This is a genomic window from Parapusillimonas granuli (assembly GCF_013416525.1).
Taxonomy (GTDB): domain Bacteria; phylum Pseudomonadota; class Gammaproteobacteria; order Burkholderiales; family Burkholderiaceae_B; genus Parapusillimonas; species Parapusillimonas granuli.
Genome location: NZ_JACCEM010000007.1, coordinates 167,161 through 279,262, shown reverse-complemented (window position 1 = coordinate 279,262; position 112,102 = coordinate 167,161). Strand labels below are relative to the sequence as shown.

Here is a 112,102-nt window from a genome sequence, read left to right as displayed (position 1 = left end):
CCTTTCGAAGGCGACGTGGAGCTGTCGGCGATCCAGCGCATCGCCGGGCATTTCCATGCCGCCGGATTCCGCACCCTGACCCTGGGCGACACGACCGGCATGGCGACGCCGGCGCTCGTTGCGCGCACCGTTGCGGCCATTCGCGGCGCTCACCCCGACATGAAGCTCACGCTGCATTTCCATAATACGCGGGGCATAGGCCTGGTCAACGTCGTGGCGGGCCTGAACGCCGGCGTGGACAGCTACGAATCGTCCCTGGGCGGGTTGGGCGGCTGTCCGTTCGCGCCCGGCGCCAGCGGCAACATCTGCACGGAAGACCTGGTTTATCTGCTGAACGAAATGGGCATCGAAACCGGGATCGACCTCGACAAGCTCATCCAGGTGGCGGCCCGCATGGAGGCCGTGCTGGGGCGACGCCTGCCCGGCCAGGTCATGAAAGCCGGCCCCCGGCTGCGCCTGCACGAATACGAAGACGCGGCCTGCGCCACGGGCTGAAGGCCCCCGGGCGCCGCGCCCCACGCGGCCGGCGGCCCCCCGGCCGCCGGTCTTTGCTGAATCCAGATCCAAAATGCCATGCCTCTTTCCGGAATACGCGTCCTAGACCTCACCCGCATCATTTCAGGCCCTTATTGCACGGCCCTGCTGGCCGACCTCGGCGCGGAAGTGCTGAAAGTCGAATCGCCGACCTCGGGCGACCCCGTGCGCGAGCAAGGCGTCATCCGCGACGGGATCAGCTGGTATTTCGCCAATTACAACCGCAATAAAAAATCGGTCGCCATAGACTTGTACGGCGCGGAAGGCAAGGCGCTGCTGGCGCGGCTCATCCCGTCCTGCGACGTCATCGTCGAAAACTTCCGGCCCGGCGTCATGGAAAAAATGGGCTTCGGGCCGGAACGCCTCAAGGCGCTGCGGCCCGACATCATCCATTGCAGCATCAACGGCTTCGGCGACACCGGCCCCTATCGGGACCGTCCCGCCTTCGATTTCGTGGCCCAGGCCATGAGTGGCTTCATGAGCCTGAACGGCGCCGAAGACGACCCTCCCCTGCGCGCCGGCCCGCCCATCAGCGACCTGGTCGCCGGGCTGCACGGGGCGCTCGGCATCGCGGCGGCCCTGCTGCGGCGCGGGCGCACCGGCCAGGGCGATTCCATCAGCGTCAGCCTGCTCAACAGCATGATCAGCATGCTGAGCTTCCATGCGTCCAACTTCCTGGCCAGCGGCGTCGTGCCGGCGCGCAGCGGCAACGATCACGGCATCGTGGCGCCCTACGGCCTGTTCCGGACCAGCAACGGCCAGGTCGCCATTGCCCCCAGCAATGACAGCGTCTATCATAAGCTGCTGGACGCCACGGGCCTCACCCATGTCCGCGAGCTGCCCGAATTCAGCACCAACGCCCAACGCATGGAACGCCGGCGCGAAATCAAGGAAATCATCGAAGCGCGCACCCAAACCGAATCCAGCGAATACTGGATACGCCGCTTGAACGAATTCGGCGTTCCCTGCGGACCGGTGCTGGGGCTGGCCGAAGTCTTCGAAGATCCGCAAGTGAAGGATCAGGACATGGTCATCACCGTCAACCAGCCCGGCCACGGCGAGGTCCGCATGCTGGGCTTTCCCATCAAGTTTTCCGAAGCGCCCTCCTCATGCCGGCTGCCGGCGCCCGAACTGGGCGCCGACACCCAAAGCGTACTCGCGTCCATCGGGGTCGGCGCCCAGGAGCTCGAACGCCTGCAACAGGCCGGCGTCATTTCAACCCCTTGCATCAACGCCTGAGAGCACATGAAGCTCGAGAGCCCATAAAAACAGGAGACACGACATGATCCGTAAGCTATTCCTCGCCTTGCTCCCCCTGGCGTTCGCAACGCCCACCGCGACCATGGCGGCGGACGCGGCGGATGCCTATCCGTCCAGCCCGATCAACATCATCGCCCCCTTCCCGCCGGGCGGCGGCACCGACAGCATGACGCGCCTGGTCAGCACCCATCTGGCGCAATCGACCGGCTGGAACGTGATCGCCGAGAACCGGGCGGGCGCCGGCGGCACCATAGGCATCGCCAGCGCCGCGCGGGCCACGCCCAACGGCTACCAACTGGTGATGGGCCAGGTGGACAACCTGGCGGTGGCGCCCTGGCTGTATCCCAACCTGTCCTATGATTCGGTGAAGGACTTCACGCCCATCGTGAACGTGGCGGGCACCTCGGTGATCATCGTCACCCGCGCGGACTCCCCCTACAAGACGCTGGAAGACATGATCAAGGCGGCCAAGGAAAAACCGGGCAGCATAGACTACGGCTCGCCGGGCGCCGGCACCATCACCCACCTGGCCGCCGTGCTGCTGCAGGAACAGGCCGGGATTACCCTGCAGCACGTGCCCTACAAAGGCTCGGCGCCGGCCATGGCCGACTTGCTGAGCGGCCAGGTTCCCATCCTGTTCACTTCCCTGCCATCGGCCTTCGGCCAGCTCAAGGCGGGCTCCATCCGCGCGCTGGCGGTCACGTCCAGCAAGCGCAGCGCGATTGCGCCCGATGTACCCACGGTGGCGGAACGCGGCTACAAGGATTTCGACGTCACGGTCTGGTATGGCTTGCTCGCGCCCGCCGGCACGCCGGACGCGATCGTGCAGAAGGTCAACGCGGAAATGAACAAGATCCTGGCGACCGATGAAATGAAGAAGGCCATGGGCGCGCAAGGCGCCGAGCCCCTGGGCGGCACCTCGGCCGAATTCGCCAAGACCATCGAGCGCGACCGCAAGAAGTGGGGCCCGATCGTCGAGGCGTCCGGCGCCAAGACCAAGTGATCTAGCCATGAGCCAAGCAGCGGCCCCCGCCATGCGCGTCTACGTTGCCTGCCCCTTCCCCGCGCCGGTGCTGGACCTGTTCGTCCAGCGCTTCGGCGCGGCCCACAACGGCACGGGCCGGGTGCTGGACAATGATGCGCTCATTGCGGCCGCGCAAGGCATGGACGCGCTGGTGATCACGGTCACCAACCGCATCGACGGGGGCCTGGCGGCCGCCCTGCCCGCCTCCGTCAAGGCGCTCTGCACCTACTCCGTAGGCACCGACCACCTGGACCTGGACGCCTTGCGGGCGAAAGGCATCGCCGTGTTCAGCACGCCCGACGTGCTGAATGAGTCCTGCGCGGACACGGCCATGCTGCTGATGCTGGGCGCCGCCAGGCGCGTGATCGAAGGCATCGGGCTCATCCGCCAGGGCACATGGACCGGCTGGAGCCCGCTGCAGCTGATCGGCCACGACGTATGGGGCAAGCGGCTGGGCATACTGGGCATGGGGCGCATCGGCCGCGCCATCGCAAGGCGCGCCCGGGGCTTCGGCATGCAGGTCCATTACCACAACCGCAGCCGCCTGGCGCCCGATGCGGAGGTCGGCGCGCACTATCACGAAAGCCTGGAATCGCTTGCCGGGCACAGCGACTTCCTGTGCATCGCCTGCCCGGCGAACGCAAGCACCCGCGGCATCGTCAATGCCGGCATCCTTGCCCGCCTGCCGGCCCATGCCATCGTCTGCAACGTGGCGCGCGGCGACGTCATCCGCGACGAAGACCTGGTGCAGGCATTGCGCAGCGGCGCCATCGCCGCCGCGGGCCTGGATGTGTATGCCGGCGAGCCGGACATCCATCCCGCCTACCGCGAACTGCCCAACGTATTCGGGCTGCCGCATATCGGCAGCAGCACCATAGACACGCGCATCGCGATGGGCGAGATCCTCTGCTCGGGCCTCGAAGCCTGGTCCAGGGGAAGCAGGCCCGCCAACCAGCTGTGCTGAAGCGCCGCGGCATCACCCAACATCAAGGAGCAATATGAAAAAGATCGGAATGGCGGGCATAGGCATGATGGGGCATGGCATCGCCACCAATGTGCGCAAGGCTGGCTACCACCTGGGCGTACTGGAACACCCCGGCAACCAGCCGCTGGACGGCCTGCTCGCGCAGGGCGCGGTGGCCTATGGCAGCGCGCGCGAACTGGCCGCCGACTCCGACGTCGTCATTCTCTGCGTCACCGGTTCCCCGCAGGTGGAGGCCGTCCTGTGCCAGCCGGGCGGCGTGCTCGAAGGGCTGCGGCCGGGCGCCGCCATCGTCGATTGCTCGACGGCGATTCCCTCTTCCACCCTGCGCATCGCCGCGCAGGTGGCCGAGCGGGGCGGCAGGTTCCTGGACGCCCCCATGACGCGCACGCCCAAGGAAGCGGCCGAGGGCCGCTTGAATCTGCTGGTGGGCGGGGATCGCGCCCTGTTCGATGAAATGCTGCCGCTCTTGCGCAGCTTCGCCGAGAACATCACGCACACCGGCCCGGTGGGGTCGGGCCATCGCATGAAGCTGCTGCACAACTTCGTTTCCCTGGGCCAGGTGGCGCTGCTCGGGGAAGCCGCGGCTTGCGCCGCCAGGGCCGACATCGACCCGGCCGTGCTGGTGGACGTGCTTGCGAAAGGCGGCGGCGGCGGCGCCGCCCTGGAGCGCGTCAAGCCCTATCTGCTGAACCGCGACCCCACCGCCCTGCGGTTCACGCTGGCCAATGCGAACAAGGACCTGGGCTACTATTCCCAGATGGCGCGCGACAGCGACGCCGCCCACGACATCGCGGATTCGGTGGCCGCCACCTTCCGGCGCCTGGCCGCGATCGCGCCCGAACGCTATGCATCCGAACTGGCCTCGCTGCTGAACGAACTGTAGCGCGCGGCGCCGGCCGCAATCCGGGCAGCCGGATCAAAGCGCGTCCGCCAGCCTCACCGCCTGCTCGATCGCCCGTTGCGCGTCCAGTTCGCCGGCCTCGTGCGCGCCGCCGATCAGGTGCCCGGCAAGGCCGCGCGCGCGCAGCTGATCGTAAAGCGCGCGCTCGGCCTCCTGCCCGGTGCACAGAATGATGGTGTCCGCGGCGAAGCATTTTTTTTCCCCGTCGACGGTATAGTGCAGGCCACGGTCGTCGATCGCGTCGTAGGCGACGCCGCCCGTCATCGCCACCCGGGCCCTGCGCAGCCTGGACTTCAGTATCCAGCCGGTCGACTTGCCCAGGCTGCGCCCGAAAGGAGCCGGCTTGCGCTGGAACATATGCACTTCGCGCGCGGGCCTCGCCGGCGCCTGGAGATCCAGCAAGCCGCCGGGCGCGGCGATGGCCGGGTCCACGCCCCAGGCCTGCTGGAAGGCGGAGACGTCGAGCGATTCCCGCGGGTCGGACAGCAGGAAATCGGCGACGTCGAAGCCTATGCCTCCCGCGCCGAGAATGGCGACTTTTTCGCCCACCGGCGCCCGGCCGGTCAGGACGTCGTGGTAGCCGACGACCTTGGGGTGATCGATGCCCGGGATGTCCGGCCTTCTTGGCGCCGTGCCGGTGGCGATGACGACCGCATCGTAGCCTCCCGCGCACAAGTGTTCGGCATCCACTCTGGTGGCAAGGCGCACCGCCACTCCGGCGCGTTCCAGGCTGGTTTCGAAATACCGCAGCAGTTCGTTGAATTCGGCCTTGCCGGGAATTTTCCTGGCCAGATTGAGCTGGCCGCCCAGCGCGTCCGCCGCCTCGAACAGGGTGAGATCGTGCCCGCGCCCGGCCGCATGGATGGCGAAGGACATGCCGGCCGGGCCGCCTCCCACGACGGCGAGGCGCTGCGGACGGCTTGCGCGGCCGCCGTTCAATTCGAGCTCTCGGCCGGCGCGCGGGTTCACCAGACAGGTCGCGCTGCTCTCGGTGAAGATGCGGTCCAGGCAGGCCTGGTTGCAGGCGATACAGGTGTTGATTTCGTCCACTCGGCCGAGGCGTGTCTTTTTGGCGAAATCGGGGTCCGCCAGCAGGGGCCGCGCCATGGAGACCAGGTCCGCCGTGCCGGACGCCAGAAGATCTTCGGCGACGCCGGGCATGTTGATCCGATTCGACGCCATGACGGGGATGGATACCGCGTCCTTGACGTTGCGCACGGCGCCCGCCCACGCCGCCCTGGGAACGGACGCGGCAATGGTGGGAATGGCGGATTCGTGCCAGCCTATGCCCGTGTTGATCAGATCGGCGCCCGCCTGCTGGATGCGGCGCGCCAGTTCGGCCACCTCGCTTGCCGTCATGCCCTGCGGCACCAGATCGATGGCCGATATCCGGTAGACGATCAGGAAATCCGGCCCGACGCGCGCGCGGACCGCCTTGACGATCTCCAGGGGCAGCCGCACGCGGCCGTCGAAATCGCCGCCGAACTCGTCTTCGCGCCGATTGGTGAAGGCCGCGGTGAATTCGTTGATGAGATAGCCTTCGGAGCCCATGATCTCCACGCCGTCGTATCCGGCCTCGCGCGCCAGCGCCGCGGTGTGGGCGAAGCTCGCCACCGTGCTCCAGACCTCGTCCGTGGCCAGCGGCCTGGGCGCATGGGCGTTGATGCGCGCCCTGCCCGCCGACGGCGACACACAGCCGGCCACTTTCGCATAGCGGCCCGCGTGCAGTATCTGCAGGACGATGCGCCCGCCGGCCCGATGCACCGCCGAAGTGACCGGGACGTGCTCATGCAGCTGCGCCGCGCTGTTCAGCAAGGGTCCTTGCGCTTCCATGACGCCTTCCGGCGTCGGCGAAAAGCCTCCCGTCAGCATCAGGCCGATTTCGCCGGCCGCCCGCGCGACATAGAAAGCCGCCAGGCGTTGCCGAGGGCGGTCCAGGGTTTCCAGCCGGGTATGCATCGCGCCCATCACCATGCGATTCGGCAGTGTCAGCGAGCCCACCCGCAGGGGGCTGAGCAGATGGGGGAAGTCTTTGTGCACAGGTGTGGGCTCCTTGCGGCGATCGGATGCGCCGCGCCATCGCGGCCACGCTTTGCGGCCGACCCGCTATTTATATCAATAAATTCGCCCGCCCTGGCCGGGAACACGAATTGCTGCCCCGCTCGACCCCGGAACATGCCGGGCCAAACGACTTATTGGGGAGCGATCATGGCTGAAACACCGAACGATACTTTCGAAACCGGAGACACTGGGCGCAGGGGCGGCGGTGACGCCCAACGCGAACGCGGCCGGCGCGGAAGGGGTGACGCGGCGGTCTGGCTGAACGAGCTGGACGAGATTCTGGACGATGAAAGCCAGACGGACATCGCCGCGCTGAAGCAGCGGCTGCGGGAACAGCTCAACGTGGCCCGGGGCGCGCTTGGCGACGCGGTCGACACCGCGACGGGCGCGGCCAGCGGATATATGCGCCGCGCGATCGATTGCGCGGACGTCTACGTGGAAACGCGCCCATGGCATGCCATCACCTGCGCCGCGGGCGTGGGCTTCTTGCTGGGGATGCTCTGCCACCGCAGATAGATACGGCATGAATATTGCTGTGACGGGCGGCGGCCGAATCCGGCCGGGCAAACCGCAAGAATTGGAGTCCCCCTCATGGCTACCCGTCCCCCGAAGAACCCGCGGCAGGGCCCTCTGCCCACCGCCTTCATCAATACCGACAGCGGGCCCGCATCCGGGCCCGCCGGCGATTCGACGCCCGAACGATACGCCAAGGGCAGAAACGCCACCGCCGCCGCGCGCCCCTACAACCGCGACAAGGAGACCGAGTACGGCCTGGAGCATGCTCGCCGGCCCGTGGCCGGTGAAAACGCGCCGCCTCCGTCTTTCCTGGCGACGGCCGGCACGCCGTCCGAAGACAATGCCTCGGCAAAAACCAACGGGCCGGCGGCGGAGGGCGTGAACGCCGCAAGCGGCGAGCTGGCCCGCGTGCGGGCCGACAGCAGCGGGCGGATGCTGACGACCAACCAGGGCGTGCAGCTATCCAACAACCAGGACTCGCTGAAAGCGGGCTTGCGCGGCCCCGCGCTGCTGAAGGACTTCATTCTTCGTGAAAAGCTGACGCACTTCGACCATGAGCGCATCCCCGAACGAGTCGTGCATGCCCGGGGCTCGGGCGCCCACGGCTATTTCGAGTGCTACCAGGCGCTGACCGAGCTGACCGCGGCCGCGCCCTTCCAGGAAGCCGGCAAGATCACGCCCGTCTTCGTACGGTTCTCCACCGTGGCCGGCGAACGGGGTTCCAAGGACACGGCCCGCGACGTGCGCGGCTTTGCGGTCAAGTTCTATACCGATGAAGGCATTTGGGACCTGGTCGGCAACAACATGCCCGTCTTCTTCATCCAGGACGCGATGAAGTTCCCCGACCTCGTGCACGCGGTCAAGCCCGAGCCCCACCATGCCATGCCTCAAGCCGCGTCCGCGCACGACACCTTCTGGGATTTCGTGTCGCTGATGCCGGAATCCACGCACATGCTGATGTGGCAGATGTCCGACCGCGCGATCCCGCGCAGCTTCCGCATGATGCAGGGCTTTGGCGTGCATACCTTCCGCTTTGTCAATCATGCCGGCGCGTCGGTGCTGGTCAAGTTCCACTGGACGCCGCTGCTGGGCACGCATTCGCTGGTCTGGGACGAGGCGGTGAAGATATCGGGCGCGGATCCGGATTTCAACCGGCGCGATCTTTGGGAGGCGATCAATTCGGGCAATTATCCGGAATGGGAGCTGGGCGTGCAGATCTTCACGGAGGAGCAGGCCGACGCCTTCAGCTTCGACGTGCTCGATTCCACCAAGCTCGTGCCTGAGGAACTGGTGCCCATCACGCCCATCGGCCGCATGGTCCTGGACCGCAATCCGGACAACTTCTTCGCCGAGACGGAACAGGTGGCCTTCTGTGCGGCCCACGTGGTGCCGGGCATAGACTTCACCAACGATCCCCTGCTGGCCGGGCGCATCCATTCCTACATCGACACCCAGATCACGCGGCTGGGCGGGCCGAACTTCCACGAACTGCCCATCAACGCCCCGCTCGCTCCCGTGCACAACAACCAGCGCGACGGCATGCACCGCCAGGCCATCCACCGGGGCGGGGTCTCGTATGAGCCCAACTCGCTGGCCGGCGGCTGTCCGTTCCAGGCGGGCACGCAGGGCTTCGTCTCCTTCCCGGAGCCGCAGCGGGGCGACGAGCTGCGGGGCAAGCCTGAAAAATTCGGCGAGCACTACAACCAGGCGGCGCTTTTCTTCGACAGCCAGACGGGCCCGGAGCGGCGCCACATCATTGCGGCATTCACCTTCGAGCTGAGCAAGGTGACCGTGCCCGCCGTGCGGGAACGCGTCGTTTCCATGCTGCGCAATGCGTCCGAAGAACTGGCGCGCAGCGTGGCGGACGGCCTGGGCATGGCGCTGCCCGACCCCATGCCTTTGGCGCTGGATCGGCCTCCGGCGCCTGAAGTGCGCAAGTCCCCCGCCCTGTCGTTGACGGCCCGGCCCGGAGACGGCCGCATCGTGACGCGCAAGATCGCCGTGCTGGTGGCGGACGACGTCGCCGGCGCCACGACCATGGCCGTGGCCGAGGCGCTGGTCGCCGCAGGCGCCGTGGTGCGCCTGGTGGGCGGCCGCATCGGTCCGTGCACGGCCGAGGACGGCCTGGTGCTCGACGCCGACGCGACGCTGGAGAACAGCCCCGCGCCGCTGTTCGACGCCATGGTCATCCCCGACGGCGCCGTGGGCATGGAAGCCCTGGCGGCGGACGGCCGCGCGCTGGAGTTCGTGCGCGACCAGTTCCGGCATTGCAAGCCCATGCTCGCGCTGGGAGCGGGCTCGCTGCTGCTGGACGCCGCCGGCATCCCGCACAATGCGCGCAACGTGGAGGGCCTGATCGTGTCCGATGTGGCCGATGTCTCCGCGTCCGACGGCTTCATCCAGGCGCTGGGCAAGCATCGTCATTTCGGCAGGGAAACCGATCCGCCCGCCGTCTGAGCGGCGTCCTCGGATGCGCCGAAGCCAGGCGCGTTACACTCTCGCTTATTTTCAGCGGCATCCGAGGCGAGAGATGAACAAGGAAGAGCGCCAGTCTTTGGTGGAAAAGATCAGGCAGGGAAGCGCGTACCGGACCGCTCCTGAAGATCTGGAGTGGCTCAACAGCGATGAAACGCGCGCCCTGCGCCTTCAGCTGGAGTATCTCAAGGTGGAACATGCTTTGCTCAAGCACAAGATCACGCGCACGGTGGTGGTCTATGGCAGCGCGCGCATCATGTCGCCTGAAACCGCCCAGGCGTATCTGGCGCAGGCGCGCGAGCTGGCGGAGGCCAACCCGCGCGACCGCGAAATGGTCGCCATGCTGGCGGACGCCGAACGCCAGGTCCGCTATTCGCACTACTACAATGAAGCCAGGCGCTTCACCCACCTGATGTCCGAGCTGTTCCAGAACAATGCCTGCTTCGAATGCGCCGTGGTCACGGGCGGCGGGCCCGGCATCATGGAAGCGGCCAATCGCGGCGCCTACGAGGTCGGGGCCCGGACCATAGGCCTGAACATCACGCTGCCGCACGAACAAGAGCCCAATCCCTACATCACGCCGGAGCTGGCGTTCCATTTCCGCTATTTCGCGCTGCGCAAGATGCATTTCCTGTTGCGCGCCCGCGCACTGGTCGCTTTCCCCGGCGGCTACGGCACGCTGGATGAACTGTTCGAGGTGCTGACGCTGGTCCAGACCCGCAAGATGGATCCCATACCCATCCTGCTGTTCGGCAAAGAGTTCTGGGACCGCGCCATCGATCTGGATTTCCTGGCGGAACAAGGCATGATCAGCCACGATGACGCCGCTTTGGTGACGCACGTGGAGCAGGCCGAAGACGCGGTGGAAATCCTGGCAAACCATTTCAACGTGCAGGCCTCGCCGCTGGGCGGATGCCTGCCTGTATGACGGACGTAGGCATGCCGGTAAGCGCCCGAGACGAATTGCAAGACTGGGTTTCAGTCCGTGCCGCCGGCGCAAAACCTTGCTGCAGAAATGGGTTAAAAACTGGTATGGTTGATGCGTATCAAGACCGCGATTGCGGTAATGCGTTTTAATTGCAAAATCCGGCAACACGATCATACGCCTGGTTTTGCCTTCGCTTTTTCCTTTTCCCCTATGGAGATTTCTATGCTAGCCAAAGTCACTTTCGCCGCCCTGCTTTCCGCCATGAGCCTGCCCGCATTGGCCGCGCAATGTGATGTCACTGTCGAAAGCAATGACGCCATGCAGTTCAACACGAAAGAAATCGTCGTCGACAAGTCGTGCAAGGAATTCACCATCAACCTGAAGCACGTCGGCAAGCTGCCCAAGGCGGCAATGGGCCACAACGTCGTGATCACCAAGGAAGCGGACAAACAGGGCGTGGCCACCGACGGCATGGCGGCCGGCCTGGACAAAGACTACGTCAAGGCGGGCGATAGCCGCGTCATCGCCCATACCAAGGTCATCGGCGGCGGTGAATCCACCTCGGTCAAGTTCGACGCCAGCAAGCTTTCCGCCGGCGAAAAATACGTCTTCTTCTGCTCCTTCCCCGGCCACTGGTCCATCATGACCGGCACCCTGAAGGTAGGCGCTTAATCCGCCTCCCGGCAGGCGCCGGCCTCGCCTGGCGGCGGGTCACCGCCGCCTTCCTCCCCGGGCCCGTCCGCGCCATGACGCGGGCGGGCCCGGGGAGGTTTCGCCGGCGCCTTGCCCGGTCGCCGCGCCGCCCTTCCCTGTTCCTTCCACATCCATCCTATAATCGCGCCTGACTCGCCTGCCGCTTCAGGCAAGGCTGCGCGCATCCCGCCGCAGCGGTTTCCCTTCCGCATCGCCATCCCCTTCAGACATGATCATCGCAGCGCTGATTTTCGCCTTGACCCTGGTGCTCGTCATCTGGCGGCCATACGGGCTGGGCATAGGCTGGAGCGCCTGCCTGGGCGCGGCGCTGTGCCTCGTGTCCGGCGTGGTGGCGCCAAGCGACATTCCGGTGGTCTGGCAGATCGTCTGGAACGCCACCGCGGCGTTCATCGCCATCATCGTCATCAGCCTGCTGCTGGACGAGGCCGGCTTCTTCGAATGGGCGGCGCTGCACGTGGCGCGCTGGGGCCGCGGCCGCGGGCGCCCGCTCTTCGCGCTGATCGTGCTGCTGGGCGCCGCGGTTTCGGCGCTGTTCGCCAATGACGGCGCGGCGCTCATCCTGACGCCCATCGTCATGGCGATGCTGTCGGCGCTGGGCTTCAGCCCGGCCGCCACGCTGGCCTTCGTCATGGCCGCCGGCTTCGTTTCGGACACGGCCAGCCTGCCGCTGGTGGTCTCCAACCTGGTCAACATCGTTTCGGCGGATTTTTTCGGCATCAGCTTCGCCCGTTATGCGTCGGTGATGGCGCCGGTCAACCTGGTGTCCATCGGCGCCACGCTTGCGGTGCTGCTGCTTTATTTCCGCCGCGACATTCCCGCCGCCTACGACGACCGCCTGCCCGAACCCGGCACCGCGATCCGGGACCTCGCCACGTTCCGCGCCGGCTGGCTGGTCCTGGCGGGGCTGCTGGCGGGCTTCTTCGGGCTCAGCCACACCGGCGTACCGGTCAGCGCGATCGCGGCCGCCGGCGCGGCGGCGCTGCTGCTGGTGGCCGGGCGCGGGCATCGCATCAGCACGCGCAAGGTCATGCGCGAGGCGCCCTGGCACATCGTCGTTTTTTCGCTGGGCATGTACCTGGTGGTCTACGGGCTGCGCAACGCCGGCCTCACGGCGTGGGTCACGGCGCTGCTGGACTATTTCGCGCAGCATGGCTTGTGGGCGGCCGCCGTGGGCACGGGCGTGCTCACGGCGCTGCTCTCTTCGGTCATGAACAACCTGCCCACGGTGCTGATCGGGGCGCTGTCCATCGACGCGGGGCAGGCGGGCGGCGCGGTGAAGGAGGCGATGGTTTACGCGAACGTGATAGGCAGCGACCTCGGCCCCAAGATCACGCCCATCGGCAGCCTGGCGACTTTGCTCTGGCTGCATGTGCTGGCGCGCAAGGGGGTGGTCATTTCGTGGGGATATTACTTCCGGGTGGGCATCGTGCTGACGCTGCCGGTGCTGCTGCTGACGCTGGCGGCCCTGGCCTTGCGCTTGAGCTGATCAGCCGCCCTGCTGCTCCGGCACGTTCTGGCTCCGTGCCCCCAAATCCGCCAAGATCGGGCATTCCGGCCGGCTATCCCCATGGCAGCAGTCCACCAGATGCGCCAGTTGATCGCGTATGGATTGCAGTTTCGCGATGTCGCGGTCCAGCTCGTCAATATGCTGCTGCGCCAGGCGCTTCACGTCCGCGCTCTGCCGCGTCGTGTCTTCCCACAAGCCGATCAGCGTGCGGATCCGGTCCAGCGAAAACCCCAGCTCCCGCGACCGCTTGATGAAGCGCAGCGCCTCCACGTCATTCGCCCCATACTTCCGATAGCCCGCGTCGCTGCGCCGCGCCGGCTGAATCAGGCCTATGCTTTCATAGTAGCGGATCATCTTGCGGGAAACGGCCGACGCCTCCGATGCTTCTCCTATGTTCATGAAATCACTCCCGGCGAATCCAAAAGCAACCGCGCTTCCGGTTTGACATTACCACAGTTGGAAGGTTTAAGATTTACCAATCTGACAAAAGGAGTATCCCATGATTGAATTCGAAGTGCAGGACATGACCTGCAAGCATTGCGAAGCCACCATCACCAAGGCCATCAAAGACGTCGCGGCCGACGCGGTGGTCGACATCGACCTGGCCACCCATACCGTCAGGGTGGGCGGCGTCGCCAACGCCGACCGCATCGAAGCCGCCATCCGCGACGCCGGCTACAGCCCGGTGGAACGCCCCTGAGCAAACAGCGACTCCATTTCCCGCCTGATCTTGTAGGCGGGCGTCGCGGTGTCCATGGCGACGTCGTCCCAGCACAGGCTCTGGCCCGCCTTCACGGGCCGCAACATCTTGACGTTGTGCGCCAGCCCCAGGGGGACGCCGCCCATCGCGGCCGACTTGCCCGCCGGCAGCAGCTTGCCCCACACCGTATAGCCGCCCTCGCCGTCCAGCATCTCGCCGGGCTTCAGGTCGCGCTTGGCGGTGGCCACGACGTCGGCGTGCCAGGCCGTGGCGACGCCGGTCGGTTCGCCGCGCAGCGCCACCGACGCCACCGACATGCCCACCTCCAGCCCGATCAGGTGCCAGCGCTTGTACAGCGTGAAATACCGGCCGCTGGGGTCGGTGTGGGCGTTGTATTCCTCGAAGCAGTTCTTGATGTAGTCGGTTTCCGCCTCGACCGTCACCCACACGCCCATGCGGATGTCATAGGGGATGCGCCGGCCGTCCGGTTCGAGCGAGGACACGACTTCGACCATGCCCTTGCGCTCCAGCACGCCGCCTTCGCTCACGGGGCGGGTCACATAGGGAATGTCTTCGATGCTCGCGGGCGGGTATGAAAGCCCGTTGGAAGGCACGCCCAGGCCGGTGGCGTTGGCCACGGCCGAGCTTTCTATGGAAGGCTTGGAGCCGTCCAGGAAGCTGTTGAACATCTTGGGATTCAGGCCGCCGCGGGCCGCCTGTTCGGGCGTCAGGCCGTAATAGCCCCAAACCGTTTCCGGCGTGGACTGCGCATAGTGCGGCAGCCATTTGTGGCCGCGTCCGGCCGCCACCACCGGGAAGCCGCAAGTGCGCGCCCAGTCGACCAGGTCGCAAATGAGCGCCGGCTGGTCGCCGAAGGCCAGCGAATAGACCACGCCCGCCTCTTGGGCCTTGCGGCCCAGCAGCGGGCCGCAGAACGCATCGGCCTCGACGGTCACGTTCACGACGTGCTTGCCGTGGTCGAATGCGGCCAGGCAATGCTCGACCGCGGCGATGGGGTTGCCGGTGCATTCGACGATGATGTCGATGTCGTCCATGGCGACCAGCGCGCGCCAGTCGTCCCCGATCCAGGTCGTGCCCCGGCGCAGGGCGTCCGGCAGGGACGCGGCGTCCAGGCGGGCCTCGTCCCATCCGACCCGGGCGAGGTTCGCCCGGGCGGCGCTCGGCGACAAGTCGGCGATGCCGACCAGATGCACGCCGGGCGTGCGCGGAATCTGCGCCAGGTACATGGCGCCGAACTTGCCCGCGCCGATCAGGCCGACGCGTATCGGATCGTTGTCCGCCGCGCGTTTCTGTAGTTTTGCATAAAGGCTCATGGAAGCGTCCCCATCATGTCGCGTAAGCGAAAAAACACACACCCGCCCGGATTTCCGCGGCGGCTCAAGCCAGCAAGACCACCCCGATGACGATGATGACGCAGCCCGCCACGCGCGGAAGGGAGACCTTCTCTTTCAGGATGAAGAATCCCGCGACCGTGGCGATCATCAGCGAGGTTTCGCGCAGCGGCGCCACGAGGCTCACGTGGGCGCCCATCTGCAGCGCGTAAAGCACCAGTATGTATGCCATGGGCGACAAAGCGCCCACGGCGACGGCATAGCGCCATTTGCCGCGCATCTGGCGCAGCAGTTCGCTGCGCCGGACCCAGGCCCGGGGCGCCAGCAGCGCCGCCCCGCCGGTGGCGGAGAACCAGTCCAGGACCACGGGCGCCACCAGCAGCACTTTGACCGTGTAGGCGTCGGTGACCGTGTAGGCGGCGATGAACAGGCCGATGAAAAGCCCCCACTTCACGCCGGCCCAGGCATGGGGCGTCGTGAAGCGGCGCAGCGACCCGCCCGAGGCGATCAGCAATATGCCGACGACGATGCAGCCGATGCCGGCCAGGCCCATGGCGGTCGCCGGCTCGCCCAGCAGCACGAAGGCGGCCAGGCTGGACAGCAAGGGGCCCGTGCCCCGGGCGATGGGGTACACCACCGACAGGTCGGCCGCCTGGTAGCCCCATTGCAGGCACAGGCTGTAGCCCAGGTGCAGCACGCTGGACAGGAAAATGAACAGCACGGCCGGCCAGGTCCAGGTCATGCCGTCCACCAGCAATATGTAGATGACCCAGGGCGCGTACAGCAGCGCCGACAAGCTGCGATAGCAGAACACGAAATGCCCGGCGGCGCCGGTCGCCTTCTTGGAGATGATGTTCCAGGTGGCGTGCAGCGCGGCGGCGCAAATCACCAACAAAAACGTTTCTAGGGTCATCGGTCTTTGCGCGGAGGCTCGGGCGGTGGACGGTGGGTTTGGAGCCGGGCGGCGCTAGATTATTTCTTCGATCACCGTTGCGGGGCGGCAAAGGCGGGTGCCTTTCGCCGTGACCACGAAAGGACGATTCAGCAGCACGGGATGCTCGGCCATGGCGTCGAGCAGGCGCTCGTCGCCGACGGAGGGATCGTCCAGGCCCAGTTCGCGGTAGATGTCTTCTTTTTCGCGGATCGCCTGCCCGGGCGTGAGGCCGGCGTCCGCGATGAGCCGGGCCAGCTCGGCGCGCGACAAGGGGGTTTTCAGGTATTCGATGATTTCGACTTGGAGGCCGCGGTCCTGCAGGGTTTGCAAGACGCTGCGCGAGGTGCCGCAGCGGGGATTGTGATAGATCCTGTTCATTGCCGTATCGTTGTCATGTTCTTGTCACGAAAGCGACATATTAACGCATGGCATCGCGCCTGGGGCCGCGCTGGCGCGGCGCCCGGCCTCGTATGTGCGACCGGGCGCGTGGTAAAGTACATCGACGCCCTTCCCTCCGTTGAACCCTTGAAAGGCTCCGCATGATAGACCTGTATTACTGGACTACCCCGAACGGGCACAAGATCACGATGTTCCTCGAGGAAACCGGCCTCGCCTACAAGATATTCCCCATCAATATCGGCAAAGGCGACCAGTTCCAGCCCGATTTCCTGAAAATCTCACCCAACAACCGCATCCCGGCCATCGTCGACCACGAACCGGCCGACGGCGGGCCCGCGCTGTCCGTGTTCGAGTCCGGCGCCATCCTGCTCTACCTGGCGGAAAAGACCGGGCGCTTCCTGCCTCAAGACCTGCGCGGGCGCCACGACGTCCTGCAGTGGCTGTTCTGGCAGATGGCGGGCCTGGGCCCGATGGCGGGGCAGAACCACCATTTCAACGTGTATGCCCCCGAAAAAATCCCCTATGCCATCGACCGCTATGTGCGCGAAACCGGCAGGCTCTACGGGGTGCTGAACAAGCAGCTGTCCGACCGGGAATTCATCGCCAAGGAATATTCCATCGCCGACATGGCATGCTATCCGTGGGTGGTCTCGCACGAACGCCAAAGCCAGGACCTGAACGATTTTCCGCATCTCAAGCGCTGGTTCGAAGCCATTGCCGCCCGCCCGGCCACGCGGCGGGCCTATGACCTGGTCAAGGAAATCAATCCCGCTCCCGCCCCGCACGACGAGGCGGCGCGGAAGCTGTTGTTCGGACAGGACGCCGGCACGGTCAAATGAAAACCATACTCTTTCCGGCACGCGCCGCCCGCGGCGCCGCGGCCATCGCTTTTTCCGCCCTGCTGGCCGCTTGCGCCAGCGGGCCCAAGGACAATATCTCGCTGATTCCGGCCCAGACGGCCGAGCAAACGAGCAAGGACGGCCTCTTTACCCAGCCCGTCAAATGGGAACGCAGCAAGCCGGGCTGCAAGGGCGAATGCCCCAAGCTCGAGCTCGATTCCCTGGTTTTTCCCGGCGTCCCCCGGCTGACCGAACTCATCGACCACGCGCTGGCCACCATGACCGAGGTCGCGGGCAATACGGCGCCGCCGTACTCGACCATCGCCGGGTACGAGGAATACTTCTGGAAAACCGCCGCGCCCCGGGACTCCACGCTGCTTTCGGCCCGCACGCGCTATCGTAATCGGCACATCACGCTCGTCGAGCTGAACAGCTGGCTGTACAAGACGGGCGCCGCGCACGGGATGTCGGCCACGCAATTCCTGAATTGGGACAACGACAGGCAAAGGGTGCTGGGCCTGAACGATGTGCTGGCGGGCGGGGGCAGGCCGGCTTTCGAGTCGGCGCTGCGGCGCGTGCATGAGCAATGGCTGCGGGCGCATCCGGATGCGCAGCTCGATCCGGAGGGGTTCCGGCGGGTGTGGCCTTTTCAGCCGAGCGAGAATTTCGGGCTGACGGATGGCGGGGTGGCGGTCAAGTACGATTCGTATCAGATTGCGCCCTATTCTTCGGGACAGCCGGAATTGCTGATTCCGTATGAGCAGTTGCGAGGGGTGCTGCGGCCGGAGTATTTGCCGGGGTAGGCGTTGCGGGTGTGGGTTCTTGCGGTGAGTCTGCTGGGTGTGTTGTTCATCAGGATATAGCCGCGCCCTTGCATCCCTGGAGCCAAGCCAAAACCGGCGCCTGCGCATAATCGCCCGCTGCCCCGATACGCCAATCAGCCCTGCGCCCATTGTGATTGAACCGATGATGGCAGCGGCATGCCGGGTAGACTGGTTCTAGCTGGGTAGACTGGTTCTGGTGGGCTTGCCCGCCATGGGGGCCGGCCCTCCCTGATCAATCGTCCTCTTTTTCGAATCTGTCCAGGTCGAAATACTTCGACGTGGACGAGTCGGTCCGGGCTGCGGGCTGGCGGCTCTGGGGGGATGGCGCGTCCAGGTCGACGGCGGGTGTAGGGGCCTGGCTTGCTGCGCCGGTGCCGGCGCGCAGGTCCCGGCGGTCCGCGAGTATGCGCTTGGTGAGGGCGTCGATCTTGTCGGCCAGCGCGTCGTGGCCTCGGAGGCGCGCCCAGAAGGCGGCGTCCTGTTTTTTCAGGTTGACCATGGTGGGATCCGCGCCGGCGTCGAGCAGCGCCTGGACGACCGGCTGTTTGCCGGACAGTGCCGCCATCATCAGCGCCGTGGTGCCGTCGGGACCCGGCGCGTTCACGATGGCCTGGTTGGCCAGCAGCATTTGCACGGTCTCCAGATGGCCTTTGGAGGCGGCGTACTGCAAGGGCGTCCAGCCCAGGCGGTTGACTTGCGCGCCGCGTTTGATCAGGGTCTGGGCGCGGGCGGTTTCGCCCACCACGGCGAGATACATCAGGGGTGTTTCATCGTTGGCGTTGGTGATGTTCAGGTTGGTCTTGGGGTTGCGGGCGAGGATTTCATAAACGTCCCAGGCGCCGCTGCGTATGGCCTGCATGATCGCCGGCTGGCCCTGCGGGCTCACTGCATTGGGGTCGGCTCCGCGAGCCAGCATGGTCTGCACCGAGCTTGCGCGGTCGTTGGCGATGTCGTTCCACCAGCCTGCGGGCGTCGCCGCGTGGCTCGCGGCACAAAGGACGAGGCCGGCCAGGCCCAGTGCGATGCGTTTCATGTGCTCATTCCTTCGCTTTGCTGAAAAGCGTGAAAAAGTTTCGTGTGCTGTGTTCCGCGACCTGGCTGAGGGGCAGGCCCTTGAGTTCGGCGATTCTTTCCGCCACGTGCAGGACCAGGGACGGGTCGTTGGTCTTGCCGCGATGGGGCGTGGGCGCGAGGTAGGGGGAATCCGTTTCGATCAGGAGCCGGTCCAGGGGCAGTTTGCGCGCGACTTCGTGGAGCTCTTCCGCCTTCTTGAAGGTGACGATGCCTGAAAGCGAGATCAGGAAGTTCATTTCCATGGCGGCCTGCGCGACCTGCCAGGATTCCGTGAAGCAGTGCATGACGCCGCCGCACTGGTCCGCCCCTTCTTCCTTCATGATGCGCAGGGTGTCGGCGCTGGCGGCCCGGGTATGGATGATCAGCGGCAGCCCGGCGGCACGAGCCGCCCGGATGTGGGTGCGGAAGCGTTCGCGCTGCCATTCCAGCGGTTCGGACATGCGGAAATAGTCCAGCCCGGTTTCCCCGATGGCCACCACTTTGGGAGAACGTGTGTTGGCCACCAGTTCTTCCACGCTGGGGTTGTAGGCGTCTTCGTAATCCGGATGCACGCCCACCGACGCGAACAGGTTCGGATGCGGCGCGACGAGTTCCATCAGGCGGGGCCAGTCGGGCATGTTGACGCTGACCACCAGCGCATGCGTGACCTGGTTCCGCGCCATGCGGTCGAGTATTTCGGGAAGGCGGTTCGCCAGGTCCGGGAAGTCCAGATGGCAATGCGAATCAACAAACATGATGTCAGGCGTTCTATCGTTCTGTGCGGGCCGGCGCGAAGGCCGCGCCCGCGGGTCCAAAGCGTGAGTGTAGCGATTTTAGGGCGGCCGCGTTCAGCCCGTGGGCAGGCAAGCCAGCGCGCTGCGCTGCAATGTGCTGTGCGTGAAGAGCTTGGCGCTGAGCGGATGATGGGCCACCGCCCGCTGTTGCGCCAGCCATTTGCCCGTTTCCGAAAGCCGGATCGCGGAAGCCCGGGCGGCGACGCGCTGCGTATGCCGGGCCAGGGCGGGGAAGTAGCGCACCGGGCTGCCGGCCGAGGCGAGCGAGAGGTCGATGAACATGCGCTGCAAGGCGTCGATCCAGACTTCCGGGGCGATTTTCTCGAGCTCGTCGGCCAGCGCCCCGATGTCCCGGCCAGGGCCGTCGGCCAGGCCGGCAATGAAGCTTGCCAGCCACTCCGGGCAGGGACCGGCGCCGGACTGCGCGAGCCGGCGCGCCAGCAACGGGGCCCCGCCCGCCGCGGCGAGCCATTGATCGGGGTCCGCTATGCCTTCCGATTCCAGCCATGCACGGCTTTGCCGCGCGTCGGGCACGGGCAGCGGCAAGCGGCGGCAGCGGGACACCAGCGTGGGCAGGAGCAGGTCCGGCGCGTCCGCGACCAGCAGGAACACCGTGTGCTCCGGCGGTTCCTCGAGCACTTTCAGCAAGGCGTTGGCGGTGATCACGTTCATGGCCCTGGCCGGGTACACCACCGCCACGCGCCATCCGCCGCGATGCGTAGCGGTGTTGAACCAATTGCCCAGCGCGCGCAGCTGTTCGACCCGGATGTCGCGGGAAGGCGCTTTCTTGGATTCCTCGGTTTCCTGCTCGCCGGCGGCGGCGCCCTCTTCGGCCGCAACGGCGTCGGGCCGTATGCGGCGCAGGTCGGGATGGCTGCCGCTGGACAGCCACAGGCAGGCGGCGCACTGCATGCACGCCAGCCCCTGCCGGGGCGCTTCGCACAGCAGGCTGGCGGCGGCGGCAAGCGCGAATTGCCGCTTGCCGATGCCGGCAAGGCCGTGGATCAGCCAGGCGTGCGCGAAGCGGTCGCGCCGCCCGAGCCAAGCCTGGGCGATGTCATGGTGCCAGGGCAGAAAAGGCAGCAGGTCGCTCATGGGCGAACAAGCCGTCTTGCGGCGGGTCGGTGGGAAATAAGCATCTTCCGATTATATTCGCGCTCTGTAAAATGGCGGGCATCGCATGGACACGCCTGGTATGACGAGCGCCTATTCCCCCTCTTCCAAGAAACGCATCATCGGTCTGGCCGCGCTGGCCAGATCGGGCAAGGACACCGTCGCGGGCATGCTGCTCGAACATGGCGGGGTTGCCGCCTATGCGCTCGCGGACCCGCTGAAGGCGGGCTGCCAAGTGCTGTTCGGGCTGTCGGACGAACAGGCTTGGGGCGATGAATGCAAGGAAATCGCCATAGAGCGCTGGCGGCGGTCCCCGCGCCGGCTGTTCCAGCGCGTCGGCACCGAATGGATGCGCGGCCACGACCCGGACCATTGGCTGATGCGCGCGGAGCGCGAGCTGCTCTGCCCGGCGCATGGCCACGATGCCGGCGGCGCGCGCCTGGGCGACCCCGATGCGGTGTTCAGGCTGGGCGCCCAGGCCATATTCGGCTTGTCGGCCGCACAGACCTGGGAGCGGGAAGCCGGCGATGTCGAAGACCTCTTTTGGCGCATGACGCCCAATGCCATGTTCGGCCTGCTGCGGCGTTACGCGCTGAGCGATTATCCGGACTTCATGGAGCGCCGGCGCGCGCTTCCGGTGACGCCGCCCACCCGCCGCGCCCGCATCGAGCCGCATACCGATGTCCTCGTCCTGAAGGACATCCGTTTCGAGAACGAGGCCGGCTATATCCGCCGGCGCGGCGGCCAGGTCTGGCACATCCGACGCAGTACGCGGCGCATCGACGATCATTCTTCGGAGCATGGCATCGCCATCGCGCCCGGCGACGTCGTGATCGACAACAACGGCACGCTGGATCAGCTCGCCCGCCAAGTGGAACAGGCCTGGCGCAAGGCCCGGGCCGGCTGAGCTTCTTTTGTGGCGGGGCGGCGGGCGGTGCATGGCACCTCCCGGACGGCTTGCCCGCCGTCGCTGAGGCGCCTTGACCCTTACGGCCGCTTCAATATGTATTTGGCGACGGCCCGGTTGTGCGCGGCGAGGTTGGTCGAGAACTCGCTGGTGCCGTCGCCGCGGGCGACGAAGTAAAAGAATTTGTGCTCTTCCGGATGCAGGCTGGCAAGCAGCGCCGCCCGCCCCGGGCTTGCAATGGGCGTGGGCGGTAGGCCCGGACGGGTGTAGGTGTTCCAGGGCGTGTCGGTGGTCAGGTCCGTTTTGCGGATGCGGCCCTGGTAGGCGTCGCCCATGCCGTAGATGACGGTGGGGTCGGTTTGCAAAGGCATGCCGACGCGCAGCCGATTGATGAAGACGCCCGCCACGCGCCGGCGGTCTTCGCTGTGCCCCGTTTCTTTCTCCACGATGGACGCCAGGATGAGCGCTTCGTAGGGGGACTTGAGCGGCAGCTGCGGGTCGCGCTCCTCCCACATTCTGCCCAGCATGCCGGCTTGCGCCTCATAGGCGCGGCGCAGGATGTCGAAATCGCTGGAGCCCGGCACGAACACATAGGTGTCCGGGTGGAACAGGCCTTCCGGGCTGCCGTGGCCGGAGCCCAGGCGCTTGAGCAAGTCCTCGTCGGAGATATCCCCCAAGGTCTGCTTCACCTGCGGGTGCTCGCGCAGCGTCTGGCGTATGCGCTGGTAGGTCCAGCCCTCCACCAGCGTCAAGCGGGTCTGCGTCATGTCGCCGCTGGCCATCCGTTCGAGCAGCTTGCGCGGCGTATCGCCCCGGACGGCCTCGTAGGCGCCCGCCTGCAGGAGCTTGTCGCTGCCCGTCAGGCGGGACAGCAGGACGAAGCCGTCCTCGTGTATGTCTATGCCGGCCTCGCGCATGCCGCGGGCGATCGCGCGCGGCCGGCTGCCCGATTCGACGATGTAGTCGATGCGATCGTGCTCCATCTCGACGGGGTGCTCGGCCCAGTACCAGGCATAGCCGGTGATGGCGGCGGCGCCCAGCACGGCGGCAAGGAGCAGGAAGAGAATGGCGGATTTGAGTTTTTTCATGAGGCCATTATCATAAACGCTACGAGAGCATCCAGTTTTTGCAAGAGCAGCAGTTCATGACTTCATTTCCCGGTTTCGTTTTTCCCCTGCCCGACCTCGCGGTCATCGAGGCGCGCGGCGATGACGCCGCATCCTTTCTTCAAGGGCAGCTGACCAACGACGTCGCCGTCCTGGACGGCGGCCGCGCCTGCCTGGCCGGCTATTGCACGGCCAAGGGCCGGCTGCTGGCCAGCATGGTGGTGTGGCGCCCGGCCTCTCCGGAGGGCGCCGCGCTCAATATGCTGGTCAAGGCGGACCTGGCCGAGAACCTGCTGAAGCGCTTGTCCATGTTCGTGCTGCGCGCCAAGGTCAAGCTGAGCCTGACGCCGCTGAAGGCGCATGGCGTCATGCCGGCGTCGGCCTTCCCGCCGGCGCAGTCCGGCCGCCTGGAAGCCCATGCGGATACGGCTCTCGCTCTCCCGCCGCCCGCCGCGCCCTGGTCCGTCCTGCACGACGCCCAAGGCAGCTGGGTCTCCGCACCCGCGGTGAACGGCGCGGCGCGCTGGTGGCTGGTCTCCGAATGCCGGCGCGGGCCGGACCTTGCCGGGGAACGCGACGGCCGCCCCGGCGCATGGCAGGCCGCCGACATCGCCGCCGGGCTGCCCTGGGTACAGGCCGCGACCCAGGATTTGTTCATCCCCCAAACCCTCAACCTGGACCTCATCCAGGGCGTCAGTTTCAGCAAGGGCTGCTATCCAGGGCAGGAGGTGGTGGCGCGCAGCCATTACCGGGGAACGGTCAAGCGCCGCATGGCATATGCGGTGGCCGAGGCGTCGTCCGGCATCGATCCGGGCGCTCTCGCCGGTGTCGACCTCTTCGACGGCAACCGGCCCGGCGCGCCTTGCGGGCGTGTCGTCAATGCGGCGCCGGGGGCCGATGGCGCGGTGCACGTGCTGATGGAAGTCCAGCTGGCCGACCTGGGGTCGGCGGACTTCCGGCTGGCTTCGGCGGAAGGGCCGGGCCTGCAGCTGCGGGATCTGCCTTATGCGTTTGGGCCGGGGTGACGGGCGGCCTACCCCTCGCCTTTGCGATACAGCTTCAGTATGCTGGAGAAATCGAGCCCGCCGTGCCCTCCCGCGCTATGCAGAGAATATAGATTCCTGGCCAATTCCCCCAGCGGAGTGCTCGCCTTGGTGGTCAAGGCGGCCTCCGCCGCCAGCCCCAGGTCCTTCAGCATCAAATCCACGCCAAAGCCGCCCGCATAGCCTTTCGACGCGGGGACGTCGTCCATGACTCCCGGCCAGGGGTTGTAGAGCTCCGTCGCCCAGTTCCGGCCCGAGCTCTTGGCGATGATGTCGGACAGCACTTTGGGGTCCAGGCCATTGGCCGCGCCGAGGGCCAAGGCCTCGGACGTGCCTGCCATCAGGATGCCCAGCAGCATGTTGTTGCAGATCTTGGCCACCTGCCCCGCGCCCGCCGCGCCCGCATGGAAGATGTTCTTGCCCATTTTTTCCAGATAAGGCCGGGCCGCCTCCAGATGCTCGGCCTCGCCGCCGACGATGAATGTCAGCGTGCCCGCCACCGCGCCGGCCGTGCCGCCCGAAACCGGCGCGTCCACCATGCGTATGCCGCGCTCCGACGCCGCATGGGCGACCTTGCGTGCGGAATCCGGCGCAATGGTGCTGCACTCCAGCACCAGGGTGTTCTCGGCGATGTGGTCCAGCAGCGCGGGTTCGCCCAGGTACAGGCTTTCGACGTGCCGGCTGGCCGGCAGCATGGTGACCACGACGTCGGCGCCGCGCACGCTTTCGGTGGCGGATGCGCCGGCGCGCGCGCCGGCTTCGGCCAGAGCCTGGACGGCGGCGGGCACCAGGTCGAACACCACCAGTTCATGCCCGGCCTTGAGCAGGTTGCGCGCCATGGGCGCGCCCATGTTGCCCAGCCCGATGAATGCGATACGGCTCATACCCATCTCCTTGATTGATTGATGAATGCCGGCCGGCGTTCAGCCGGCCGATCGCCCCAGGTCGGCCAGGGGATGCGCGTGCCCCGCCGGCCACGGCGGCTGGAAATAACGCTGGACCCAGGCGTCCGTGGCGTGTTCCACGCTGGACGGATTCCATTTGGGCTGCTTGTCCTTGTCGACCAGCAAGGCGCGTATGCCTTCCTGGAAATCGCCCTGGACGCCGCACTGCAGCGCCGCGATGTATTCCTGGCGGAATACGTCGGCCAGCGACATCAGGCGCGCCCGGCGCAGCAGCGTGAAGCTCAGGCGGGCCGACCCCGGCGAACCCGCCAGGAAGGTGGCCGCCGCGCGCTTCAGCCACGGGTCCTCGCTGCCCGCCCAGGCCGAGACGTTCCGGCAGACGGCCAGGAAATCGGCGCCGTCGCAGGCATGGCGCACGGCCTGCAGATTCCGCCGCAAGGGGCCGGGCTGCCATTCGTGGCCGTTTTCGGATTCGAGCAGGATGCCGCGCAGCTGCTGGGCGGCCGCCGCCGGGGACTCGGGCCAGGTCGCGGCCTGGATGCGCGCCAGCAACGCGCCCCAGCCGTCGCTGCGCATGGCGTAGTCGGCCAACCCGAATGCCAGGCAGTCGTCGGCGCCCAGCTGCGCGCCGGTGAGCGCCAGGAAGTTCCCGACCCCGCCGGGCAGGCGCGAGAGCATCCAGGTTCCGCCGACGTCGGGGAACAGCCCGATCGAGATCTCGGGCATGGCGAAACGCGTGGTTTCGGTTGCCACCCGATGGCTCGCGCCCATCATCAGGCCCACCCCGCCGCCCATGACGATGCCGCTGCCCCAGCACAATATGGGTTTGGCGTAAGTGTGTATGCGGTAGTCCAGCCGATATTCCACCTCGAAGAATTCCCGGGCGAGCGCATTGGCCCAGGGATCGCCCTGCGCGTTGTCCTGCATGGCCTTGTACAGGCCGTGCAGATCGCCGCCGGCGCTGAAGGCCTTGTCGCCGGCGCCGCGCAGCATGACGAAGGCGATCGCGGGATCGGATTCCCACTGATCCAGCCGGCTCGCCAGGCTCTTGCACATGGCGAGCGACAGCCCGTTGAGCGTCTGGGGGCTGTTGAGCGTGGCCAGGCCCGCTTTGCGGCCTCCGGCGGTGGCGATTTCTTCGAACAGCACGGGGGAAGTCATCGGATGTCCACTCCTTTTTCCAGTATCTGGCGCGCGATGATGACGCGCATGATTTCATTGGTGCCTTCCAGAATCTGATGCACGCGCGTGTCGCGCACCAGTCTTTCCAGCGGGTAGTCCTTCAGGTAGCCGTAGCCGCCGTGCATCTGCTGCGCATCCAGGCATGCCTGGAAGCACAAGTCGGTGGCCAGGCGCTTGGCCATGGCGCAATAGCTGGGCGCCTGCGGGTCGCCCTCGTCCAGCTTCGCGGCCGCCAGCCGGACCATCTGCCGCGCCGCGACGATGTGCGTGACCATGTCGGCCAGCTTGAACTGCAAGGCCTGGAATTCCGCCAGGGCGCGCCCGAACTGGCGCCTTTCGCCCATGTACCACCGTGCGGCATCATAGGCCCCCTGGGCGGCGCCCACCGAGCAGGTGGCGATGTTGATGCGCCCGCCGTCCAGCCCCTTCATGGCAAAGCGGAAGCCTTCGCCCTCTTCGCCCAGGCGGTATTCCTCGGGCACCCGGACATTCTCGAAGACGATGGGACGGGTGGGCTGGCTGTTCCAGCCCATTTTGTTTTCCTTGCGGCCGTAGCTGATGCCGGGCGTGTCCGCCGGGACGGCGAACGCCGAGATGCCCCCCGGCCCGGCCGCCCCGCTGCGGGCCATGACCACCAGGATGTCGGTGTCGCCCGCGCCCGAAATGAAGGCCTTGGAGCCGTTCAGCACGTAGGCGCCGCCGGATTTCTCGGCGCGCGTCGCCAGCGACGCGGCGTCCGACCCCGATCCGGGCTCGGTCAGGCAGTACGAGGCGAGTTTTTCGCCGCTGGCCAGCAAGAGGCCCCAGTCGTCGCGCAGGCGCGGACCGCCCCAGCTGCCGATCATCCATGTCGCCATGTTGTGGATGGTCAGGAAGGCCGTCGTGGAAGGGTCCACCGCCGCCATTTCCTCGAAGACCAGGGTGGCGTCGAGCCTGGGAAGGCCCAGGCCGCCGATGCATTCGGGCGCATAGATGGAACAAAACCCCAGCTTGCCCGCCTTGGCGAAGGTTTCACGCGGGAATATCCCTTCCGCGTCCCAGCGGGCCGCGTGGGGTTCGAGTTCACCGAGCGCGAAATCGCGCGCCGCCTGGGCGAAAGCCTGTTGTTCGTCGCTGAGACGGAAATCCATGTCGCGGTCTCCTTGTCGTTGGCATGACTGTTTCACCTGCACATTAGCGCAATATCATAGGCTTATTTGTCAATGACGCGACAATTTCGCCTGCCGCGGGGCGGTGGGCGCCAAGGACGCTCATTCCGGATCGGGCGGCAGCAGTCCCGCGGCGATCCGCGCCTTGCGCCGCCGCGGGCGATTCTTGGACTTGGTCATGAACGCCTTGCGGTGCAGCGCGCGGCGGCGGCGCGATTCCATCGGATCGAACACCAGGGGCCGGTAGATCTCGACGCGATCCAGGTCCGCCAGCTCGCGCCCGCTGTCGCAAAGCTGGCCATACACGCCGACCTTGAGCTCATGCATGGGGTATTCGGGAAACGAATCCGCGAACCCCGATGCCGCAACGGCCTCCCCCACCGTGCTGCCCGGTGGCAGCAGCAGCGGCCGGCGCCAGACGGACGCGGGCTGGGCGTACACGAGCTCCACCCGGATCATGCCCATCGCCGTCGCGCCGCTCATTCCGTGCCGCCCGGCGTCATTCGCCGTAGACCGCTTGCGCGCGCTGCGTGAAGGAGTCTATGAAGCTGGTGGCGATGCGATTGAAGATGGGGCCCACGACCGCTTCGAGCGCGCGGCTGGAAAACGCGTATTCCATGGTGTAGACGACTTTGCACGCATCGGCGGCCAGCTCCTGGAATTCCCAGGTGCCCGTCAGCATGGAGAATGGGCCGTCGACGAGATGGAAGGTGATCAGCCGCGGGTATTGGTGGTCGTTGCGGGTGGTGAAGGTCTGCTTGATGCCGGCGATGCTGATGGTGATGGAGGCTTCCATGCCTTGTTCGTCTTGCCGGTGGACGACGGCGCCGCCGCACCAGGGCATGAACTGCGGATAGCTGGCGACGTCGGCGACCAGGTCGAACATTTGCGCATTGCTGTGAGGAACAAGAACGGAACGCTGTACTTTATGCATCGAAGGGAGTTAATGGATAGAATGTATTGATTTTACAGTTTAAAACTTTATTGTTGATTCATGAGCATCGTCGATAACCGCAAAGCAACGCACGACTACTTCATCGAGGAACGGTTCGAGGCCGGTCTCGTGCTGGAGGGCTGGGAGGTAAAAGCCATCAGGGCCGGGCACGTCCAGTTGAAGGAAAGCTATGTCATCGTGCGTGATGGCGAGCTCTGGATCCTGGGCATGCACATCAGTCCGCTGCCCACCGCTTCCACGCACATTCATCCCAATGCCACGCGCACGCGCAAGCTGTTGCTGAAGGCGGACGAGATCAAGAAGCTGATCGGCAAGGTGGAGCAGCGCGGCTATACGCTGGTTCCTTTGAATCTGCACTACAAGAATGGGCGGGTCAAGCTGGATTTTGGGCTGGGCAGGGGCAAGAAGCTGCACGACAAGCGCGATTCGGCCCGCGAAAAGGATTGGGCGCGCGAGAAAGAGCGCATCATGAAGCACGATACGCGGAACAAGCGGCGGGATGATTAAGGATTCGGGGCCCGCACCCCGCCGGACGCCGGGGCCGGTGATGCCTGCTTTTTAGCGTCAACAGGCCCGAGCACCCCTTCCAGCCGCAACAGCGCGTACTTGCGATCCAGCCCGCCCGTGTATCCATTGAGCGTCCCCGCGCTCGACAGCACACGATGGCAAGGCACGATGATGGACACCGGGTTCCGGCCCACCGCCGAGCCCACCGCCCGCACATGCCGGGCGCTCATGCCCGCCGCCACCGCCACATCGCTGTAGGACACGTGGCTTCCATACGGAATGGCCAGCAGCGCCCGCCAGACCGCCTGCTGAAAAGCGCTGCCCTCCAGCTTCAGCGGAATACCGAAGACACGTCTTTGGCCCGAGAAATACTCGCCCAGCTCCGCCATCGCGGCGCGGAACAGCGCGATCGCCTCGGCGGGCGTATCGTCCTGCATCAGCAGCAATTCCGCACCCGGCGGAATCGCGGGCCTGGGAACCGCCGCATCGCCCTCGGGCGGCACGGAGCCTTCCGGCGCCTCGTCGTCCAGGCGCAATCCCCCCTGCCGCGTTCCCACCCGGATGCTCTTGATCGGCCGCCCCGCCATGAGGCCGGCGGTGGGGTCGCGGCTTTCCGGCCGCGCCGGCGGCAGGCCCGGCAGGCTGGGGCAATCTTTCTGGCCGGTGAAAAACAGGCCGGTGAGATGCTTGCCGTCGGACCGGAGCAGCATGGTTCCCAGGGATGTCTCGAACTGCGCGTGATATGCCATGGATGCCTCTTCTTGCGGGCCCGCGGCAGGCCGCCTTGCCCGCCGCGGGCTGGCGGCGAAAGGGCGCGGCCCGCGCGCGCCCCTCCCTGCCCGCTTACTTGGCCAGGCGCTGCCAGGTGTCGACCACCGTATCCGGGTTGAGCGACATCGACAGAATGCCTTCGTCGCGCAGCCATTGCGCCAGGTCGGCATGGTCGCTGGGGCCCTGGCCGCAGATGCCCACATACTTGCCGGCGGCCAGGCAGGCCCGGATGGCGCGGCTCAGCATGAACTTCACGGCTTCGTCCCGCTCGTCGAAATCGGCGGCCAGCAGCTCCATGCCCGAATCGCGGTCCAGGCCCAGCGTCAGCTGCGTCATGTCGTTGGAGCCGATGGAGAAGCCGTCGAAATACTGCAGGAACTGTTCGGCCAGGATCGCGTTGGACGGCACTTCGCACATCATGATCAGGCGCAGGCCGTTGCGGCCGCGCTCCAGGCCATGGCTGGCCAGCAGGTCCACCACCTTGGCGGCCTGCGGCAGGGTGCGCACGAAGGGAACCATGATCTCGACATTGGTGAGCCCCATTTCATCGCGCACTTTCTTGAGCGCCTCGCATTCCATGCGGAAGCACTCGGCGAAGTCCTCGGACACATAGCGCGATGCGCCGCGGAAGCCCAGCATGGGGTTCTCTTCCTCGGGCTCGTAGCGCGAGCCGCCGACCAGCTTGCGATACTCGTTGGACTTGAAGTCGGACAGGCGCACGATGACCGGCTTGGGATAGAAGGCGGCGGCGATCGTGCTCACGCCTTCGGCCAGTTTTTCGACGAAGAAGGCGCGCGGGCTGGCATAGCCCCGGGCGGCCGACTCCACCGCCTGCTTCAGTTCGCTGTCGACGTTGGGGTAGTCGAGCACCGCCTTGGGGTGGACGTTGATGTTGTTGTTGATGATGAATTCCAGCCTGGCCAGGCCGACGCCGTCGTTGGGTATCTGCGAGAAGTCGAAAGCCAGCTGCGGGTTGCCCACGTTCATCATGATCTTCAGGCCGATGTCGGGCATCTCGCCCCACTGCACTTCTTCGATCTCGGTCTCGATCAGGCCGTCGTAGATGCGGCCTTCGTCGCCCTCGGCGCAGGACACCGTGACTTCGCTGCCGTTGGTCAGGACGTCGGTCGCGGTAGCGCAGCCCACCACGGCCGGGATGCCCAGTTCACGCGCGATGATCGCCGCGTGGCAGGTGCGGCCGCCGCGGTTGGTGACGATGGCCGACGCCAGCTTCATGACCGGTTCCCAGTTGGGGTCGGTCATGTCGGTGACCAGGATGTCGCCCGCCTTGACCTGGTCCATTTCGGAGATGTCGCCCACGATGCGGACCTTGCCGGAACCGATCTTCTGGCCGATCGCCCGGCCGGTGACGAGGACTTCGCCGGTGGCCTTCAGGCGATAGCGTTCCTGCACGTCGGCATGATGCTGCTGGGATTTGACGGTTTCGGGGCGGGCCTGAAGGATGTAGATCTTGCCGTCCATGCCGTCCCGGCCCCATTCGATGTCCATGGGGCGCTTGTAGTGGTTCTCGATGATGACGGCGTAGCGGGCGAGTTCGATGACTTCTTCATCGGTGAGCGAATAGCGGTTGCGCTCGGACACGGGCACGTCGACGGTGCGCACGGCGTGGCCGGACTTGCGCTCGGGGTCGAATTCCATCTTGATCAGCTTGGAGCCGATGCGACGGCTGATGATGGGATAGTGGCCCGAGGCCAGCGTGGGCTTGAAGACGTAGAATTCGTCGGGGTTGACGGCGCCCTGCACCACGGTTTCGCCCAGCCCGTAGGACGAGGTGATGAAGACGACATCGTTGAAGCCGGATTCGGTGTCGAGCGTGAACATCACGCCGGCGCTGCCGCGGTCGGACCTGACCATGCGCTGGATGCCGGCCGACAGGGCGACGTCGCCGTGGGCATAGCCCTTGTGCACGCGGTAGGAAATGGCGCGGTCGTTGTACAGCGAAGCGAAGACGTGGCGGATCTTTTCCAGGACTTCTTCGATGCCGACCACGTTCAGGAAGGTTTCCTGCTGGCCCGCGAACGACGCGTCGGGCAAGTCCTCCGCCGTGGCGGACGAGCGCACGGCGAACGAGCCCTTACCGTCGGCGTCGAGCTCGGCGAAAGCGCTGCGTATGGCTTGCTCGAGTTCAGGCGGGAAGGGAGTGTCGATGATCCATTGGCGGATCTCGGCGCCGGCGCTGGCCAGCTCGCGCACGTCTTCGGAATTGAGCGTGCTGAGGCGGTCGGCGATGCGCTGGTCCAGCGAGGTGGATTTCAGGAACTCGCGAAATGCGTCAGCCGTGGTCGCGAAACCGCCGGGAACCCGGACGCCGGCCCCGGCCAACTGACTGATCATTTCACCTAGCGATGCGTTTTTACCTCCTACCGAGTCGACATCCGTCATGCGGAGCTGCTCGAAAGATACTACATAAGACATAAAGTCACCTTTGACTAATATAAAGAAAGCTTGTTTGCTTAATGCGCGCCCCTGATGCGGTACAGGGGCTTGACCCCTTGCGGCGGCGTACTAAGCAAACCAGCCTTGCCTTGCTGGTACGGTGACTGTTAACCTTCGATGATTGTACCTTTTCTGGCCCACCCTGCACTCCAAGTTTATTCCATGTCAGCACCTTTGATTGAACGCACTGTTTTCGTCGTTTCAGATAGCACGGGCATTACGGCTGAAACTTTCAGCAATTCGGTATTGTCCCAATTCGAGCAGGTCAAATTCGAGGCCATCCGCATTCCCTTCCTGGACACCCTGGAAAAAGCCGCCGCCGCCGCCGTGCGCATCAACCGCTGCGCGGACGAGCAAGGCGCGCCGCCCCTGGTGTTCAGCACGCTGGTGAACCAGGACATCGCGCACGAGATCCGCAGCGCCAACTGCACGTTTCTGGATCTCTTCGGCACTTTCGTCCAGCACATCGAAACCGCGCTGGGCATGAAGTCCAGCCATTCCGTGGGCCGCTCGCACATGGGCGGGCTCACCAAGCAATACCACGACCGCATCGAAGCCATCAACTTCAGCCTGGCCCACGACGACGGCCAGTTCATCCATGGCCTGGAGGAAGCCGACGTCATCCTGGTCGGCGTGTCGCGCTGCGGCAAGACGCCGACCAGCCTTTACCTGGCGATGCAGTACGCGGTGAAGGCGGCCAATTTCCCGCTGATCCCCGAAGACTTCGATCGCGGCTCGCTGCCGGCCACGCTTCTGCCCTTCCGCAAAAAGCTGTTCGGCCTTTCCATCCTGCCGTCGCGCCTGGCCGAAGTGCGCAATGAACGCCGGCCCAACAGCCAGTACGCGTCCATCAAGCAATGCCGGCATGAGGTGGCCGAAGCCGAGCGCCTGATGCGCATGGAAAACATTCCCTGGCTGTCTACCACCACCAAGTCGATCGAGGAAATCTCGTCCAAGGTGCTGGCCGAGATCGGCCTGAATCGGCGGATGTATTAGAGCGCTTTCAACTCTCACCGCCTGCATGCGCGCAGGCGGTGAGAGCTGGAGCCATGCTGCGGGCATGGTGCGGTAGGCGGCATCGCGCTCGCTCACTCGCTGCCAACCAAGCGCTCCTCAGCACAACGCCGCTCAAACACCAGCAGAGCGGCCTGCGGATGCGTTCCGTGGCGAATGAACCCACTGCCGGCGCTGCTCGAACAGGCACACGCCCGCGGCCACCGCCACGTTCAGCGACTCCACGTTTTCCGCCTGGGGAACGAACACCCTGAGATCCGCACGCGCGAGCAGTTCGGCGGCGACGCCCTGCCCCTCGTTGCCCAGCACCCAGGCGCAGTCGCGCGGCAGCTGCGCGGCATAGAGCGAAGCGGCGTCGCTCAGTGCGGTCGCCACCAGCGGAACGCGCAGCCTGTCGCAGGCGGCTTGCAGATCGACGTGCTCGTGTATGGACAGCGCGAAATGCGCGCCCTGGGCGCTGCGCAGCACCTTGGCCGACCAGGCGGCGGCGCATCCCGGCGACAGATAGGCGTGGCGCAGGCCGGCCGCCGCGGCCGTGCGCAGCAGCGTGCCGACGTTGCCGGGATCCTGGATGCGGTCCAGCCAGATGCAATTGTGGTCGATGCGCGCCGGCTGTTCGGGCGCCGGGGCGCGGACCAGGAAATACACGCCCTGCCCATGGCCCACCTGGGACAGACCCGCGGCCAGCCTGGGGTCCAGGCCGATGCAGGCTTCGGACCGCAGCTTGCGCGCCAGCGCCCGCAGTTCTTCATGGGATTCCAGCCTCAGTGCATCGAACAGGGCCAACTCGGGCTCGCCGGCGTGCTCCAGCCAGGACTGGCACAAGTGTATGCCTTCCAGCAAGACCCGGTAGCCCGCCTCGGAACGGTCGGCGGCCGGGTCGCGCTTGCCGCCGGCCACCTTCAGCAGGCGCTTGTACAGCGGATTGTCGCGCGAGCTGACCAGCTTCACCGGCCCGCCTCGGCCAGGGGTTCCAGCAGCCGGCGCACGGGAGCGAAACTGCGCCGGTGCGCCGGACAAGGGCCGTGCGCCCGCAGCCGTTCCAGATGGAGCGCGGTGCCATAGCCCTTGTTCTGGTCGAAGCCGTATGCGGGATGGGCTTCGTGCAACAGCAGGCAGTCCGCATCGCGCGCCGTCTTGGCCAGGATGGACGCGGCCGAGATCGAGGCCTGGGAGGCGTCGCCGCCGATGATGGCCTGCGCCGGGCAGGACAGGCCGCGCGGCAGCTGGTTGCCGTCGATCAGCGCCTGCAGCGGCGCCACGGCCAGGCCCGCGCAGGCGCGCCGCATCGCGAGCATGGTGGCCTGCAGGATGTTCAGCCGGTCGATTTCCTCGACGCTGGCGCTGGCCACGCACCAGGCGAGGGCAAATTCGCGGATCTCCAGGCTCAATTCGCTGCGCCTGGCCGCCGTCAGTTTCTTGGAGTCGTCCAGGCCCTTGATGGGCCGGCCCGGGTCCAGGATGACGGCCGCGGCGAACACGGGGCCCGCGAGCGGCCCCCGCCCCGCTTCGTCGATGCCGGCGATCCGGTCGGCGGGTACATGTAGGGACGCGAAAAGATCAACCTGTTCCATGCTGCAATTGTTCGACGATGGCGCGCGCCGCCAGGGCCGGCGTATCGCGGTTCAGGGATTCGTGGATTTGCGTGAACCGCTCGGCGACCCGGCCGCCGTAGACCGTATCCGTCAGCGCCTTCCAGGCGGCGTCGGCCAGCGCCTGCGGCGTGGCCGCCTCCTGAAGGAGCTCGGGCACCACGAAATCCCGCGCCAGGACGTTGGGCAGCCCGACCCAGGGCACGTAAGGCCGGGCCTGGCCGGATTTCCATTCCATCATACGCCGCATCGTGGGCGACAGCACGTAGGAAATCACCATGGGCCGCTTGAACAGGGCGGCTTCCAGGGTTGCGGTGCCGCTGGCGACCAGCACCGCGTCGGCCGCTTCCATGACGTTCCAGGCGGCGGGACGGGCGGCGCGGGCCGCAGATTCGCCCTCGGCCATGGCGCCCTGGGGCCGATAGCCGCCGTCGATGATGCGGCAGTTGGGCACGGGATGGCGGCGCAGCCAGGCCTCGAATTCCAGCCTGCGCTCGCCGTTCACCATGGGCACGAGGATTTGCAGGGCCGGATCGCGGCGCGCCAGCAATTGCGCGGCCTGCAGGAAACGCGGCGCCAGCAGGCGGATCTCGGACGAGCGGCTGCCGGGCATGACGGCCAGGACCCTGGCCTCGCCGTCCACGCCCAGGTATCGCCGCGCGCCGGCCTGGTCCGGCCGCATGGGGATGACCTGGGCCAGCGGATGGCCGACATAGGTCACCGGCACCCCTTCCTTCTGGTAGATTTCCTCTTCGAAGGGAAACAGCACCAGCATGTGGGACACGGCGGCGCGTATCTTGTGGATGCGTTCGTAGCGCCAGGCCCAGATGGACGGGCCCACGAAATGCACCGTGGGAACGCCGGCCTGCTTCAGCTGCAGTTCCAGCCTGAGGTTGAAATCGGGCGCGTCGATGCCGACGAACACGTCGGGCTTGCACGACAGCCAGCGCTTCTTCACGTCGAAATACGTGTGCAGCAGGCTGGGCAGGCGCTTGAAGGCATCGACATAGCCGAACACTGTGAGCGCCCGCATGTCGTGCCAGGCGTCCAGGCCCTCGGCCCGCATGGCGGGCCCGCCGATTCCTTCGTAGTGGCTTGGGCTCACCCGCTGCCGGACCCCTTGCATGATGCGGGCGGCCAGCAGGTCGCCCGAAGGCTCGCCCGCGACCATGCCCAGGCGCAAGGTCATGAGCGCACGATGCCTCGCGTCGAGGCGGCGAGGAAGTCGATCAGGGGCTGCAGGGCGGCGGCCGCTTCGGGTTTTTCGTGCTGCAATTCGCGTATTTTCTCGCAGGCTTCCTCGACCTTGAGATTGCGCCGGTACAGAAGCTTGTAGGCCTCCTTCAGCGCCGCGATCGATTCGGGCGAGAAGCCGCGGCGGCTGAGGCCTTCGGAATTGATGCCCACGGGGCGGAAAGGGTCGCCCGCGCCGATCAGATACGGCGGGATGTCCTGGCGGATGGAGCTGGTGCCGCCGACCATGGTGTGGGCCCCGATGCGCACGAACTGGTGGGCGGCCGACAGGCCGCCCATGATGGCCCAGTCGCCGATGTGGATGTGCCCGGCCAGCTGGACTCCGTTGGCGATGACGGTGTGGCTGCCGATCTGGCAATCGTGCGCGATGTGCACATAGGCCATGATCCAGTTGTCGTCGCCCAGGCGGGTCACGCCCACGTCCTGGGCGGTCCCGGTGTTGATGGTGACGTACTCGCGTATGGTGTTGCCGTCGCCGATTTCCAGCCGCGTCGGTTCGCCGCGGTATTTTTTGTCTTGGGGAACGCCGCCGATGGAGCAGAAACGATAGAAGTTGTTGTTCGCGCCTATGGTGGTGTGGCCGTCGATGACGCAGTGCGGGCCCACGGTCGTGCCGGGGCCGATCACGACGTTCTCGCCGATGATGCTATAGGGCCCGATGCTGGCGTCGCCAGCGATCCTGGCCCCCGGCGCGACGATGGCCGTGGGATGGATATGGTTCGCCATCCCTATTCTTCCAGCACCCGTATGGCGCACATGATCTTGGCTTCGGCGACCAGTTGCCCGTCGACGGTGGCCTTGGCCGTGTATTTACAGATGGACCGGCTGATCCGGTCGGCCGTGGCTTCCAGGCGCAGCTGGTCGCCCGGCACCACCGGGCGCCTGAAGCGGGCGCCGTCCACGCCCACCAGGTAGTAGGCGATCTTGTGATCGGCGGGCGAGACGTCGTCTTCGCCCTCGAAGGAGAACAGCGCGGCGGCCTGGGCCAGGGCTTCGATGATGAGCACGCCCGGCATGACCGGATGATGCGGAAAATGCCCTGTAAAGAATGGCTCGTTCAGGGTCACGTTCTTGATGGCGACGATGCTCTTGCCCGGAACCATTTCGATGACACGGTCCACGAGCAGCATCGGATAGCGATGCGGCAGCCGTTCCATGATCTGTTTGATGTCGAGTTCCATTTCTTTTGTATCCTGCGATTTTTTCTTTGATTTAAGACTTCGTCGTTTCCAGCGCCTTCAGGCGCCGCCGCAGCTGTGCGAGCTGCGCCAGCACCGCGGCGTTGCGCTGCCACAGGGTGTGCTCCGCAAAGGGATAGACCCCCGTATAGCGCCCCGGCTTGGCGATGCTGGACGTGATCGCCGTTCCCCCCGAAACGTGGACGTCGTCGCCCAGGACCAGGTGGCCCGACAGCATGGCCGCGCCGGCGATGGTGCAGCGCGCGCCGATGACGGTGGACCCGGCGACGCCCACGCAGGCCGCCATGGCGGTGTGGTCCCCCACCCTGACGTTGTGGCCGATCATGATCTGGTTGTCGAGCTTGACGCCGTTGCCGAGCACGGTGTCTTCCAGCGCCCCGCGATCGACCGTGGTGTTGGCGCCGATTTCGACGTCGTTGCCGATCGAGACGCCGCCGATCTGGGCGATCTTGGCCCATGCGCCGGTGTCGGCGCGCGGATCGGGGGCGAAGCCGAAACCGTCGGCGCCCAGCACGCAGCCGGAATGCAGAATGGCCCGGTCGCCGATCTTGACGCCATGGTACAGGGTGACCCGCGCGTGCAGCAGGCAGTCGCTGCCGATGCGTGAATTGGCGCCGACGATGCAGCCCGGCCCGAGGCGGCTGCCCTTGCCTATGCTCACGCCTTCTTCGACCACGCACAAGGGCCCGATGCTGACGCCTTCGCCGATGACGGCCGACGGCGCAATGACCGCCGACGGATGTATGCCGCGTTCCAGGCCGCGGAGCCTGTGCTGGTCGAACCATTGCGCCAGCAAGGCATACATGAGGTAGGGCTGGCTGCACAGCACGATGCGGTAGGGGTAGTCGCCTTCCGGCAGCGCCTGGAAGGCGGCTTCGGTCATGATGACCGCCGCCGCGCGGCATTCGAGCAACTGCCCGTGCAGCTTGGGATTGGACAGGAAGCTGATTTCCGACGGCCCCGCGGACGAAAGCGAGCCCAAACCCCGTATGCGGGGTTCGGGCTTGTCGTCGGAATCGGCCGGTTTACAGTCCAGGCCCGCAACATTCGCCTGTTCGAGGAGTTCGTGCAGAGCAGGCGCCTGGTCGGGCGCTAACAGTACCGGCATGTTGGATTAGCCGCCCAGCGCCTTGAGCACCTGGTCGGTGATGTCGACCCGCGGGCTGACGGTGACGGCGTCCTGGATGATCAGGTCGTAGTTTTGCTGTTCGGCGATTTTCTTGATGGCCGCGTCGGCTTTTTCGACGATGCTGGAGAATTCTTCATTGCGGCGGCGGTTGAAGTCTTCCTGGAACTCGCGGCGCTTGCGTTGCAGGTCGGAATCGAGGTCGGCCAGCTGGCGCTGGCGCTTGATGCGTTCCGATTCGGACAGCACGGGAGCGTCCTTGTCGAACTTCTGGGCGTCGTTGCGCAGGCGATTGGCAAGGTTCTGCAGCTCGTCGTCGCGCTTCTTGAATTCGGCCTCGATTTTTGCCTGCGCGGCCTTGGCCGGCTTGGAATCACGCAAGATGCGCTCGGTGCTCACGAAGCCGATTTTGGTCGCCTGTGCGTACACGGGCGCAGCCGCCATGGCGCCAAGGCCAAGCACCGCGGCAAGGACCAGGGCGCGATTGCCCCGGCCCATGGCGCGGTTTACAGCAGAAAGTTTTAGTGCGAATTGAGACTTCATGAAAAATCTACCTTGCGAAATAGCAGAGATAAAAAAGTTATTGTGCCATTAATTGAGCGACTTCAGAAACCAGTGCCGATCTGGAACTGGAAGGCCTGTTTGTCGTCGCCTTCCTTGGCGTTCAGGGCGCGCGCGAACGACAGCTGCAGCGGGCCCAGCGGCGATTGCCAGGAGAGGCCTATGCCCGCGGAATACTTCCAGCCGCAGGGATCGGCGGACTGATTGTTGATGCCGCGGTAGCACACGCTGTTGCCGGTGGTCTGGATCTGGCCGGCGTCGGCGAACACGAACCAGCGCAAGGTGCGATCGCGCGTTGCCCCCGGGAAGGGCAAGTATAGCTGCACGTTGCCGACGATGCGGCGCGAGCCGCCCAGGTAATCGTTAGTGAGTGTATCGCGCGGGCCGAGCGACGCGCCCTCGAAGCCGCGCACCGAGCCGATGCCGCCGCCGTAGATGTTCTTGATGACCGGGAAGGTCTTGTCGCCGAACGCCCTGCCCCAATCGACCTGGCCGTTGAACGCCAGCGTGTAGGCGCGGCCGAAAGGCAGGTAGTACTGCTGCTGCGCGCTGAGCATGTAATAGCGCAGGTCGCCGGCGGACAGGTCGCCCGACAGCCGGGTGTAGCTGCCCTTGGTGGGGGCGATGGCGCTGTCGCGGGTGTCTTTGGACCAGCCCACGTTGAAGATGACCGCGTTGGTGGATTCGCCGTATTCCTTGACGAAGTCCTGGTAGGCCTGCGGGGTGTATTGCGGGCTCAGGTCGGACAGCTTGTTGTGCTCGAAGCTGAGGCCGGCGAAGATGCGGTCGAATTCCGAGATGGGCACGCCGAAGTTCATGCCGCCGCCGATCGAGGTGACGCGGTAGTCGCCGAAGGAGTCGCGGCTGTCGTAGGGCGTGGTGCGGCGGTAGTAGATGGACGTGGTCTTGCTGATGCCGTCGCGGGTCCAGTAGGGATTGGTGTGCGACACGATGACGGCGCGATTGGTCTTGCTGGTGTTGAGCTGCAATGACAGCGTGTTGCCACTGCCGAAGATGTTGTCCTGGCTGATGCCGCCGGACAGGATCAGCTTGTCGGTGGAGCCGTAGCCCACCCCCAGGTTGATGAGGCCAGTGGGTTTTTCCTTGACGTCGACGTTGACGTCTATCTGGTCGGTCGAGCCCGCGACCGGCGCGGTGGTGACGTTGACGTCGTTGAAATAGCCCAGGCGGTCGATGCGGTCGCGCGAGGTCTTGATGCTGCCGGCGTCGTACCAGGCGGCTTCCTGCTGCCGCATTTCGCGGCGGATGACTTCGTCGCGGGTGCGGGTGTTGCCGCCGATCTGGATGCGCCGCACGTACACGCGGCGGCCCGGGTCCACATAGAAGGTCAGGTCGGTTTCGTGGCTTTCGCGGTCGAGCACGGGGTTGGGGTTGACGTTGGCGAAGGCATAGCCCAGCGTGCCGAGGTAGTCGGTGATGGCCTTGGCCGTGGCGCTGCTTTTTTCCGCCGAGAAGGTCTCGCCTTCCTTGATCGCGACCATGGGCTGGATCTTGTCTTCCAGGCCCAGGAGGTCGCCCGCGAGCTTGACGCTGCGCACCTTGTAGGGCTTGCCTTCGTGCAGCGTGAGGGTGATGGAGATGTCCTGGCGATCGGGCGAGATCGAGACCTGGGGCGGTTCTGCCGTGTATTCCAGGAAGCCCCGGTTCAGGTAGAAGGAGCGGATGCGCTCGACGTCGCCCTCGAGTTTTTCACGGGAGTATTTGTCGGTGCCCGTGTACCAGGTCATGATGCCCGAGCTGGTCAGTTCCATTTCGTCGAGCAGGGCGCCTTCGGAGAAGGCCTCGTTGCCGATGATGCGGATGGAGCCGATCTTGGCCTGGCCGCCTTCGAAGATGTCGAAGCTGACGCCCACGCGGTTGCGCGGCAAGGGCGTGATGATGGGGCTGACCTCGACCCCGTACTTGCCTTTGGACAGATACTGCTGCTTGAGCTCGAATTCGGCGCGTTCCAGCATGGAGCGGTCGAAGACGCGGCCCGGGCCGAAGCCCACCTGCGCCAGCGACTTCAGGATGGCCTTGTCGTCGAATTCGCGCATGCCGTTGAAGCTGACCGACGCGATGGTGGGCCGTTCCTGCACGTTGACCACCAGCACGTTGTTGGAGGTGTCGATGGATACGTCGCTGAAGAAGCCCGTGGCGTAGAGGCGCTGGATGGCCTCGGCGGCCTGTTCTTCGGTGAACCGCTCGCCCACTTTGACGGGCAGATAGCTGAATATGGTGCCGACGTCGACCCGCTGTATACCATTGACCTGAATATCGCGAACCGTGAAGGGCGTGAAGGCTGAAGCGATGCTGGGAGCGAGCAAGGCTGCCAGCAATACTGACATGGCACGCTTGGCAAAAAGTGGTTTCCGGCTAGACGACATCCTGGATGATCCTTGGACGATTGAATGGTGGAGGATTGTAAGGCACAAAGCCTCTAACTGAAAAGGCGCGTGAAGTCGTTGAAAAACGCCAGCCCCATCAGGGCGGCAAGCAGCCCCAGCCCGATGCGCTGCCCGTTTTCCAGCCATTTTTCCGGCAAAGGCTTGCCTCGAACGGCTTCGAAGGCGTAATACATGAGGTGGCCGCCGTCCAGCATGGGAATGGGTAATAAATTTAACACGCCGATACTAACACTAATCAGTGCCAAAAACCCTATGTAGGCGGCCAGGCCGATGCGCGCCGTCTGCCCGGCGTAATCGGCGATGGTGACCGGCCCGCTGACGTTGCGCATGGAGACGTCGCCGATCAGCATGCGCCCCATCATCTTCAAGGAGAACCAGACCGTGTCGGCGGTCTTGGCCACGCCGCGGTACAGGCTTTCGGCCAGGCCGTAGCGGACGGTGACCATGGGCAGGTCGGCGGCCAGCATGACACCGATGCGCCCCACCTGGGCGCCGTCTTCGCCGGCCTGCGCCTGCGGCACCACCGTGAGCGCCAGCGCCGCGCCGTCGCGCTGCACGGTGACGGCGACGGGCCGGCCCGGGTATTTCTGGATTTCCCGGACCACCGCGCCGGCGCTGGGGTTCTCGACGCCGCCGACGGCAAGGATGAGGTCGCCGTCGCGCAGGCCGGCGGCCTCGCCCGCCCCGCCCGCGTTGACCCCGCTGATGCGGGGCCGGGGCATGGCCAGCGCCAGGCCGGCTTCGGCCATGGGATCGGCGCTTTCGGGGACGATCGCCGCCGGGCGCAGCCGCAGCACGCGCTCGCGCGCCTGCCCTGCGCCGGTGTCGACCTGCAGGCGCGCTTCGCCGCCGGCGGTGAGCAGGTCCAGCAACTGCCAGCGCGCCTCGCCCCACGACTGCACGGGCCGCCCGTTCACGGCGGTGATGCGGTCCCCGGCCATGACGCCGGCCTGGGCGGCCTGGGTATGAGCGGGTGGCGCGGCCAGGATGGCGGCGGGCTCGCTGGTGCCCGCCAGGTTCAGGGCGCTGTACAGCAAGGCCGCGAGCAGCAGGTTGGCGATGGGGCCGGCGGCGACGATGGCGCTGCGCTGCCGCAGGCTTTTCCGATTGAAGGCCTGCGCCGCCTGTTCGGGGCTCGCGTCCGGCAAGGGGTCGTCGAGCATCTTCACGTAGCCGCCCAGCGGAATGGCCGACAGCGCCCATTCGGTGCCGTGCCGGTCTTTGCGCCGGAACACGATCTTGCCGAAACCCACCGAAAAGGTCAGCACGCGCACGCCGCAGAGCCGCGCCACCCAATAGTGGCCGAGCTCATGGAAGGTGATCAGCACGCCGAGCGCGACGGCAAACGCAAGCAAGGTAAAAAGCATGGAATTCCAGGAAAAACGACGATCAGGCCTGTATGAGGCAGCGCTGCGACGCGATCTTGCGGGTATGGGCGTCGAGCGCGAGCACGTCGTCCAGCGAATCGAGCCGGCTGACGGACATGCCGTTTATTTTGTCGAGGCAGTCCTCGATGACGTGCGCGATTTCAGTATACCGAATCTGCTGCTTGAGGAAGCGGTCGACGGCGATTTCGTTGGCGGCGTTCAGGGCGACGCAGGCCGCCTGGCCGGTCCTCAGGGCGTCGAAGGACAGGCGCAGGCAGGGAAAGCGCTCGAAATCGGGTTCTTCGAAGTCCAGCCGGCCCAGCGCCGCCAGGGACAGCAGCCCCACCCCGCTGTCGATGCGCTCGGGAAACCCCAGGCCGTAGGCGATGGGGGTGCGCATGTCGGGCTGGCCCAGCTGCGCCAGGATGGAGCCGTCTTCGTATTCCACCATGGAATGGACCACGCTTTGCGGGTGCACCACGACCTGGATGCGCTCGACCGGCATGGCGAACAGCCAATGCGCCTCGATGACTTCCAGGCCTTTGTTGAGCATGGTGGCCGAATCGACGGAAATCTTGCGCCCCATGCTCCAGTTCGGGTGCGCGCAGGCCTGGTCGGGCGTCACCGCCCCGAGCTGGTCCAGCGCGGTCGTGCGGAAAGGGCCGCCCGACGCGGTCAGCAGCAGGCGCCGCACGCCCTTGGCGGGCTCGGACGGCGCCGCCGCCCCGCGGCCGCGCGGCATGCACTGGAAGATGGCGTTGTGCTCGCTGTCTATGGGCAGGAGCTCGGCCCCGGATTCGCGCACGGTGCGCATGAACAGGCCGCCCGCGGCCACCAGTGCCTCTTTGTTGGCCAGCAGCACCCTTTTGCCGGCTCGGGCCGCCGCCAGCGCGGACGGCAGGCCGGCGGCGCCGACGATGGCCGCCATGACCGTCGTGACTTCCGGGTCGGCCGCGGTGTCGGCCAGCGCCTGGGGGCCGACGCGTATCTCGGGCATGGCCGCCGCGCCCCGCCAGGCGTCGGTGAAACGGCGCTTGGCATCGTCGGTGGGAACGACCACGACCCGGGCGCCGGTGGCGGCCGCCTGCCGGGCGAGCTTGTCGATGCGGGTGTTCGCGCTGAGGGCGTACACGGACAGCACGTCGGGGTGCCTGGCGATGACGTCCAGGGTGCTCTCGCCGATGGAGCCGGTGGAGCCCAGTACGCATACATGTTGCAGCTTCATGGTATTCAGACCCCCGTCAAAAGCATGGCCAGCGGCGCCACCGGCAGCAAGGCGTCGATGCGGTCATAGGCGCCGCCATGGCCGGGCAGCAGCTGGCTGGAGTCCTTGACGCCCGCGCGGCGCTTGAGCAGCGACTCGAAGAGATCGCCGACGATGGACAATGCCGCCAGGAAGGCCGACACCAGCACCACGCCCCACCAGGGCCATTGCCGGAACAGCTCGGCGCCGAAGCTGCCCGGCCAGAAGCTGCTGGCCCAGACCCAGAGGACGGCCGCGATCACGCCGCCGAAAGCGCCCTCCCAGGTCTTGCCTGGGCTGACCCGCGGCGCCAGCTTGTGCCTGCCCAAGGCCCTGCCGGTGAAATAGGCGGCGATGTCCGCGAACCAGATCAGCGCCATCAGCGACACCAGGTACCAGGCGCCGCGCGTGATGAAGATCTGCACCAGGGCGGCCCAGACGGCGAACATGGCGGCGAAGGCGAACAGGCTCAGCGCGACCCCGCCGGTGCGCCGGGCCGACTGGCCCTGGATCACCAGGGCGGCGGCGCCGAACACCCAGACGCCGACGACGGCGGGCAGCAGCCACCGGTTGACGCCTTGCCGCAAGGCGGATGCCCAGCCGGGGGGGTCCGCCTGGAGCCAGAAATACGCGATGCCGAACAGCACGGCGGCGCATGCGGCGGCCAGGCCGGCCGGCCAGAGGCTGCCCTGCGCGGGCCAGGTCAGGCGCAGCCATTCCCAGAGCGCGCAACCCGCGGCGAGGGTCAGCAGGGCGACCAGCGGCCAGGGGCCGGGCGCCAGCAGCGTCCCCAGCAATATGGCCAATAGGACGACTGCCGTGATGACGCGCTGCTTCAACATAGGAACTCCGGAAAGTCAGGCCTGGCTCAAGACCTGCGCACTGGTGCGCCCGAAACGGCGCTCCCGGGTTTTATACCACTCAAAGGCGCGATCGATTTCCTTGCCGCCGAAATCGGGCCAGAAGTCGTCGGAAAAATAGAGCTCGGTATAGGCGAGCTGCCAGATCAGGAAATTGGAAATGCGCTGCTCGCCGCCCGTGCGGATGAACAGGTCGGGCTCGGGCGCGAACGCCATGGACAGGTACTGGGACAGCAGGCGCTCGTCGATGGCGTCCGGGTCGCGGCCGAGTTCGGGCCGGTCGCGCAGCAGCCGGCGCATGGCTTGCAGGATGTCCCAGCGGCCGCCGTAGTTGGCCGCGATGGTCAGGTGCAGCGCGCTGTTGCCGGCGGTTCTTTGCTCCGCATCGCGGATGAGCTCGCGCAGGCGGTCGTCGAACGGCGCGAGATCGCCCACCACCCGCAGCCGCACGCCCTGCTCCTGCAGCTTGTCGACTTCTTTTTCCAGCGCCTGCACGAAGAGCCGCATGAGCAGCGAGACCTCTTCCTGGGGCCGGCGCCAGTTCTCGGAGCTGAAGGCGAAAAGCGTCAGGTATTCGACCCCGCGCTGCCCGCAGGCTTCGACCACTCTCCTGACCGCCTGCACGCCGCGCACGTGCCCCGCCGTGCGGGGCAGGAACCGCTTGGTGGCCCAGCGGCCGTTGCCATCCATGATGATGGCCAGGTGACGCGGGGTATCCGTGCAAAGGGGTATCGATAGGGTGGAGCTGTCGATCATGTATGAGTCCGGCGCCGCGGGGCTAGGTCCGACAGGCCCTAGACCGTCATGATTTCCGCTTCTTTCTGCGCAACCAGCTTGTCGATCTCGGCAACGTGCTTGTCGGTGAGCTTCTGGATTTCGTCCTGCGTGCGGCGTTCTTCGTCTTCGGAGATTTCCTTCTCCTTGACCATCTTCTTGAGCGTGTCGTTGGCGTCGCGGCGCAGGTTGCGCACGGCCACCTTGGCGTCCTCGCCTTCGGTGCGCACGACCTTGGTCAGGTCGCGGCGGCGTTCCTCGGTGAGCGCGGGCATGGGAACGCGGATGTTGTCGCCCATGGAGATGGGATTGAGCCCCAGGTCGGATTCGCGGATGGCTTTCTCGACCGGGCCGGCCATGTTCTTTTCCCAGACCTGGACGCTGAGCGTGCGGGCGTCGACCAGGTTGACGTTGGCGACCTGGCTGACCGGCACGGGCGAGCCGTAGTATTCGACCAGGACGTGATCAAGGATGCCCGCGTGCGCCCGCCCGGTGCGGATCTTGGACAGGTTGACTTTGAGCGTTTCGATCGACTTGCCCATGCGTTGCTCGGCCGATTTCCTGACTTCTGAAAGACTCATCATTATTCCTTTATCAAACGTGTACCAGTGTACCTTCGTCTTCGCCCGAGACCGCCCTTTTCAGCGCCCCGGGCTTGTTGATGGAAAACACCTTGATCGGCAGCTTCTGATCGCGGCACAGCGCGAACGCCGTGGCATCCATGACTTCGAGGCGGCGCACGATGGCTTCGTCGAAGCTGATGCGCGAATAACGCGTGGCGTTGGGGTCTTTATTGGGGTCGGCGCTGTAGATGCCGTCGACCTTGGTGGCCTTGAGCACGATCTCGGCGCCGATTTCCGCGCCGCGCAGCGCGGCGGCCGTGTCGGTCGTGAAAAAGGGGTTGCCGGTGCCGGCGGCGAAGACCACCACCTTGCCTTCTTCGAGATAGCGCAAGGCCTTGGGGCGGATATAGGGTTCGACGACCTGATCGATATTGAGCGCGGACTGCACACGGGTGTCGATGCCGCGGTGCTTGAGCGCATCTTGCAGGGCCAGGGCGTTCATGACGGTGGCCATCATGCCCATGTAGTCGGCGGTGGCGCGGTCCATGCCCTGCGCGCCGGGCGCGACGCCGCGGAAGATGTTGCCGCCGCCGATGACGATCGCCAGTTCGACGCCCAGGGTGGCGACTTCGGCGATTTCTTCCGTCATGCGCAAGATCGTGGCGCGGTTGATCCCAAACGCGTCTTCACCCATCAGCGCTTCGCCGGACAGCTTGAGAAGAACACGCTTATACGATCGGTTGGTCATAGGTAGTATCCCGGTAAACAATCCAACGAAAGTGTAAGCCAGAGTGGGGCCGGCGCGATAGCGCCGGCCCTGTTGCCCGATGCGCGATCAGGCGTTGCCGGCAGCCGCCGCCGCGACTTCCGCGGCGAAGTCTTCGGACTTCTTCTCGATGCCTTCGCCGACCACGTAGAGCGAGAAGCGAGCGACCTTCGCGCCCTTTTCCTTCAGCATCTGCTCGACGGTCTGCTTGTCGTTCTTGACGAACGGCTGGGACAGCAGCGTGACTTCCTTCAGGAATTTCTGGACGGAGCCCTCGACCATCTTGGCGACGATCTCGGCGGGCTTGCCGGATTCGGCAGCCTTCTGTTCGGCGACCGAGCGCTCGGCGGCGATGTCGGCGGCCGGCACGCCGGCGGCGTCGAGCGCCTTGGGCTTGGTGGCCGCGATGTGCATGGCCAGGTCCTTGCCGGTTTCGTCGGGGCCGGAGAACTCGACCAGCACGCCGATCTTGCCGCCGTGCACGTAGCTGGCCAGCTGGTCGGCGGTCTCAAAGCGCTCGAAGCGGCGGATGGAGATGTTTTCGCCGATCTTGCCCACCAGCGCGGCACGGATGCTTTCGACCGTGCCGTCGCCCAGGGGCAGCTCGTTCAGCGCCGCGACGTCGGCGGGGTTCTTTTCGGTGGCCAGTTCGGCGACCTGATTGATGAACGCGATGAAGTCGTCGTTCTTGGCGACGAAGTCGGTTTCGCAGTTGACTTCGATCAGGGTGCCGCGCTTGCCGTCGGCGGCGATGTGCAGCCCGATCAGGCCTTCGGCCGTGATGCGCGCGGCGGCCTTGCTGGCCTTGTTGCCCAGTTTCACGCGGAGAATCTCTTCGGCGCGAGCCATGTCCCCGTCCGCCTCGGTCAGTGCTTTCTTGCACTCCATCATGGGGGCGTCGGTTTTCTCACGGAGTTCTTTGACCATGGATGCGGTAATTTGAGCCACTATTTTCTCCAATTCTTCAAAACACGCCCCGGCCGGGCCGGGGCAACTGCGAAACGATCGCGAAGCACGCCGCGCCGGTGGGCGGCATGCCGATGCCGGGCCGGCTGGGCCGGCCCAGGGCTTATTCGCGGTCTTCGTCGACTTCCACGAACTCTTCGTCGCCTTCGGTGATTTCCTCGACCAGGCCGTTGAGGTTCTGTTCGCGGCCTTCCAGCACGGCGTCGGCCATGCCGCGCGCATACAAGGCGATGGCCTTGGCCGAGTCGTCGTTGCCGGGGATGACGTAGTCCACGCCTTCGGGCGAGTGGTTGGTATCGACGACCGCGACGACCGGGATGCCGAGCGTGCGGGCTTCCGCCACCGCGATCTTGTGGTAGCCGACGTCGATCACGAACAAGGCATCGGGCAGATTGTTCATGTCCTTGATGCCGCCGATCGCCTTGTTGAGCTTTTCAAGCTCGCGGTCGAACATCAGGGCGTCTTTCTTGCTCATGCGCTCGGTTGCGCCTTCGGCCAGCTGGGCTTCCATTTCCTTCAGGCGCTTGACCGAGGTCTTGACCGTCTTGAAGTTGGTCATCATGCCGCCCAGCCAGCGGCTGTCGACGTAGGGCATGCCGCAGCGGGCGGCTTCGGCGGCCACGAGTTCGCGGGCGGCGCGCTTGGTGCCGACGAACAGGACGGTGCCTCCGCGGGCGGCCAGCTGGCGCACGAATTTCGTGGCTTCCTGGTACTTGGCGACGGTCTGCTCAAGGTTGACGATGTGGATCTTGTTGCGCTGGCCGAAGATGAACGGCGCCATCTTGGGGTTCCAGTAACGGGTCTGGTGGCCAAAGTGCACACCGGCTTCCAGCATTTCACGCATCAAAGACATAATATTCTCCAAGGGTTGGGTCTTGCACCAGGCTTGCATCCCGCCAAGGTCGCCCGCAAGCTTGCGGGCGCTACAATGGCAAGGACACCCTTAAGGCGCCGGGTGCGCGATTTTAATTTCACAAAGCTTTCCGAAAGGCCTTCCACAAGCCCGGCATGGCGCAGATGCAGCCCTGAACTAAGAGGCTGAGGTTGCGCGTATTGAGGTTGCGCGTATTGGGTTGCGTATAAGGCCTACGGTATAAGGCCTAAGCCACAAGGCAACACCGCTAAGCGCCGCCGCAACGAACATGTGGAAAATCAAGGAAAGCCTATAATTCTACTATTTTTCGCCGATCAGATTCAAGTTGACATGAGCACACTCGTTACCGACCCCACCGACCTCGATAAAATGCGCGCCGCCTGTCAGGCCGCCGCCGCCACGCTCGATTATCTGGCTCCCCACGTGCGCCCGGGCATCACCACCGGCGAGCTCGATCGGCTGTGCATGGACTACATCACCAATGTGCTCAAGGTCGAATCCGCAACCGTGGGCTATGCGCCGCCGGGGTACACCCCCTTCCCCGCCTCCATCTGCACGTCGGTCAACCATGTGATCTGCCACGGCATACCGGGCGACAAGGTGCTGAAGAACGGCGACATCATGAACATCGACGTCACCGTCATCAAGGACGGCTGGTTCGGCGACACCAGCCGCATGTACTACGTGGGCGAACCGTCCATCCTGGCGCGCCGCCTGACCGAGACCACCTACGACTGCATGTGGCTGGGCATCGAGCAGGTGCGGCCGGGCGCCACGCTGGGCGACATCGGGCACGCCATCCAGAAGCACGCCGAAAAGAACGGGTTCTCGGTGGTGCGCGAATACTGCGGCCACGGCGTCGGGCGCAAGTTCCACCAGGACCCGCAGGTGCTGCACTACGGCAAGCCCGGCACCGGCCTGCAGCTGGAACCCGGCATGATCTTCACGATAGAGCCCATGATCAACGCGGGGCGCAAGGAAATCCGCACCCTGGCCGACGGCTGGACGGTCGTCACCCGCGACCACAGCCTGTCCGCGCAATGGGAGCACAGCATCCTGGTCACCGACGGCGGCTATGAAGTCCTGACGGTATCGGAGCACATGCCCGCGCCGCCCGCCTTCGTCAAGGGCGCGTAGGGCCGCCGGCCTGCCCTCGCCATGTCCGCGCCGCTCGTCACCTCCTTGCGCGAACAGCTCGCCGCGCGGCGGGCCGAGGCCATACGGGAATTCCGCGAGCACCTGCGGCCCGAGGCGCTGCTGACGGCCTTGCGGCGCATCACCGACCAGGCGCTGCGCGAGCTGGTCCGCCTGCACCCGCTGCCCGCCGGCTCGGCCCTGGCGGCGGTGGGCGGCTACGGGCGCGGCGAGCTCTACCCGTATTCCGACGTCGACCTCCTGATCCTGCTGAAACACCCGCCGACGACCGAGGAGGCGGATCGCATCCAGTCCCTGGTGGCCGCGATGTGGGACCTGGGCATCGAGCCCGGGCACAGCGTGCGCACCATCGAGGACTGCCGCCGCGAAGCCGCCAACGACATCACGGTCGAGACCGCCTTGCTGGAAGCGCGCTGGCTGGTCGGGTCGCGCGAGCTGCTGCAGACCTTGCGCAAGACCATGCGCCGGCAGCTGGATCCGCAGGCCTTCTTCCAGGCCAAGCGCGCCGAAATGCAGCAGCGCCACGCCCGGCACCAGGACACGCCGTACGCGCTGGAGCCCAATTGCAAAGAGGCGCCCGGCGGGCTGCGCGATCTTCAAGTCCTGCTGTGGATGGCCGATGCGGCGGGCCTGGGCGGCACCTGGAGCGAAGTCGCCCAGACCGATCTCCTGACGCCCACCGAATTCCGGGCCCTGCGGCGCGCCGAGCAGGCCTTCAAGCGCCTGCGGATCGAGCTGCACCTGCTGACCGGGCGCCGCGAAGACCGCCTGCTGTTCGATCTGCAGCCCGGCCTGGCCGCCGTCTACGGCTTCGAAGCGGTCAAGAACCGGCGCCCCAGCGAGATTCTCATGCAGCGCTATTACTGGGCGGCGCGCGTGGTCAACCAGTTAAACACCATATTGCTGCAGAGCATAGAAGAGCTGCTGTTTCCCTTGCCCGAAGACCAGGCCAAGGCCATAGACGCCGATTTCTCGGTGGTGCGCGGGCGCCTCGCCACCCAGCGCGAAGACGCCTTCGAGCGCAACCCCGCCCTGCTGTTCCGCGCCTTCCTCATCATGCAGGAACGCGCCGACATCGACGGCATCTCGGCGCCCACCCTGCGGGCCATGTGGCATGCGCGGCGCCGCATCGACAGCCAGTTCCGCCAGAATCCGGTCAATCGCCGGCAGTTCATACAGATCTTCCAGCAGCCGCGCGGCCTGGTCCATGCCTTGCGGCGCATGACGATGCTGAACATCCTGCCGCGCTACCTGCCGGTGTTCCGGCGCATCGTGGGCCAGATGCAGCACGATCTGTTCCATGCCTACACGGTCGACCAGCACATCCTGATGGTGATACGCAACCTGCGCCGCTTCACCATGCCGGAACACGCCCAGGAATACCCCCTGGCCAGCCAGATCATGGCCGACTTCGACCGCCATTGGCTGCTGTATATCGCCGCCCTCTTCCATGACATCGCCAAGGGCCGCGGCGGCGACCACTCCGAGCTGGGGGCTATCGACGCCCGGCGCTTCTGCGCGGACCACGGCATCGAAGGCGAAGACGCCGAGCTCGTCGAATTCCTGGTGCGCCGGCATCTGGTGATGTCCACCGTGGCGCAAAAGAAAGACCTCAGCGATCCGGAGGTCGTCAGCCAGTTCGCGCAGTGCGTGGGCACCGAGCGCCGGCTGGCGGCGCTGTACCTGCTGACGGTGGCCGACATACGCGGCACCAGCCCCAAGGTATGGAATTCCTGGAAGGGCAAGCTGCTGGAGAACCTGTACCAGCAGACCCTGGTGGCGCTGGGCGGCGGCCGCAGCGACACGGGCACGGTGCTGGCCCTGCGCAAAGAGGCGGCCGCGACCGAGATCCGCCTGCTGGGCCTGCGCGACGAAAGCCGCGACCAGTTCTGGGACGAGCTCGACGTGGCGTATTTCCTGCGCCATGAAGCCGGCGAGATCGCCTGGCATACCCGGCATCTGTACCATCGGGTCAATTCCCCCGAGCCCGTGGTCAAGGCCCGGGTCGTGGGCCAGAACGAAGCCCTGCAAGTCATGGTCTACACCCAGGACCGCGACGACCTGTTCGTCACCATCTGCGGGTACTTCGACCGCCGCGCCTTCAGCATCCAGGACGCGCGCATACACACCACCCGGCACGGCTGGGCCCTGGACAGCTTCATCGTGCTGTTGCCGGCCCATGAAAAAGACTACCGTTCCCAGGCGACGCTGGTGGAGCACGAGCTCGTGGCCGCGCTCAAGCACCCGGCCGGACCCGGCGCCGCGGCGGTCCAGCTTCCTTCGTCCTGGAAAAAGGGCTCGCGCCGGTCCCGGGTGTTCCCCATCGTGCCCAACGTGGAGCTGCAGCCGGATGAACGCAGCGCATCCTGGAGGCTGTCGGTGACGGCGTCCGACCGGCCGGGCCTGCTCCACAGCCTTGCCCGGGTCTTCGCCGACCACGGCGTCAGCCTCAAGATGGCGAAGATACTCACGCTGGGCGACCGGGTCGAGGACATCTTCATCATCGAAGGCGACGCCCTGGGCAACCCGCGGACCCAGCTACAATTCGAACGCAACATCCTCGCCACGCTCGACGGCGCGGCTCCCGACCCTTCCTGACGACGGACGCATGGCATTCAACGACCTGATCTTCACCTTCGGCCGCAGCTTCCTGTTCGCGCTGGCCACCTTGCTGCCCATACTCAACCCGCCGGCCGTCGCGCCGATTTTCCTGACCCTGACCGAAGGCGCGAGCACCAGCGCGCGCACGCAGCTGTCCAAGCGCGTCGCCGTCAACATCTTCATCATGCTGGCCATCGCCATGTTCGGCGGCAACGTGGTGCTGGGCTTCTTCGGCATCTCGCTGCCGGTCGTGCGCGTGGGCGGCGGCCTGCTGGTCATCGCCACCGCCTGGCGCCTGGTGGGCGCGTCCGATTATGACGCCAAGCACGCCCAGGACATGGCGGAAGCCTATTCCTTCGAACAGATCCGCTCCAAGGCCTTCTATCCCCTGACCTTCCCCATGATCTGCGGGCCGGGCGCGCTGTCGGCGGCCATCACCATCGGCGCCACGCTGCACGACGAACGCAGCCTGGTCGCCGCGTCCAAGTTCGCCGGCTCGCTGCCCGCGATCGCCGTCGCGGCGCTGGTGGTATACCTGTGCTTGCGCTTCGCCGCCCAGTTCCTGCACAAGCTGGGCCCCAACGGCACGGCGGTGCTGATGCGCCTGTCCGCCTTCATCCTGCTGTGCCTGGGCGTGCAGATCGTCTGGGACGGCGTCCATGAGCTGATCATGGTGATCATCCACGACAGCATGTCCATCCGCAACGCGTGAAGGCCGGGAATCGCGGCCTGTTGCATCGAATCAGAGGAAAAAATGACGACCAACCGAATCCTACATGTCATGGCCGTGCTGTGCGTCGCTGCGGTCGCCGTGGCGCTCGTCTCGCAGCATGTGTTCGACATGCGGCCCTGCGCCTGGTGCGTGCTGCAGCGCCTGGTGTTCCTGGCCATCGCGGCGGTATGCTGGCTGGGGGTGCTCGCCGGGCGCGTGGCGCCCGGGCTGCGCCGGTTCGCGGGCCTGCTGGCGGCGCTGCTGGGCGCGGGCGGGATGGTGGCGGCCTGGTATCAGTACTCGGTCGCGGCGCAGCGGTTTTCCTGCGACATGACTTTCGCCGACCGTTTCATGGTGGCGTCGGGCCTGGACGCCGGGGTGCCTTGGCTGTTCGGAATTTTTGCCTCGTGCCTGGACGCCCGGGTGGAGCTGCTGGGCGTCGAATACGCGCTCTGGGGCATGGGCTTGTTCGCGCTGCTGACGGTGATGGCGCTGATGGCGGCCGCCAGGCGCTCGGGGCGGCGCCGTTAGGTTATTGCCCGGCTTTGGCCGGGCAAGCCAAACCCGCCACGGTCACTCCGGCGAGCTGCTGGTCGACATCTCGCCCGCCGCCGCGCGTACGCCGCGGGTCAGGCTCAACTGCTCCAGATAGGCCGCGTCGATGTCTCCCGTCACATAATGGCCGTTGAAGCACGACGACTCGAACTGCGCCATCGCCGCATTCCGGTCGCGGATCGACTGCTCCAGATCCGCCAGCTCCTGGTACACCAGCCCGTCCGCCCCGATCTCCCGGCTCACCTGCGCCGTATCACGCCCATAGGCGATCAATTCCGCCTGCGTGGGCATGTCGATTCCATAGACATTCGGGAACCGCACCGCGGGCGCCGCCGAGGCGAAATAGACCTTGTTCGCGCCCGCCGCCCGGGCCATGTCCACGATCTCCCGGCTCGTCGTGCCCCGGACGATGGAATCGTCCACCAGCAGCACATTCTTGCCCCGGAACTCCATATCGATCGCGCTCAGCTTCTGCCGCACCGACTTCTTGCGCACCGCCTGCCCCGGCATGATGAACGTGCGCCCGACATAGCGATTCTTGATGAACCCCTCGCGGTAGCCGAGATTGAGCTTTGCCGCCAGTTGCATCGCCGAAGGGCGGGAGGAATCCGGAATCGGCATCACGACGTCGATGTCGCCCAGGCGCAGCGACTTGGCCACATTGTCCGCCAGGTATTCCCCCATGTTCAGGCGCGCATCGTAGATGGAAACCCCGTCCATCACCGAATCCGGCCTGGCGAAATACACATATTCGAACACGCAGGGCGTCAGCACCGGATCCGTCGCGCATTGCCTGCTGCTGAGCCTGCCGTCCAGGTCGATGAAGATCGCCTCGCCCGGCTCGATGTCGCGCACCAGCGAGAACCCGCAGCCGGTCAGCGCCACGGACTCCGAAGCCACCATCCATTCCGTGCCCTGCTCCGTCTCGACCGAGCCCAGGCACAGCGGCCGGATCCCGTAGGGGTCGCGGAACGCCACCATCCCGTAGTTCGCGATCTGCGCGATGACGGCATATGCGCCCTTGGCGCGGCGATGCACCGAGGACACAGCCTTGAAAATGGCGTCGTCGTCCAGCGAGCCGCCGCTGGAGGCCAGCTGCACCTCGTGGGCGAATACGTTCAGCAGCACTTCCGAATCGGAATTCGTGTTGATGTGGCGCCGATCCACGCGGAACAGCGCTTCGCGCAATTCCCGCCAATTGGTCAGGTTGCCGTTGTGCACGAAGGTGATGCCGAACGGCGCGTTCACGTAGAAAGGCTGGGCCTCGTCGACGCTGTCGCTGGAGCCGGCGGTGGGATAGCGCACCTGCCCCAGCCCGCTGTTGCCCGGCAGCGAACGCATGTTCCTGGTACGGAAGACGTCGCGCACCAGCCCATGGGCCTTGTGCATGTTGAAAAACTGATCGTGCGACGTCGAGATGCCGGCGGCGTCCTGCCCGCGATGCTGCAGCAGCAGCAGGCTGTCGTAGATCAACTGGTTCACGGGGCTGCGGCCCGCCACCCCCACTATTCCACACATTTTCTATATTCCTGTGAATATCAATACGGTAACCACGATGCAAGCGACGGCGGCAGCAGCAGCTTGATCTGCTGCACCCCCTGGATGGCGCTGCGGGAAAGCCGGGCGTCCTGCCACCAGGGTTCCTTGGGCAGATCGGTATAGCCGGCCAGCACCACCAGCAGCAGCACGAAGACCGTGCCGCGCAGCAGGCCGAACAAAGCGCCCAGCCCATGATCGGCGGGCGTCAGCCCGGTCTTGCGGATCAGGGTGGCCAGGGTGACGTTGACGAGCCCCACCAGCAGCAGCACTACGATGAAGACCAGCCCGTAGGCGGCGGCGGTGCGCAACAATGCGTTGTCGACCCAGGCGGTCAGCCAGGCCGACATCAGCGGCCCCCACCAGACGGCCGCCAGGAAGGCGACGACGTAGGCGATGAGCGAAAGGACTTCCTTGACCAGGCCGCGCAGCAGCCCGAGCAGGGCCGAGAAAGCCAGGATGGCCAGGACGAGATAGTCGAAGCTGGTCACTTAGTGGAGATGAAGCCGTTGTCGTAGCCCAGCGCCCTCAATCGCGCCTGGGCGGCCTGGGCGGCATCGCGCGTGGGGAAGGGGCCGACGCGCAGGCGGTAGGTAGGCTTGCCGCCGGACGTCGCGTTTTCCACGTAGGCGTTGGTGACCCCCGCGGAAACCAGGCGGTCGCGGCGGACTTGCGCGTCTTTGTCGCTGGTGTAGGCGGCGATCTGGAGTATGTAGTTGCCCGAACCGGAAGGCGCCGGGGCGCGTGCGGCCGGCGTGCGGCCTTCGAGCAGCGCGATCGCCACCGAGCCGTCGTCGGTGCGTTCGACCGCCGGCTTGGGCTCCCTGGGCTTGGGCTCTTCCTTCCTGGCCGGCTTGTGGTCGGCGGCGGGTTCGGGCTTGGCGGCTTGCTGGGCCGGCGTTTCGGCCGCGGGCGGCACGGCGGGCTGGGCCGTGGCCACGTCGGTGCCTGTGGAGCTTGCGGCGGGATCGGCGGCGGGCTGGGCGGGTTCGGGCGACTGGCTGATGGTGCCCGCAGCGCCCGGGTTGGCCGGCGGCGGCGCCAGGGCCATCGCGCCTTCGCCCGGCGCGACGATGGCCGGCACGACCAGGGGCCCCGCGGTCTGTTCGGCGGGTTCGTTGGAGTCGAACAGCATGGGAACGATGATGACCGCCGCCAGCACCAGCACCAGGGCGCCGATCAGGCGGCGGCGGGCCCGGCCGCGAAGTTCGTTGACCTGGGCTTCACTGGAAAGAGACGAACGCCGCCCCGACGCCGGAGCGGATTCGTTGCGAGAAAACAATCCCATGGAGCAAAAAACCTATCTGGTAAACAAGCGGCCGCCGGGCGGGCTTGTACTACGTGACCTGCCGCCCCAGATGCTGCAGTACGGGCCCGACAGTCGAAAAAGATCCGAACACGAGAATTCTATCATTCTCGGATGCCTGTTTCCGGGCCTCTGTAAACGCTTGTACCGGATTATCAAAACTCGAAACGATGACGGCGTCGGCGCTGACCGCCGGGCGCGCGGCCGGCTTGACGCCGGGCCGGCCGGCGGGCGCGTCCTGGGACGGATCGGCGATGCGCTTGACTTCGACGCTGGCCTGTTCGAGGGTTTCCTTGCCCGTCACGCCGTGGACCGCCTTGCGCACCACGGCGGCAAGGTCCGCGCCCGGAGTGCCGCGCGGCCCTTCCAGCCCGGCGCAATACCAGCGGTCCACCCGGTTGGCCAGCTTGGCGATGACGCTGCTCATGTCCTTGTCGTTGAGCATGCCCACGACCGCGTGCGTATGCGGAAAATACCCCATGTTGTCCAGGTTCTGCCCCAGCGCGGCGGCGGCATGGGGGTTGTGGGCCACGTCCAGGATGATGGTGGGCGTGCCCGGCAGTATCTGCAGGCGGCCCGGCAAGGCGACCTGCGCCAGGCCGATGCGCACCGCCTGCTGCGGCACCGCGAGCCGCGGCCGCAGCGCTTCCAGCGCGGCCAGCGCGGCGGACGCGTTGAGCAGCTGGTTGGCGCCCCGCAAGGCGGGATAGGCCAGGCCGCTGCGCCGCTGGCTGCGCCCGCCGTACGCCCATTGCTGGCGGTCGCCCGAATAGTTGAAGTCCTTCCCGAACAGCCAGAGGTCGGCGCCGATTTCCCGCGCGTACTCGATGACGGTGCCGGGCGGCATGGGGTCGGCGCAGATGGCGGGCTTGCCGGGCCGGAAGATATGGGCTTTTTCCCAGCCGATCTTCTCGCGCGTGTCGCCCAGGTAGGCCGTGTGGTCGAGGTCGACGCTGGTGATGACCGCGCAGTCGGTGTCGACCAGGTTGACGGCGTCCAGCCGGCCGCCCAGCCCCACCTCCAGCACCGCGACGTCGATGCGCTGTTCTTCGAACAGCATCAGGGCCGCCAGCGTGGTGTATTCGAAATAGCTCAGGCTGATGTCGCCCCTGGCGGCCTCGATGACCCGGAACTGGCTGACGATCCGGTCGTCGCCGGCCATCTCGCCGTTCAAGCGTATGCGTTCGTTGAAATCGATGAGGTGCGGCGAGGTGTACATGCCGACCTTGTAGCCGGCCGCGAGCAGGATGGCTTCGAGCATGGCGCAGGTGGAGCCCTTGCCGTTGGTGCCGCCGACCGTGATCTTCACGAACGGCAGCCGCAGCCCCAGCTTGCCGGCCACCTTTTTTATTCTATCCAGCCCGAGATCGATGGCGCGGTGGTGCAGGGTTTCAAGATAGCCGAGCCATTCCTGCAAACCGGAAGACTCGTTGGGTACAAGACTGGACATGATGAATGCTTCTGTGGAAAAAACGGGCGGCAGGTGCCGATATTAGCACCTGCCGCCGCGGGGACGGCGCTTGCCCGCGCCCGGGGTGCGCTTTTTACTTGCGCCTGGCGGGCGGCAGATCGGTGCAGCTGCCTTCCGCGACCTCGGCCGCCATGCCCACGGATTCCCCCAGCGTGGGGTGCGGGTGTATGGTCTTGCCGATGTCCACCGCGTCGGCGCCCATTTCGATGGCCAATGCGACCTCGCTGATCAGGTCGCCGGCATGCGTGCCGACGATGCCGCCGCCCAGCACGCGGTGGGTCTCGGCATCGAACAGCAGCTTGGTGTAGCCCTCGTCGCGCCCGTTGGCGATGGCGCGCCCCGACGCGGCCCAGGGGAACAGGCCCTTGGTGACCGCGATGCCCTCTTTCCTGGCTTCGTCTTCGGTCAGGCCGACCCAGGCGACCTCGGGATCCGTGTACGACACCGACGGGATGACGCGCGCGTCGAAGAAGCTCTTCTGCCCCGCGATCACTTCGGCGGCCACGTGGCCCTCATGCACCGCCTTGTGCGCCAGCATGGGCTGGCCGACGATGTCGCCGATGGCGAAGATGTGCGGCACGTTGGTGCGCATCTGCTTGTCGACCTCGATGAAGCCGCGGTCGGTGACGGCGACCCCCGCCTTGTCGGCGGCGATCTTCTTGCCGTTGGGCGAACGGCCCACGGCCTGCAGCACCAGGTCGTAGCGCTGCGCTTCCCGGGGCGCGTTCTTGCCCTCGAAGGTGACCCAGATGCCGTCGTCGCGGGCTTCCGCGGCCACGGTCCGGGTTTCGAGCATGACGCGGTCGAAGCGCGAGGCGTTCATTTTCTCCCAGACCTTGACCATGTCGCGGTCCGCGCCCTGCATCAGGCCCGTCAGCATCTCGACGACGTCGAGCCGGGCGCCCAGGGCGGAATACACCGTGCCCATTTCCAGGCCGATGATGCCGCCGCCGATGATGAGCATTTTCTTGGGGATGGACGCCAGCTGCAGCGCGCCGGTGGAGTCCACGATGCGGGGGTCGTCCGGCAGGAACGGCAGCTTCACCGACTGGCTGCCCGCGGCGATGATGGCGGACTTGAACTTCACGGTGGTGGTGGCGCCGTCGGCGCCGGCCACCGCGAGGTGGTGGGGGTCGACGAAGGCGCCGACCCCGTTCAGCACCTTGACCTTGCGCGCCTTGGCCATGCCGGCCAGGCCCCCGGTGAGCTTGGCCACCACGCCGTCCTTGTAGGCGCGCACGCCGTCCAGGTCGATTTTCGGCTCGCCGAAGCTGATGCCGTGCGCAGACAGCGAGCGGGCTTCTTCGAGCACCGCCACGGTATGCAGCAGCGCCTTGGACGGTATGCAGCCCACGTTCAGGCATACGCCGCCCAGCGTGCCATAGCGCTCGACGAGCGCCACGGACAAGCCCAGGTCGGCGGCGCGGAAGGCGGCCGAGTAGCCGCCCGGGCCGGCGCCCAGCACCAGGACGTCGAACTCGGCGTCGGACGGACCGGCATAGGCGGCCGCCGCGGGAGCGGCCGCGGCCTGTGCCGGCGCGGCGCGTTCCGCGGCGGGCGCGGATTGCGGCTTTTCGGCGGCGGCTTGCGCCGGCTTCGCGCCCGGCTGGTCCGCGCCCTGCGCGGCCTCGATGCGGACGATGGCCGTGCCTTCGGCGACCTTGTCGCCCACCTTGACCAGGACTTCCTGGACGACCCCGCCGGCGGTGGCCGGGATCTCCATGGAGGCCTTGTCGGACTCGACGGTGATGAGGCTTTGCTCCGCCTGGACGGTGTCGCCCTTCGCCACCAGGACTTCGATGACCTCGACCTCCTTAAAGTCGCCGATGTCGGGCACTTTCAGTTCAGTTGCGCTCATATGGGCTCCTAGAGGGCGATGCGACGGAAGTCGGCGAGCAAGGCGCCCAGATAGGCGTTGAACCGCGCGGCGGCCGCGCCGTCGATGACCCGGTGGTCATAGGACAGCGACAGCGGCAGCATGAGGCGCGGGACGAATTTCTTGCCGTTCCAGACCGGCGCATGCGTGGAACGCGATACGCCCAGGATGGCGACCTCGGGAGCGTTGATGATGGGCGTGAAGTCGGTGCCGCCTATGCCCCCCAGCGAGGAGATGGAGAAGCAGCCGCCCTGCATCTGGCTGGGCGACAGCTTGCCGTCCCGCGCGAGCTTGGCGAGTTCCGCGGTTTCCTTGGCGAGCTCGAAAATGCCTTTCTTGTCGGCATCGCGGATGACGGGCACGACCAGGCCGTTGGGCGTGTCGGCCGCGAAGCCGATATGGTAGTAGTGCTTGTAGACCAGGTTGTCGCCGTCGAGCGATGCGTTGAATTCCGGATACTTCTTCAGCGCGGCCACGACCGCCTTGATGAGGAACGCCAGCATCGTGACCTTGATGCCGGACTTCTCGTTCTCTTTGTTCAGCGCCTGGCGCAGCGCTTCGAGCTCGGTGATGTCGGCCTGGTCGTTGTTGGTGACGTGCGGAATCATCACCCAGTTGCGATGCAGGTTCGCGCCGGAGATCTTCTTGATGCGCGACAGCGGCTTGGCTTCGACCTCGCCGAACTTGGCGAAATCGACCTTGGGCCAGGCCAGGACGTTCAGCCCGCCGCCCTCGGCCGTCATGGTGGCGGCCGGGCCGGGGCCCGCCGCCAGGGCCTGCTTCACGAACTGGCGCACATCGTCCTGGGTGATCCGGTTCTTGGCGCCCGAGCCGCGCACCGACGCCAGGTTGACGCCCAGTTCGCGGGCGAACTTGCGCACCGACGGGGATGCATGCGGCAGGTTCCGCAGGGGTACGTCGGTTTCCGCAAAGGCCTCGGTGGGGGAATGCCGCTCGGGCGGCGTCGAGGCCAGCGGCGCGCCGCCGGACGACGGCGCGGCTTCCGGCGGCTCTGAGGCGGCGGCCACGGCCGGCGCGGCGGCGGGTTCGGCGCGCTGCGCGGGCTCGGCGGCGGCCGGTTTCGCCTGGGCCGGCTCGGCCTTGGCGGGGGCCGCGCCGGTGCTGCGCAGTTCGATGATGTCGGAACCCTGGTTCACCTTGTCGCCCAGCTTGACCTTGACGGCCGTGACGACGCCCGCATGGGAGGACGGGACCTCCATGGAGGCCTTGTCGGATTCCACCGTGATCAGGCTTTGCTCGGCCGCGACCGTGTCGCCGACCGCGACCATGATTTCGATGACCTCGACGTCGGTCGCGCCGCCGATGTCGGGCACCGTGACCGTGACCGGCTTGCCGCCGGATTCGGGCCGCGTGTCGGCTTCGGCCGGTTCGGCCGCGGCGGGCGGAACCGCGGGCGCGGCGGCCTGCCGGGCGGGCGGCTGCGCGGCTTGCGGCTTGGCCGCGCCGGCCTCCTTGGCGTCGGCGGCTTCGAGCTGGACGATGACCGAGCCCTGCTTGACCTTGTCGCCGACCTTCACCATGACCGACTTGACCACGCCCGCATGCGACGAGGGGATCTCCATGGAGGCCTTGTCGGACTCCACCGTGATCAGGCTTTGCTCGGCCGCGACCGTATCGCCCGGCGCCACCAGGACCTCGATGACCTCGACCTCGCTGAAGTCGCCGATGTCCGGTACTTTTACTTCGATCGTATTGCTCATATCAGCGCCCCTCCTTACGCGTGATGCGGGTTGGCTTTATTTACGTTGATGCCATACTTCTTGATGGCTTCCGACAGCTTGGACACCGGCAGCTTGCCTTCGTCGGCCAGGCCGCGCAAGGCGGACAGCACCACGAAATGGCGGTCGATCTCGAAATGCTCGCGCAGCTTGTAGCGGAAATCGGAGCGGCCGTAGCCGTCGGTGCCCAGCACGTAATACCCGCGGCCCTTGGGGATGAACGGGCGGATCTGGTCGCCGTAGGCCTTCACGTAGTCGGTGGACACCACGATGGGGCCGCTGGTGTCCTGCAGCTGCTTGGTCACGTACGGCACCATGGGGTTCTTGGATTCCGGGTTCAGCAGGTTGTGGCGGTCGCAATCCAGGCCTTCGCGGCGCAGCTCGGTGAAGCTGGTGACGCTCCAGGCGTCCGACGCGATGCCCCAGTCTTGCTGCAGCAGTTCCTGCGCGGCCAGCACTTCGCGCAAGATGGTGCCCGAGCCCATGAGCTGCACGCGCGGCTGCTTGGCATCGCCCACCGACTTGAACTTGTACATGCCCCGGATGATGCCCTCTTCGTCGCCGGGCTTGAGGCCGGGCTGGGCGTAGTTCTCGTTCATGACGGTGAGGTAATAGAACACGTCTTCCTGGTTTTCCACCATGCGGCGCAGGCCGTCCTGCATGATGACCGCCAGCTCGTGCGCGAAGGTGGGGTCGTAGGACACGCAATTGGGGATGACCGACGACAGGATGTGGCTGTGCCCGTCTTCGTGCTGCAGGCCCTCGCCGTTGAGCGTCGTGCGCCCGGCGGTGCCGCCCAGCAGGAAGCCGCGCGCCTGCATGTCGCCCGCCGCCCAGGCCAGGTCGCCCACGCGCTGGAACCCGAACATCGAGTAGTAGATGAAGAACGGGATCATGATGCGGTTGTTCGTGGAGTACGACGTGGACGCCGCGATCCAGGAACTGAAGGCGCCGGCTTCGTTGATGCCTTCCTGCAGCAGCTGGCCGTTTTCGGTTTCCCGGTAGTACATCACCTGGTCCTTGTCGACCGGCACGTATTTCTGGCCCTCGGGCGAATAGATGCCGATCTGGCGGAACAGGCCTTCCATGCCGAACGTGCGGGACTCGTCGGACAGGATGGGCACCACGCGCGGGCCCAGCTGCTTGTCGCGCAGCAGCTGGTTCAGGAAGCGGACGAAAGCCTGGGTGGTGGAGATTTCGCGGCCCTCGGCGGTGGGGTCGAGTATGGCCTTGAAGACGTCCAGGCCCGGCACCTTGAGATGCTCGTCGGCCTTGCGGCGGCGCGCCGGCAGGTAGCCGCCCAGCGCCTTGCGGCGCTCGTGCAGGTAGACCATTTCGGGCGAGTCGTCGGCCGGCTTGAAGTAAGGCAGCTGTTCGAGCTTGTCGTCGGGAACGGGGATGTTGAAGCGGTCGCGGAATTCGCGCACCGACGCCATGTCGAGCTTTTTCTGCTGGTGGGTCGGGTTCTTGGCCTGGCCGATATGGCCCATGCCGTAGCCCTTGATGGTCTTGGCCAGTATCACCGTGGGCTGGCCGGTGTGCTCGGACGCCGCCTTGAAGGCCGCATAGACCTTGTAGGGGTCGTGGCCGCCGCGGTTCAGGCGCCAGATGTCTTCGTCGCTCATGCGGCTGACCATTTCCAGCAGCTTGGGGTGCTTGCCGAAGAAGTTCTCGCGCACGAACTTTCCGTCATGCGCCTTGTATGCCTGGTATTCGCCGTCGACGGATTCTTCCATGATGCGGCGCAGGATGCCTTCCTTGTCGCGCGCCAGCAGCGGATCCCAGTAGCCGCCCCAGATCAGCTTGATGACGTTCCAGCCGCTGCCGCGGAAATCGCCTTCGAGTTCCTGGATGATCTTGCCGTTGCCGCGCACCGGGCCGTCCAGCCGCTGCAGGTTGCAGTTGATGACGAAGATGAGGTTGTCGAGCTTTTCGCGCGAAGCCAGGCTGATGGCGCCCAGGGATTCGGGTTCGTCCATTTCGCCGTCGCCGCAGAACACCCAGACCTTGCGCTTGCTGGTGTCGGCGATGCCGCGCGCATGCAGGTACTTGAGGAAGCGCGCCTGATAGATGGCCATGAGCGGGCCCAGGCCCATGGACACGGTCGGGAACTGCCAGAAGTCCGGCATGAGCTTGGGGTGCGGGTACGACGACAAGCCCTTGCCGTCGACTTCCTGCCGGAAGTTGTCCAGCTGCTCCGCCGTGAGGCGGCCTTCCAGGTAGGCCCGGCCGTAGATGCCGGGCGAGGAATGGCCCTGGAAGTAGACCAGGTCGCCGCCGTGGTCTTCGGCCTCGGCGTGCCAGAAATGGTTCTGGCCGCAGCCTATCATGGTGGCGAGCGAGGCGAACGACGCGATGTGGCCGCCCAGGTCGCCGCCGTCGTGCGGATGATGGCTGTTGGCCTTGACGACCATGGCCATGGCGTTCCAGCGCACGTATGAGCGGATGCGCTCTTCGAGTACGATATTGCCGGGATGCGGCGGCTCCAGGCCCGGCGGTATGGTGTTGACGTAAGCGGTATTGGGCGAGAACGGAATGTGGGCCCCCGAGCGGCGGGCCAGGTCTATCAGGCGTTCGAGCAGGAAGTGCGCGCGTTCGGGCCCCTCGCGATCGAGCACGGCTTCTAGCGCGTCTAGCCATTCCTGTGTTTCAAGGGCGTCGTCGTCGGTGACATTAGCCGTGTTGCTGACTTGATCAAGAGAGGACATTCGCTGTCTCCTGGTTAGAGGTGGAATCCGGACACCGCCGCAAGCCCCGCCCGCGGCTTTGCCATGCCAGGCGCCAGGTCGTGGCGCGGCCGCCCCTGTCTTTATTTATAAGGGACGTGTCATACAAACCAGCCCATTCTAGGAAAGACTGGAGATATGTTCAAGCAAAATTTCATTTTATGATATGAGTTTTTATAATGTGAAAAATCCTGGCGGGCGTTAGCGACTAAAATGCTCTACGCATCGCGTTATGCAACCTTCGACACCCATGGCGAGCCATTCAAAAAAATCCCTGATCCCCACGACGTTCTACGACCAGGCGAACCACCCGCGGCGCGGCTTCTATTGGCTGACGCCCGTGATCGTGCTCATTCTTTATATTTGCGTGATGGGCGTGTTCATCTGGTTGCAGCAGCTGCACAACGACAGCGTCATGTTCGTGACCATAGACCAGGAAACCCGGCAGCAGCGGCTGATGATGGTCATCGTGGCGCTGTCCTGCGTGATCATCCTGAGCCTGCTGGCGCTGTGGCGCTACACGCGCTTCCGCACGCGCGCCGAAGCTGCGCTCATCGCCGAAACCGGTTTCCGCCGCGCCATGGAAAACTCCATGTCCACCGGCATGCGCGTCTTCGACATGCACGGCCGCATCGCCTACGTGAACCCCGCCTTCTGTCGCATGATAGGCTGGAACGAGGCCGACCTGATCGGCCGCACCACGCCCTTCCCCTACTGGCTGCCCGGCCGCCATGCCCAGCACCAGGAGACCCTGGACTTGCTGCTGTCGGGGCGCACGCCCAGCAGCGGCCTGGAAGTCGAGGCGCAGCGCCGCGACGGGTCCCGCTTCACGGCCCGCATGTACGTCTCGCCGCTGCGCGACCCCAATGGCGAGCAGATCGGCTGGATGACCTCCATGACCGACATCACCGAGCCCAAGCGCATCCGCGAAGCCCTGACCGCCGCGCACGAGCGCTTCATGACGGTGCTCGAAGGCCTGGACGACGCCATCTCGGTGGTGGCCGACACCTCCGAAGGCCTGGAACTGCTGTTCGCCAACCGCACGTATCGCCGCTTCTTCGGCGCCCAGTCCAACGGCCACGGCGAGCTCATGGGCGGCCGGCTCGGGCGCTTCACGGATGAAACGGTCGAGATCTTCTCGGAATCCGCGCAGCGCTGGTTCGAGGTCCACCACCGCACCCTGGCCTGGACCGACGGGCGCCGCGTGCGCCTGCAGGTCGCGCGCGACATCACCGAGCGGCGCACCCACGAAGAGGCCTCGCGCGTGCAGCAGGAGAAAATCCAGCTCACCAGCCGCCTGACGACCATGGGCGAAATGGCCTCGTCGCTGGCCCACGAACTGAACCAGCCGCTCACCGCCATCGCCAACTACAGCATGGGCGCGGTGGCGATGCTCAAGGCGGGCAACCCGAATCCCGAGCGGCTGCTGGAGGCCCTGGAAAAATCCGCCATGCAGGCCGAACGGGCCGGCAAGATCATCAGCCGCATCCGCGAATTCGTGAAGCGCAGCGAACCGCGCCGGCAGCCCGTGCCGATCAAGCGCATCGTCGACAACGCGGTGGGCTTTGCGGAAATCGACGCCCACAAGCGCCAGGTCGAGATCGCGCTGGACGTCCCGGACTCGATCCCCGACGTCCTGGCGGACCCGATCCTCATCGAGCAGGTGCTGCTGAACCTGCTCAAGAACGGCATAGAGGCCATGGAGAAAAGCGAGGACCGCACGCTCAAGCTGCTCATCTCCGACCAGTCTCCCCTCATCGAGATCGCGGTGATCGACCGCGGCCATGGCCTGCGCGACCCCGAGCGCCTGTTCGAACCGTTTTACAGCACCAAATCCGAAGGCCTGGGCATGGGGCTGAATATTTGCCGTACTATTATCGAGTCTCATCATGGACGGCTATGGGCCGACCCCAACCCGGAAGGGGGCACGATTTTCCGTTTCACTTTGCCGCGCGCTACGCCACAAGCGCCTAGCTCGACAGAAGACAATCAGGAGTTGCATGCATGACTACACCCCAAGCGCCGCAAACGATATTCATCGTCGATGACGACGAAGCCGTCCGTGATTCATTGCGCTGGCTGCTCGAAGCCAATGGCTACCGCGTCCGCAGCTTCAGCGGTGCAGAAGAATTCCTCCATGCCTACGAACCCGACCAGGTGGGCGTGCTCATCGCCGACGTCCGCATGCCCGGCATGAGCGGCCTGGAGCTCCAGGAAGCCCTGATCGCCCGCAAGGCGCCCCTGCCCATCGTCTTCATCACCGGCCACGGCGACGTCCCCATGGCCGTGGCCACCATGAAGAAAGGCGCGGTCGACTTCCTGGAAAAACCCTTCAATGAAACGGATTTGCGCAATATCGTCGCCCGCATGCTCGAACAGGCGAACGAGCGGGTCAGCCAGGCGCAGGCCCAGAAGAACCACGAGGCCATCCTGAGCCGCCTCACCGCGCGCGAGCAGCAGGTGCTCGAGCGCATCGTCGCCGGCCGGCTGAACAAGCAGATCGCCGGGGACCTCAACATCAGCATCAAGACCGTCGAAGCGCATCGCGCCAACATCATGGAAAAACTCGAAGTCACCACCGTGGCCGATCTCATGAAGATCGCCCTCACCAAAGCAGAAGGTGCCGCATGACCGCACGCCTCATCGACGGCAAGGCGCTGTCGGACCAGATCAAGGCCGACGTCGCGGAACGCGTCCGCGCGCTGAAGCAGCGCGGCGTCACGCCCGGGCTGGCCGTGGTGCTCGTCGGCGACGACCCCGCCTCCCACGTCTACGTGCGCAACAAGGCCGCCGCATGCGAGAAGGCCGGGCTGTATTCCCAGGTGATACGCCTGCCCGCCGACATCCCCGAAGACCAGCTGCTGGACATCGTGCGCGGCCTGAACGGCGATCCGGACATCCACGGCATACTCGTACAGCTGCCCTTGCCCGCCCACCTGAACGCCGGCAAGGTCATTGAAACCATCGCCGCGGAAAAGGACGTCGACGGCTTCCACGTCAGCAATGCCGGCCTGCTCATGACCGGCCGGCCGCTGTTCCGCCCCTGCACGCCCTACGGCGTCATGAAAATGCTCGAATCCGAGAACGTCTCGCTCTGGGGTGCGGAAGCCGTCGTGGTCGGCGCCAGCAACATCGTCGGCAAGCCCATGGCCATGCTGATGCTCGCGGCCGGCGCCACGGTCACCCTGTGCAATTCCAAGACGCGCGATCTGGCCGCCCAGACGCGCCGCGCCGACGTCCTGGTGGTGGCTACCGGCAAGCCCGGCATGGTCACCGGCGACATGATCAAGCCCGGCGCCGTCGTCATCGACGTCGGCATCAATCGCAGCGCGTCCGGCAAGCTGGTGGGCGACGTCGATTTCGAATCCGCCCGCAAAGTGGCCGGGGCGATCACGCCCGTGCCCGGCGGCGTCGGCCCCATGACCATCGCCATGCTGCTCGTCAACACCCTGGAAGCCGCGGAGCGCAGCGCCGTTCCCGCCACCATCGACTGATCCGCAATGACACAGAATCCGCTACTGGCGCCGATCGGCGCGCTGATCGACTATTCGTCCATTTCCCCGTCGCACATCGAACCCGCGATCAAGGCCCTCATCCAGGAAGCGCGCGCGGCGGTGGAGCGCGCGGCCGATCCGGCCCTGCCCGCCACCTGGGCAGACATCGTCGAGCCGCTAGACGACGCCGGCGAGCGGCTGTGGCGCAGCTGGTCGGTCGCGGGGCACTTGAACGCGGTGGTCAACACGCCGGAACTGCGGGCCGCGTACAACCAATGCCTGCCGCTGGTCACGGAATTCTCCACCTGGTCGGGCCTGCACACCGGCCTGTACGCGCAGTACAAGCGCTTGCGCGCTTCGGACGCCTTCCAGGGCCTGACGGCCGCGCGCCGGCGCATCATCGAGCTCGCCCTGCGTGATTTCCGGCTCAGCGGCGTCGAGCTTCAAGGCGCCGACCGCGAACGCTATGCCGAAATCTCCGACCAGCAGGCGCAGGCGGCCCAGAAGTTCTCCGAGAACGTCCTAGATTCGGTGGACGGATGGTCGCTGTACGTGGACGCTGCATCCAGGCTGGACGGCCTGCCTCCCGACGTCGTCGAGGCCGCCCGGGCCGCCGCGCAAGGCGAAGGCCGGGAAGGCTGGAAGCTGGTGCTCAAGATGCCCTGCTATCTTCCCGTGATGCAATACGCCCGGGACCGCTCCCTGCGGCAGGAAATGTATCGCGCCTATGCAACCATCGCCTCCGAGCACGGCGACCCGCGCCTGGACAACTCGCCGCTCATCGAACGGCTTCTGGCCCTGCGCGCCGAAGAGGCCGCCCTGCTGGGCTATGCCAGCTACGCGGAGCTGCGGCTCGAAACACGCATGGCCGACGACGCCGGCCAGGTGCTGGACTTCCTGCGGGAGCTGGCCCGCAAGGCCAAGCCCCATGCCTTGCGCGACCTGGACGAATTGCGCGAGTTCGCGCGCGAGCGGCTGAACCTGCCCGAGCTGGAACCCTGGGACATCGCCTTCGCCTCGGAACGCCTGCGCGAAGAACGCTACGACTATTCCGAAGACGAGGTCAAACAGTACTTCACCGAACCGCAGGTGCTGCGAGGCCTGTTCCGGGTAATGGAAAAGCTGTTCGGCATCGGCCTGCGCGCCTGCGACGCGCCGACCTGGCATCCGGATGCCAAGGCCTATGAAGTGCTGTCCGGCTCGGGCGAGCCCCTGGGCATACTGTATCTGGATCTATACGCCCGCCAGGGCAAGCAGGGCGGCGCCTGGGTGGACGGCGAGCGCAACCGGCGCAAGCGGCATGGCGCCGTCCATGCGCCGGTGGTCTACCTGACCTGCAACTTCTCGAAAGGCCAGAACGGCAAGCCGGCGCTGCTGACCCACGACGACGTGATCACTTTGTTCCATGAAAGCGGCCATGCCCTGCATGCCTTGCTGTCCGAGGTCGACGACCTGGGCGCGGCGGCATTCGCCAGCGTCGAATGGGACGCCATCGAACTGCCGTCCCAGTTCATGGAGAATTTCTGCTGGGAATGGGGCGTCGTCACCTCGCTCACCGCCCACGTGGAACATGGCGGCGCCCTGCCGCGTGCGCTCTACGACAAGCTGCGGGCCGCGAAGAATTTCCAGAGCGGCATGCAGATGCTGCGCCAGATCGAATTCTCGCTGTTCGACATGGACATCCACCATCAAGCGCATGGCTTGTCGATCCAGCAGGTGCTGGACACCCTGGACGAAGTCCGCAAGGAAGTCGCGGTGCTGTTCCCTCCGTCATGGCACCGTTTCCCGCATAATTTTTCGCATCTGTTCGCGGGCGGCTACGGCGCGGGCTATTACAGCTACAAGTGGGCGGAAGTCCTGTCGGCGGACGCCTACGCCGCCTTCGAGGAAAGCGCTACGGCGCCCGGCGCGGCGGCGCTCGGCGCCTCCAGCGACACGCTGGATCCGGCCACCGGCCGGCGCTTCCTGAAAGAGATCCTCGCCGTCGGCGGGTCCCGCCCCGCCGGCGAGTCGTTCGCGGCGTTTCGCGGCCGGCCGCCCAGCATAGACGCCCTGCTGCGCCACAGCGGCCTGGCGTCCGCCGAGGCCGAACGCTAGGAGTCCGGCAACGCCGAAGGCTCTTGGGCCTATAATGGCCCAAGAGTTTTTTTCCGCAATTCGCTTTGTTCGCCGGTTCCATGTCTACACTGTTTCGCGCCGTCGCGGCCCTGGTGGCCGCCATGCTGTTCGTCTTCGCCCCACCCTCTTACGCCGAAAGCGCGCTGCACAATGTGCGCGGCTTCCTGCCCGATCTCCGTTTCACGCTGGTCGGCCCCGGCGCGAAGACCTTCACCCAGGACGATTTCAAGGGCAAGACCGTCTTGATGTTCTTCGGCTATGCCAGCTGCCCCGACATCTGTCCCACGACGATGGCGCAGCTGTCGCAGGTGATGGAAACGCTGGGCGAGGAGGCGGCGAAGGTGCGCATACTGTTCGTCAGCGTGGATCCGCACCGGGACACGCCGGAGATTCTGCAGGCTTATGTCGAGGCGTTCGACAGCCATGCCATCGGCCTGACGGGCACGGAGAAGCAGGTGGCCGATGTGGCGCGGCGCTACCGGGTGGCGTATCAGATAGAAAAGCCCAGCAAGGATGATCCCGGCAACTATGAAGTGGCGCACAGCCGTGGGGTGTATGTGTTCGACGGGCAGGGGCGCGCCCGGCTGTTGGCGGCCGATACGGAATCGGTGGAAGTGCTGAGCGAGGGTGTGAAGCGCTTGCTGGCGCAGGGCTGACCAGCGCATGAGGGCGGCGGGCGATCATGCGCCGGCTGTGGGTAGCGAGCAAAAATAATTCAAAACACTTCCAAATATTACAAAATACAGTATACTCGTGGGTTTGCGAGGTCTTGAACCGGCATCGGCCGCCTCGCGCCATCTGAACTCTCAGGATACCCATGAGCTCATTGAATGTCATCCGCCTGCCGCTGATCTCCGCCCTGGCCCTTGCACTTGCCGCGTGCGACGGCTCCGGCGGGTCCGGAACCCCGATACCCGACGTCGCCTGCGCCGAGACCGGCCCCTATGCCTGCCGGACCGGCACGACTGAACCGCTGTACACCTTCCAGTGGGCGCTGAATTACAAGGACAGCTATTTCCAGGACTACCCGTCGGTGTTCGGCGGCGGCCTGGATCTGAACGTGGAACCCGTGCACCGCCAGGGCATAAAAGGCCAGGGCGTGCGCGTGATGGTGGTCGACACGGGGACGGACCTGCACACCGAGGACCTGGCGCCCAATGCGGACCCGAGCCTGTCCTGGAATCTGGTCACCGACATGCCGGATCCCTATCCTACGCAGTCCGCGATAGATGATGGAAGCGCTCATGGCACAGCCGTGGCCGGCATCATCGCGGCGGCGCAAAACGGCAAGGGCGTGATGGGCATCGCGCCCTTGGCCAAGGTCGGCGGCGTCAACTTCCTCGAAAACCCGAGCGTGGGAGCTTGGGCGGCGTCGATGGGTGGCGCGACATGGTCCAGCGGAGCCGACATATTCAATGCGTCGCTGGGGCTGGTCACTGCTTTCGCTCTTCCTTACGATTCCGACGAAGACACCTACACCCCGGTCGTGCGTGCCATGAAAAAGCTGCGTGACGGCAAGGGCGCGGTCTTTCTCAAAGCGGCCGGCAACGACTTCGACAGCCGGCTATGCGGCCACGACTTCGGCTACTACGATTGCAGCAACCCTGCCAACGATCCGATGGGGCCGCGTGAGCCCAACGCGATCACCGTGGCCGCCATCAATGCCTTTGGCGAGGCCAGCAGCTACAGCAGTGCCGGGTCGGTCATCTGGGTCAGCGGCATGGGCGGGGAATTTGGCGAGAGCGGCACATACGGCGAGGTCGGTACCCGCGACTATAGCGGCCCGACCATCTTCAGCACCGACCTGCGCGGCTGCGCTGTGGGCTTCAGTTCCAAGACCGCCCATACGCCCTTCCTGCGCGGCGAATCCCATCACAACGGCATCCCCGACAACCGGGATTGCGACTACGCGTATATGAACGGAACCTCGGCGGCCACGCCGACCGTCGCAGGAGTGGTGGCACTGGTGCTCAGCGCCAACCCGGATCTGGGCTGGCGGGACGTGCGCGACATCCTGCGCATGTCCGCCCGCAAGGTCGATGCGGGCTATGTGTCGGCTTCGCCCCACCGGTTGGGGCTGTTTCCCTACGGGGCGCGCATGGATCTGGCCACCAACAAGTTGAGCACCCATCCGGGCGGCAAGGACGACATCCGGCCCGGCTCCACCGCCGTCCCGATCGACCTTGGCTGGCAAAAGAACGGCGCCGGCCACGAGCATTCGAACTGGTACGGCTTTGGCGTGCCCGACGCGGCCCGGGCCGTTGAGCTGGCCCGGGAATACAAGCGCGATCCACGGTTGAGCCGCTTGCAGGACGTCCAGATTCCGGAGTTCGAGACGGTGGGAGCCTGGTATCAGGGTGACGGCTATGCGGAGGGGCTTGAGGAACAAGACGTAACGAGCGCACAGTCGATGGCGTTTCCGTATCAGCGCGTCACGCTGCTGGGCACCCTGCAGTCGCCGGCGCAGGTCGTGGATTCGTTCCAGGTCCGCCTGAGCGGTACAGACGTCTGCCTAGGCGCTTTGGGCATTGCGGTGCGCTCGCCAGCGGGCACGGTATCGCTGTTGAAGCTGCCCAATGATGCTTTCCGTTCGAAAGAGGTCGTGGACTTCAATGATTACGCCTTGAACAGCGTGGCGTTCTACGGCGAAGAGGCGCAAGGGGAATGGCAGATTTACCTGATGGCGGCCAATCCCGACTTGCCCTTGGAGTTCGCCGTCAAGCAGCCCGATGGAAGCTATATGCCCGGGTTTTCGCAATCATGCTTTGGCGCAAAATCCCGCCCGACGGAATACTTCTTGGAAACGGAAGCCCGTATCATTGCGCAATAGCGCCGTCTGAAATCAAAAAGGATACAGCATGAAATGGAAGAACAGTTGGGTGAGCGGCCTCGCACTCGCGATGCTGGCCTTGGGCGCCCAAGCGGCCGAGCCTCTGATGCCGGGCCAGAGGCTGCCCGCCGATCAGATTGCCGCCTACGGTGAGCTGCCGGTCTATGCCGTCGGCAAGCAGCGCTACCGCCTGTTGCCCCAAGCGGGGGCCGATGGCGCAAGCCTGTTGCTCGACGCCCAGGGCACCGTGCTCGGCAGCAAGAATGGGGTTCTGATCACAGGGGCGTCGGAAGCCGAGATCCGTGCAAGCACCGGGCCCGGCCCCGCGCCGGTATCGATCCAGTACTTCCAGGCCACCGGCATCGCGCTCGTGCGCTATGCGGACTTTCCCACGGCGGTGGCCGCGCTGGAGCCGCTGCGGCAGCGCCTGCCCAGCGCCTCGGTGCGCCTGGCCATCAGCCACGGGAAGCCGCAGGCACATTAGCGGCAAGCGCAAGGCGAGGCCGATCAAGCGTTGTTGACGGCCTGCTCCCCCTCGCTGACACGCTCGAGCTCCGCGGCCTTGAGCTCCATCGCCGCATGCCGCAATGCAGTGCGCAGCCCCTCTTCCACCACCGGATGGTAGAAGGGCATCGCCAGCATTTCGGGAACGGTCAGTTTCTTCTGCACCGCCCAGGCCAGCAAATGCGCGACATGCTCCATTGCCGGCCCCGCCATTTCCGCGCCCAGCAGCCGGCCGTCGGCATGGCTGGCGTATACCCGCAGCCTGCCCCGATTCTTCAGCATGATGCGGGAACGCCCCTGCGACTTGAAATCGACTTCGCCGATCGCCACCCCGTGCTGCGGAAGATCCCGGAACCGCAAACCCACCGCGGCGACCTGGGGATCGGAGAACACCACCGCCATGGGCGCGCGGCGCTTGCCCGGCCGGACGTCCGGATAGGCGGCCGCATTGCCGCCCGCGATGTGGCCGTCGTCGGCCGCTTCGTGCAACAGCGGCGCCATGCCATTGACGTCGCCGGCGATGAAAATGGGCAGGCCGGCCAATTGCAGGGTTTCACGGTCGTAAACCGGCATCCCCCCGGCGTCCAGCTTCGCCCCGGCCTTGCCCAGATCCAGATCCAGATTGGGCGCGCGCCCCGTAGCGAGCAGCACGTAGTCGAAACGTTCCGTGCGCTCCGGCCGGCCGTCTTCCACATGGCGGACCTCGACCTCGTCGCCGATACGCCGCAGGCCCAGCACGGTGCTGTTCAATTGCAGGCTCAGCTCGGCTTGCAGGGCCGCCCGCAGGCTGTCGCGGACCACCGGGTCGCTGAGCCCCGCCAGGCCGTCGCCGCGGCCGATGATGCGGGTGCGGACGCCCAGGCGGGACAAGGCCTGGCCCAGTTCGAGGCCGATGACGCCGGTGCCGACGACCAGCACGCTGCGCGGCAAGTCGTCCCAGGCGAAGACGTCGTCATTGACGATGGCCCGGTCGCCGATGGCCTCGTATTCCTTGGGCACCACGGGCGACGAGCCGGTGGCGATCACCGTGCGCCCGGCGTGGACCACGGTGTGGTCGTCCACCTGGAGTTCCGTGCTGGACAGGAATTTCGCATGGCCGCGGACCTTGTCGGCATCCGGGATCTGGTCCACGCTTTCCAGCACGAAACCCACGAAGCGGTCCCGTTCGCGCTTGACCCGGGCCATGATCGCGCGGCCGTCGATGCGTATGGCGCCGTCGATGCGCACCCCGAAATCCGCCGCGGCCGCCGCCCCGTGCGCGGCTTCGGCCGAGGCGATCAAGAGCTTGGACGGCATGCAGCCGACCCGGGCGCAGGTGGTGCCGTAGGGGCCGCCTTCGATCAGCACGGCCTCGAGCCCCGCCGACTTCACGGCGCGGTAGGCGGTCAGCCCGGCGGTTCCCGCGCCGATGACGGCGACGTCGGTCTCGATGCGTTTCATGCGGGCTCCCTCTTGCGGAACGAGCGTCAGTTGCCTGTCCACTCGGTGACGAACTGGCGGTAATCCGGCCTTTCGGGCGGAACCGCGGACTGTATGGGCGTGCCGATGGCGACGAAGCCCATGAAGCGGTAATCCAGGGCGTCGAAGCCCAGGGCCTCGGGCACCATGTCCACGTAGGTGCCCAGGCCGGTGCTCCAGAAGGCGCCATAGCCCAGCATGTGCGCGGCATTGAGCATATTGCAGACCGCCGCGCCGGTGGCGAGCATGCGCTCGTGCTCGGGAATCTTGGTGTTGGCGTGATCCAGGCGGCAGGCCACGGCGATCAGCAAGGGGACCTTGTCGAGCCAGCGCCGCGTGGTGTTTTCTTTCTCGGGCGTGAGCGGCGCGCCGGATTCCTTGATGGTGGAGATCGCCAGGTCGGCGAAGCGCGCGACGGCGTCGCCGCGGATCAGGGCGAAGCGCCAGGGGCGCAGCCGGCCGTGGTCGGGGGCGGACATGGCCGCCTGCAGGATCCGGCCCAGCTCTTCGTCGGACGGGCCGGGCTGCTGGACGAACTTGACCGAATGGCGTGTATGAAGGTAATCGATGGGTGTTGCGAGAGACATCTTCATCCTTTCCTGAGCAATGCTTTCATGTCGCGGACGGCTTTTTCCCAGCCGTCGAATACGGCGCGCGCCACGATCGCGTGGCCGATATTGAGCTCGGCGATGCCGGGGATGGCGCAGACCGCCTGGACGTTTTCGTAGTGCAGGCCGTGGCCGGCGTTGACCCGCATGCCCGCGCCGATGCCGGCCGCCACGCCGCTGCGCAGGCGGGCCAGCTCGAATTCGGCGGCCGCGGCGTCGCGCGCGTCGGCGTAGGCGCCGGTATGGAGCTCGATGACCGTGGCGCCCGCGCGCCGGGCGGCGTCGATCTGGTCGGCCTCGGGATCGATGAACAGGGAAACGCGGATGCCGGCGTCATGCAGCCGGGACACCGCCTGCCGCACCGATTCGAAGTGGCCGATGACGTCCAGGCCGCCTTCGGTGGTGAGTTCGCTGCGCTTTTCCGGCACCAGGCAGACGTCTTGCGGGCGCACCTTGCAGGCGATGCCGAGCATTTCGGGCGTGATGGCGCATTCCAGGTTCATGCGCGTGCGCAGCACGGGGCGGATCGCGGCCACGTCGGCGTCCTGGATGTGGCGGCGGTCTTCGCGCAGGTGCAGGGTGATGAGGTCGGCGCCGGCATCTTCTGCGCGAAGGGCGGCTTGAACCGGGTCTGGATAAGAGGTGAAACGCTGTTGCCGCAACGTAGCGACGTGGTCGATATTTACACCCAGTTCAATCATTTGGCGGGCACCCTTTCTTACGAACGATCACGGTAAAGGGCTATTATCCCTTTTTATCCGGGTTGTGTCCCGGCGGCGGACTCCTGCAGCCACCCGCCGCCCAGCGCCTTGTATAGCTCCACCCGATTCAGCAGGGAATCCATGCCGGTCTGCAGGAAGGTGCGCTGCGTGTTGTACAGGTCGACCTGGGCGCTCTGCACCTGCAGGAAGCTGTCCAGGCCGGTCTCGTAGCGCAGGTTGGCCAGCCGCAGGCTTTCGGCGGCCGACGCCTCCAGGGCGCGCAGGGCGTCCAGCTGGCCGCTGTAGGTGGCTTCGCCGGCCAGGGCGTCCGCCACTTCCCTGAACGCGACCTGGATCGCCTGCTCGTATTGCGCGACGGCGATGTTCTTGCGCGCTTCGGCCAGGGCCAGGTTGCCGCTGACCCCGCCGGCGAAGATGGGCACCTGCACCTGCGGCGAGAACTGCCAGAACTCCTGCCCCGAGCCGAACAGGCCGCCCAGCTGCGGGCTGGCGAAGCCCAGCAGGCCGGTGATGGATATCCGGGGAAAGAAGGCGGCCCGCGCCGCGCCGATGTTCGCGTTGGCGCCGCGCAGCGCGTTTTCCGCGCCCATGATGTCCGGACGGCGCTGCAGCAGGTCGGACGGCAGGCCGACCGGAATGGCGGCCAGGACCTGGTCGCGCCCGAAGACGGCGGCCTCGGGCAGGTTGTCGGGTATGGGCGTGCCGAGCAGCAGCTGCAAGGCGTTGCGCGCCTGGGATTGCGCCCGCTGGATGCCGGCCAGGTCCGCCCGGACCGTCTCCATCTGCCCGCGCGCCTGATTCAGGTCGAGCGCCGACGCCATGCCTTCATCGTAGCGCGCCTGCACGAGCTTGAAGGTCTGTTCCCGCGCCTTCAAGGTACTTTGCATGAGCCCGTCGAGCTGCTGCGCGGTGCGCAGGCGGAAATAGGCCTCGGCGACCTGGGCGACCAGGTTGATGTGCAGGGTGCGCCTGGCCTGCGCGGTTGCCAGGTACTGCTGGTTGGCGGCCTCGCTGAGATTGCGCAGGCGGCCGAAGAAGTCGAGCTCGAACGCCGTCATGCCGAGCCCGGCCTGGTAATAATGGGTGACGCTGGGCGAGTCGGGCCCGCCCGCGCGGAGATTCGCGGGGTTGCGCGTATGCTGGGTGTTGGCGCCCGCCCCGATCGTGGGGAATTGGTCGCTTTGCACGATGCCGTACTGCGCGCGCGCCTCCTGGACCCTGCCGACGGCGATGCGCATGTCGCGGTTGTTGTCCAGCGCGATGCGGATCAGCTCCTTCAGCCGCGGGTCACGGAAGAATTCCGACCAGCCCAGGTCGGAGCTGTACCGCACCTGCGGCGACACGGCGCTTGCGCTGCGCTCGCCGGTGTTGGCCACCGCGTCGGCGTCGGGGTACTGCCCCGGAACGGGCGCCGCCGGCCGATGGTAGTCGGGCGCCAGCGAGCAGCCCGTCAGCAGCGCGGCGGCCAGGGCCGGCAGGGCCGCCTTCAGATGAAATCCATGCGTCATTTTTGATCCTCGGTCGTGCCGGCGGCGGGCGCGGGTTCGGTGTGCGCGGCATGTGCGCCCAGCAGTTTGGGGCGGGTCTTGAAGATGCTCAGGACCACCACGAAGAACGTGGGAACGAACAGCACGGCCAGCGGCGTCGCCGCAAGCATACCACCCAACACCCCGAGGCCGACCGCGTTCTGGCTGGCCGCGCCCGCGCCGGTGGCGACCGCCAGCGGCAGCACGCCCAGGATGAAGGCGAAGGACGTCATCAGGATGGGGCGGAAGCGCAGGCGCGCGGCCTCGACCGTTGCATCGTAGAGGGAACCGCCCCTGGCATAGGTGTCCTTGGCGAACTCGACGATCAGGATCGCGTTCTTGGCCGACAGGCCGATCACCGTGACCATGCCCACCTGGAAATAGACGTCGCTGGACATGCCCAGCCCGGACACCATCAGGACCGCGCCCAGCATGCCCAGGGGCACCGCCAGCATGACGGAAAGCGGTATGGCCCAGCTCTCGTACAGCGCGGACAGCACCAGGAACACCACCAGGACCGCCAGGCCGAGCAATATCGCCGTCTGCCCGCCCGCCTGCAATTCCTGGTAGGACAGGCCGGTCCATTCAAAGGCGAAGCCTTCGGGCAGCTCGCCCACCAGGCGTTCCATTTCCGCCATCGCGTCGCCCGTGGAATACCCCGGCCCGGCGGAGCCGCCGATGCGGATCGATTCATAGCTGTTATAGCGCACCACCTGGACCGGCCCGCGCTTCCATTCGTAGCTGACGAAGGAGGACAGCGGCACCATTTCGCCCTGGCTGTTGCGCGCGTTGAGCTTGAGGATGTCGTCCGGGTTCATGCGGTGCGCGTCCTCCGCCTGCACCCAGACATTCTGCACCCAGCCCTGGTTGGTGAACTTGCCCACGTACGATGAGCCCATCGCCGTGGAGATCAGTTGCGCGGCTTCGGTGAAGTCCACCCCCAGCGCCGCCGCCTTGTCGCGGTCGAGCGTGATGCTGAGCTGCGAGCCCGGCCCCAGGCCGGTGATGCGGGTGCCCGACAATATGGGGCTTTGCGCCGCTTTCTGCAGCAGCTGGTCCGTCGCGGCCATCAGGGCGTCGTGCCCGCGCCCGCCGCGGTCTTCCAGGCGCATGTCGAAGCCGGAGGCGTTGCCGAGCGACGAGATCGCGGGCGGCACCACCGAGAACACCATGGCGTCCGGCAGGCCGAACAGCAGGTTCTGCACGGCCTTGCCCGCGACCGCCATGGCGGAATCGCCCGGCCCCTTGCGCTCGGAGAAGTCCTTGAGCGGCACGAAGGCGATGGCCGAGTTCAGGCCGTTGCCGTTGAAGCTGAAGCCCTGCACCGCAATGATGTTCTGGGTCTGCGGCTGCTGCTTGAAGTAGTGCTCGACCTTCTCGATGATTTCGATGGTGCGGTTGGCCGTGGCGTCCGAAGGAAGCTCGATGTTGGCCACGATGTAGCCCTGGTCTTCTTCCGGCAGGAAGGAAGTGGGCAGGCGCATGTAGAGCCAGCCCAGCGCCACGACCAGGATCAGATAGACGAACATCATGCGCCCGCCGCGCCGCAGGCTGCGGCCCACCCAGGACTCATAGCGCTTGGTCGTGCGCTCGAAGCTGCGGTTGAACCACCCGAAAAAGCCCTTCTTGCTTTCGTGGTGGCCTTTCGGGATGGCCTTGAGTATGGTCGCGCACAGCGCCGGCGTGAAGGTCAGCGCCAGGAAGGCCGAGAACATGATGGAAACCGCCATCGCCACCGAAAACTGGCGGTAGATGACCCCGACCGAGCCGGTCATGAAGGCCAGCGGCAGGAACACCGTGGTCAGCACCAGGGTGATGCCGACGATGGCCCCGCTGATCTGCGGCATGGCCTTGCGGGTGGCCTCTTTGGGCGGCAGCCCTTCTTCCACCATGATGCGCTCGACGTTCTCGACCACCACGATGGCGTCGTCCACGAGAATGCCGATGGCGAGCACCATGGCGAACATCGTCAGCACGTTGATCGACAGGCCCAGCGCCAGCATGACGGCGAAGGTGCCGAGCAGCGCGACCGGGACCACCAGCGCCGGAATCAGCGTATAGCGGACGTTCTGGAGGAACAGGAACATCACGACGAAGACCAGGGCCATGGCCTCGAACAGCGTGTGGACCACCTGCTCGATCGAGATCTCGACGTAGGGCGAGGTGTCGTACGGAATGGCGTACTGGATGTTGTCCGGAAAATACGCGGACAGTTCCTCCAGCTTGTCTTTCACGCCCTTCGCGGTGGACAGCGCATTGGCGCTGGGCGTGAGCGAGATCGCGAAGGCGGCCGTCGGCTTGCCGTTCAGCCGCGCGCCGAACTGGTAGTTGTCGGACCCGACTTCGACCCGGGCGACGTCCGACAGCTTGACCGTCGAGCCGTCCAGGTTGGAACGCAGGATGATGTTCTCGAACTCCTGCACGCTGGACAGCTGCCCGTTCACGGTGATGGGCGCCGCCACGCGCTGGTCCGCCGGATTGGGGGGCGAGCCCATGATGCCGCCCGAGATCAGCACGTTCTGCCGGCTGATGGCGTTGTTGACTTCGGCCATGCTCATGTTGAAGCCCACGAGCTTGTCCGGGTCGACCCAGATGCGCATGGCGCGCTGGGAGGCGAAGAGCTGGAATTTCCCGACGCCGGGCACGCGCGACACCGGGTTCTGGATGTTGCGGGTGATGTAGTCGGCCAGTGCGGATTCGCTGACGCTGCCGTCCGTCGACGACACCGTCACCACCATGAGGAAGCCGGTATTGGACTGCGAAACTTTCAGGCCCTGCTGCACGACGGCGGCCGGCAGGCTGGAGGTGATGTTCGAGATGCGGTTCTGCACGTCGACCTGCGCCATGTCCGGGTCGGTGCCCGGCGCGAAGGTGGCGGTGATCTGGGCCTGGCCGTAGGAGTCGCTGACGGACTCGTAATAAAGCAGCCCCTTGGCGCCGTTGAGCTCGTTCTCGATCACGCTGGCCACCGAACTGGCGACGTCTTGCGTGGAAGCGCCGGGATAGGACGCGTTGATGTTGATGGTGGGCGGCGCGACCTCGGGATACTGGGAGACCGGCATGTTGGGAATGGCCAGGAGCCCCGCCAGGGTGATCGTCAGAGCAACCACCCAGGCAAAAATAGGTCGTTCAATGAAAAACTGTGGCATGTGCGCTCACTTGTCCTATGCATGAGTGAGGCGAGCCGGGCCCGCCTCGTTGGGCTGTCGTCAACCTTGGGCCGGCGCGGGCTGGGCGGCGGCTTTCTGTTCGCCGTTCCAGGGCATGGCCTGTACCGGCGCGCCGGGACGGATCTTCTGGAAGCCCTCGACGACCACGACGTCACCGGGGTTGAGGCCCTTGTAGATGATGGACTTGCCTTTGCTTTCGGGGCCCACGCGCACCGCCACGGGGGTGACCTTGCCGTCCTTGACCAGCATGAGGCTGCTGAGTCCGTCGGCCGTGCGCTGGATGGCCTGCGGCGGAACCAGCAGCGCCTTTTCATCCATGCCCTGCTGCAGGCGGACGCGGACATACATGCCCGGCAAAAGGATCTGGTCGGGATTCTTGAATTGGGCGCGCAGGCTGACCTGGCCCGTCGACGGGTCGACGCTGACGCCCGAGAAAAGCAGCTTGCCGTCCTGCGGATACACGCTGCCGTCTTCCAGGACGACGCGCGCCAGGGCGTCGCCGTCGTTCGAGCGCGTCAGCACGCCCGCGTCCATGGCCTTGCGCAGCTGCGCCAGCTGGGTGGTGGAACGGGTGATGTCGACGTAGACCTGGTCGAGCTGCTGGACCGAGGCCATCAAGGTGGAGGACGTTGCGCTGACGAGCGCGCCCTCGGTCACGATGGACTTGCCGATGCGGCCGGAAATCGGCGACACGACCTTGGTGTAGCCCAGGTCGATTTCCGCCGACTGCAGCGCGGCCTGCGCCGCCGCCACATTGGCTTCGGCCTGCAGCGCGCGCGCGACCGCGTTGTCGTATTCCTGGCGGCTGACGGCGTTGGACTTCACCAGCTTGCTGTTGCGCTGCGCGAACAGCCGGGCGCTGCGGACATCGGCCTCGGCCACTTTCAGCTGCGCGGCCGCCTGGTTGCGCCGCGCCTCGTAGGGCGCGGGGTCGATGGTGAACAGCAGCTGTCCTTCTTTGACGTCGCTGCCCTGCTCGAAATGGATGCCGGTGACGATGCCGGTGACGCGCGCACGGATTTCGGCGTCTTTGATCGCTTCGACCCGGCCGGGCAATTCAACGAAGATTTCAGTGGGAGTAGGCTGGACTGTGATGACGCTGACGGGGACTTTCATGTCGCCGCCCATGCCCTTTTGTTGTGGTTTGTCACTGCATGAAACTAAAAACAACAAGGAACTTAACACGACGGCTTTGAACAGCTGCCTCTTGGGCAGGCCGGGATAAGACATGGGGATAACTCCTGACGCCAGGCGCGCTTCGGTGGAGCGCGGGTGGCTGGTCTATTCTGTTTGTTCGGCGAAGGGAAAGTATAAAGGCAATTCGCCATTTGTAAGAACCGCATTTTAATTGAAATTCATTACGGTAGTCGGCGGATGCCGAGAATTCCGGCCTGTCCGGGGGCACGGGACTTGCTAAGAGAGGCGGGCCGAGCCAGGCTCGTTTACTCATGACGGAAGGAGAATTCCATGAATATCATCCAGTATTCCAAGGCGTTGACCCTGATCGCCGCCACCGCCGCGCTGACGGCCTGCGGAGGCTACCAGAAGCAGCCGGATACGGCGCAATACACCGACGATTCGTCGATCAACACCAATGTACAGGCGGCGGTCGCCGGGGTGCCCGGGGTGGAGGCGAACACCATGTCGGTGAATACGAACGGTGGGATGGTGAAGCTCACCGGGACGGTGGAGAACAAGCTCGCCGCGCAGAACGCGATCCAGGCGGCGCGCCAGGTCGCGGGTGTCAAGCAGGTGGATTTCGACCTGAAGGTCCGGGAGCCTTGAATCGCCGCGCCGCCGCCGGTCTCCCAAGCCGGCCCGCCGGAAGCCCGGCGGGCGCTCCCGCGCCTTCCCGGCCTCGGGCGGGCCTCATGGCGGAAATGACGGAGCGACGGCCGCGCTCGGCGGCGTCATCCGCTCGATCGGACCTGCTCCACGTTCGGCGTCACCAAGGGATCGAAATCGCGCCACTTCCCGTCTTCCCAGCGCCCCTGCGCCCTTTCCACCTCCACTCCGCCCTTGCTGCGCAGTATGTCCGCCACGGCCTGCTGCTGCTCGGCCGACGTATGCACCGCCAGCATCACCCCGGACGCCCTGCCCTGGTTGACCTTCGCGTCCCGCGCGTCGCGCAGGCTGCGCCGCGGCCGCTTCTTGCCGAGGAAAAAGACCGCGCCGATCAATGACCCGACATAGGCGCCCACGCCCGCCGCCGCGATGATGGGCAGCATGGAGCCGGTAAACCCCAGCGCCAGGCCTCCGCCCACGATCGCCCCGAAGAGCCCGATCGCGGCCGCGGCCCCGATGGCGCCCAGCGGGGCGCCGGCGGAATCCGGGTCATGCGCCCTGTCGCCGCCCAAGGGATAGCGGTCGTGGCTGCCGGGTGGATTCACGAAGAAGGTATGCAAGGCGTCTTCCATGATTCCGATCTCTTTGAGCGCCCGGGCGGCGCCCTCGGCTTCATCGAAGGTCTGGAAACGCGCGGCTACGATCAGCGACATGGTCGATCTCCTGTTGAATTCGGCCACTGTGCAGCAATCCCCATGCCGCGGACCGCGGGGCGCGCGGGCCCGTGCCGCCTCTAAGGTTCCTCCTGGCCCGCCAGCCGGCCGTCCCGCGGCTTCTTGATCTTGGCTTCGGCGCCCAGGTACCAGGCGCCGGCGATCAGGAGCGGCCCCAGGTAGTACACTGCCCGATACACCAGGATGGAGCCGAGCACTTCGGGCCGCGAGAACGAAGCCGAAGCCACCATCGCGATGAAAACGGATTCCAGCACGCCTATTCCCCCGGGGATGTGCAGCAAGGCGCCGGCGATCGCGCTCACCAGCAGGGCGCCCAGCACCAGTCCGTAGGGCGCGCGCTGCTGCATCAGCACATAGATCACCGCGGCGATGAGCATCCAGTTGACCATAGCGATGCCCATCTGGACCGCCGCCAGCCCGATGTTGGGCAGTTCGATCTCATGGCCGTGGACCTGCCATGAGCGCTTGGTGGAATACGCGCACAGCAGCAGATAGGCCAGCGCCGCGGCCACCATGGCGGCGCCGATGAATTGCAGCGTATGGTCGCCGAGCGACCAGCCGAAAGGCAGCGTGAACTGGCCGGAGACGAACACCAGGCCGGCAAGCAGGACATAGCCCAGCCAGTTGGTCGCCAGGCTCATCGCCATGACGCGCATCACCACGCCGACCGGCAGCCCCTGCTTGCTGTACAGGCGCACCCGCAATCCCACGCCGCCCACCGGCGCGCCCATGTTCATGGTGAAGGCATAGCTGATGAAGCCCACCATCATCGCCCGCCACCAGGCCAGTTCGTGCCCGGTATACCATTTGCCGAGCAGGTCGAAGCAGCTGTAGACGAGATAGCTGGCCAGGGCGATCAGGGCGGCCAGCATGACGGTCCGCCCCGACAGCTGGCGGATCGCGGCCGCCACGTCGTTCCAGGCCACCTGCGTGACCGCGATGCTCAGCAGGACCAGCACCAGGACCAGGAACAGCGCGCCCGCGGCCTTGCGGATCACGCTCCAATGCCGTCGCGCCCAATGCAGCAGCCCTCCCGCTCCGCTTGCGCTCATGGCTTCCCCTCGACGGTCTCGTCGCCCGGCGCGTGCACGGACTTCAGTTCGGCCTCGCGCTGGGGCAGCCGCCCCGCCCAGGCCGGAAAGCGCCGCAGGAAGTGAAAGACGAACACTCCCACGAACACCCGCTGAATCTTGCGCCGCGGGCGCGGCTGGCGCGCCATCGGCCGGCAATGCTCCGCGATCAGGGTTTCCAGGCGTTTCTGCAGCAGCGCGCCGAACTCGCGGTCGTAGATCATCACGTTGGCCTCCAGGTTGAGCGCCAGGCTGAGCGGATCGAGATTGCTGGAGCCGACCGTGGACCAGACGCCGTCCACCGCCGCCACCTTTCCATGCAGCGGGCGTTCGCAATACTCGTGGATCTCCACGCCTCCGGACAGGAGGTAGTCGTACAGCATGGTCGCGACGAACCTGGCGGCGGGCATGTCGGGCTCGCCCTGCAGGATCAGGCGCACGCGCACGCCGCGCTTGGCGGCGTTGCGCAAATCGCGCAGGAAGCGGTAGCCTGGGAAGAAATAGGCATTGGCCAGCACGATGTCGTGGCGCGCCGCCCGCAAGCCCATCCGGTAATACAATTCGATGTCGTTCTTGTGCCGGTCGTTGTCGCGCACGATCAAGGCCGCCCGGGAATCCCCTTCGGCATGGTTTTCCCCGCGCCGCCGCCAGCGCGGCATGCGCCAGGAGAACGGCGCGCGCACCGGCGCCAGCGTCTCGGCCTCGAAGCGGGCGATCTCGTCCACCAAGGGTCCGCGAATGGAAATCGCGTAGTCCTGCTTGGCCCCCGGGCCGAAATCGGCCAGGTGGTCGGCGCTGAAGTTGATGCCGCCGACGAAGGCCAGCTCGCCGTCGATCACCACGATCTTGCGATGCATCCGGCGGAACAGATTGGTGCGCACCCCGAACCGCCGCGGCCGCGGGTCATAGACATGGAACCGTATGCCCACCGAGGTCATGGCTTCGATGAAGGCCGGTTCCAGGTCCGCCGAACCATAGCCGTCCACCGTCACGTCCACGCTCACCCCTCGCTTGCCGGCATCGATGAGCGCTTCCTGCAAGGCATTGCCGACCTTGTCCTGGAACAGGATGAAGGTTTCGAGCACCACGCTGCGCCGGGCCTTGCGGATGGCGTCGAATACCGCCGGAAAGAAAGCCTCGCCGTTCTCCAGCAGTTCCAGCTGGTTGCCCGAGGTCCACTTCACCGTCATAGCTCGATCTCCACCGCCAGGGGAGCATGGTCGGACAGATGGCTCCAGGGCCGCTGCGACAAGGCGACCGGCTCGTAGGCGCGCACATTCCGCAAGTAGATGCGGTCCAGGCGCAGCAGCGGAAAGCGGGCGGGAAAGGTGCGGGCGACTTGTCCGTGGCGCGATTTGAAGGCCTCCACCATGCCGCTGCAGCGGGACAGCGCCTTCTGGCTGCGCATGCGCCAGTCGTTGAAATCGCCCGCGATGACCAAGGGCGCGTCGGCGGGGATTTCGTTCTCGATCAGGCGGCAAAGATAGGCCATCTGATAGGCCCGATGGCGTTCGCGCAGGCCCAGGTGCACGCATATGGCGTGGATCTCCGCGCCTCCCGGGGGCTGCAGCACGCAATGCAGCAGGCCGCGCTTTTCGTGGCGCCCGACGGATATGTCCAGATTGTCATAGCGCGTGATGGGGAACTTGGACAGGAGGGCGTTGCCATGGTGCCCATGGGGGTAGACCGCGTTTCTGCCGTAGGCGAAATCGCTCCAGATGGTGTCGGCGAGGAATTCGTATTGGGTGGTGGTGGGCCAATGGGCCAGTTGGCTGGCGTGTCGGTGGTGGGCGCCCAGGACCTCTTGCAGGAAGACGATGTCGGCCTGTGTCTGGCGTATGGCGTCGCGCAGTTCGTGCAGGATGAAGCGGCGATTGAAGACCGTAAAGCCCTTGTGGGTGTTTACGGTCAGGACCTTGAGGGTCAGCGATGCATTGTTGTTGGTCATGGCACCTGCGGAAGTCGTGCTCGCGACGACGCAGCAAGTATCATGCCGCGGGGCCCTGGCGGCTTCCGGGGCCCCGCCGGCCTTTCGGCGTTGGCGGGCCTCAGGGCATGGCGGGCCGCTTCAGGACCATCAGCTCAGAAGCAACCCGTCATCGGCGAGCTTCTCGCCGCGCACCCGCTCGAACATCCTGAGCAGGTCGGGCACGTCCAGCCCCTGGCGCTCGGGCCCCGACACATCCAGCACGACATTGCCCTGGTGCAGCATCACCGTGCGCTCGCCGACATCCAGCGCCTGGCGCATGCTGTGGGTCACCATCATGGTGGTCAGCTTGCTTTCCGACACGATGCGGGTGGTGAGCTCCAGCACGAATTCCGCCGTGCGCGGATCCAGCGCGGCGGTGTGCTCGTCCAGCAGCAGGATGCGCGACGGACGCATCGAGGCCATCAACAGGCTCACGGCCTGGCGCTGGCCTCCGGACAGCAGCCCGATGCGGTCGGTGAGGCGGTTCTCCAGCCCCAGCCCCAGCGTGGCCAGGCGGTCGCGGAACTCATTGCGCATGGACGCGCGCACCGCCCTGCCCAGGCCGCGGCGCTCGCCGCGGCAGGACGCCAGCGCCATGTTCTCTTCGATGGTGAGGTCTTCGCAGGTGCCGGCCATGGGATCCTGGAAGACCCGGGCCACCTGCCGCGCCCTTTCCCAGACGGGCTGGCGGGTGACGTCCTGGTTGTCGATGGCGATGCTGCCGGAATCGATGGGGATGTCGCCCGACACCGCATTGAGGAAGGTGGATTTCCCGGCCCCGTTGGAGCCGATGACGGTCACGAATTGCCCGGTGGGGATTTCCAGCGACAGCCCCCGCAGGGCGCGGGTCTCGATGGGCGTGCCCGCGTTGAAGGTGATGTGGATGTTCTTCGCGCTCAGCATGGCGTCAGCCCCCCTTCTTGCCGCGCAGGCGCTGCTTGAGCAGCGGTATGACCAGCGCGAAGGTGACCAGCAGCGCCGTGACCAGATTCAGGTCTTGCGCCTTCAGGCCCACGAAATCGGCGTTCAGCGCCAGCGCGATGAAAAAGCGGTACAGGACCGCCCCGACGATGACGGCCAGGGTGATGACGACCATCTTGCGCGACGGCATGATGCTTTCCCCGACGATGACGGCGGCCAGGCCGATGACGATGGTGCCTATGCCCATGGAGATGTCCGCTCCGCCCTGCGACTGCGCGAACAGCGCGCCCGCCAGGGCGCACAGCGCGTTCGAGATGCCCATGCCCACCAGGACGCGATTGCCGGTGGCCACCCCCTGCGCCCGCGCCATGCGGGGATTGGACCCCGTCGCGCGCATGGCCAGGCCCGCCTGCGTCGCGAAATACCAGTCCAGGACGAACTTGATGACGATCACCAGGACCAGCAGGATGAGCGGCCGCATGATGTAGTCGGTGACCCCTTCGGGCTGCAGCATGGTGAAGACCGTGGGCTCGGAGATGAGCGGCACGTTGGGCCGGCCCATGATGCGCAGATTGATGGAATACAGCGCGATCATCATCAGGATGCTGGCCAGCAAGTCCATAATCTTGAGCTTCACGTTCAGCCAGCCGGTGATCATGCCCGCCACGGCGCCCGCCAGGCTGGCGATGAGGGTGGACGTGAAGGGGTCCATGCCCAGCGAAATCAGCGTGGCCGCCGTGGCGCCGCCCAAGGGGAAGCTGCCGTCGACCGTCAGGTCCGGAAACCGGAGCAGACGGAAGGAAATGAGCACGCCCAAGGCGACCAGACCGAAGATCAGGCCGATTTCGAGTGCGCCCCACAGTGAGTAGATAGACATGTTCGGGCTAGAGAAGACAAAAACGAACAGGCGGGGTGTTCGGCACAACCCGCCTGTTCAACGGACCTGAAATTTTATATGCCGAGGCCGATTTTATTCCACGACCTGGGTCGCCGACTTGACGAAGGCGTCGGACAGCGTCACCCCCTGCTTCTTGGCCGCGCCCGGGTTGACGAAGAGTTCGAGCTTGTCGCTGGTCTCGGAGGCCATTTCGCCCGGCTTCTGGCCCTTCAGGATCTTGATGACCATCTTGCCCGTCTGCACGCCCAGGTCGTAGTAATTGACCCCCAGGGCGGCGATGGCGCCGCGCTTGACGCTGTCGGTATCCGAGGCGATGAGCGGAATCTTGGCATCGACGCCCACCTTGACCAGCGATTCGTAGGCGGAAACGACGTTGTTGTCGGTATTGGTGTAGATGACGTCCACCTTGCCGACCAGGCTGCGCGCGGCGGCGCCGACGTCGACGGTGCGGGCCGCGGTGGCCTCCACCAGCGACATGCCCGCCTTGGCGAGCAGTTCACGCATCTGCTTGACCACCACGACGGAATTGGCTTCGCCCGGGTTGTAGACCATGCCGACGCGCTTGGCGTCGGGCACGACCTTCTTGATGAGATCGACCTGCTTTTCCAGCGCCAGCGCGTCGGAGACGCCGGCGACGTTGGTGCCGGACGGCGCCATGGACTGGACCAGCTGCGCCGCGACGGGATCGGTGACCGCCGAATAGACGACCGGTATGGACTTGGTGGCCGCTACGACGGCCTGCGCCGACGGCGTGGCGATGGCGACGATGACGTCGGGCTTGTCGCCGACGAACTTGCGCGCGATCTGCGCGGCGATGGCCGTATTGCCCTGCGCGGTCTGGAACTGCCATTTCAGGCCCTTGGCCTCGGTATAGCCGGCCTTGTTCAGCGTGTCTTTCACGCCGTCCTTGATGGAGTCCAGCGCGGGGTGCTCGACGATGGACGTGACGGCCACCGATTGGGCGAATACCGATGAATGCGCCAGTGCACCCATGACCGCCATAGCGCCCAAAGCCAGTTTTGCCGACTTGCTAAACCTCATGTGTAACTCCTTGCTTAGGATCTTGGAATGAAACGGCGCGCCCGCAAACGCGCCCGGATGGGCGTAAGTCTAACGCGTTCGCCCACGCAATGGCCCAAGGGAAATCCCTGGCAATCGCGACGCGCCGGGCGCGCGCTACACGGCCAGCGAGCCGCGCCAGCCCTGGCCCGCCAGCAGCGCCTTCGCCCAGCGGCGCGCGGGCAAGCCGTATTCCGCTTCGACGAGCTCGGCGCGTTCGAGCAGCTGCCCGGCCGTGATGTCCAGGACCGGCCCCTTGAAGGCCAGGACGATGCGGTTTCCGGCATCGATTTCGGGCAGCTCCAGCACCCTGCCGTCGAAGGCCGCGCGGATGTTGTCCAGGTTGCGCGGGAAGCTGGCGTGGTCGCCGAACAGGTTGACGGTCATGACGCCGGCGTCCGCCAGCGCCCGATGGCATCCTTCATAGAAGGCCACGGTGTCGCGGACCGGGCCTTGCGCCGATGCGTCGTAGAGATCGACCATCAAGGCCATGTACCGGCCGAAATTGCCCGGCTCCTGCACCCACAGGGCCGCGTCGCAGTGATCGATGACGGAGCGCGGCGTCTCGGGCAGCCGGAAGTAGGCCCGGCATATGGCCGTGACGGCGGGATTCCATTCGGCCGTGCGCACGGACGCGGAGGTGTATTTCAGGGTGTAGCGCAGCAGCGATCCGGCGCCCAGGCCCAATATGCCCACGTGGTCGCGCCGGGAAGGCTCAAGAAAAAGCAGCCATGCCATCATTTGCTGCGTATAGGCCAGGACCAGTTCGGCCGGCCTGGAAACGCGCATCGCGCCCTGCACCCATTCGGTGCCGAAATGCAGGTAGCGCACCCCGCCCTCCTCGGAAAGCGTCGGTTCGTCGTCCAGCCATGGTTCCGCTTCAGTCATTGCGTGATCCGCCGTATCGGGTGGGACAAGATGAAAAGTGAATGGTAACGCGCTATCATGGCGGCGAAAAAAAACGGCGGGGGCCGGCCCCCGCCGTGTGCGATGCCGCCCGGGCGCAAGCTGCTTATTCTTGGTCTTCCTGCTTCTGGGCGGGCTTTTCGGTAGTTTCTTTGCGCTCGTCCGATTCATCGCGGGCCACGCTCGGCGCCACCCAATTGAGCGGCTCGATCACAAAAGGCTGCTTTTTCGCAGTCGGTTTGGTTGCCATGCTAGATCTCCTTGCAATACAAAGGCAGAGGGCGCACCCCGCGCCCTCGTACCCCTACAGGGTACTCCATCGGCATAAATAAAGCCAATCAGCTCAACTACTTACATAAATGGATTCAATGTGAAGCTAGCCACCTGGAACGTCAACTCCCTTAAAGTACGCCTGCCGCAGGTACTGGATTGGCTGGGGGACAATCCCGTCGAGGCGCTCTGCCTGCAGGAGCTCAAGCTCGCGGACGACAGCTTCCCGCTGGACGCTTTCACCGAAATCGGCTACCGGGCCAAATGGGCGGGCCAAAAGACCTACAACGGCGTCGCCGTCATCACCAAGGCCGAATGCTCCGACGTGCAGCGCAACATCCCGGACTACGAAGACCCCCAGCAGCGGCTGCTCGCCACCACCCTGGACAGCCCCGTCGGCGCGATCCGCGTCATCAGCGCCTACTGTCCCAACGGGCAGGCCGTGGGCAGCGACAAATACGAATACAAGCTCCGATGGTTCGGCGCCCTGCGGGCCTGGCTGGAACGGGAGCTGCAGCGCTATCCGCGCCTGGCCATCCTGGGCGACTACAACATCGCGCCCGCCGACGAAGACGTGCACGACCCCGCCAAATGGGAAGGCGAAGTCCTGGTCTCCGAGCCCGAGCGCAGCGCCTTCCGCGATCTGATCGGGCTCGGCCTGACCGACGCCTTCCGGATGTTCGAGCAGGAAGAAAAGACCTTCACCTGGTGGGACTATCGCCGCTATGCCTTCCGCAGGAACGCCGGCCTGCGCATCGACCATGTCCTGCTGTCCGAGGCGCTGCGCCCTTACTGCGCGGCCTGCGTCGTCGACCGCAAGCCCCGGGCGAACGAGCAGCCGTCCGACCACGCGCCCGTCATTGCGACGCTGGACTGGGCGCGCGCGCCGGCATGAAAGCCGCCACGAATCCCTCCCGGAATATATACTTTCGCGTGAGGCAGAACGCCACGCCCGCCGGCGCGGCGCCCGGCGGTTTCGGGCTTACAAATCGACACCCGCTCTGAACGGTCTGCTGTTAACGTAAGCACTCTTTCACGGAGACGACGGCAGCATGGTGTATCGATTACTGAAGCTCGGGCATCCCCGGCGCGTGGCGCATTTTCTGAAGAACCTGGCGCCGGGCGTCTTCCTGCAGGAACTCTGCGCGAAGCCGGGCGCCATCGGCGCCGTCTGTCCCAGTTCTCCCTATCTGGCGCGCCGCATGGCTGGCCAGGTGCCCGAGGGCGACGGACTGGTGGTGGAACTGGGCGGCGGCACGGGCGCGGTCACGCGCGCGTTGCTCGAACGCGGCGTTCCGCCCGACCGGCTCGTCGTCATCGAGCTCTCCGGCGGCTTCGTGCAGCGCCTGCGGGACCGCTTTCCGGATATCCGGGTGATCCACGGCAGCGCGGCGGACCTGAGCCTGCTTCTTCCCCAGGGCGAGAAAATCCGCGCCATCGTGTCCAGCCTTCCGCTGTGCTCCCTGCCGGCGCCCATCAGCCGCGCGATCCTGGACCAGTGGCGCATGCTCCTGAACGATGACGGGGTGGCCGTGCAATTCACGTACAATCTGCGCCGTCCGGGGTGGCGCGATTTCCTGCGCGCCGAGGAAATCGCCTCGACCATCGTCTGGGCCAATCTGCCTCCGGCCAATATTTCCACGTTTTCCTTCAAGACACACAAACTGGGGCCGCCCGCGCCATGAGCATCATTCCTGTCAGCCGCATCGTCGACACCTTGGAGCACGGGGTCGTGCTGGACGTGACGATGGAGGACCTGCAATTCCGGGCCTATGTCGTGGTGAGCCCGCCGGACATCAATCTGGTGGCGGATTTCGTGCCGCGCGAGCAGTTCGAGCAGGACGGCGATGTGCATGTCACGGCCATCGGCCAACCGGGTGAAGCGCGCGAGCAGGTTCAGGACATCGCCTTCAACATGAATCAGGGAGACGCCGCGATTTTTCTCTGCGGCAATCGGCAGGCCTATCTGAGCGCGCTGGAGGAACTCGGGCAGGACGAGGGGGCGGCCGAGCCTCGGCATTGAAGCTTCCGGCGCCGCCTCCGCCGGCAAAGAATTCGGTGCGCCGGCCAAGGATTTGCTATCCTTGCCACTCTCGTCGCAAACCAAACAATCCCATGTCGTCCTACTCTGGCAACATATTCATGATCGTCGCCCCCAGCGGCGCGGGTAAATCCAGCCTGGTGAACGCCCTGCTGGCCGAAGACCCGTCGCTGGTTCTGTCCATCTCGTGCACCACCCGCACGCCACGGCCCGGCGAAGAACACGACAAACACTACCGGTTCGTCACCCACGAAGCGTTCCAGGCCCTGCGCGACGACGACGCCCTGCTGGAATGGGCCGAAGTGCACGGCAACTTCTACGGCACCCCCCGCGACCGCGTCGAGCAGGCCATGAGCGAAGGCAAAGACGTCCTGCTCGAAATCGATTGGCAGGGCGCGCGGCAGGTGCGCCGCCGCCATCCCGAAGCCATCGGCATCTTCATCCTGCCGCCTTCCATCGAGGCCCTGGAAACCCGCCTGACCAAGCGCGGGCAAGACGCGCCGCATGTCATCGCCCGCCGGCTGCTGGCCGCGGGAAGCGAGATGTCGCACGTGTCAGAGTGCCAATATGTTATTATTAATCAAGAGTTTAGCACCGCGCTCATGCAGCTTGGCCAAATCGTCGCGGCAACCCGCCTGCGCTATGCCACCCAAGCCGCCCGCAACGCCGAACTCTTTTCCCAACTGGGCATCAGCAAGACTGTTGCCTGAAATCTCCTAACCCTCGGATTCATAGGTAAAAAATGGCCCGCATCACCGTCGAAGACTGCCTGGAAAAAATTCCCAACCGGTTCAATCTCACCCTGGCCGCCACCTATCGCGCCCGTGAGTTGGCGCAAGGCCACGAGCCCCGGCTGGAAACCAAAGACAAGCCCACCGTCACGGCCCTGCGTGAAATCGCCGCCGGCGTGACCGGCCTGGAAATGCTGCGCAAAGTCCCAACCTGATTTCTTGCCGGGGCAGCAATGGCGTTTTCCACTCTTCGCGGCGCATCTTCCGGGCTCTTGGCGGTGCTCAAGAAAGGCCCTCGCCTTCGCCGGCGCAAGCCTTCCAAGAACGCCGGCCCGGCGCCCGTCAATGAAGCCGGCCCCAATACCATTGCCTCGCTGGCGCCGCTGACGCAAATCGTCAGCCGCTACCTCGATCCCAAAGACGTCGAACGCATCAAAGAAGCCTATCGCTTTGCCGACCAGGCCCATCTGGGGCAGTTCCGCGCCAGCGGCGAACCCTATATCTCGCATCCCATCACGGTCACCGAGATCTGCGCCGGCTGGAAGCTCGACGCCGACTCCCTGATGGCGGCGCTGCTGCACGACGTCATCGAGGACCAAGGCGTCACCAAGCAGGAACTCGCCGAAAAATTCGGCACCGACGTCTCGGAAATCGTCGACGGCCTGTCCAAGCTGGACCGCCTGGAATTCGCGACCAAGGCCGAGCAGCAGGCGGAAAGCTTCCGCAAGATGCTGCTGGCCATGGCGCGCGACGTCCGCGTCATCCTGATCAAGCTGGCCGACCGCCTGCACAACATGCGCACCCTGGGCGCCGTCAGCCCTGAGAAGCGGCGGCGCATCGCACGCGAAACGCTGGAAATTTATACGCCCATCGCGCATCGGCTGGGCCTGAACGCCCTGTTCCGCGAATTGCAGGACCTCTGCTTCAAGGCCATCTACCCGAACCGCTACGAAGTCCTGCACAAGGCCCTCATGGCCGCGCGCGGCAACCGCCGCGAAGTGCTCAGCAAGATCTCGGACGCCGTGCGCGTCGCCCTGCCCGCCGCCGGCATCGAGGCCGAAGTCACCGGGCGGGAAAAATCCCTGTACAGCATCTACACCAAGATGACCGAGCAAAAGAAGTCGTTCTCCGACGTGCTCGACATCTACGGCTTCCGGGTCATCGTGCATACCCTGCCCGAATGCTATCTGGCGCTCGGCACCCTGCACCAGCTGTACCGCCCCGTGCCGGGCAAGTTCAAGGACTACATCGCCATTCCCAAGCTCAATGGCTACCAGTCGCTGCACACCACGCTGGTCGGTCCTTACGGCACGCCGGTCGAATTCCAGTTCCGCACCCGCGACATGGATCACGTCGCCGAAGAAGGCGTGGCCTCGCACTGGCTGTACAAAGACGACGACGTCACGCTCAACGACCTGCAGAAGCGCACCCACCAATGGCTGCAGTCGCTGCTCGACATCCAGAGCCAGACCGGCGATTCGGGCGAATTCCTGGAACACGTCAAGGTCGACCTCTTCCCCGACGCAGTCTACGTCTTCACGCCGCAGGGCAAGATTCTTTCGCTGCCGCGCGGCGCCACGCCGGTCGACTTCGCCTACAGCATCCACACCGACATCGGCAACCAGGCGGTCGCCGCCAAGATCAACGGCGAGTTCGCGCCTTTGCGCACCGAACTGAAAAGCGGCGATTCCATCGAAATCGTCACATCGCCCGCCTCGCGGCCCAGCGCGCAGTGGCTCAATTACGTGCGCACCGGGCGGGCGCGCTCTGAAATCCGCCACTACCTGCGCACGGTCAAATACGAGGAATCCGTCGCATTCGGCCAGCGCCTGCTCAATCAGGCCTTCGACGACTTGCGGCTGCCCCACCCCGCCGACGACGATCCCGAATGGGAAAAGCTCGCCAAGGGTTCCGGCGCCAGCTCGCGCGATGAAATCCTGGCCGACATCGGGCTCGGCAAGCGCTTGGCGGCGGTCGTCGCCCGGCGCTTCGCGCCGGAAAACAGCCTGGTCGCCACCACGGCCGCCGCGGTCGATGAAATCACCACGGCCGCCAACACGCCCATTCTCATCCACGGAAACGAAGGCCAGGCGGTCCAGCTCGCGCCCTGCTGCGGGCCTTTGCCGGGCGACGCCATCATCGGCGGCATCCGCCTGGGCCACGGCCTGGTGGTGCACATGGACGAATGCGCGGTCGCGCAGCGCCAGCGCGCGCGCGAACCCGAGCGCTGGATCCCGGTGGCCTGGGACATCAACACCGCGCGCCACCTGTCCACCCGGCTGGACATCACGGTGCTGAACGAACGCGGCGTGCTGGGGCGCATCGCGGCCGAAATCACCGAAGCCGATTCGAACATCATGCACCTGACCATGCAGGACGACGCTTCGGCAAGCTCGGTGCTGCACCTCACCGTTCAGGTCGACAGCCGCAAACACCTGGCGCAGGTCATCCGCGCGATCCGGCACGTGCCGCAAGTGCAGAAGATCGTGCGCATCAAAGGCTGAGCCCGGCCAGGGCCCACACGGCCAGTCCGTAGGCCAGCACGCCGCTCAAGGTCGCCCACGCGATGCTCCTCAGCGCGCGCTTGCCCAGCGCGACGCCGGCCAGGCCGCACAGTATCGGCAGCACCGCGGCGGCGGACGGCTGCGGCGCCGCCATGCCCCAGAACGAGGCGGCAAGCAATGCGACGATGGCGGACGGGCCGATGGCGTCCAGGGCGCGGCGCAGGCGCGGGTTCGGGCGGCGGCCGGCGTTCCGGTGCTGCCAGACCATGGGCAGCCAGCGCACCAGCAGGGTGCCCGCGCCGCTCAGCGCAACCACCCAGATCAGTTCGGCTTGGGTCAGCATGCTCAGGCCCTCCGCAAGGCGTAAAGCACGCCCGCCAGCATGCCCGCGACGATGGCGCCGTACGCCGGCAGCACCAGCAGGGCCAGCCCCGCCGCCACGCCGGCCGCCCACAGCACGCCGGCGCTGACCAGAGGCTTGATTTCCAGCAGCAATGCGAAAAACAGGGCGGGCAGCACGAAGCCCAGGGTCTGCATCAGGATGTCGGAATCCTTGATCCAGTCCTGGCCGAAAAAGGCGCCGGCGGCGGTGCCGCCTACCCAGGAAGCGTATGCGCCCAGCTGCAAGCCCATGTACCAGGCTTCACGGTCGCGCTCGGCCTGGCGATGCAGCGCGCTGACGGCGGTTGCGAAGACCTCGTCCGTCAGCCCCCAGGCCAGTGCCAGCGCGGGAAGACGGCGGGACTTCCCGCCCAGGCGCGGCGCCAGCGCCGGGCCGTAGAACAGATGGCGCAGGTTCATCAGGAACACGATGCCCACGACGCCGGCGATCGTGCCGCCGCCCGCCACCAGGGTCACCAGGATGAACTGGCTGGCCCCGGCATAGACCAGCACCGAGACCAGGACCGCCATGGGCGCCGAGAACCCCGCGTAGATCGCCGCCAGGCCGAAGGAAACGGCGACCGGCACATAGCCCACCGCGATGGATAGGCTGGCGGCCAGCCCTTTGAAGAATGCGGCGCTCATAGCGAGGACGTTTGCGGCGCTCGGAACGCGGCCGGCTCAGGGTTTGAAGGCATTGATGAATATCGCCGGATCGACCCGCGCGTTGTTGAGGCTGACGTTCCAGTGCAGATGCGGCCCGGTGGCCCGTCCCGTGGCCCCGACGTTGCCGATGATCTGCCCGCGCTTGATCGCCTGGCCGCGGGTCACCTGGAATTCGGACAGGTGGCAGTACATGGTGATGAAACCCTGGCCGTGATCGAGGAACACCGTCTTGCCGTTGAAGAAATAGTCCGCGACGATGGTCACCACGCCGTCGGCGGGCGCCCGGACCGGGGTGCCCGCGGGGACGGCGAAGTCCAGCCCGGAATGGGCGTTGCGCTCTTCGCCGTTGAAGAATCGCCGCAGCCCGAAAGGGCTGGACAGCCGGCCGTCCACCGGTTTGTCCAGAATGACGTTGCTGGGCCCGGTGTTGCGGAAGTTCGCGTAGGCGGCCATCTGCTCCTTGTGCTCGCGCTCGAAGCGCCGGGTCTGTTCCGGATCCGGAGTCACGTGGCTCTGGTTCTTGAGCTTGATGTGCTGCGAGGCATAGGCCTTGGCGCCCACCTGGAAGGGGATCTCGCGCCGGCCCCGCCCGTCTTCCACCACGAGGCGCTGGGCGCCCTTGGGCGTCTTGAGGTCCAGACCGACGACGGCGATCCAGTGCCCGGCGCCCTCGCGCAGCACCATGACGTCGTTGCCTTTGAAATAAGCCTTGGGCGGCGCCTCGGCGATGCCGAGCCCGACGACCGCCACGCCGCCGGGCACGGGATGATGGAGCATGCGTTCGATGTATCCCCGGGCGCCGGCGCCCAGGGGCAGCAAACACATGCCGGCCGCGAGAATAAAGCCGAATCGGGTCATGCCAGTCATACTATGGTTCCACAGCCGGAGATGATAACGTACTTGCGGCGCGCTCAGGGCGCCCCGTAGCCGCCGCCTCCCGGCGTCTCGATCACGAAAACGTCCCCGGCCTCGAGCTCCAGGCTGTCCTGCGGCCCCAGCTCCACCCGGACGCCGCCGGCGCGCTCGACATAGTTGCGGCCGACATCGCCGGGCAGCCCTCCGGCCAGCCCGAAAGGCGGGTATCGGCGGTTGTTCGACAATATCGCCGCCGTCATGGGCTGCAGGAACCGCATGCGGCGCACCCCGCCGTCGCCGCCCGGCCAGCGCCCTTTTCCGCCCGAGCCGACCCGGATCTCGTAGGACTCCAGCAGCACCGGGAACCGCAGCTCCAGGACTTCGGGATCGGTCAGCCGGGAGTTGGTCATGTGGGCCTGCACGACCGACGTGCCCGGAAAGCCGCCCGCCTCTTCGAAAGGCAGGCCGATCCGCTCCGGCCCCGCGCCGGTCCCGCCCGAGATGGTTTCATAGTACTGGTAGCGGTCGTTGCCGAAGGTGAAGTTGTTCATGGTGCCCTGGCTCGCCGCCAGCACGCCCAGGGCGCCGTACAGCGCATTGACGATGCACATGGACGTCTCGACGTTGCCGGCCACCACCGCGGCCGGCGGGTTCGGGTTGAGCATGGAGCCGGGCGGCACGATGATGTCCAGGGGCTTGAGGCAGCCGGCATTGAGCGGGATGTCGTCATCGACCAGGCTGCGGAACACGTACAGCACGGCGGCCACCGCGATCGACGCCGGCGCGTTGAAGTTGTTGTCCAGCTGCGCCGAGGTGCCGGTGAAGTCGATGGTGGCGCTGCGCGTCTGCTTGTGCACCGTGATGGCGACTTTGATCCGGGCGCCGTTGTCCAGCGGATAATCGTAGCTGCCGTCCCGCAGGCGGGTGATCACCTTGCGCACGGCCTCTTCCGCGTTGTCCTGCACGTGCCGCATGTAGGCCTGCACCACGTCCAGCCCGAATTGTTCGCACATGGCCAGCAGCTCCCGCACGCCCTTCTCGTTGGCGGCGATCTGCGCCCGCAGGTCGGCCAGGTTCTGCTCGGGATTGCGCGCCGGCCACGGCCCCGACCCCAGTATGGCCCTGGCTTCGGCTTCCCGGAACACCCCTTGCCGGACGAGCTGGAAATTCGTGAAAAGCACGCCTTCTTCGTCCACGCTGCGCGAATTGGGCGGCATGGAGCCCGGCGTCAGGCCGCCGATGTCGGCATGATGGCCGCGCGAGCCGACGAAGAACAGTATGGACTCGCCCGCGCCGTCGAAGACCGGCGTGATCACGGTCACGTCCGGCAGATGGGTGCCGCCGTGATAGGGATCGTTCACCACGTAGGCGTCGCCGGGCTGCATCGTCCCGGCGTTCTCGCGCATGACGGTCTTGATGGACTCGCTCATGGAGCCCAGATGCACCGGCATGTGCGGCGCATTGGCGATCAGATTGCCCTGGGCGTCGAACACCGCGCAGGAAAAGTCCAGGCGCTCTTTGATATTCACCGAATAGGCGGTGTTCTGCAGGCGCACGCCCATCTGCTCGGCGATCGACATGAAGAGATTGTTGAACACTTCGAGCATGATGGGGTTGACCTCCGACCCCACGCCGGCGCGGGCGCCCAGCGGCTCCACGCGCTCCAGCAGCCAATGGTCGCGTTCGTCCAGCCGCGCGCGCCAGCCCGGCTCCACCACCAGCGTCTGGTTGGGTTCGGCGACGATGGCGGGCCCGTCCAGGGCGTCGCCGGCTTGCAGGCCGGCGCGTTCGTACACGGGCGTTTCATGCCATTGCCCGCCGCTGTACATGGGGCGCCGCGCGCCGGGCCGGGGCGGGCCGCCGCGCACGGCCGCGGGCGCGCGCTGTTCGGACGGCTCGTCCGCCGCCAGGCTCGCCTCGACGGAAAGCGCTTCCACGATCAGGCGTTTTTCCGGCATGAGAAAGGAATACCGCCGGCGATAAGCCTCTTCGAACGCCGCCTGCATGGCGGCCACGTCGCCGGCCAGGTCGACGTCGAGCGCGGTGTCCGTGCCTTCGTATTTCAGATGCAGCCGCGCCGTCTCGCGCAGGACGCCGTTGTTCCCGCCGTGCCTGTCTCCCAGGCCCTCCGCCGCCTGCGCCGCCAAGACGGCGGCCAGCTCGGCCAGTTCGGGCAGCACGGCGGCTTCCAGCGGCTTCTCGACGGTTTGCTGGCGTATCTCGATCTGGTCCGCCAGCCCCATGCCGTAGGCGGACAGCACACCCGCGAGGGGATGCGAAAAAATGCGCGTCATGCCCAGGGCGTCGGCCACCATGCAGGCGTGCTGGCCGCCCGCTCCGCCGAAGACCGTCAAGGCGTAGCGCGTGACGTCGTGCCCCTGCTGCACCGATATGCGCTTGATGGCCTCGGCCATGTTGCCGACCGCGATGGACAGGAAGCCCTCCGCCAAGGCTTCCGGCGCCATGGCGGTGCCCGTGCCGCGCGCCACGGTGCCGGCCAGCTCGCTGAACCGGCGGCGCACCGCGGCGACGTCCAGCGGCTGGTCGGCCTGCGGCCCGAATACGCTGGGAAAGAAATCGGGCTGGATCTTGCCCAGCATGACATTGCAGTCCGTGACGGCCAGCGGGCCGCCGCGCCGATAGCACGCCGGCCCGGGATTGGCGCCCGCCGAGTCGGGCCCCACGCGCAGGCGCGCGCCGTCGAAGTGCAGGATGGAGCCGCCGCCGGCGGCGACCGTATGGATGCGCATCATGGGCGCGCGCATGCGCACGCCCGCGACCCGGGTCTCGAATTCGCGTTCGAACTCGCCGGCGAAATGGGATACGTCGGTCGAAGTGCCGCCCATGTCGAAGCCGATGACTTTGTCGAAGCCGGCCCGCTGGCTGCTGCGCGCCATGCCCACGATGCCGCCCGCCGGGCCGGACAGGATCGCGTCCTTGCCCCGGAAGCGGTCGGCGTGCGCCAGGCCGCCGCTGGACTGCATGAACAGCAGCGGCACGCCGGGCAGCTCGGCGGCGACCTGGCCGACATAGCGCCGCAGTATGGGCGAAAGATAGGCGTCCACCACGGTCGTGTCGCCCCGGGAGACGAATTTGATCAGGGGGCTGACGTCGTGCGACGCGGACACCTGCGTGAAACCGAGCTCGCGGGCGAGCTCCGCCGCCATGGCCTCGTGCGCGGGATTGATCCAGGCGTGCATGAACACGATGGCCGCGGCCCGCAGCCCTTGGCCGTGGGCCCGCGCCAGGGCGGCGCGCAGGCCGTCCAGGTCCAGCGGCTCGAGCTCGCCGCCGTCGGCGCCGATGCGGCCGCCGGCCTCGATGACGCCGGCGTACAGCTGTTCCGGCAGGACGATGTGGCGGTCGAACAGCCGCGGGCGGTTCTGGTAGGCGATGCGCAGCGCGTCGCGGAAGCCGCGCGTCGTCACCAGGACGGTCGGCTCGCCCTTGCGTTCGAGCAGCGCATTGGTGGCGACCGTCGTGCCCATCTTGACGCTGCCGATGCGTTCGGCCGGCACGCGCTCGCCCGGCGCGATGCCGAGGATGCGGCGGATGCCCGCCACGGCGGCGTCGGGATACTGCTCCGGATTGTCGGAAAGCATCTTGCAGCTCTGGATGTCTCCTTCCGGGCTGCACGCCACGATGTCCGTAAAAGTGCCGCCGCGATCGATCCAGAACTGCCACTTCATGCTCGTTTACCCCTTACACCCGGAAATGCCGTGACGCGTCGTCCGGTAGCGGCGCGCGCAACGATTAAAACCCAAGACGCCGCCGCAGATCAAACGGCCCTAGGAATAACCCCTAAATTGATGCCGGCGGCAAGGAATGCGCGAGCCGGCACACTACAATCGGTCGACCACTGCATTCCCGTGCGTATTGTCAACCTAAGGATATTCCAATGAAAAAAACGTTCGCCTTGCTGACAGCCACCGGCGCTGCGGCATTCGTCCTCAATGTTCAGGCCGCCACCAAATGGGACCTGCCCAGCGCCTATCCCGCATCGAATCTCCACACCCAGACGCTCGAGCAATTCGTCAAGGACGTCAAGGAGCTGTCAGGCGGCGAACTCGACATCACGCTGCACAACAATGCCTCGCTGTACAAGGCGCCCGAAATCAAGCGCGCGGTGCAGGGCAACCAGGCCCAGATCGGCGAAATCCTGCTGACCAACTTCGCCAACGAAGACCCCATCTACGCGCTCGACGGCCTGCCCTTCCTGGCCACCGGCTACGACGCCGCCTGGAAGCTCTACCAGGCCCAGAAAGAGCCCCTAAACAAGAAGCTGGCCTCGCAGGGCATGATGGTCCTGTATTCGGTGGCCTGGCCGCCGCAAGGCATTTTCGCCAATAAGGACATCAACAAGGTCGAGGACCTGAAAGGCGTGAAATGGCGCGCCTACAGCCCCGTCACGGCCCGCATCGCCGAACTGGTCGGCGCGCAGCCGGTCACCATCCAGCAGTCGGAGCTGTCGCAAGCCATGGCCACGGGCGTGGTGGATGCGTTCATGACTTCCGGGTCCACCGGCTGGGACACCAAGACCTACGAATACATCAAGAAGTTCTACGACACGCAGGCCTGGCTGCCCAAGAACGCCGTCATCGTGAACAAGAAGGCGTTCGACCAGCTCAGCGAAAAAAGCCGGAAGGCCCTGCTGCAGGCCGGCGAAAAAGCCGAGAAAGCCGGCTGGGCCTTGTCCCGCGAGAAAACCCAGTGGTACCTGGACCAGCTCGCCAAGAACGGCATGACCATCGTCAAGCCCAGCGACGAACTCATGAAGGGCCTGGACAAGGTCGGCGAGACCATGCTTGCGGAATGGATCAAGCGGGCCGGGCCTGACGGCCAGAAGATCATCGACGACTACCGCGCCGCCAAGTAAACATGCTGCGCTCCTTCCTCGATACACTGTACCGGGTGTCGGGCGGGCTCGCGGCCGTCTTCACGGTGGGCGTGCTCGTGGCGGTGGTCCTGTCCATCGCCACCCGGCAGCTGGGCGTGCACATCGGCGGCCTGGACGCCTACGCCGGCTATTCCATGGCCGCCGCGGGCTTCCTGGCCCTGGCGCACACGTTCAAGAGCGGCGAGCACATCCGGGTCACCCTGGTGCTGTCGGCGCTGCCCGCCAAGGGCGGCCTGCGGCTGGACATCTTCGCGCTGCTGGTGGCCTGCGTCATCGCCGGCAACCTGTGCTGGTTCAGCATCAAGCTGGTGCTCGATTCCTACGCCTACAACGACATCTCCACCAGCGACGACGCCACGCCGCTCTGGATTCCGCAGCTGACCATGGCCGTCGGCACCGTCATCTTCTTCATCGCCGTCATCGACGAAACCCTGAGGCGATTCCAGGGCAAGCCCGAATCCCAGAGCGAAGAAACCCACTATGAATGAAGCACTGGTCATCACGCTGCTCGTCGTCTCCATCTTCGGTTTCCTGGCTTGCGGCGTCTGGGTCGGCCTGACCCTGGCCGGCACCGCCTGGCTGGGCATGGAACTGTTCTCCAGCCGCCCCGCCGGCGACGCCATGGCGATCACCATCTGGGGCGCGTCGTCCAGCTGGACCCTCACCGCCCTGCCGCTCTTCCTGTGGATGGGCGAAATCCTCTTCCGCTCGCGCCTGTCGCAAGACCTGTTCAAAGGCCTGGCGCCCTGGCTGGACCGCATCCCCGGCCGGCTGCTCCATACCAACGTCGTGGGCTGCGCCATATTCGCCGCGGTGTCGGGCTCGTCGGCCGCCACCTGCGCGACCATCGGGAAAATGACCATACCCGAACTCACGCGCCGCGGCTATCCGCAAGACCAGATCATCGGCACGCTGGCCGGCGCGGGCACCCTCGGGCTGCTGATCCCGCCGTCCATCATCATGATCGTCTACGGCGTGGCCGCCGACGTCTCGATCTCCAAGCTCTTCATCGCCGGCATCCTGCCCGGCATACTCCTTGCCCTGCTGTTCATGGGCTACATCGCCGTCTGGGCGCTGCTGCACCCCGACCGCATCCCGCACGCCGACGAGCGCATGAGCTTCAGCCGCAAGCTCTACCAGTCCCGCCATTTGATTCCCGTGGTCCTGCTGATCGCCGTGGTCCTGGGCACCATCTACACCGGCTTCGCCACCGCGACCGAAGCCGCCGCGGTGGGCGTGGTCGGCGCCCTGATCGTATCGGCCGCCCAGGGCTCCCTGAACTGGCCGGTGTTCAAGGAATCCCTGATGGGTGCCACGCGCCTCTATTGCATGATCGGCCTCATCCTGGCCGGCGCGCAATTCCTGACGTTGTCCATGGGCTACATCGGCCTGCCCCGCGCCCTGGCCGAATGGATCACGTCGCTGGGCCTGTCGCAGTTCGGGCTGATCATGGCCCTGATGGTGTTCTTCATCATCCTGGGCTGCTTCCTCGACGGCATCTCCATCGTGGTCCTCACCATGGGCGTGCTGCTGCCCACCGTCAACGCGGCCGGCATCGACCTGATATGGTTCGGCATTTTCCTGGTGTTCACCATCGAAATGGCCCAGATCACCCCGCCCGTGGGCTTCAACCTCTTCGTGCTGGCGGGCATGACCAAGAAAGAACTGCCCTATCTGGCCCGGGTGTCGTTCCCCATGTTCCTGCTGATGATCGCCGGCGTGCTGATCATCTACGCGGTGCCGGAACTCGCCACCTGGATGCCGACCCGGATGGCTCCATAGAAAGCGGCCCGCGCGGCGCTGGCCGCCCGTCTCGGCCGGCCTTCCATCACACCATCTTGCCCCCCGACAAGCGGATCTCGCGCGTGCAGCGCGCCGCGAGCTGCGGGTCGTGCGTCACCAGGACCAGCGTCGTGTTCTGCTCCCGATGCAGCTCGAACATCAAATCGATGATCTTCTCGCCATTCTGCGTATCCAGGCTGCCCGTGGGCTCGTCCGCGAACAGGAGCCGCGGCTTCATCACGAAAGCCCGCGCAAGCGATACGCGCTGCTGTTCGCCGCCCGACAAGGTGCGGGGATAATGGTGCAGGCGATCCTTCAGGCCCACCCGCTCCAGCATCGCCGTCGCCTCTTCCCGCGCCGGCCGGCCGGCTAGCTCCAGCGGCAGCATCACGTTTTCCAGCGCCGTCAGGTTCGGCAGAAGCTGAAAAGACTGGAACACGAAACCCACGTGCGCCGCGCGCAGCGCGGCCCGCTGCTCTTCGTCGCAGGCGAACAGATCATGCCCGAGCAGCAGCACCTGGCCCGAAGTCGGGACGTCCAGCCCCGCCATCAAGCCGAGCAGCGTCGACTTGCCGGACCCGGAACTGCCCGTGATCGCCAATGCGTCCCCATCGGCCACCGTGAAACTGACATTGTCTAAAATATCCAAATGGCCGGCGGAATCCGAAACCCTCTGGCACAACTGTCTGACTTCAATGGAATTTGGCTGACTCATGTGGATACGTGGATGTTTGGCAGCGATTGCGCTGTGCTGTTCTCAGATCGTGGCGGCGGACTCCCAGCCTGCCGACCCGCCGGCCGAAGCCCGGAGCGCCATACTGGTCATAGGCGACAGTTTATCGGCCGAATACGGCTTGCGGCGCGACACCGGATGGGTGAAGCTGATCGCCGACCGTCTGCGGACCGAGGCGCCAGGATACCAGATACTCAACAGCAGCATCAGCGGCGACACCACGAGCGGCGGGCGGGCGCGCCTGCCGGCGGCCCTGTCCACCCACCAGCCCCGGGTGGTCATCATTGAACTGGGCAGCAACGACGCCTTGCGGGGCCTTGCCCTGGCCGCCACCCGCGACAACCTGAGCGCGATGATAGAACAGGCCAGAAGCCGCAACGCCGAAGTCCTGCTGGTGGGGATGCAGATTCCCCCCAACTACGGGCGCGCGTACACCGAACAGTTCCAGCGGCTTTTTTCCGAACTGGCCGCACGGCACGGCGTGGAGCTGGTGCCCTTCCTGCTGGAAGGCATGGCCGCCAACATGGAACTGTTCCAGGCCGACGGCATTCATCCGAACGAAGCGGCGCAAGCCATATTGGCGGACAACGTCTGGAAGAAACTGGGCCCCATGCTGGCGCGATGAGGCCCGGGCGGCCTGGCCGCCCGGCTCGGATCGATATCGCTCCGCGGCCCGCGGCGGCAGCCGCCTCGTGCGGCGGGATCGAGGCCGCAGCGACCGCTATTCGGCCTTTTCGCCGGACAAGGCCTCTTCCGCCTCCGGCAGCATCGTCACCTTGGCCTGCACCTTCATTTCGCGCAGCACGGCCTGCTCTTCCGCCTTGCCCCAGGCCTGGGCCAGCTGCGCCGACAAGGTCTCGCGCATCGGCTCGTCGAGGTCTCCCGCCTTGCCGCCTTCCACGCGCAGGACCACATAGCCTTGCGGGACGCTTATCCCCAGATACTGCGGGAACTTGTCGTCCTCGACCGCCAGGGCCGCGTCGGTGATGGATTTGTTCAGGCCTTGAGGATTCATCCGGCTGATGGTCAGCACCGAGCCGAATTTTTCCGGCACCTCGTCCGCGGCGGCTTTCCGGAAGCCGGCCAGGGCTTCCTCGCCGGCCTTGCGGCTTGCCGCCAGCGCCCGTTCCTGGACCAGCAGCTTGCGGATGTGGTCCGAGACCTGGGCCAGTTCGGGCACGTGCGCGGGGATGAGCTTCTCGACCCGCAGCGCGATCATGGTGTCGGGCGAGATTTCGATCACGCCGGAGTTTTGCTTGTCGGCCAGCGTCTGCGTCGAGAACAGCGCGCGGCGCACGCGAACGTCGTCGAGTATGGCCGCGTCCTCGCCGGCGGACGCCGCGTTGGCCGGCACCTGGTCCGAAGACAGCAGGCGGTCGCGGGCGATGCCGGCGGCGGACTTGATCTTCAGGCCGAGCGCATCGGCGGCCGGCTGCAGGCTGGCCGGATTGTCGTAGACCAGGCCGGTGAGCTTGCTGGCCATGTCCGCGTAGCGGTCGGCGCCCAGCTGGCGGCGCACTTCGGCCTCGACCTTGGAGCGGGCCTGTTCGAAGGACTCGCCCTGTTCGGCCTGGACGTCATTGGCATGGAAAATGTGGAAGCCGCCGGGGCCGTCGACGACGCCGGAGACATCGCCCTTGCCCAGCGAAAATATGATCTGGTCCAGGTTGGCCGGCCAGGAGCCCTTGGTGATCCATCCGAGCCGCCCGCCGTCTTTCGCGGTGCCGGCGTCCTGCGATTCCGCCTTGGCGACCTCGGCGAAGGAAGCCGGTTCGGCCTTCACCTTGGCCGCGATTTCCTCGGCCTTGGCGAGCGCCTTCTTGCGTTCTTCGTCCGAAGCCGTGGCGGCGACGCTGATCTGGATGTGGCTGACGTCGACGCGGGGCGCTTGGACATAGCGCGATTTGTTCTGTTCGTAATAGCGCCGCAGGTCTTCTTCGCTGATCGCGGGCAGATTCGCCATGGCCGCCGCTTCGTTCAAGAGCACGTATTGCGCGTTGACCTGCTCCGGGAGTTCGAGCGTTTGCTTGTTCTGCTCGTACCATGCCTTGATGTCGTCTTCCGAGACCGTGACGTCTTTTTCATAGTCTTCGGCGGGAAACGCCAGAAGCCGCAGGCTGCGTTCTTCGGTAAGCGATTTCCCGACCAGGCCCACCACCGACGGCGGGATGCTGGACGTCAGGGCGACGGGGCCGAGCACGCGGTCCAGAGCGAGTTCGGCGCGCTGCCCCTGTTCGAAATCGCGGGTGGTCAGGCCGACCGACGCCAGCACCTGGTTGTAGCGCGCGGGCGAGAACTGGCCGTTTTCCTGCAGCTGGGGCATGGAAGAGATCGTCTGGCGCAGGACGGCGTCGGACACGCTGAAGCGCTCCTTGGTCGCGGTGTTGACCAGCAGGCGCCGGTCGACCAGCGATTCGAGCAAGGCGCTGCGCGCCTCGCGGTTGTCGAGCACGGACGGATCGAAGCCCCCCTGGCTGCTTTGCTGCAATTGCTGCAGCTGGTTGCGGCGCGCCTGGTCGAAATCCTGCAGGGTCACCGCCGAATCGCCCACCTTCACCAGGTCCTGGTCGCCGGACACATAATTGGTGTAGCCGCTGACGCCGATCAGGACGAAGGACGGCAGAATCAGCACAAGCAGAATCAATTGCATCAAACGCTGATGCGTACGAATGAAATCGAACATTAATCGCTCACTGACACGCAGCCCCTTGACGGAACTGCGCGACGGTTGAATCAAAAAAGGCGATAAGAATCGCCAAGATTACAAAAAACGCGAGTGGAACACGAAATTTCATGGAGTTTACCACCACAGCTGTCTGATTTTTCAGGATATCCGGGCGGCGCTATAAAATACGGCATGGCCCCTCGCAGGGTGCCGCGCCCTTCTTCGCACCGATACGACCCGCCTCGCCCCTATGTCCCGCTCCTGGCCCTACCCCAAACTGATCGCCCATCGCGGCGCCGGCCGCCTGGCCCCCGAGAACACGCTCGCCGCCGTCCGGCTGGGCGCGGCGCACGGCTTTCGCATGATGGAATACGACGTCAAGCTCAGCCGGGACGGCATCGCCATCCTGCTGCACGACGACACCGTGGACCGCAGCTCCAACGGGCAGGGCCCGGCCGCCGGCAAAACCCTGGCCGAACTCTCCCGCCTGGATTTCGGCGGCTGGCACTCCCCCGCCTATGCTGGCGAGCCCATTCCCACGCTGCACGCCATTGCCGCCTATACGCTGGCCAACGGCATACACAGCAATATCGAAATCAAGCCGCATCCCGGCCTCGAAGCGGAAACCGGCAGGCAGGTCGCGCTGCTGGCGCGCGAGCTCTGGGCGGCCGCGTCCCTGCCGCCCCTGCTGTCCTCGTTTTCCGAAACGGCCTTGCAGGCGGCGCTGGAAGCCGCGCCCGAGCTTCCTCGCGCGCTGCTGATCGAGAAAGAAGTGCCGCAGGACTGGCTCGTGCGCGTCGAGCGGCTGCGGTGCCTGGGCCTGAACTTGAATCACAAGTACACTGGAAAAGCCCTGGTCGAGCGGGTCAAGGCGGCCGGCCTCACACTCGCGATCTGGACCGTCAACGACGCCCCGCGCGCCAAGGAACTTCTGGATTGGGGCTGCGACGCCATCGTCACCGACGAAGTCGCCACCCTGAACCCGAACTGGGCTCCTTCCCTCTGATCAACCGCGCCGGACCGCAGGCGTTTGCAAGGAATTCTTTTGTTCAGCTACCGACACGCGTTTCACGCCGGCAATCATGCCGACGTACTGAAGCACTCCATCTTCGTGCACGTCCTGGATCACTACAATCGCAAGGACGCGGCCTACTGGGTCATAGACACCCACGCGGGCGCCGGCCTGTACGATCTGCGCAGCGAATGGGCGCTGAAGAACGGCGAGTTCGCCGACGGCCTGGACCGGCTGCTGGGCGCGGATGCAATGCCGCCGCTGATCGAGCGCTATCTGGAAGAAGTGGAACACTTCAACCCCGACGGCATCGCCAATTTCTACCCCGGTTCGCCCTGGCTGGCCTTGCGCGCGCTGCGGCCGCAGGACCGGCTGCGGCTGTTCGAGATGCACCCGTCCGAAGCCGAAGTGCTGCGGCGCAATCTGCAATCCCAGGGCCGAAGCGCCATGCGCCAGACCACCGTATACGAGTCCGACGGCTTCGAAGGCCTGAAAAGCCAACTGCCGCCGCAGCCGCGGCGCGGCATCGTCATCATCGATCCGTCCTACGAGGACAAAAAGGATTACCGCAGGACGCTGCAAGCCCTGGACGACGGCCTGAAGCGCTTCGCCACGGGCTGCTTCATCGTCTGGTATCCGCTGGTTCAGCGCCGCGAAGCGCACGACATGCTGCGTTCCCTGGAGCGCCTGCAGACGCCCTGGCTGAATGCGTCCCTGACGGTGCGCAAGCCGGCGGGCGACGGGTTCGGCTTGCACGGCAGCGGCATGTTCGTGCTGAACCCGCCCTGGACGCTGCATGCCGAACTGGCCCGGGCGCTGCCCTGGCTGCGCGACAGGCTCAAGCTGGATGACCGGGCCGCCTTCACGCTCAAGCAGCAAGGCGCTTGACGCGCGGCTCATCGAGCCGTCGGCCTTCAGCGCAAGCCGCCGCACCCACGGGAAGCGTACGGCTTCTTACAGGAAGCGTTCGCCTTCCTTCAGGTAGCGCCATTGCCCGGGCGGCAGGTCGCCCAGGACGATGCGCCCCATGCGCACCCGCTTCAGGCCCACCACCTTGAGGCCCACTTGCTCGCACATGCGCCGGATCTGGCGCTTCTTGCCCTCCCGCAGTATGAAGCGCAGCTGGTCTTCGTTCTGCCAACTGACTTCGGCGAGGCGCAGCGGCTCTCCGTCGAGGGCCAGCCCGTGATTCAGCATGGCCAGGCCGTTGCCCGCGATCTTGCCGGTGACCCGCACCAGGTATTCTTTTTCGATCTCGGAGTCGTCGCTGATCAGCTGCCGCGCGATGCGCCCGTCTTGCGTCAAGACCAGCAGGCCCTGCGAATCGATGTCGAGCCGGCCGGCGGGCGCAAGGCCGCGCAAATGGGCGGGATCGAAACGCATGGTCGCCTTGCCGGCGCGATACTGGTTGGCGGCGGTGATCAGGGACACCGCCGGCCGATACCCCTGCTCGGCCTGGCCCGAGACATAGCCGACGGGCTTGTTCAGCAAGATGGTGACGCGCGCCGTCTGGCGGGCCCGCGCCTGCTTGTCGAGGGTGATTTTCTGGCCGGGCCAGGCCTTGCTGCCCAGTTCGGACACCACCACGCCGTCGACGCGGACCCAGCCGCGCTCTATGTAGGCGTCGGCTTCGCGCCGGGAGCACAGGCCTTGTTCGGCCATCAATTTTGAAATTCGTATTTTTTCCATGAACAGCATTTTATGACTTTGGCGATAATACCGTTTATGGAATTGCACCCGCCTCATGATTCTGATTGGCTGGCACGGCCCGCGCCGTCGTTCAGCCGCCTGCAAAAATACTGGCTGTTTCGTCCCGGCGCGCTGACCGCCGGCCTGCGCCGCATCGGCCAGGTGCGGCTGCGTGTCGCGGCCGAGCACCCCGACGGCCTGCTGCCGTCGGAGGCCTGGATGCTGGGCCTGGCGCCCCGAAGCCCGATCTGGGTGCGCGAGATCATCATGTCGATCGATGGCGTGGACAGCGTCTACGCCCGCAGCTTTACGCCTCTGGCGGCTTCTCACGGCCTATGGCAAGGCATGCGCCGCCTGCGCACGCGCCCTTTGGCGGACATGCTCTACCACAGTTCCGAAATCACGCGCTCTCCGTTTCTGGCGTGCCGGCCCGGCCTGCACAACCCGCTGTACAAGACGGGCCAGCGCATTCTCGGCCCGCTATGCCCCGCCCCGCAGCATCTGGCCGCGCGCTGTTCGGCCTTCTGGCGCCATGGCCAGCCTTTGCTCGTGGCCGAATGTTTTCTTCCCGATTTCTGGAGCCTGGCGGCGCGCAGCGGGCAGCCGCGCAAGCAGCCCTGAAAAGCGTCACCCCGGGAAGGCCGCCGTCACCCGGCTACCGCCACGTTTCCATGTCCACGCTCACGCTGTCCTCGTCCGAAGACAGCAGCACGGAGCCCTCGTCTATGCTCGCATGCAGGCTCATGCTGCGCCGCGCGAGCCCCGCCAGCGCCTGGGCGCTGGCCGGATCCACGGAATACACCGCCAGCTCGCGTATGCGCTCCGCCGCGGCCGACACCCCCTGCCACCACACCTTGCTGGCGTGCCCGCCATAGCAGAACACCACCACGCGGCGCGACTTCCCCGCCGCCTGCAGCAAGCGGCGCTCGTCGGGATGGCCCAGATCGATCCACGTCTGGATCTCGCCCGTCAAATCCTTCTGCCAGAGCGAAGGCTCGTCGGTGGTGCTCAGGCCGCGCGTGAACGCCAGGTTCTCGTCCGCATACAGCGCGAAGGCGAGCACCCGGAGCATCATGCGCTCGTCGGTCTCGGAGGGATGCCGGGCCAGCGTCAGCGCATGGCTGCCGTAATAGCCTCGCTGCATGTCGGCCACATGCAGGTCCAGCTTGAATATCGTCGCGCGCAGGGCCATTGTCGTCTTGGTTTCGTGCCGTCTCTGTCCGTCTTGGCGGCACCCGCGTGCCGCCGGCTGAAACGCGCTAGAGCGCGTCGATGCCGCTTTCCCCGGTGCGGATGCGTATGGCCTGCTCCACCGCGATCACGAAGATCTTGCCGTCGCCGATCTTGCCGGTGAAAGCGGCCTTGATGATCGCGTCGATGGCGGCGTCGACCATGGCGGCCGGCAGAACGACCTCGACCCTGAGCTTGGGCAGGAAGTCGACCACGTACTCGGCGCCGCGATACAGTTCGGTATGGCCCTTCTGCCGCCCAAAGCCCTTGACCTCGGTGACGGTCAGGCCGCTTACACCGATATCTGCCAGCGCCTCGCGCACTTCGTCGAGCTTGAACGGCTTGATGATGGCCGTTACTAGTTTCATTTCAGACTCCAGACGGATAAAGGAAAAATTATCGCACGGCCGCGCCTTCCGGGAACGCAATGTCCGGCGATGCCGCCATGGGCGTGGAACCGGATGCGTCCGCCGCGTGGCCGGCATCCCACAGCCGCGCGAAATCGGCGCCCGAGGGAGACTGGTACAGGCGCAGCGAGAGTTCGGGCAGTATGGCCAGCAGATGGTCGAAAATGTCGCCCTGTATGCGTTCGTATTCGACCCAGGCCGTTTTGTCGGCGAAACAATAGACTTCGATCGGGATGCCCTGCGCATCGGGCTCCATCATGCGCACGATCATCAGCATGTCCTGGTGAAGCTCGCGCTGGCGTTTCAGGTAGGCCAGCGCGTAGGCCCTG

At 66.0% G+C, this 112,102-nt stretch carries 106 protein-coding genes (2 of these 106 running past the window's edge); 42 read left to right on the top strand and 64 right to left on the bottom strand.

Annotated features, from left to right (window positions below; all coding sequences use genetic code 11):
• The 5 genes from H0A72_RS14830 to H0A72_RS14810 form a co-directional block, all read left to right on the top strand.
• On the top strand, positions 1–495 hold the 3' portion of the coding sequence (locus H0A72_RS14830; RefSeq protein WP_180156668.1) for a hydroxymethylglutaryl-CoA lyase. 444 nt of this gene lie to the left of the window's left edge; 495 of the gene's 939 nt are visible here — the last part of the coding sequence; its start codon lies beyond the left edge, outside the window; its stop codon occupies positions 493–495.
• A 78-nt stretch (positions 496–573) separates the two neighbouring features.
• Positions 574–1,773 (top strand): CaiB/BaiF CoA transferase family protein, encoded by a 1,200-nt coding sequence (locus H0A72_RS14825; RefSeq protein WP_180156666.1) that lies wholly within the window; start codon positions 574–576, stop codon positions 1,771–1,773.
• A 43-nt stretch (positions 1,774–1,816) separates the two neighbouring features.
• Complete coding sequence (locus H0A72_RS14820; RefSeq protein ID WP_180156664.1) at positions 1,817–2,797, top strand: Bug family tripartite tricarboxylate transporter substrate binding protein; 981 nt, start codon at positions 1,817–1,819, stop codon at positions 2,795–2,797.
• A gap of 7 nt (positions 2,798–2,804) precedes the next feature.
• Positions 2,805–3,782, top strand: a complete 978-nt coding sequence (locus H0A72_RS14815; protein ID WP_180156662.1) for a 2-hydroxyacid dehydrogenase — start codon at positions 2,805–2,807, stop codon at positions 3,780–3,782.
• 34 nt (positions 3,783–3,816) lie between these two features.
• Positions 3,817–4,686, top strand: a complete 870-nt coding sequence (locus H0A72_RS14810) for an NAD(P)-dependent oxidoreductase (protein WP_180156660.1) — start codon at positions 3,817–3,819, stop codon at positions 4,684–4,686.
• A gap of 33 nt (positions 4,687–4,719) precedes the next feature.
• Here H0A72_RS14810 and H0A72_RS14805 read toward each other — a convergent pair whose 3' ends face one another.
• Positions 4,720–6,744 (bottom strand): oxidoreductase, encoded by a 2,025-nt coding sequence (locus H0A72_RS14805; protein WP_180156658.1) that lies wholly within the window; start codon positions 6,742–6,744, stop codon positions 4,720–4,722.
• A 168-nt stretch (positions 6,745–6,912) separates the two neighbouring features.
• Between H0A72_RS14805 and H0A72_RS14800 the strand changes: the two genes are divergently transcribed.
• The 5 genes from H0A72_RS14800 to H0A72_RS14780 all read left to right on the top strand — a co-directional run bounded on the left by H0A72_RS14800 (position 6,913) and on the right by H0A72_RS14780 (position 12,884).
• Positions 6,913–7,281: an ElaB/YgaM/YqjD family protein gene (locus H0A72_RS14800; protein ID WP_180156656.1), complete on the top strand. Its 369-nt coding sequence runs from the start codon at positions 6,913–6,915 to the stop codon at positions 7,279–7,281.
• Between the two features lie 75 nt (positions 7,282–7,356).
• Positions 7,357–9,738: a catalase gene (locus H0A72_RS14795; protein WP_180156654.1), complete on the top strand. Its 2,382-nt coding sequence runs from the start codon at positions 7,357–7,359 to the stop codon at positions 9,736–9,738.
• Between the two features lie 73 nt (positions 9,739–9,811).
• Positions 9,812–10,684, top strand: coding sequence for an LOG family protein (locus H0A72_RS14790; RefSeq protein WP_180156652.1), 873 nt, complete (start codon positions 9,812–9,814; stop codon positions 10,682–10,684).
• Positions 10,685–10,906: 222 nt separating this feature from the next.
• On the top strand, positions 10,907–11,356 hold the full coding sequence (gene azu, locus H0A72_RS14785; RefSeq protein ID WP_180156650.1) for an azurin: 450 nt from the start codon (positions 10,907–10,909) through the stop codon (positions 11,354–11,356).
• 250 nt (positions 11,357–11,606) lie between these two features.
• On the top strand, positions 11,607–12,884 hold the full coding sequence (locus H0A72_RS14780; protein ID WP_180156648.1) for an arsenic transporter: 1,278 nt from the start codon (positions 11,607–11,609) through the stop codon (positions 12,882–12,884).
• Here the strand turns inward: H0A72_RS14780 and cueR are convergent, their stop codons facing one another.
• A complete protein-coding gene (cueR, locus tag H0A72_RS14775; RefSeq protein ID WP_180156646.1) occupies positions 12,885–13,304 on the bottom strand; it encodes a Cu(I)-responsive transcriptional regulator in 420 nt (139 codons plus the stop codon).
• 100 nt (positions 13,305–13,404) lie between these two features.
• Between cueR and H0A72_RS14770 the strand changes: the two genes are divergently transcribed.
• Positions 13,405–13,605, top strand: a complete 201-nt coding sequence (locus tag H0A72_RS14770; protein ID WP_180156644.1) for a heavy-metal-associated domain-containing protein — start codon at positions 13,405–13,407, stop codon at positions 13,603–13,605.
• Here H0A72_RS14770 and H0A72_RS14765 read toward each other — a convergent pair.
• From H0A72_RS14765 to arsC, 3 genes are all read right to left on the bottom strand, one after another.
• Positions 13,581–14,939 carry an NAD(P)H-dependent oxidoreductase gene (locus tag H0A72_RS14765; protein ID WP_180156642.1) on the bottom strand — a complete coding sequence of 453 codons (1,359 nt, stop codon included), beginning with the start codon at positions 14,937–14,939 and terminating at the stop codon, positions 13,581–13,583. The genes H0A72_RS14770 and H0A72_RS14765 overlap by 25 nt on opposite strands.
• Before the next feature lie 64 nt (positions 14,940–15,003).
• On the bottom strand, positions 15,004–15,870 hold the full coding sequence (locus H0A72_RS14760; RefSeq protein WP_180156639.1) for a DMT family transporter: 867 nt from the start codon (positions 15,868–15,870) through the stop codon (positions 15,004–15,006).
• A 54-nt stretch (positions 15,871–15,924) separates the two neighbouring features.
• Positions 15,925–16,269, bottom strand: coding sequence for an arsenate reductase (glutaredoxin) (arsC, locus tag H0A72_RS14755; RefSeq protein WP_180156637.1), 345 nt, complete (start codon positions 16,267–16,269; stop codon positions 15,925–15,927).
• A gap of 161 nt (positions 16,270–16,430) precedes the next feature.
• Here arsC and H0A72_RS14750 point away from each other — a divergent pair, with 161 nt between their 5' ends.
• Both H0A72_RS14750 and H0A72_RS14745 read left to right on the top strand, forming a co-directional pair.
• A complete protein-coding gene (locus H0A72_RS14750) occupies positions 16,431–17,129 on the top strand; it encodes a glutathione binding-like protein (protein WP_180156635.1) in 699 nt (232 codons plus the stop codon).
• Entirely contained in the window at positions 17,126–17,932 is an 807-nt protein-coding gene (locus tag H0A72_RS14745; RefSeq protein WP_180156633.1) for an RsiV family protein, read from the top strand. The genes H0A72_RS14750 and H0A72_RS14745 overlap by 4 nt, the downstream gene beginning before the upstream one ends.
• Positions 17,933–18,185: 253 nt before the next feature.
• Here H0A72_RS14745 and H0A72_RS14740 read toward each other — a convergent pair whose 3' ends face one another.
• The 3 genes from H0A72_RS14740 to holB form a co-directional block, all read right to left on the bottom strand.
• On the bottom strand, positions 18,186–18,986 hold the full coding sequence (locus H0A72_RS14740) for an ankyrin repeat domain-containing protein (RefSeq protein WP_180156631.1): 801 nt from the start codon (positions 18,984–18,986) through the stop codon (positions 18,186–18,188).
• A 4-nt stretch (positions 18,987–18,990) separates the two neighbouring features.
• A complete protein-coding gene (locus H0A72_RS14735) occupies positions 18,991–19,761 on the bottom strand; it encodes a TatD family hydrolase (RefSeq protein WP_180156629.1) in 771 nt (256 codons plus the stop codon).
• A gap of 93 nt (positions 19,762–19,854) precedes the next feature.
• On the bottom strand, positions 19,855–20,895 hold the full coding sequence (gene holB / locus H0A72_RS14730) for a DNA polymerase III subunit delta' (RefSeq protein WP_180156627.1): 1,041 nt from the start codon (positions 20,893–20,895) through the stop codon (positions 19,855–19,857).
• Between the two features lie 85 nt (positions 20,896–20,980).
• Here holB and H0A72_RS14725 point away from each other — a divergent pair, with 85 nt between their 5' ends.
• Positions 20,981–21,820, top strand: a complete 840-nt coding sequence (locus tag H0A72_RS14725; RefSeq protein ID WP_246436814.1) for a deoxynucleotide monophosphate kinase family protein — start codon at positions 20,981–20,983, stop codon at positions 21,818–21,820.
• 80 nt (positions 21,821–21,900) lie between these two features.
• Here the strand turns inward: H0A72_RS14725 and mltG are convergent, their stop codons facing one another.
• A complete protein-coding gene (gene mltG, locus H0A72_RS14720; RefSeq protein WP_180156625.1) occupies positions 21,901–22,908 on the bottom strand; it encodes an endolytic transglycosylase MltG in 1,008 nt (335 codons plus the stop codon).
• A 56-nt stretch (positions 22,909–22,964) separates the two neighbouring features.
• On the opposite strand from mltG, the gene ygfZ reads away from it, so the two are divergent.
• Positions 22,965–23,951 (top strand): CAF17-like 4Fe-4S cluster assembly/insertion protein YgfZ, encoded by a 987-nt coding sequence (gene ygfZ, locus H0A72_RS14715; protein WP_180156623.1) that lies wholly within the window; start codon positions 22,965–22,967, stop codon positions 23,949–23,951.
• An 8-nt stretch (positions 23,952–23,959) separates the two neighbouring features.
• On the opposite strand, the gene mmsB is transcribed toward ygfZ, so the two are convergent.
• The 5 genes from mmsB to H0A72_RS14690 all read right to left on the bottom strand — a co-directional run bounded on the left by mmsB (position 23,960) and on the right by H0A72_RS14690 (position 28,138).
• Positions 23,960–24,853 carry a 3-hydroxyisobutyrate dehydrogenase gene (mmsB, locus tag H0A72_RS14710; protein ID WP_180156621.1) on the bottom strand — a complete coding sequence of 298 codons (894 nt, stop codon included), beginning with the start codon at positions 24,851–24,853 and terminating at the stop codon, positions 23,960–23,962.
• Positions 24,854–24,892: 39 nt separating this feature from the next.
• Positions 24,893–26,035 carry an enoyl-CoA hydratase/isomerase family protein gene (locus H0A72_RS14705; protein ID WP_180156619.1) on the bottom strand — a complete coding sequence of 381 codons (1,143 nt, stop codon included), beginning with the start codon at positions 26,033–26,035 and terminating at the stop codon, positions 24,893–24,895.
• A complete protein-coding gene (locus H0A72_RS14700; protein WP_180156617.1) occupies positions 26,032–27,186 on the bottom strand; it encodes an acyl-CoA dehydrogenase family protein in 1,155 nt (384 codons plus the stop codon). The genes H0A72_RS14705 and H0A72_RS14700 overlap by 4 nt, the downstream gene beginning before the upstream one ends.
• Before the next feature lie 120 nt (positions 27,187–27,306).
• Complete coding sequence (locus H0A72_RS14695; protein WP_343060119.1) at positions 27,307–27,687, bottom strand: RnfH family protein; 381 nt, start codon at positions 27,685–27,687, stop codon at positions 27,307–27,309.
• 16 nt (positions 27,688–27,703) lie between these two features.
• Positions 27,704–28,138 carry a type II toxin-antitoxin system RatA family toxin gene (locus tag H0A72_RS14690; RefSeq protein WP_180156615.1) on the bottom strand — a complete coding sequence of 145 codons (435 nt, stop codon included), beginning with the start codon at positions 28,136–28,138 and terminating at the stop codon, positions 27,704–27,706.
• Between the two features lie 60 nt (positions 28,139–28,198).
• Between H0A72_RS14690 and smpB the strand changes: the two genes are divergently transcribed.
• Complete coding sequence (smpB, locus tag H0A72_RS14685) at positions 28,199–28,666, top strand: SsrA-binding protein SmpB (protein WP_180156613.1); 468 nt, start codon at positions 28,199–28,201, stop codon at positions 28,664–28,666.
• Here the strand turns inward: smpB and H0A72_RS14680 are convergent.
• Positions 28,663–29,415, bottom strand: a complete 753-nt coding sequence (locus H0A72_RS14680; protein ID WP_246436813.1) for a methylated-DNA--[protein]-cysteine S-methyltransferase — start codon at positions 29,413–29,415, stop codon at positions 28,663–28,665. The two genes, smpB and H0A72_RS14680, sit on opposite strands and share 4 nt — an antisense overlap.
• A 94-nt stretch (positions 29,416–29,509) precedes the next feature.
• A complete protein-coding gene (gene ppsA, locus H0A72_RS14675; protein ID WP_180156611.1) occupies positions 29,510–31,873 on the bottom strand; it encodes a phosphoenolpyruvate synthase in 2,364 nt (787 codons plus the stop codon).
• 183 nt (positions 31,874–32,056) lie between these two features.
• Between ppsA and ppsR the strand changes: the two genes are divergently transcribed.
• Positions 32,057–32,890, top strand: coding sequence for a posphoenolpyruvate synthetase regulatory kinase/phosphorylase PpsR (gene ppsR / locus H0A72_RS14670; RefSeq protein ID WP_180156609.1), 834 nt, complete (start codon positions 32,057–32,059; stop codon positions 32,888–32,890).
• Positions 32,891–33,022: 132 nt separating this feature from the next.
• Here ppsR and H0A72_RS14665 read toward each other — a convergent pair whose 3' ends face one another.
• The 16 genes from H0A72_RS14665 to rpsB form a co-directional block, all read right to left on the bottom strand.
• On the bottom strand, positions 33,023–33,859 hold the full coding sequence (locus H0A72_RS14665; RefSeq protein WP_180156607.1) for a TrmH family RNA methyltransferase: 837 nt from the start codon (positions 33,857–33,859) through the stop codon (positions 33,023–33,025).
• Positions 33,856–34,482, bottom strand: coding sequence for a ribonuclease HII (gene rnhB, locus H0A72_RS14660; RefSeq protein WP_180156605.1), 627 nt, complete (start codon positions 34,480–34,482; stop codon positions 33,856–33,858). Before rnhB ends, H0A72_RS14665 begins: the two co-directional genes overlap by 4 nt.
• On the bottom strand, positions 34,469–35,689 hold the full coding sequence (gene lpxB, locus H0A72_RS14655) for a lipid-A-disaccharide synthase (RefSeq protein WP_180156603.1): 1,221 nt from the start codon (positions 35,687–35,689) through the stop codon (positions 34,469–34,471). The genes rnhB and lpxB overlap by 14 nt, the downstream gene beginning before the upstream one ends.
• Positions 35,686–36,480: an acyl-ACP--UDP-N-acetylglucosamine O-acyltransferase gene (lpxA, locus tag H0A72_RS14650; RefSeq protein WP_180156601.1), complete on the bottom strand. Its 795-nt coding sequence runs from the start codon at positions 36,478–36,480 to the stop codon at positions 35,686–35,688. The genes lpxB and lpxA overlap by 4 nt, the downstream gene beginning before the upstream one ends.
• 2 nt (positions 36,481–36,482) lie before the next feature.
• Positions 36,483–36,935, bottom strand: coding sequence for a 3-hydroxyacyl-ACP dehydratase FabZ (fabZ, locus tag H0A72_RS14645; RefSeq protein WP_180156599.1), 453 nt, complete (start codon positions 36,933–36,935; stop codon positions 36,483–36,485).
• Between the two features lie 31 nt (positions 36,936–36,966).
• Positions 36,967–38,061, bottom strand: coding sequence for a UDP-3-O-(3-hydroxymyristoyl)glucosamine N-acyltransferase (gene lpxD / locus H0A72_RS14640; RefSeq protein ID WP_180156597.1), 1,095 nt, complete (start codon positions 38,059–38,061; stop codon positions 36,967–36,969).
• Positions 38,062–38,067: 6 nt separating this feature from the next.
• A complete protein-coding gene (locus H0A72_RS14635; protein ID WP_180156595.1) occupies positions 38,068–38,622 on the bottom strand; it encodes an OmpH/Skp family outer membrane protein in 555 nt (184 codons plus the stop codon).
• 62 nt (positions 38,623–38,684) lie between these two features.
• Positions 38,685–41,027, bottom strand: a complete 2,343-nt coding sequence (bamA, locus tag H0A72_RS14630) for an outer membrane protein assembly factor BamA (protein ID WP_180156593.1) — start codon at positions 41,025–41,027, stop codon at positions 38,685–38,687.
• A 53-nt stretch (positions 41,028–41,080) separates the two neighbouring features.
• Positions 41,081–42,415: an RIP metalloprotease RseP gene (gene rseP / locus H0A72_RS14625; protein WP_180156591.1), complete on the bottom strand. Its 1,335-nt coding sequence runs from the start codon at positions 42,413–42,415 to the stop codon at positions 41,081–41,083.
• A gap of 22 nt (positions 42,416–42,437) precedes the next feature.
• Complete coding sequence (ispC, locus tag H0A72_RS14620; protein WP_180156588.1) at positions 42,438–43,640, bottom strand: 1-deoxy-D-xylulose-5-phosphate reductoisomerase; 1,203 nt, start codon at positions 43,638–43,640, stop codon at positions 42,438–42,440.
• A 5-nt stretch (positions 43,641–43,645) separates the two neighbouring features.
• Positions 43,646–44,500, bottom strand: a complete 855-nt coding sequence (locus H0A72_RS14615; protein WP_180156586.1) for a phosphatidate cytidylyltransferase — start codon at positions 44,498–44,500, stop codon at positions 43,646–43,648.
• Between the two features lie 15 nt (positions 44,501–44,515).
• On the bottom strand, positions 44,516–45,274 hold the full coding sequence (gene uppS, locus H0A72_RS14610) for a polyprenyl diphosphate synthase (RefSeq protein WP_180156585.1): 759 nt from the start codon (positions 45,272–45,274) through the stop codon (positions 44,516–44,518).
• 38 nt (positions 45,275–45,312) lie between these two features.
• Positions 45,313–45,873 (bottom strand): ribosome recycling factor, encoded by a 561-nt coding sequence (gene frr, locus H0A72_RS14605; protein WP_180156583.1) that lies wholly within the window; start codon positions 45,871–45,873, stop codon positions 45,313–45,315.
• A gap of 13 nt (positions 45,874–45,886) precedes the next feature.
• A complete protein-coding gene (gene pyrH, locus H0A72_RS14600; RefSeq protein WP_180156581.1) occupies positions 45,887–46,603 on the bottom strand; it encodes a UMP kinase in 717 nt (238 codons plus the stop codon).
• Between the two features lie 87 nt (positions 46,604–46,690).
• On the bottom strand, positions 46,691–47,569 hold the full coding sequence (gene tsf / locus H0A72_RS14595) for a translation elongation factor Ts (RefSeq protein WP_180156579.1): 879 nt from the start codon (positions 47,567–47,569) through the stop codon (positions 46,691–46,693).
• Positions 47,570–47,690: 121 nt separating this feature from the next.
• Entirely contained in the window at positions 47,691–48,440 is a 750-nt protein-coding gene (rpsB, locus tag H0A72_RS14590) for a 30S ribosomal protein S2 (RefSeq protein WP_180156577.1), read from the bottom strand.
• Positions 48,441–48,791: 351 nt separating this feature from the next.
• Between rpsB and map the strand changes: the two genes are divergently transcribed.
• From map to H0A72_RS14570, 4 genes are read left to right on the top strand one after another with little or no spacing between them, the layout of a single operon-like run.
• Positions 48,792–49,598 (top strand): type I methionyl aminopeptidase, encoded by an 807-nt coding sequence (gene map / locus H0A72_RS14585; RefSeq protein ID WP_180156575.1) that lies wholly within the window; start codon positions 48,792–48,794, stop codon positions 49,596–49,598.
• A gap of 21 nt (positions 49,599–49,619) precedes the next feature.
• A complete protein-coding gene (locus H0A72_RS14580) occupies positions 49,620–52,214 on the top strand; it encodes a [protein-PII] uridylyltransferase (protein WP_180156573.1) in 2,595 nt (864 codons plus the stop codon).
• A gap of 10 nt (positions 52,215–52,224) precedes the next feature.
• Positions 52,225–52,929 (top strand): MarC family protein, encoded by a 705-nt coding sequence (locus H0A72_RS14575; RefSeq protein WP_180156571.1) that lies wholly within the window; start codon positions 52,225–52,227, stop codon positions 52,927–52,929.
• Between the two features lie 42 nt (positions 52,930–52,971).
• The gene (locus H0A72_RS14570; RefSeq protein WP_180156569.1) at positions 52,972–53,460 is read left to right on the top strand and encodes a disulfide bond formation protein B; all 489 of its coding nucleotides are present in this window, start codon (positions 52,972–52,974) and stop codon (positions 53,458–53,460) included.
• A 42-nt stretch (positions 53,461–53,502) separates the two neighbouring features.
• Here H0A72_RS14570 and purF read toward each other — a convergent pair whose 3' ends face one another.
• From purF to aceE, 7 genes are all read right to left on the bottom strand, one after another.
• Positions 53,503–55,002 carry an amidophosphoribosyltransferase gene (gene purF / locus H0A72_RS14565; protein ID WP_180156568.1) on the bottom strand — a complete coding sequence of 500 codons (1,500 nt, stop codon included), beginning with the start codon at positions 55,000–55,002 and terminating at the stop codon, positions 53,503–53,505.
• A 20-nt stretch (positions 55,003–55,022) separates the two neighbouring features.
• Positions 55,023–55,511 carry a CvpA family protein gene (locus tag H0A72_RS14560; RefSeq protein WP_180156566.1) on the bottom strand — a complete coding sequence of 163 codons (489 nt, stop codon included), beginning with the start codon at positions 55,509–55,511 and terminating at the stop codon, positions 55,023–55,025.
• Entirely contained in the window at positions 55,508–56,308 is an 801-nt protein-coding gene (locus H0A72_RS14555) for an SPOR domain-containing protein (RefSeq protein WP_180156564.1), read from the bottom strand. Before H0A72_RS14555 ends, H0A72_RS14560 begins: the two co-directional genes overlap by 4 nt.
• Positions 56,309–56,357: 49 nt before the next feature.
• Positions 56,358–57,776, bottom strand: a complete 1,419-nt coding sequence (gene folC, locus H0A72_RS14550) for a bifunctional tetrahydrofolate synthase/dihydrofolate synthase (RefSeq protein ID WP_180156562.1) — start codon at positions 57,774–57,776, stop codon at positions 56,358–56,360.
• Between the two features lie 94 nt (positions 57,777–57,870).
• Positions 57,871–59,655, bottom strand: a complete 1,785-nt coding sequence (gene lpdA / locus H0A72_RS14545) for a dihydrolipoyl dehydrogenase (protein WP_180156561.1) — start codon at positions 59,653–59,655, stop codon at positions 57,871–57,873.
• 8 nt (positions 59,656–59,663) lie between these two features.
• Positions 59,664–61,394: a dihydrolipoyllysine-residue acetyltransferase gene (gene aceF, locus H0A72_RS14540; protein ID WP_180156559.1), complete on the bottom strand. Its 1,731-nt coding sequence runs from the start codon at positions 61,392–61,394 to the stop codon at positions 59,664–59,666.
• Between the two features lie 14 nt (positions 61,395–61,408).
• Positions 61,409–64,120 (bottom strand): pyruvate dehydrogenase (acetyl-transferring), homodimeric type, encoded by a 2,712-nt coding sequence (gene aceE / locus H0A72_RS14535; protein WP_180156557.1) that lies wholly within the window; start codon positions 64,118–64,120, stop codon positions 61,409–61,411.
• A 268-nt stretch (positions 64,121–64,388) separates the two neighbouring features.
• Between aceE and H0A72_RS14530 the strand changes: the two genes are divergently transcribed.
• The 7 genes from H0A72_RS14530 to H0A72_RS14500 all read left to right on the top strand — a co-directional run bounded on the left by H0A72_RS14530 (position 64,389) and on the right by H0A72_RS14500 (position 73,064).
• The gene (locus tag H0A72_RS14530) at positions 64,389–66,146 is read left to right on the top strand and encodes a PAS domain-containing sensor histidine kinase (protein WP_180156556.1); all 1,758 of its coding nucleotides are present in this window, start codon (positions 64,389–64,391) and stop codon (positions 66,144–66,146) included.
• Positions 66,143–66,769 carry a response regulator transcription factor gene (locus H0A72_RS14525; RefSeq protein WP_180156554.1) on the top strand — a complete coding sequence of 209 codons (627 nt, stop codon included), beginning with the start codon at positions 66,143–66,145 and terminating at the stop codon, positions 66,767–66,769. The genes H0A72_RS14530 and H0A72_RS14525 overlap by 4 nt, the downstream gene beginning before the upstream one ends.
• Positions 66,766–67,632 (top strand): bifunctional methylenetetrahydrofolate dehydrogenase/methenyltetrahydrofolate cyclohydrolase FolD, encoded by an 867-nt coding sequence (gene folD / locus H0A72_RS14520; RefSeq protein WP_180156552.1) that lies wholly within the window; start codon positions 66,766–66,768, stop codon positions 67,630–67,632. Before H0A72_RS14525 ends, folD begins: the two co-directional genes overlap by 4 nt.
• A 6-nt stretch (positions 67,633–67,638) precedes the next feature.
• On the top strand, positions 67,639–69,729 hold the full coding sequence (locus H0A72_RS14515) for a M3 family metallopeptidase (RefSeq protein WP_180156550.1): 2,091 nt from the start codon (positions 67,639–67,641) through the stop codon (positions 69,727–69,729).
• Positions 69,730–69,851: 122 nt separating this feature from the next.
• Positions 69,852–70,406 carry an SCO family protein gene (locus H0A72_RS14510; protein ID WP_246436832.1) on the top strand — a complete coding sequence of 185 codons (555 nt, stop codon included), beginning with the start codon at positions 69,852–69,854 and terminating at the stop codon, positions 70,404–70,406.
• A gap of 161 nt (positions 70,407–70,567) precedes the next feature.
• Positions 70,568–72,580, top strand: coding sequence for a S8 family serine peptidase (locus H0A72_RS14505; RefSeq protein ID WP_180156546.1), 2,013 nt, complete (start codon positions 70,568–70,570; stop codon positions 72,578–72,580).
• A gap of 28 nt (positions 72,581–72,608) precedes the next feature.
• Complete coding sequence (locus tag H0A72_RS14500; protein WP_180156544.1) at positions 72,609–73,064, top strand: hypothetical protein; 456 nt, start codon at positions 72,609–72,611, stop codon at positions 73,062–73,064.
• Between the two features lie 23 nt (positions 73,065–73,087).
• Here H0A72_RS14500 and H0A72_RS14495 read toward each other — a convergent pair whose 3' ends face one another.
• Genes H0A72_RS14495 through H0A72_RS14470 form a run of 6 tightly spaced genes read right to left on the bottom strand, consistent with a single transcriptional unit; the run spans position 73,088 to position 81,798 of the window.
• Positions 73,088–74,524 (bottom strand): dihydrolipoyl dehydrogenase, encoded by a 1,437-nt coding sequence (locus H0A72_RS14495; RefSeq protein WP_180156543.1) that lies wholly within the window; start codon positions 74,522–74,524, stop codon positions 73,088–73,090.
• A 26-nt stretch (positions 74,525–74,550) separates the two neighbouring features.
• Positions 74,551–75,129 (bottom strand): nitroreductase family protein, encoded by a 579-nt coding sequence (locus tag H0A72_RS14490; RefSeq protein ID WP_180156541.1) that lies wholly within the window; start codon positions 75,127–75,129, stop codon positions 74,551–74,553.
• 2 nt (positions 75,130–75,131) lie between these two features.
• On the bottom strand, positions 75,132–75,851 hold the full coding sequence (pdxJ, locus tag H0A72_RS14485; protein WP_180156539.1) for a pyridoxine 5'-phosphate synthase: 720 nt from the start codon (positions 75,849–75,851) through the stop codon (positions 75,132–75,134).
• Between the two features lie 53 nt (positions 75,852–75,904).
• On the bottom strand, positions 75,905–77,380 hold the full coding sequence (locus H0A72_RS14480; protein ID WP_180156537.1) for an efflux transporter outer membrane subunit: 1,476 nt from the start codon (positions 77,378–77,380) through the stop codon (positions 75,905–75,907).
• Positions 77,377–80,547 carry an efflux RND transporter permease subunit gene (locus H0A72_RS14475; protein WP_180156535.1) on the bottom strand — a complete coding sequence of 1,057 codons (3,171 nt, stop codon included), beginning with the start codon at positions 80,545–80,547 and terminating at the stop codon, positions 77,377–77,379. Before H0A72_RS14475 ends, H0A72_RS14480 begins: the two co-directional genes overlap by 4 nt.
• A 60-nt stretch (positions 80,548–80,607) precedes the next feature.
• Positions 80,608–81,798, bottom strand: a complete 1,191-nt coding sequence (locus H0A72_RS14470; protein ID WP_180156534.1) for an efflux RND transporter periplasmic adaptor subunit — start codon at positions 81,796–81,798, stop codon at positions 80,608–80,610.
• 237 nt (positions 81,799–82,035) lie between these two features.
• Here H0A72_RS14470 and H0A72_RS14465 point away from each other — a divergent pair, with 237 nt between their 5' ends.
• Entirely contained in the window at positions 82,036–82,353 is a 318-nt protein-coding gene (locus H0A72_RS14465) for a BON domain-containing protein (protein ID WP_180156532.1), read from the top strand.
• Positions 82,354–82,478: 125 nt separating this feature from the next.
• Here H0A72_RS14465 and H0A72_RS14460 read toward each other — a convergent pair whose 3' ends face one another.
• From H0A72_RS14460 to H0A72_RS14420, 9 genes are all read right to left on the bottom strand, one after another.
• Positions 82,479–83,066: a hypothetical protein gene (locus H0A72_RS14460; protein ID WP_180156531.1), complete on the bottom strand. Its 588-nt coding sequence runs from the start codon at positions 83,064–83,066 to the stop codon at positions 82,479–82,481.
• Between the two features lie 80 nt (positions 83,067–83,146).
• Entirely contained in the window at positions 83,147–84,139 is a 993-nt protein-coding gene (locus H0A72_RS14455; protein WP_180156529.1) for a lysylphosphatidylglycerol synthase domain-containing protein, read from the bottom strand.
• Positions 84,136–85,347 (bottom strand): cardiolipin synthase ClsB, encoded by a 1,212-nt coding sequence (gene clsB / locus H0A72_RS14450; RefSeq protein WP_180156527.1) that lies wholly within the window; start codon positions 85,345–85,347, stop codon positions 84,136–84,138. Before clsB ends, H0A72_RS14455 begins: the two co-directional genes overlap by 4 nt.
• Positions 85,344–86,105: an endonuclease/exonuclease/phosphatase family protein gene (locus H0A72_RS14445; RefSeq protein ID WP_180156525.1), complete on the bottom strand. Its 762-nt coding sequence runs from the start codon at positions 86,103–86,105 to the stop codon at positions 85,344–85,346. The genes clsB and H0A72_RS14445 overlap by 4 nt, the downstream gene beginning before the upstream one ends.
• A 129-nt stretch (positions 86,106–86,234) precedes the next feature.
• On the bottom strand, positions 86,235–87,029 hold the full coding sequence (locus H0A72_RS14440) for an ABC transporter ATP-binding protein (RefSeq protein ID WP_180156523.1): 795 nt from the start codon (positions 87,027–87,029) through the stop codon (positions 86,235–86,237).
• Between the two features lie 4 nt (positions 87,030–87,033).
• Positions 87,034–87,924, bottom strand: a complete 891-nt coding sequence (locus H0A72_RS14435) for an ABC transporter permease (RefSeq protein ID WP_180156521.1) — start codon at positions 87,922–87,924, stop codon at positions 87,034–87,036.
• 93 nt (positions 87,925–88,017) lie between these two features.
• Positions 88,018–88,986 (bottom strand): ABC transporter substrate-binding protein, encoded by a 969-nt coding sequence (locus H0A72_RS14430; protein WP_180156518.1) that lies wholly within the window; start codon positions 88,984–88,986, stop codon positions 88,018–88,020.
• A 135-nt stretch (positions 88,987–89,121) separates the two neighbouring features.
• Positions 89,122–89,892: a class I SAM-dependent methyltransferase gene (locus H0A72_RS14425; protein WP_180156516.1), complete on the bottom strand. Its 771-nt coding sequence runs from the start codon at positions 89,890–89,892 to the stop codon at positions 89,122–89,124.
• 124 nt (positions 89,893–90,016) lie between these two features.
• Positions 90,017–90,160 carry a hypothetical protein gene (locus H0A72_RS14420; protein ID WP_180156514.1) on the bottom strand — a complete coding sequence of 48 codons (144 nt, stop codon included), beginning with the start codon at positions 90,158–90,160 and terminating at the stop codon, positions 90,017–90,019.
• Between the two features lie 120 nt (positions 90,161–90,280).
• Between H0A72_RS14420 and xth the strand changes: the two genes are divergently transcribed.
• The 6 genes from xth (at position 90,281) to H0A72_RS14390 (ending at position 95,456) form a co-directional block, all read left to right on the top strand.
• Positions 90,281–91,075, top strand: a complete 795-nt coding sequence (gene xth, locus H0A72_RS14415; RefSeq protein WP_180156512.1) for an exodeoxyribonuclease III — start codon at positions 90,281–90,283, stop codon at positions 91,073–91,075.
• Positions 91,076–91,232: 157 nt separating this feature from the next.
• Entirely contained in the window at positions 91,233–91,865 is a 633-nt protein-coding gene (locus H0A72_RS14410) for a class I SAM-dependent methyltransferase (protein ID WP_180156510.1), read from the top strand.
• Positions 91,862–92,203, top strand: coding sequence for a hypothetical protein (locus H0A72_RS14405; protein WP_180156508.1), 342 nt, complete (start codon positions 91,862–91,864; stop codon positions 92,201–92,203). Before H0A72_RS14410 ends, H0A72_RS14405 begins: the two co-directional genes overlap by 4 nt.
• A gap of 92 nt (positions 92,204–92,295) precedes the next feature.
• Positions 92,296–92,931, top strand: coding sequence for a guanylate kinase (gene gmk / locus H0A72_RS14400; RefSeq protein ID WP_180156506.1), 636 nt, complete (start codon positions 92,296–92,298; stop codon positions 92,929–92,931).
• A 32-nt stretch (positions 92,932–92,963) separates the two neighbouring features.
• Positions 92,964–93,167, top strand: coding sequence for a DNA-directed RNA polymerase subunit omega (gene rpoZ, locus H0A72_RS14395; protein WP_180069544.1), 204 nt, complete (start codon positions 92,964–92,966; stop codon positions 93,165–93,167).
• An 18-nt stretch (positions 93,168–93,185) separates the two neighbouring features.
• Positions 93,186–95,456 (top strand): RelA/SpoT family protein, encoded by a 2,271-nt coding sequence (locus H0A72_RS14390; protein WP_180156504.1) that lies wholly within the window; start codon positions 93,186–93,188, stop codon positions 95,454–95,456.
• Here H0A72_RS14390 and H0A72_RS14385 read toward each other — a convergent pair.
• The 4 genes from H0A72_RS14385 to H0A72_RS14370 are packed head-to-tail and all read right to left on the bottom strand — an operon-like array spanning position 95,446 to position 101,047.
• A complete protein-coding gene (locus tag H0A72_RS14385; protein ID WP_180156502.1) occupies positions 95,446–95,799 on the bottom strand; it encodes an AzlD domain-containing protein in 354 nt (117 codons plus the stop codon). The two genes, H0A72_RS14390 and H0A72_RS14385, sit on opposite strands and share 11 nt — an antisense overlap.
• A gap of 2 nt (positions 95,800–95,801) precedes the next feature.
• On the bottom strand, positions 95,802–96,482 hold the full coding sequence (locus tag H0A72_RS14380; RefSeq protein ID WP_180156500.1) for an AzlC family ABC transporter permease: 681 nt from the start codon (positions 96,480–96,482) through the stop codon (positions 95,802–95,804).
• A 36-nt stretch (positions 96,483–96,518) separates the two neighbouring features.
• Positions 96,519–97,361 (bottom strand): peptidoglycan DD-metalloendopeptidase family protein, encoded by an 843-nt coding sequence (locus H0A72_RS14375; RefSeq protein WP_180156740.1) that lies wholly within the window; start codon positions 97,359–97,361, stop codon positions 96,519–96,521.
• Between the two features lie 53 nt (positions 97,362–97,414).
• On the bottom strand, positions 97,415–101,047 hold the full coding sequence (locus H0A72_RS14370; RefSeq protein ID WP_180156498.1) for a hydantoinase B/oxoprolinase family protein: 3,633 nt from the start codon (positions 101,045–101,047) through the stop codon (positions 97,415–97,417).
• Between the two features lie 209 nt (positions 101,048–101,256).
• Between H0A72_RS14370 and H0A72_RS14365 the strand changes: the two genes are divergently transcribed.
• From H0A72_RS14365 to H0A72_RS14355, 3 genes are read left to right on the top strand one after another with little or no spacing between them, the layout of a single operon-like run.
• Entirely contained in the window at positions 101,257–102,234 is a 978-nt protein-coding gene (locus tag H0A72_RS14365) for a TRAP transporter substrate-binding protein (RefSeq protein ID WP_180156496.1), read from the top strand.
• A 5-nt stretch (positions 102,235–102,239) separates the two neighbouring features.
• On the top strand, positions 102,240–102,743 hold the full coding sequence (locus tag H0A72_RS14360; RefSeq protein ID WP_180156738.1) for a TRAP transporter small permease: 504 nt from the start codon (positions 102,240–102,242) through the stop codon (positions 102,741–102,743).
• On the top strand, positions 102,736–104,037 hold the full coding sequence (locus H0A72_RS14355; RefSeq protein ID WP_180156494.1) for a TRAP transporter large permease: 1,302 nt from the start codon (positions 102,736–102,738) through the stop codon (positions 104,035–104,037). The genes H0A72_RS14360 and H0A72_RS14355 overlap by 8 nt, the downstream gene beginning before the upstream one ends.
• Positions 104,038–104,083: 46 nt before the next feature.
• Here the strand turns inward: H0A72_RS14355 and H0A72_RS14350 are convergent, their stop codons facing one another.
• Positions 104,084–104,752 carry an ABC transporter ATP-binding protein gene (locus tag H0A72_RS14350; protein WP_180156492.1) on the bottom strand — a complete coding sequence of 223 codons (669 nt, stop codon included), beginning with the start codon at positions 104,750–104,752 and terminating at the stop codon, positions 104,084–104,086.
• Here H0A72_RS14350 and H0A72_RS14345 point away from each other — a divergent pair.
• Positions 104,751–105,395: an arylesterase gene (locus tag H0A72_RS14345; RefSeq protein ID WP_180156490.1), complete on the top strand. Its 645-nt coding sequence runs from the start codon at positions 104,751–104,753 to the stop codon at positions 105,393–105,395. The two genes, H0A72_RS14350 and H0A72_RS14345, sit on opposite strands and share 2 nt — an antisense overlap.
• A gap of 96 nt (positions 105,396–105,491) precedes the next feature.
• Here the strand turns inward: H0A72_RS14345 and H0A72_RS14340 are convergent, their stop codons facing one another.
• Positions 105,492–107,453, bottom strand: a complete 1,962-nt coding sequence (locus tag H0A72_RS14340) for a SurA N-terminal domain-containing protein (RefSeq protein ID WP_180156488.1) — start codon at positions 107,451–107,453, stop codon at positions 105,492–105,494.
• Between the two features lie 232 nt (positions 107,454–107,685).
• Here H0A72_RS14340 and ugpQ point away from each other — a divergent pair, with 232 nt between their 5' ends.
• The gene (gene ugpQ, locus H0A72_RS14335) at positions 107,686–108,441 is read left to right on the top strand and encodes a glycerophosphodiester phosphodiesterase (protein WP_180156486.1); all 756 of its coding nucleotides are present in this window, start codon (positions 107,686–107,688) and stop codon (positions 108,439–108,441) included.
• Between the two features lie 39 nt (positions 108,442–108,480).
• The gene (locus H0A72_RS14330) at positions 108,481–109,335 is read left to right on the top strand and encodes a 23S rRNA (adenine(2030)-N(6))-methyltransferase RlmJ (protein ID WP_180156484.1); all 855 of its coding nucleotides are present in this window, start codon (positions 108,481–108,483) and stop codon (positions 109,333–109,335) included.
• Positions 109,336–109,401: 66 nt separating this feature from the next.
• On the opposite strand, the gene H0A72_RS14325 is transcribed toward H0A72_RS14330, so the two are convergent.
• Positions 109,402–110,136 (bottom strand): pseudouridine synthase, encoded by a 735-nt coding sequence (locus H0A72_RS14325; protein ID WP_180156482.1) that lies wholly within the window; start codon positions 110,134–110,136, stop codon positions 109,402–109,404.
• Between the two features lie 36 nt (positions 110,137–110,172).
• Between H0A72_RS14325 and H0A72_RS14320 the strand changes: the two genes are divergently transcribed.
• Positions 110,173–110,757, top strand: a complete 585-nt coding sequence (locus H0A72_RS14320; RefSeq protein WP_180156479.1) for a chorismate--pyruvate lyase family protein — start codon at positions 110,173–110,175, stop codon at positions 110,755–110,757.
• Positions 110,758–110,791: 34 nt separating this feature from the next.
• On the opposite strand, the gene H0A72_RS14315 is transcribed toward H0A72_RS14320, so the two are convergent.
• From H0A72_RS14315 to H0A72_RS14305, 3 genes are all read right to left on the bottom strand, one after another.
• Positions 110,792–111,328 (bottom strand): YaeQ family protein, encoded by a 537-nt coding sequence (locus tag H0A72_RS14315; RefSeq protein ID WP_180156478.1) that lies wholly within the window; start codon positions 111,326–111,328, stop codon positions 110,792–110,794.
• Between the two features lie 67 nt (positions 111,329–111,395).
• Positions 111,396–111,734 carry a P-II family nitrogen regulator gene (locus H0A72_RS14310; RefSeq protein WP_180156476.1) on the bottom strand — a complete coding sequence of 113 codons (339 nt, stop codon included), beginning with the start codon at positions 111,732–111,734 and terminating at the stop codon, positions 111,396–111,398.
• A 28-nt stretch (positions 111,735–111,762) separates the two neighbouring features.
• On the bottom strand, positions 111,763–112,102 hold the end of the coding sequence (locus H0A72_RS14305) for a mechanosensitive ion channel family protein (RefSeq protein WP_425502477.1). It continues 1,001 nt past the right edge of the window; 340 of the gene's 1,341 nt are visible here — the last part of the coding sequence; its start codon lies beyond the right edge, outside the window; its stop codon occupies positions 111,763–111,765.

What these genes read in the sequence shown, in the direction of transcription:
- fabZ (WP_180156599.1), bottom strand. Translation starts at nt 36,935, where the DNA reads ATGGAACTCGACATCAAACAGATCATGGAACGGCTGCCGCATCGCTAT.
- H0A72_RS14770 (WP_180156644.1), top strand. Translation starts at nt 13,405, where the DNA reads ATGATTGAATTCGAAGTGCAGGACATGACCTGCAAGCATTGCGAAGCC.
- H0A72_RS14695 (WP_343060119.1), bottom strand. Translation starts at nt 27,687, where the DNA reads ATGAGCGGCGCGACGGCGATGGGCATGATCCGGGTGGAGCTCGTGTAC.
- H0A72_RS14635 (WP_180156595.1), bottom strand. Translation starts at nt 38,622, where the DNA reads ATGAAGTCTCAATTCGCACTAAAACTTTCTGCTGTAAACCGCGCCATG.
- frr (WP_180156583.1), bottom strand. Translation starts at nt 45,873, where the DNA reads ATGAGTCTTTCAGAAGTCAGGAAATCGGCCGAGCAACGCATGGGCAAG.
- H0A72_RS14350 (WP_180156492.1), bottom strand. Translation starts at nt 104,752, where the DNA reads ATGAGTCAGCCAAATTCCATTGAAGTCAGACAGTTGTGCCAGAGGGTT.
- H0A72_RS14480 (WP_180156537.1), bottom strand. Translation starts at nt 77,380, where the DNA reads ATGACGCATGGATTTCATCTGAAGGCGGCCCTGCCGGCCCTGGCCGCC.
- bamA (WP_180156593.1), bottom strand. Translation starts at nt 41,027, where the DNA reads ATGTCGTCTAGCCGGAAACCACTTTTTGCCAAGCGTGCCATGTCAGTA.
- H0A72_RS14370 (WP_180156498.1), bottom strand. Translation starts at nt 101,047, where the DNA reads ATGAAGTGGCAGTTCTGGATCGATCGCGGCGGCACTTTTACGGACATC.
- H0A72_RS14310 (WP_180156476.1), bottom strand. Translation starts at nt 111,734, where the DNA reads ATGAAACTAGTAACGGCCATCATCAAGCCGTTCAAGCTCGACGAAGTG.
- H0A72_RS14425 (WP_180156516.1), bottom strand. Translation starts at nt 89,892, where the DNA reads ATGACTGAAGCGGAACCATGGCTGGACGACGAACCGACGCTTTCCGAG.
- H0A72_RS14325 (WP_180156482.1), bottom strand. Translation starts at nt 110,136, where the DNA reads ATGGAAAAAATACGAATTTCAAAATTGATGGCCGAACAAGGCCTGTGC.
- folD (WP_180156552.1), top strand. Translation starts at nt 66,766, where the DNA reads ATGACCGCACGCCTCATCGACGGCAAGGCGCTGTCGGACCAGATCAAG.
- lpxD (WP_180156597.1), bottom strand. Translation starts at nt 38,061, where the DNA reads ATGCCGGTACTGTTAGCGCCCGACCAGGCGCCTGCTCTGCACGAACTC.
- H0A72_RS14725 (WP_246436814.1), top strand. Translation starts at nt 20,981, where the DNA reads ATGGACACGCCTGGTATGACGAGCGCCTATTCCCCCTCTTCCAAGAAA.
- aceF (WP_180156559.1), bottom strand. Translation starts at nt 61,394, where the DNA reads ATGAGCAATACGATCGAAGTAAAAGTACCGGACATCGGCGACTTCAGC.
- H0A72_RS14750 (WP_180156635.1), top strand. Translation starts at nt 16,431, where the DNA reads ATGATAGACCTGTATTACTGGACTACCCCGAACGGGCACAAGATCACG.
- H0A72_RS14820 (WP_180156664.1), top strand. Translation starts at nt 1,817, where the DNA reads ATGATCCGTAAGCTATTCCTCGCCTTGCTCCCCCTGGCGTTCGCAACG.
- H0A72_RS14405 (WP_180156508.1), top strand. Translation starts at nt 91,862, where the DNA reads ATGAGCATCATTCCTGTCAGCCGCATCGTCGACACCTTGGAGCACGGG.
- folC (WP_180156562.1), bottom strand. Translation starts at nt 57,776, where the DNA reads ATGTCCAGTCTTGTACCCAACGAGTCTTCCGGTTTGCAGGAATGGCTC.
- H0A72_RS14505 (WP_180156546.1), top strand. Translation starts at nt 70,568, where the DNA reads ATGAGCTCATTGAATGTCATCCGCCTGCCGCTGATCTCCGCCCTGGCC.
- H0A72_RS14445 (WP_180156525.1), bottom strand. Translation starts at nt 86,105, where the DNA reads ATGACCAACAACAATGCATCGCTGACCCTCAAGGTCCTGACCGTAAAC.
- H0A72_RS14760 (WP_180156639.1), bottom strand. Translation starts at nt 15,870, where the DNA reads ATGACCCTAGAAACGTTTTTGTTGGTGATTTGCGCCGCCGCGCTGCAC.
- H0A72_RS14740 (WP_180156631.1), bottom strand. Translation starts at nt 18,986, where the DNA reads ATGAAACGCATCGCACTGGGCCTGGCCGGCCTCGTCCTTTGTGCCGCG.
- cueR (WP_180156646.1), bottom strand. Translation starts at nt 13,304, where the DNA reads ATGAACATAGGAGAAGCATCGGAGGCGTCGGCCGTTTCCCGCAAGATG.
- H0A72_RS14530 (WP_180156556.1), top strand. Translation starts at nt 64,389, where the DNA reads ATGGCGAGCCATTCAAAAAAATCCCTGATCCCCACGACGTTCTACGAC.
- ppsR (WP_180156609.1), top strand. Translation starts at nt 32,057, where the DNA reads ATGTCAGCACCTTTGATTGAACGCACTGTTTTCGTCGTTTCAGATAGC.
- H0A72_RS14810 (WP_180156660.1), top strand. Translation starts at nt 3,817, where the DNA reads ATGAAAAAGATCGGAATGGCGGGCATAGGCATGATGGGGCATGGCATC.
- clsB (WP_180156527.1), bottom strand. Translation starts at nt 85,347, where the DNA reads ATGACGGTGAAGTGGACCTCGGGCAACCAGCTGGAACTGCTGGAGAAC.
- lpxB (WP_180156603.1), bottom strand. Translation starts at nt 35,689, where the DNA reads ATGACCTTGCGCCTGGGCATGGTCGCGGGCGAGCCTTCGGGCGACCTG.
- H0A72_RS14315 (WP_180156478.1), bottom strand. Translation starts at nt 111,328, where the DNA reads ATGGCCCTGCGCGCGACGATATTCAAGCTGGACCTGCATGTGGCCGAC.
- lpdA (WP_180156561.1), bottom strand. Translation starts at nt 59,655, where the DNA reads ATGAGCGCAACTGAACTGAAAGTGCCCGACATCGGCGACTTTAAGGAG.
- H0A72_RS14815 (WP_180156662.1), top strand. Translation starts at nt 2,805, where the DNA reads ATGAGCCAAGCAGCGGCCCCCGCCATGCGCGTCTACGTTGCCTGCCCC.
- H0A72_RS14735 (WP_180156629.1), bottom strand. Translation starts at nt 19,761, where the DNA reads ATGTTTGTTGATTCGCATTGCCATCTGGACTTCCCGGACCTGGCGAAC.
- H0A72_RS14570 (WP_180156569.1), top strand. Translation starts at nt 52,972, where the DNA reads ATGACGACCAACCGAATCCTACATGTCATGGCCGTGCTGTGCGTCGCT.
- ppsA (WP_180156611.1), bottom strand. Translation starts at nt 31,873, where the DNA reads ATGTCTTATGTAGTATCTTTCGAGCAGCTCCGCATGACGGATGTCGAC.
- ispC (WP_180156588.1), bottom strand. Translation starts at nt 43,640, where the DNA reads ATGAAGCTGCAACATGTATGCGTACTGGGCTCCACCGGCTCCATCGGC.
- H0A72_RS14580 (WP_180156573.1), top strand. Translation starts at nt 49,620, where the DNA reads ATGTCCGCGCCGCTCGTCACCTCCTTGCGCGAACAGCTCGCCGCGCGG.
- H0A72_RS14555 (WP_180156564.1), bottom strand. Translation starts at nt 56,308, where the DNA reads ATGGGATTGTTTTCTCGCAACGAATCCGCTCCGGCGTCGGGGCGGCGT.
- H0A72_RS14745 (WP_180156633.1), top strand. Translation starts at nt 17,126, where the DNA reads ATGAAAACCATACTCTTTCCGGCACGCGCCGCCCGCGGCGCCGCGGCC.
- H0A72_RS14490 (WP_180156541.1), bottom strand. Translation starts at nt 75,129, where the DNA reads ATGTCTCTCGCAACACCCATCGATTACCTTCATACACGCCATTCGGTC.
- H0A72_RS14800 (WP_180156656.1), top strand. Translation starts at nt 6,913, where the DNA reads ATGGCTGAAACACCGAACGATACTTTCGAAACCGGAGACACTGGGCGC.
- H0A72_RS14575 (WP_180156571.1), top strand. Translation starts at nt 52,225, where the DNA reads ATGGCATTCAACGACCTGATCTTCACCTTCGGCCGCAGCTTCCTGTTC.
- H0A72_RS14500 (WP_180156544.1), top strand. Translation starts at nt 72,609, where the DNA reads ATGAAATGGAAGAACAGTTGGGTGAGCGGCCTCGCACTCGCGATGCTG.
- rnhB (WP_180156605.1), bottom strand. Translation starts at nt 34,482, where the DNA reads ATGGAACAGGTTGATCTTTTCGCGTCCCTACATGTACCCGCCGACCGG.
- pyrH (WP_180156581.1), bottom strand. Translation starts at nt 46,603, where the DNA reads ATGACCAACCGATCGTATAAGCGTGTTCTTCTCAAGCTGTCCGGCGAA.
- holB (WP_180156627.1), bottom strand. Translation starts at nt 20,895, where the DNA reads ATGAGCGACCTGCTGCCTTTTCTGCCCTGGCACCATGACATCGCCCAG.
- rpoZ (WP_180069544.1), top strand. Translation starts at nt 92,964, where the DNA reads ATGGCCCGCATCACCGTCGAAGACTGCCTGGAAAAAATTCCCAACCGG.
- H0A72_RS14430 (WP_180156518.1), bottom strand. Translation starts at nt 88,986, where the DNA reads ATGAGGTTTAGCAAGTCGGCAAAACTGGCTTTGGGCGCTATGGCGGTC.
- H0A72_RS14515 (WP_180156550.1), top strand. Translation starts at nt 67,639, where the DNA reads ATGACACAGAATCCGCTACTGGCGCCGATCGGCGCGCTGATCGACTAT.
- rseP (WP_180156591.1), bottom strand. Translation starts at nt 42,415, where the DNA reads ATGCTTTTTACCTTGCTTGCGTTTGCCGTCGCGCTCGGCGTGCTGATC.
- map (WP_180156575.1), top strand. Translation starts at nt 48,792, where the DNA reads ATGAGCACACTCGTTACCGACCCCACCGACCTCGATAAAATGCGCGCC.
- H0A72_RS14780 (WP_180156648.1), top strand. Translation starts at nt 11,607, where the DNA reads ATGATCATCGCAGCGCTGATTTTCGCCTTGACCCTGGTGCTCGTCATC.
- smpB (WP_180156613.1), top strand. Translation starts at nt 28,199, where the DNA reads ATGAGCATCGTCGATAACCGCAAAGCAACGCACGACTACTTCATCGAG.
- pdxJ (WP_180156539.1), bottom strand. Translation starts at nt 75,851, where the DNA reads ATGATTGAACTGGGTGTAAATATCGACCACGTCGCTACGTTGCGGCAA.
- mltG (WP_180156625.1), bottom strand. Translation starts at nt 22,908, where the DNA reads ATGAAAAAACTCAAATCCGCCATTCTCTTCCTGCTCCTTGCCGCCGTG.
- H0A72_RS14790 (WP_180156652.1), top strand. Translation starts at nt 9,812, where the DNA reads ATGAACAAGGAAGAGCGCCAGTCTTTGGTGGAAAAGATCAGGCAGGGA.
- mmsB (WP_180156621.1), bottom strand. Translation starts at nt 24,853, where the DNA reads ATGAGCCGTATCGCATTCATCGGGCTGGGCAACATGGGCGCGCCCATG.
- H0A72_RS14475 (WP_180156535.1), bottom strand. Translation starts at nt 80,547, where the DNA reads ATGCCACAGTTTTTCATTGAACGACCTATTTTTGCCTGGGTGGTTGCT.
- H0A72_RS14420 (WP_180156514.1), bottom strand. Translation starts at nt 90,160, where the DNA reads ATGGCAACCAAACCGACTGCGAAAAAGCAGCCTTTTGTGATCGAGCCG.
- H0A72_RS14825 (WP_180156666.1), top strand. Translation starts at nt 574, where the DNA reads ATGCCTCTTTCCGGAATACGCGTCCTAGACCTCACCCGCATCATTTCA.
- H0A72_RS14390 (WP_180156504.1), top strand. Translation starts at nt 93,186, where the DNA reads ATGGCGTTTTCCACTCTTCGCGGCGCATCTTCCGGGCTCTTGGCGGTG.
- H0A72_RS14365 (WP_180156496.1), top strand. Translation starts at nt 101,257, where the DNA reads ATGAAAAAAACGTTCGCCTTGCTGACAGCCACCGGCGCTGCGGCATTC.
- H0A72_RS14455 (WP_180156529.1), bottom strand. Translation starts at nt 84,139, where the DNA reads ATGAGCGCAAGCGGAGCGGGAGGGCTGCTGCATTGGGCGCGACGGCAT.
- H0A72_RS14345 (WP_180156490.1), top strand. Translation starts at nt 104,751, where the DNA reads ATGTGGATACGTGGATGTTTGGCAGCGATTGCGCTGTGCTGTTCTCAG.
- H0A72_RS14525 (WP_180156554.1), top strand. Translation starts at nt 66,143, where the DNA reads ATGACTACACCCCAAGCGCCGCAAACGATATTCATCGTCGATGACGAC.
- ygfZ (WP_180156623.1), top strand. Translation starts at nt 22,965, where the DNA reads ATGACTTCATTTCCCGGTTTCGTTTTTCCCCTGCCCGACCTCGCGGTC.
- H0A72_RS14700 (WP_180156617.1), bottom strand. Translation starts at nt 27,186, where the DNA reads ATGGATTTCCGTCTCAGCGACGAACAACAGGCTTTCGCCCAGGCGGCG.
- azu (WP_180156650.1), top strand. Translation starts at nt 10,907, where the DNA reads ATGCTAGCCAAAGTCACTTTCGCCGCCCTGCTTTCCGCCATGAGCCTG.
- gmk (WP_180156506.1), top strand. Translation starts at nt 92,296, where the DNA reads ATGTCGTCCTACTCTGGCAACATATTCATGATCGTCGCCCCCAGCGGC.
- H0A72_RS14470 (WP_180156534.1), bottom strand. Translation starts at nt 81,798, where the DNA reads ATGTCTTATCCCGGCCTGCCCAAGAGGCAGCTGTTCAAAGCCGTCGTG.
- H0A72_RS14765 (WP_180156642.1), bottom strand. Translation starts at nt 14,939, where the DNA reads ATGAGCCTTTATGCAAAACTACAGAAACGCGCGGCGGACAACGATCCG.
- H0A72_RS14320 (WP_180156479.1), top strand. Translation starts at nt 110,173, where the DNA reads ATGGAATTGCACCCGCCTCATGATTCTGATTGGCTGGCACGGCCCGCG.
- aceE (WP_180156557.1), bottom strand. Translation starts at nt 64,120, where the DNA reads ATGTCCTCTCTTGATCAAGTCAGCAACACGGCTAATGTCACCGACGAC.
- ugpQ (WP_180156486.1), top strand. Translation starts at nt 107,686, where the DNA reads ATGTCCCGCTCCTGGCCCTACCCCAAACTGATCGCCCATCGCGGCGCC.
- H0A72_RS14385 (WP_180156502.1), bottom strand. Translation starts at nt 95,799, where the DNA reads ATGCTGACCCAAGCCGAACTGATCTGGGTGGTTGCGCTGAGCGGCGCG.
- H0A72_RS14705 (WP_180156619.1), bottom strand. Translation starts at nt 26,035, where the DNA reads ATGACTTCCCCCGTGCTGTTCGAAGAAATCGCCACCGCCGGAGGCCGC.
- H0A72_RS14495 (WP_180156543.1), bottom strand. Translation starts at nt 74,524, where the DNA reads ATGAAACGCATCGAGACCGACGTCGCCGTCATCGGCGCGGGAACCGCC.
- H0A72_RS14680 (WP_246436813.1), bottom strand. Translation starts at nt 29,415, where the DNA reads ATGGCATATCACGCGCAGTTCGAGACATCCCTGGGAACCATGCTGCTC.
- purF (WP_180156568.1), bottom strand. Translation starts at nt 55,002, where the DNA reads ATGTGTGGAATAGTGGGGGTGGCGGGCCGCAGCCCCGTGAACCAGTTG.
- H0A72_RS14380 (WP_180156500.1), bottom strand. Translation starts at nt 96,482, where the DNA reads ATGAGCGCCGCATTCTTCAAAGGGCTGGCCGCCAGCCTATCCATCGCG.
- H0A72_RS14465 (WP_180156532.1), top strand. Translation starts at nt 82,036, where the DNA reads ATGAATATCATCCAGTATTCCAAGGCGTTGACCCTGATCGCCGCCACC.
- H0A72_RS14355 (WP_180156494.1), top strand. Translation starts at nt 102,736, where the DNA reads ATGAATGAAGCACTGGTCATCACGCTGCTCGTCGTCTCCATCTTCGGT.
- H0A72_RS14410 (WP_180156510.1), top strand. Translation starts at nt 91,233, where the DNA reads ATGGTGTATCGATTACTGAAGCTCGGGCATCCCCGGCGCGTGGCGCAT.
- H0A72_RS14375 (WP_180156740.1), bottom strand. Translation starts at nt 97,361, where the DNA reads ATGACCCGATTCGGCTTTATTCTCGCGGCCGGCATGTGTTTGCTGCCC.
- rpsB (WP_180156577.1), bottom strand. Translation starts at nt 48,440, where the DNA reads ATGTCTTTGATGCGTGAAATGCTGGAAGCCGGTGTGCACTTTGGCCAC.
- H0A72_RS14690 (WP_180156615.1), bottom strand. Translation starts at nt 28,138, where the DNA reads ATGCATAAAGTACAGCGTTCCGTTCTTGTTCCTCACAGCAATGCGCAA.
- H0A72_RS14435 (WP_180156521.1), bottom strand. Translation starts at nt 87,924, where the DNA reads ATGTCTATCTACTCACTGTGGGGCGCACTCGAAATCGGCCTGATCTTC.
- H0A72_RS14510 (WP_246436832.1), top strand. Translation starts at nt 69,852, where the DNA reads ATGCTGTTCGTCTTCGCCCCACCCTCTTACGCCGAAAGCGCGCTGCAC.
- H0A72_RS14460 (WP_180156531.1), bottom strand. Translation starts at nt 83,066, where the DNA reads ATGTCGCTGATCGTAGCCGCGCGTTTCCAGACCTTCGATGAAGCCGAG.
- arsC (WP_180156637.1), bottom strand. Translation starts at nt 16,269, where the DNA reads ATGAACAGGATCTATCACAATCCCCGCTGCGGCACCTCGCGCAGCGTC.
- H0A72_RS14440 (WP_180156523.1), bottom strand. Translation starts at nt 87,029, where the DNA reads ATGCTGAGCGCGAAGAACATCCACATCACCTTCAACGCGGGCACGCCC.
- H0A72_RS14615 (WP_180156586.1), bottom strand. Translation starts at nt 44,500, where the DNA reads ATGTTGAAGCAGCGCGTCATCACGGCAGTCGTCCTATTGGCCATATTG.
- uppS (WP_180156585.1), bottom strand. Translation starts at nt 45,274, where the DNA reads ATGATCGACAGCTCCACCCTATCGATACCCCTTTGCACGGATACCCCG.
- lpxA (WP_180156601.1), bottom strand. Translation starts at nt 36,480, where the DNA reads ATGGCGAACCATATCCATCCCACGGCCATCGTCGCGCCGGGGGCCAGG.
- H0A72_RS14795 (WP_180156654.1), top strand. Translation starts at nt 7,357, where the DNA reads ATGGCTACCCGTCCCCCGAAGAACCCGCGGCAGGGCCCTCTGCCCACC.
- H0A72_RS14340 (WP_180156488.1), bottom strand. Translation starts at nt 107,453, where the DNA reads ATGTTCGATTTCATTCGTACGCATCAGCGTTTGATGCAATTGATTCTG.